The 115,343-nt window shown below is 70.7% G+C and carries 89 protein-coding genes and 5 pseudogenes (2 of these 94 running past the window's edge); 58 read left to right on the forward strand and 36 right to left on the reverse strand.

The window, feature by feature from the left end:
* The 3 genes in view from AS97_RS43260 to AS97_RS43270 are tightly spaced (at most 41 nt apart) and all read right to left on the reverse strand, a layout consistent with a single transcriptional unit that may run on beyond the window.
* Positions 1-877, reverse strand: the 5' portion of a protein-coding gene (locus AS97_RS43260) for a LysR family transcriptional regulator (protein ID WP_161500477.1). It extends 2 nt beyond the left edge of the window; only the first 877 of its 879 coding nucleotides appear in the window; its start codon is at positions 875-877; only part of the stop codon is in view: it crosses the left edge, with 1 base visible at position 1.
* On the reverse strand, positions 861-2,417 hold the full coding sequence (locus AS97_RS43265; RefSeq protein WP_059144360.1) for an MFS transporter: 1,557 nt from the start codon (positions 2,415-2,417) through the stop codon (positions 861-863). The genes AS97_RS43260 and AS97_RS43265 overlap by 17 nt, the downstream gene beginning before the upstream one ends.
* Positions 2,418-2,458: 41 nt before the next feature.
* The gene (locus AS97_RS43270) at positions 2,459-3,055 is read right to left on the reverse strand and encodes a flavodoxin family protein (protein WP_059144437.1); all 597 of its coding nucleotides are present in this window, start codon (positions 3,053-3,055) and stop codon (positions 2,459-2,461) included.
* Positions 3,056-3,266: 211 nt separating this feature from the next.
* Between AS97_RS43270 and AS97_RS43275 the strand changes: the two genes are divergently transcribed.
* The 10 genes from AS97_RS43275 to AS97_RS43320 all read left to right on the forward strand — a co-directional run bounded on the left by AS97_RS43275 (position 3,267) and on the right by AS97_RS43320 (position 12,011).
* Positions 3,267-4,073 (forward strand): 2-amino-3,7-dideoxy-D-threo-hept-6-ulosonate synthase, encoded by an 807-nt coding sequence (locus tag AS97_RS43275; protein WP_079059390.1) that lies wholly within the window; start codon positions 3,267-3,269, stop codon positions 4,071-4,073.
* Positions 4,070-5,110: a 3-dehydroquinate synthase II gene (locus AS97_RS43280; protein ID WP_059144362.1), complete on the forward strand. Its 1,041-nt coding sequence runs from the start codon at positions 4,070-4,072 to the stop codon at positions 5,108-5,110. The genes AS97_RS43275 and AS97_RS43280 overlap by 4 nt, the downstream gene beginning before the upstream one ends.
* Positions 5,110-6,495, forward strand: coding sequence for a class I adenylate-forming enzyme family protein (locus AS97_RS43285; RefSeq protein WP_210566825.1), 1,386 nt, complete (start codon positions 5,110-5,112; stop codon positions 6,493-6,495). Before AS97_RS43280 ends, AS97_RS43285 begins: the two co-directional genes overlap by 1 nt.
* A 63-nt stretch (positions 6,496-6,558) precedes the next feature.
* Positions 6,559-6,834 carry a phosphopantetheine-binding protein gene (locus AS97_RS43290; RefSeq protein WP_059144364.1) on the forward strand — a complete coding sequence of 92 codons (276 nt, stop codon included), beginning with the start codon at positions 6,559-6,561 and terminating at the stop codon, positions 6,832-6,834.
* Positions 6,831-7,094: a phosphopantetheine-binding protein gene (locus tag AS97_RS43295; RefSeq protein WP_059144365.1), complete on the forward strand. Its 264-nt coding sequence runs from the start codon at positions 6,831-6,833 to the stop codon at positions 7,092-7,094. The genes AS97_RS43290 and AS97_RS43295 overlap by 4 nt, the downstream gene beginning before the upstream one ends.
* Positions 7,084-8,241 (forward strand): beta-ketoacyl synthase N-terminal-like domain-containing protein, encoded by a 1,158-nt coding sequence (locus AS97_RS43300; RefSeq protein WP_210566826.1) that lies wholly within the window; start codon positions 7,084-7,086, stop codon positions 8,239-8,241. The genes AS97_RS43295 and AS97_RS43300 overlap by 11 nt, the downstream gene beginning before the upstream one ends.
* The gene (locus AS97_RS43305) at positions 8,238-8,840 is read left to right on the forward strand and encodes a hypothetical protein (protein WP_210566827.1); all 603 of its coding nucleotides are present in this window, start codon (positions 8,238-8,240) and stop codon (positions 8,838-8,840) included. Before AS97_RS43300 ends, AS97_RS43305 begins: the two co-directional genes overlap by 4 nt.
* The gene (locus AS97_RS43310; protein WP_247204682.1) at positions 8,837-10,561 is read left to right on the forward strand and encodes a class I adenylate-forming enzyme family protein; all 1,725 of its coding nucleotides are present in this window, start codon (positions 8,837-8,839) and stop codon (positions 10,559-10,561) included. The genes AS97_RS43305 and AS97_RS43310 overlap by 4 nt, the downstream gene beginning before the upstream one ends.
* A complete protein-coding gene (locus tag AS97_RS43315) occupies positions 10,558-11,094 on the forward strand; it encodes a hypothetical protein (protein WP_236670014.1) in 537 nt (178 codons plus the stop codon). Before AS97_RS43310 ends, AS97_RS43315 begins: the two co-directional genes overlap by 4 nt.
* Positions 11,091-12,011 carry an NAD(P)-dependent oxidoreductase gene (locus AS97_RS43320; RefSeq protein ID WP_210566828.1) on the forward strand — a complete coding sequence of 307 codons (921 nt, stop codon included), beginning with the start codon at positions 11,091-11,093 and terminating at the stop codon, positions 12,009-12,011. The genes AS97_RS43315 and AS97_RS43320 overlap by 4 nt, the downstream gene beginning before the upstream one ends.
* 33 nt (positions 12,012-12,044) lie before the next feature.
* Here AS97_RS43320 and AS97_RS43325 read toward each other — a convergent pair whose 3' ends face one another.
* The 4 genes from AS97_RS43325 to AS97_RS43340 form a co-directional block, all read right to left on the reverse strand.
* Positions 12,045-13,295, reverse strand: coding sequence for an MFS transporter (locus AS97_RS43325; protein ID WP_210566829.1), 1,251 nt, complete (start codon positions 13,293-13,295; stop codon positions 12,045-12,047).
* A 186-nt stretch (positions 13,296-13,481) separates the two neighbouring features.
* Positions 13,482-15,080: an FAD-dependent oxidoreductase gene (locus AS97_RS43330; protein ID WP_059144372.1), complete on the reverse strand. Its 1,599-nt coding sequence runs from the start codon at positions 15,078-15,080 to the stop codon at positions 13,482-13,484.
* 254 nt (positions 15,081-15,334) lie between these two features.
* Positions 15,335-15,613: a hypothetical protein gene (locus AS97_RS43335; RefSeq protein ID WP_210566830.1), complete on the reverse strand. Its 279-nt coding sequence runs from the start codon at positions 15,611-15,613 to the stop codon at positions 15,335-15,337.
* Between the two features lie 339 nt (positions 15,614-15,952).
* Positions 15,953-16,633 (reverse strand): hypothetical protein, encoded by a 681-nt coding sequence (locus AS97_RS43340; RefSeq protein ID WP_086709691.1) that lies wholly within the window; start codon positions 16,631-16,633, stop codon positions 15,953-15,955.
* Positions 16,634-17,411: 778 nt separating this feature from the next.
* On the opposite strand from AS97_RS43340, the gene AS97_RS43345 reads away from it, so the two are divergent.
* A complete protein-coding gene (locus tag AS97_RS43345; protein WP_125756264.1) occupies positions 17,412-18,998 on the forward strand; it encodes a Na+/H+ antiporter in 1,587 nt (528 codons plus the stop codon).
* A 215-nt stretch (positions 18,999-19,213) separates the two neighbouring features.
* Here the strand turns inward: AS97_RS43345 and AS97_RS48130 are convergent.
* Positions 19,214-19,318, reverse strand: a pseudogene (locus AS97_RS48130) (sugar ABC transporter substrate-binding protein); the annotation flags it as partial.
* 151 nt (positions 19,319-19,469) lie between these two features.
* Between AS97_RS48130 and AS97_RS43355 the strand changes: the two are divergent.
* Positions 19,470-20,501, forward strand: a complete 1,032-nt coding sequence (locus AS97_RS43355; protein WP_210566831.1) for a LacI family DNA-binding transcriptional regulator — start codon at positions 19,470-19,472, stop codon at positions 20,499-20,501.
* 118 nt (positions 20,502-20,619) lie between these two features.
* Positions 20,620-21,297 (forward strand): TOPRIM nucleotidyl transferase/hydrolase domain-containing protein, encoded by a 678-nt coding sequence (locus tag AS97_RS43360; protein ID WP_210566832.1) that lies wholly within the window; start codon positions 20,620-20,622, stop codon positions 21,295-21,297.
* A 97-nt stretch (positions 21,298-21,394) separates the two neighbouring features.
* Here the strand turns inward: AS97_RS43360 and AS97_RS43365 are convergent, their stop codons facing one another.
* Positions 21,395-22,342: a methionyl-tRNA formyltransferase gene (locus AS97_RS43365; RefSeq protein WP_059144377.1), complete on the reverse strand. Its 948-nt coding sequence runs from the start codon at positions 22,340-22,342 to the stop codon at positions 21,395-21,397.
* Between the two features lie 236 nt (positions 22,343-22,578).
* Between AS97_RS43365 and AS97_RS43370 the strand changes: the two genes are divergently transcribed.
* The 8 genes from AS97_RS43370 (at position 22,579) to AS97_RS43405 (ending at position 42,561) form a co-directional block, all read left to right on the forward strand.
* On the forward strand, positions 22,579-23,934 hold the full coding sequence (locus AS97_RS43370; RefSeq protein WP_059144378.1) for a lysine N(6)-hydroxylase/L-ornithine N(5)-oxygenase family protein: 1,356 nt from the start codon (positions 22,579-22,581) through the stop codon (positions 23,932-23,934).
* Positions 23,935-23,953: 19 nt separating this feature from the next.
* Positions 23,954-25,012 carry an iron ABC transporter permease gene (locus AS97_RS43375; RefSeq protein ID WP_059144379.1) on the forward strand — a complete coding sequence of 353 codons (1,059 nt, stop codon included), beginning with the start codon at positions 23,954-23,956 and terminating at the stop codon, positions 25,010-25,012.
* Positions 25,009-26,079 (forward strand): iron chelate uptake ABC transporter family permease subunit, encoded by a 1,071-nt coding sequence (locus tag AS97_RS43380; protein ID WP_059144380.1) that lies wholly within the window; start codon positions 25,009-25,011, stop codon positions 26,077-26,079. The genes AS97_RS43375 and AS97_RS43380 overlap by 4 nt, the downstream gene beginning before the upstream one ends.
* A 41-nt stretch (positions 26,080-26,120) precedes the next feature.
* Positions 26,121-26,996, forward strand: a complete 876-nt coding sequence (locus AS97_RS43385) for an ABC transporter ATP-binding protein (RefSeq protein WP_059144381.1) — start codon at positions 26,121-26,123, stop codon at positions 26,994-26,996.
* A gap of 76 nt (positions 26,997-27,072) precedes the next feature.
* Positions 27,073-28,128, forward strand: a complete 1,056-nt coding sequence (locus AS97_RS43390) for an iron-siderophore ABC transporter substrate-binding protein (protein WP_210566833.1) — start codon at positions 27,073-27,075, stop codon at positions 28,126-28,128.
* Positions 28,125-29,912 (forward strand): ABC transporter ATP-binding protein, encoded by a 1,788-nt coding sequence (locus AS97_RS43395; protein WP_059144383.1) that lies wholly within the window; start codon positions 28,125-28,127, stop codon positions 29,910-29,912. Before AS97_RS43390 ends, AS97_RS43395 begins: the two co-directional genes overlap by 4 nt.
* A 63-nt stretch (positions 29,913-29,975) precedes the next feature.
* Positions 29,976-40,874, forward strand: a complete 10,899-nt coding sequence (locus AS97_RS43400; RefSeq protein ID WP_210566834.1) for a non-ribosomal peptide synthetase — start codon at positions 29,976-29,978, stop codon at positions 40,872-40,874.
* On the forward strand, positions 40,861-42,561 hold the full coding sequence (locus AS97_RS43405; RefSeq protein ID WP_059144385.1) for an ABC transporter ATP-binding protein: 1,701 nt from the start codon (positions 40,861-40,863) through the stop codon (positions 42,559-42,561). The genes AS97_RS43400 and AS97_RS43405 overlap by 14 nt, the downstream gene beginning before the upstream one ends.
* A gap of 9 nt (positions 42,562-42,570) precedes the next feature.
* On the opposite strand, the gene AS97_RS43410 is transcribed toward AS97_RS43405, so the two are convergent.
* Positions 42,571-43,671: an alpha/beta hydrolase-fold protein gene (locus AS97_RS43410; protein WP_059144386.1), complete on the reverse strand. Its 1,101-nt coding sequence runs from the start codon at positions 43,669-43,671 to the stop codon at positions 42,571-42,573.
* A gap of 122 nt (positions 43,672-43,793) precedes the next feature.
* On the opposite strand from AS97_RS43410, the pseudogene AS97_RS48135 reads away from it, so the two are divergent.
* The 3 genes and pseudogenes from AS97_RS48135 to AS97_RS43425 form a co-directional block, all read left to right on the forward strand.
* A pseudogene (locus tag AS97_RS48135) lies at positions 43,794-43,922 on the forward strand (FAD-dependent monooxygenase); the annotation flags it as partial.
* 420 nt (positions 43,923-44,342) lie between these two features.
* Positions 44,343-45,359: pseudogene (locus AS97_RS43420) on the forward strand (PHB depolymerase family esterase); the annotation flags it as partial.
* 195 nt (positions 45,360-45,554) lie between these two features.
* Positions 45,555-47,000, forward strand: a complete 1,446-nt coding sequence (locus tag AS97_RS43425) for a 3-hydroxybutyrate oligomer hydrolase family protein (protein WP_210566835.1) — start codon at positions 45,555-45,557, stop codon at positions 46,998-47,000.
* A gap of 160 nt (positions 47,001-47,160) precedes the next feature.
* Here AS97_RS43425 and AS97_RS43430 read toward each other — a convergent pair whose 3' ends face one another.
* Entirely contained in the window at positions 47,161-47,313 is a 153-nt protein-coding gene (locus tag AS97_RS43430; RefSeq protein WP_156107481.1) for a hypothetical protein, read from the reverse strand.
* 343 nt (positions 47,314-47,656) lie between these two features.
* On the opposite strand from AS97_RS43430, the gene AS97_RS43435 reads away from it, so the two are divergent.
* From AS97_RS43435 to AS97_RS43475, 9 genes are all read left to right on the forward strand, one after another.
* Positions 47,657-47,860, forward strand: coding sequence for a hypothetical protein (locus AS97_RS43435; RefSeq protein WP_086705875.1), 204 nt, complete (start codon positions 47,657-47,659; stop codon positions 47,858-47,860).
* Between the two features lie 148 nt (positions 47,861-48,008).
* Entirely contained in the window at positions 48,009-49,100 is a 1,092-nt protein-coding gene (locus AS97_RS43440) for a LacI family DNA-binding transcriptional regulator (protein ID WP_197049098.1), read from the forward strand.
* A 62-nt stretch (positions 49,101-49,162) separates the two neighbouring features.
* Entirely contained in the window at positions 49,163-50,761 is a 1,599-nt protein-coding gene (locus tag AS97_RS43445; protein WP_059144390.1) for an FAD-dependent oxidoreductase, read from the forward strand.
* A gap of 74 nt (positions 50,762-50,835) precedes the next feature.
* Positions 50,836-52,968 carry a hydantoinase/oxoprolinase family protein gene (locus tag AS97_RS43450; protein WP_210566836.1) on the forward strand — a complete coding sequence of 711 codons (2,133 nt, stop codon included), beginning with the start codon at positions 50,836-50,838 and terminating at the stop codon, positions 52,966-52,968.
* Positions 52,965-53,516, forward strand: a complete 552-nt coding sequence (locus tag AS97_RS43455; protein WP_059144392.1) for a hypothetical protein — start codon at positions 52,965-52,967, stop codon at positions 53,514-53,516. The genes AS97_RS43450 and AS97_RS43455 overlap by 4 nt, the downstream gene beginning before the upstream one ends.
* A gap of 3 nt (positions 53,517-53,519) precedes the next feature.
* The gene (locus AS97_RS43460; RefSeq protein WP_059144393.1) at positions 53,520-54,806 is read left to right on the forward strand and encodes a TRAP transporter large permease subunit; all 1,287 of its coding nucleotides are present in this window, start codon (positions 53,520-53,522) and stop codon (positions 54,804-54,806) included.
* 169 nt (positions 54,807-54,975) lie between these two features.
* Positions 54,976-55,998 carry a hypothetical protein gene (locus AS97_RS43465; RefSeq protein WP_059144394.1) on the forward strand — a complete coding sequence of 341 codons (1,023 nt, stop codon included), beginning with the start codon at positions 54,976-54,978 and terminating at the stop codon, positions 55,996-55,998.
* Between the two features lie 68 nt (positions 55,999-56,066).
* Positions 56,067-57,035, forward strand: coding sequence for an acetylxylan esterase (locus AS97_RS43470; protein ID WP_059144395.1), 969 nt, complete (start codon positions 56,067-56,069; stop codon positions 57,033-57,035).
* Positions 57,036-57,260: 225 nt separating this feature from the next.
* Positions 57,261-60,395: a discoidin domain-containing protein gene (locus tag AS97_RS43475; protein WP_210566837.1), complete on the forward strand. Its 3,135-nt coding sequence runs from the start codon at positions 57,261-57,263 to the stop codon at positions 60,393-60,395.
* Positions 60,396-60,571: 176 nt separating this feature from the next.
* Here the strand turns inward: AS97_RS43475 and AS97_RS43480 are convergent, their stop codons facing one another.
* Entirely contained in the window at positions 60,572-62,209 is a 1,638-nt protein-coding gene (locus AS97_RS43480; protein WP_210566838.1) for a glycosyltransferase family 39 protein, read from the reverse strand.
* Between the two features lie 127 nt (positions 62,210-62,336).
* Here AS97_RS43480 and AS97_RS43485 point away from each other — a divergent pair, with 127 nt between their 5' ends.
* The 3 genes and pseudogenes from AS97_RS43485 to AS97_RS48140 form a co-directional block, all read left to right on the forward strand.
* Positions 62,337-63,017, forward strand: a complete 681-nt coding sequence (locus AS97_RS43485) for a response regulator transcription factor (protein ID WP_210566839.1) — start codon at positions 62,337-62,339, stop codon at positions 63,015-63,017.
* Entirely contained in the window at positions 63,004-64,515 is a 1,512-nt protein-coding gene (locus AS97_RS43490) for a HAMP domain-containing sensor histidine kinase (RefSeq protein WP_210566840.1), read from the forward strand. Before AS97_RS43485 ends, AS97_RS43490 begins: the two co-directional genes overlap by 14 nt.
* A 148-nt stretch (positions 64,516-64,663) precedes the next feature.
* Positions 64,664-64,861: pseudogene (locus AS97_RS48140) on the forward strand (transcriptional regulator); the annotation flags it as partial.
* A 7-nt stretch (positions 64,862-64,868) separates the two neighbouring features.
* Here AS97_RS48140 and AS97_RS43495 read toward each other — a convergent pair.
* Both AS97_RS43495 and AS97_RS43500 read right to left on the reverse strand, forming a co-directional pair.
* The gene (locus AS97_RS43495) at positions 64,869-65,534 is read right to left on the reverse strand and encodes a TetR/AcrR family transcriptional regulator (protein WP_210566841.1); all 666 of its coding nucleotides are present in this window, start codon (positions 65,532-65,534) and stop codon (positions 64,869-64,871) included.
* Positions 65,535-65,550: 16 nt separating this feature from the next.
* Entirely contained in the window at positions 65,551-66,309 is a 759-nt protein-coding gene (locus AS97_RS43500) for an SDR family oxidoreductase (RefSeq protein ID WP_059144400.1), read from the reverse strand.
* 366 nt (positions 66,310-66,675) lie between these two features.
* On the opposite strand from AS97_RS43500, the gene AS97_RS43505 reads away from it, so the two are divergent.
* From AS97_RS43505 to AS97_RS43525, 5 genes are all read left to right on the forward strand, one after another.
* Entirely contained in the window at positions 66,676-67,812 is a 1,137-nt protein-coding gene (locus AS97_RS43505) for a hypothetical protein (RefSeq protein ID WP_210566842.1), read from the forward strand.
* Positions 67,813-68,329: 517 nt separating this feature from the next.
* Complete coding sequence (locus tag AS97_RS43510) at positions 68,330-69,565, forward strand: acyl-CoA dehydrogenase family protein (protein ID WP_210566843.1); 1,236 nt, start codon at positions 68,330-68,332, stop codon at positions 69,563-69,565.
* Positions 69,566-69,639: 74 nt separating this feature from the next.
* Complete coding sequence (locus tag AS97_RS43515; protein ID WP_236670347.1) at positions 69,640-70,425, forward strand: lysophospholipase; 786 nt, start codon at positions 69,640-69,642, stop codon at positions 70,423-70,425.
* A gap of 34 nt (positions 70,426-70,459) precedes the next feature.
* Positions 70,460-70,999 (forward strand): flavin reductase family protein, encoded by a 540-nt coding sequence (locus AS97_RS43520; protein WP_059144404.1) that lies wholly within the window; start codon positions 70,460-70,462, stop codon positions 70,997-70,999.
* Between the two features lie 14 nt (positions 71,000-71,013).
* On the forward strand, positions 71,014-72,033 hold the full coding sequence (locus AS97_RS43525) for an LLM class flavin-dependent oxidoreductase (protein WP_059144405.1): 1,020 nt from the start codon (positions 71,014-71,016) through the stop codon (positions 72,031-72,033).
* A gap of 35 nt (positions 72,034-72,068) precedes the next feature.
* On the opposite strand, the gene AS97_RS43530 is transcribed toward AS97_RS43525, so the two are convergent.
* From AS97_RS43530 to AS97_RS43550, 5 genes are read right to left on the reverse strand one after another with little or no spacing between them, the layout of a single operon-like run.
* Positions 72,069-75,026, reverse strand: a complete 2,958-nt coding sequence (locus AS97_RS43530; RefSeq protein ID WP_210566844.1) for a glycoside hydrolase family 2 TIM barrel-domain containing protein — start codon at positions 75,024-75,026, stop codon at positions 72,069-72,071.
* Positions 75,027-75,070: 44 nt separating this feature from the next.
* Positions 75,071-75,907: a carbohydrate ABC transporter permease gene (locus AS97_RS43535; protein WP_093467904.1), complete on the reverse strand. Its 837-nt coding sequence runs from the start codon at positions 75,905-75,907 to the stop codon at positions 75,071-75,073.
* 12 nt (positions 75,908-75,919) lie between these two features.
* Complete coding sequence (locus AS97_RS43540; protein WP_210566845.1) at positions 75,920-76,891, reverse strand: sugar ABC transporter permease; 972 nt, start codon at positions 76,889-76,891, stop codon at positions 75,920-75,922.
* Entirely contained in the window at positions 76,888-78,171 is a 1,284-nt protein-coding gene (locus AS97_RS43545; protein ID WP_059144441.1) for an extracellular solute-binding protein, read from the reverse strand. The genes AS97_RS43540 and AS97_RS43545 overlap by 4 nt, the downstream gene beginning before the upstream one ends.
* Positions 78,172-78,206: 35 nt before the next feature.
* Positions 78,207-79,259 (reverse strand): carbohydrate kinase family protein, encoded by a 1,053-nt coding sequence (locus AS97_RS43550; RefSeq protein WP_210566846.1) that lies wholly within the window; start codon positions 79,257-79,259, stop codon positions 78,207-78,209.
* Positions 79,260-79,395: 136 nt separating this feature from the next.
* Between AS97_RS43550 and AS97_RS43555 the strand changes: the two genes are divergently transcribed.
* The 6 genes from AS97_RS43555 to AS97_RS43580 all read left to right on the forward strand — a co-directional run bounded on the left by AS97_RS43555 (position 79,396) and on the right by AS97_RS43580 (position 88,991).
* Positions 79,396-80,145 (forward strand): DeoR/GlpR family DNA-binding transcription regulator, encoded by a 750-nt coding sequence (locus AS97_RS43555; protein ID WP_014057528.1) that lies wholly within the window; start codon positions 79,396-79,398, stop codon positions 80,143-80,145.
* Positions 80,142-81,515: a 6-phospho-beta-glucosidase gene (locus tag AS97_RS43560; protein WP_125758565.1), complete on the forward strand. Its 1,374-nt coding sequence runs from the start codon at positions 80,142-80,144 to the stop codon at positions 81,513-81,515. The genes AS97_RS43555 and AS97_RS43560 overlap by 4 nt, the downstream gene beginning before the upstream one ends.
* 11 nt (positions 81,516-81,526) lie before the next feature.
* Positions 81,527-84,655 (forward strand): glycoside hydrolase family 38 C-terminal domain-containing protein, encoded by a 3,129-nt coding sequence (locus AS97_RS43565; RefSeq protein WP_210566847.1) that lies wholly within the window; start codon positions 81,527-81,529, stop codon positions 84,653-84,655.
* Between the two features lie 4 nt (positions 84,656-84,659).
* Positions 84,660-85,928: an alpha-L-fucosidase gene (locus tag AS97_RS43570; RefSeq protein WP_210566848.1), complete on the forward strand. Its 1,269-nt coding sequence runs from the start codon at positions 84,660-84,662 to the stop codon at positions 85,926-85,928.
* Positions 85,929-86,163: 235 nt separating this feature from the next.
* On the forward strand, positions 86,164-88,626 hold the full coding sequence (locus tag AS97_RS43575; RefSeq protein ID WP_210566849.1) for a DUF4158 domain-containing protein: 2,463 nt from the start codon (positions 86,164-86,166) through the stop codon (positions 88,624-88,626).
* A complete protein-coding gene (locus AS97_RS43580) occupies positions 88,509-88,991 on the forward strand; it encodes a transposase (protein ID WP_247204873.1) in 483 nt (160 codons plus the stop codon). The genes AS97_RS43575 and AS97_RS43580 overlap by 118 nt, the downstream gene beginning before the upstream one ends.
* A 321-nt stretch (positions 88,992-89,312) precedes the next feature.
* Here the strand turns inward: AS97_RS43580 and AS97_RS43585 are convergent, their stop codons facing one another.
* The 9 genes from AS97_RS43585 to AS97_RS43625 all read right to left on the reverse strand — a co-directional run bounded on the left by AS97_RS43585 (position 89,313) and on the right by AS97_RS43625 (position 97,440).
* Positions 89,313-90,254, reverse strand: a complete 942-nt coding sequence (locus AS97_RS43585; protein WP_086707146.1) for a 2OG-Fe(II) oxygenase family protein — start codon at positions 90,252-90,254, stop codon at positions 89,313-89,315.
* Positions 90,251-90,460, reverse strand: a complete 210-nt coding sequence (locus AS97_RS43590; protein WP_210566850.1) for a hypothetical protein — start codon at positions 90,458-90,460, stop codon at positions 90,251-90,253. Before AS97_RS43590 ends, AS97_RS43585 begins: the two co-directional genes overlap by 4 nt.
* A 63-nt stretch (positions 90,461-90,523) precedes the next feature.
* Complete coding sequence (locus AS97_RS43595) at positions 90,524-91,438, reverse strand: IS982 family transposase (protein ID WP_210564085.1); 915 nt, start codon at positions 91,436-91,438, stop codon at positions 90,524-90,526.
* Positions 91,435-92,163, reverse strand: a complete 729-nt coding sequence (locus AS97_RS43600; RefSeq protein ID WP_210566851.1) for a 2OG-Fe(II) oxygenase family protein — start codon at positions 92,161-92,163, stop codon at positions 91,435-91,437. The genes AS97_RS43595 and AS97_RS43600 overlap by 4 nt, the downstream gene beginning before the upstream one ends.
* A 52-nt stretch (positions 92,164-92,215) precedes the next feature.
* Entirely contained in the window at positions 92,216-93,184 is a 969-nt protein-coding gene (locus AS97_RS43605) for a 2OG-Fe(II) oxygenase family protein (protein WP_201724463.1), read from the reverse strand.
* On the reverse strand, positions 93,181-94,749 hold the full coding sequence (locus tag AS97_RS43610; RefSeq protein ID WP_063804878.1) for a cytochrome P450: 1,569 nt from the start codon (positions 94,747-94,749) through the stop codon (positions 93,181-93,183). Before AS97_RS43610 ends, AS97_RS43605 begins: the two co-directional genes overlap by 4 nt.
* Entirely contained in the window at positions 94,746-95,654 is a 909-nt protein-coding gene (locus AS97_RS43615) for a 2OG-Fe(II) oxygenase family protein (RefSeq protein WP_210566852.1), read from the reverse strand. The genes AS97_RS43610 and AS97_RS43615 overlap by 4 nt, the downstream gene beginning before the upstream one ends.
* The gene (locus AS97_RS43620) at positions 95,651-96,406 is read right to left on the reverse strand and encodes a 2OG-Fe(II) oxygenase family protein (RefSeq protein WP_210566853.1); all 756 of its coding nucleotides are present in this window, start codon (positions 96,404-96,406) and stop codon (positions 95,651-95,653) included. Before AS97_RS43620 ends, AS97_RS43615 begins: the two co-directional genes overlap by 4 nt.
* Positions 96,407-96,675: 269 nt before the next feature.
* A complete protein-coding gene (locus AS97_RS43625) occupies positions 96,676-97,440 on the reverse strand; it encodes a tRNA-dependent cyclodipeptide synthase (RefSeq protein WP_210566854.1) in 765 nt (254 codons plus the stop codon).
* A 796-nt stretch (positions 97,441-98,236) separates the two neighbouring features.
* Here AS97_RS43625 and AS97_RS43630 point away from each other — a divergent pair.
* Both AS97_RS43630 and AS97_RS43635 read left to right on the forward strand, forming a co-directional pair.
* A complete protein-coding gene (locus AS97_RS43630) occupies positions 98,237-99,655 on the forward strand; it encodes an MFS transporter (protein ID WP_236669700.1) in 1,419 nt (472 codons plus the stop codon).
* Positions 99,656-99,914: 259 nt separating this feature from the next.
* Complete coding sequence (locus AS97_RS43635; protein ID WP_210566855.1) at positions 99,915-101,321, forward strand: IS1380 family transposase; 1,407 nt, start codon at positions 99,915-99,917, stop codon at positions 101,319-101,321.
* A 145-nt stretch (positions 101,322-101,466) separates the two neighbouring features.
* On the opposite strand, the gene AS97_RS48145 is transcribed toward AS97_RS43635, so the two are convergent.
* Positions 101,467-101,802 (reverse strand): hypothetical protein, encoded by a 336-nt coding sequence (locus AS97_RS48145; protein WP_185929912.1) that lies wholly within the window; start codon positions 101,800-101,802, stop codon positions 101,467-101,469.
* Between the two features lie 28 nt (positions 101,803-101,830).
* Between AS97_RS48145 and AS97_RS48150 the strand changes: the two genes are divergently transcribed.
* Positions 101,831-102,013, forward strand: coding sequence for a hypothetical protein (locus AS97_RS48150; protein WP_247204683.1), 183 nt, complete (start codon positions 101,831-101,833; stop codon positions 102,011-102,013).
* Between the two features lie 258 nt (positions 102,014-102,271).
* Here AS97_RS48150 and AS97_RS43645 read toward each other — a convergent pair whose 3' ends face one another.
* Positions 102,272-102,742: a helix-turn-helix domain-containing protein gene (locus AS97_RS43645; RefSeq protein WP_125759927.1), complete on the reverse strand. Its 471-nt coding sequence runs from the start codon at positions 102,740-102,742 to the stop codon at positions 102,272-102,274.
* A gap of 93 nt (positions 102,743-102,835) precedes the next feature.
* Here AS97_RS43645 and AS97_RS43650 point away from each other — a divergent pair, with 93 nt between their 5' ends.
* Positions 102,836-103,330: a PaaI family thioesterase gene (locus AS97_RS43650; RefSeq protein WP_210566857.1), complete on the forward strand. Its 495-nt coding sequence runs from the start codon at positions 102,836-102,838 to the stop codon at positions 103,328-103,330.
* Between the two features lie 286 nt (positions 103,331-103,616).
* Here the strand turns inward: AS97_RS43650 and AS97_RS43655 are convergent, their stop codons facing one another.
* On the reverse strand, positions 103,617-103,904 hold the full coding sequence (locus tag AS97_RS43655; protein ID WP_247204684.1) for a zinc-binding dehydrogenase: 288 nt from the start codon (positions 103,902-103,904) through the stop codon (positions 103,617-103,619).
* Between the two features lie 414 nt (positions 103,905-104,318).
* Between AS97_RS43655 and AS97_RS43660 the strand changes: the two genes are divergently transcribed.
* On the forward strand, positions 104,319-104,801 hold the full coding sequence (locus AS97_RS43660) for a hypothetical protein (RefSeq protein ID WP_210566858.1): 483 nt from the start codon (positions 104,319-104,321) through the stop codon (positions 104,799-104,801).
* Between the two features lie 72 nt (positions 104,802-104,873).
* Here the strand turns inward: AS97_RS43660 and AS97_RS43665 are convergent, their stop codons facing one another.
* On the reverse strand, positions 104,874-106,040 hold the full coding sequence (locus AS97_RS43665; protein WP_210567413.1) for an abortive phage infection protein: 1,167 nt from the start codon (positions 106,038-106,040) through the stop codon (positions 104,874-104,876).
* Positions 106,041-106,302: 262 nt separating this feature from the next.
* Between AS97_RS43665 and AS97_RS43670 the strand changes: the two genes are divergently transcribed.
* Together AS97_RS43670 and AS97_RS43675 are read left to right on the forward strand one after the other, a co-directional pair.
* On the forward strand, positions 106,303-107,511 hold the full coding sequence (locus tag AS97_RS43670; RefSeq protein ID WP_210566859.1) for a histidine kinase: 1,209 nt from the start codon (positions 106,303-106,305) through the stop codon (positions 107,509-107,511).
* A 4-nt stretch (positions 107,512-107,515) separates the two neighbouring features.
* A complete protein-coding gene (locus tag AS97_RS43675; RefSeq protein WP_059144426.1) occupies positions 107,516-108,169 on the forward strand; it encodes a response regulator transcription factor in 654 nt (217 codons plus the stop codon).
* Between the two features lie 56 nt (positions 108,170-108,225).
* On the opposite strand, the gene AS97_RS43680 is transcribed toward AS97_RS43675, so the two are convergent.
* The 4 genes from AS97_RS43680 to AS97_RS43695 are packed head-to-tail and all read right to left on the reverse strand — an operon-like array spanning position 108,226 to position 112,007.
* Positions 108,226-108,681, reverse strand: a complete 456-nt coding sequence (locus AS97_RS43680) for a MaoC family dehydratase (RefSeq protein WP_059144427.1) — start codon at positions 108,679-108,681, stop codon at positions 108,226-108,228.
* On the reverse strand, positions 108,678-110,204 hold the full coding sequence (gene menE / locus AS97_RS43685) for an o-succinylbenzoate--CoA ligase (RefSeq protein ID WP_086707166.1): 1,527 nt from the start codon (positions 110,202-110,204) through the stop codon (positions 108,678-108,680). The genes AS97_RS43680 and menE overlap by 4 nt, the downstream gene beginning before the upstream one ends.
* 10 nt (positions 110,205-110,214) lie before the next feature.
* The gene (locus AS97_RS43690; RefSeq protein WP_059144429.1) at positions 110,215-111,090 is read right to left on the reverse strand and encodes an amidohydrolase family protein; all 876 of its coding nucleotides are present in this window, start codon (positions 111,088-111,090) and stop codon (positions 110,215-110,217) included.
* Positions 111,090-112,007 (reverse strand): SDR family oxidoreductase, encoded by a 918-nt coding sequence (locus AS97_RS43695; RefSeq protein ID WP_210566860.1) that lies wholly within the window; start codon positions 112,005-112,007, stop codon positions 111,090-111,092. The genes AS97_RS43690 and AS97_RS43695 overlap by 1 nt, the downstream gene beginning before the upstream one ends.
* Positions 112,008-112,253: 246 nt before the next feature.
* Here AS97_RS43695 and AS97_RS43700 point away from each other — a divergent pair, with 246 nt between their 5' ends.
* The 4 genes and pseudogenes from AS97_RS43700 to AS97_RS43715 form a co-directional block, all read left to right on the forward strand.
* Positions 112,254-112,679 carry a MarR family transcriptional regulator gene (locus tag AS97_RS43700; protein WP_059144431.1) on the forward strand — a complete coding sequence of 142 codons (426 nt, stop codon included), beginning with the start codon at positions 112,254-112,256 and terminating at the stop codon, positions 112,677-112,679.
* Between the two features lie 102 nt (positions 112,680-112,781).
* Complete coding sequence (locus tag AS97_RS43705; protein WP_059144432.1) at positions 112,782-113,606, forward strand: PaaX family transcriptional regulator C-terminal domain-containing protein; 825 nt, start codon at positions 112,782-112,784, stop codon at positions 113,604-113,606.
* Positions 113,607-113,770: 164 nt separating this feature from the next.
* Positions 113,771-114,605, forward strand: a pseudogene (locus AS97_RS43710) (hypothetical protein).
* Between the two features lie 155 nt (positions 114,606-114,760).
* Positions 114,761-115,343 carry the start of a hypothetical protein gene (locus tag AS97_RS43715; protein ID WP_210566861.1) on the forward strand. Its footprint extends 827 nt past the window's final position, so only the first 583 of its 1,410 coding nucleotides appear in the window; the start codon lies at positions 114,761-114,763; its stop codon lies off the right edge, out of view.

The following is a 115,343-nucleotide window of genomic DNA, read 5'->3' on the forward strand; positions in this document are numbered from 1 at the left end:
ATGAGGTGTGCGGCCGGCGCCAGTCGAGGGCACCGCTGTCGAGATCTTCGGCGAGCCCGGCCAGCGGCGACTCGGCGTCCCACACCAGCCGGGTCCGGCGCCACAGCCGGCCGTTCGCCAGCCGTTTCAGCGCGACCCCCGGGCAGTGGTCGCCCGGCGCGAAGAAGGCCCCGATCGCGTTCCCGGCGCTCACGATGGCCGCCGCGGTCGTCTGGTCGGCGCCGAAATACCGGAACCGAGGGGTGAACCCCGCACGCTCGCAGGCGATCCTCAGGCTCAGACCGAGACCGTCGGAGCGGTCGCCGGGGGCGACCCAGGTGTCCTCGGCCAGTTCTTCCAGGGTGATCAGTTGCCGATGGGCCAGCCGGTGGCCGGGGGAGAGGCCGATCAGCACCGGTTCGGTATCGAGGTCGCGGACGGTGAACTCGCGGACCGGGGGCGGCACGACATCCGGGAACTCGCTGATGACCGCGAGCGCGATCTTCTCGGTGCGCAGCAGCTCCAGCACGGCCTGGGAGGAGGGTTCCAGATAGGTCAGCTGTTCGTGATGCGGCAGCCGCTCCCGGATGAGCACGGCGATCAGGGGCACCCAGGGGTTGTCCACCCCGCCCAGCCCGACGGCCTGTGGCGGTTCGGCCGGCTGGGCCAGGGTCCGTGCCGTGGAGAGCAGATCACCGAACTCGTCGAGCAACTGCCGTGCTCTGCCCAGGACATGGACGCCGAGTTCGGTCGGCTCGACACCGTGCGGGCGGCGGCGGAACAGCGGCCCGCCGAATTCCTGCTCAATGCGTCTGAGCTGGGTGGACAGGCCGGATTGGGCGATCTTCAAAGTGGCGGCCGCATGGCTGATGCTGCCCGACTCAGCCACGGTGAGCACGATCCGAAGATGGCGCAGCCCCATGTCCACTTCCTGCCTCCGTCGTTGATGGTCGCGGCCGGAAATATCCGATGACGAGAACGGCACCGGCCACGGACAGCAACGCCGTCCACGCCGCGGTGACGTACATGGCGTGCAGATAGGCCCGGTCCGCGGCGGCGAGGAGATCGGGGCGGCTCAGCGACCGCGCCACCGCCCGGGTGGCCTCCGCGGAGTCCAGGGCCGTCTCCCGTGACCCGGGAGGCAGATCGGTGAGCGAGGGCCGGATGGCCCCGCGGTAGGCGGTGGCGAGCACCGAGCCGAGCACCGCGACCCCGAGGGTGCTGCCCACCGGCCGGGCCGCGGCGTTGATCGCCGCGCCGGCGCCGGTGTAGCGCGGGGGCAGGGAGGCCATCATCTCCGCCGTCATCGGCGCCACCACCAGGCCGATACCGGCGCCCTGCGCGAACAGCATCCCGGCGATCCAGGCCACCGGGGTGCCCTCGTCGAAGAACACATAGCCGCCGAAGGTGATGCTGGACAGGAGTATCCCGGCGACCGCGCACCAGCGGACGGCCAGCAGCCGGGACACCGCCGGGGAGATCTGGTTGCCGAGGACGATGCCGCCCGCGGCGGCCGACATCACGGCCCCGGCGGCCAGCGTCGACAGCCCGTGCACCCCCTGCAGATAGAAGGCGCAGTAGAAGAGCTGCCCCGCCAGGCCGAAGAAGAGCAGCAGCAGGGTCACCGTGCCGCCCGCGAAGCGCGGCTCGGCGAACAGGCGCACATCGAAACCCGGCGCGGCTCGGCGGCTCTGCGACATCACGAACGTCGCCAGCAGGGCCAGACCGACCGCCAGGGGCAGCAGCGTGGCAGGGCTCGACCAGCCGGCCGGGCGGCCGCCCCGGATGACGCCGTACACCACAAGACCCAGCCCCAGTACGGAGAGCGCAAGGCCCAGTGGGTCGAGCACCCTGCGCTCGGCATAGCGCAGCCCGGGCACCAGGAGCCATGTGCCGAGCAGGCACACCGCCACCACCGGCAGGTTGACCAGGAACACCGAGCCCCACCAGAACCGGGTCAGCAGCGCACCGCCCACCACCGGTCCGAGCGCGACGGCGGCGCCGCCCGCGGAGGCCCAGACCGCTATCGCCCGGGTCCGGTCGGCCGGGGCGCTGGCGCGGGTGACGATCGCCAGCGTCGCCGGGGTGATCAGCGCCCCGCCCGCGCCCATGAAACCGCGGGTGACGGTCAGCTCGGTGGCCCCGTCCGAGAACGCGGCCAGTGTGGAGGCGCCGGCCAGCAGCACCAGCCCGGTGACCAGGATGCGGCGCGGCCCGTAGCGGTCGGCGAGAGCGCCTCCGGCGAAGCTGCCCGCGGCGAAGACCAGCGAGTACGAGGCGTTGGCCCACGCCAGGTCGGCGGAGCTCGCCCCGAGCCCGTGCACCGGATCGGCGAGGGTTTCCATCGCCACGTTGAGGACCGTGTTGTCCAGCAGGACCAGCGTCTGCGCCAGGACCGCCACGGCCACGGTCCACCACTGCCGGGCGGAGGTGGCCATGGCGCGGCCCTCGCCCCCGGCCGGCGTCGCGGGCCGGTGTCTCACGGCTCCAGCGCTCGTCTGCCCGCGACCAGGGTCCGGGTGAGTTCCGCGACCCGGTGCCCGAGATGTTCCGCGGTGGCGAGGTCGGACTTGTGCACCGCACCGGATCGGTCGTCCACCGCGGACTGCGCGGCGGCGCCCTGGAAGAAGCCGAGCCGGTTCAGGTCGAATTCGCTTCCGGAGGAGGAATTCCACCCGGGGGGCAGGCCGAGGCTGGCCCAGAGCATGCCGTGCTGTGCGGCGAGCGTGGCGAAAAAGCCCAGGGTGCCGGCCTTGTCTCCGGCCATCGAGCCGGAGTTGGTGAAACCCGCCGCCAGCTTGTCCTGCCAGCGGCGGGTGAGCCAGCGTCGGGCGCTCGCCTCCGCGAAGGCGTGGAAGGCCGACGAGGCCGTGCCCATATAGGTCGGCGCACCGAAGACGATCGCGTCGGCGTCGTCGAGCCGATGCCATTCCTGACCGGTGATCCGGTCGACTTGGATGGAGGCGACCTCGGTGTGCGGGACCCGGCTCGCCCCGGCTCGTACGGCCTCCGCCAGCCTGGCGGTGTGACCACGTCCGCCGTGACAGGCGATCGAGATGCGTACCGGGTCGGTCAAGGTGGTCACAACAGCCTCCTCGAAAACGCGGTTTTCGGCTCCGGCGGAATAGCTGTCGGACAGCCTGTCAGAGCAATCTCAGAAATTCCTCAGAGCCGCATAACCGCAGAGTGATGGAGATTCGATATCCGCTCGGCTCTGCGTGGACGTGCCATTCTGACCGAGCAATCCCCCTGCGTGGTTCGCCCCTTGGGAGAGGTGTGCCTGGCACATGACCGATATTGGTAAATCATTCCGGATGCGGCGGCTCTCGGGCGTCGGGGACGGAAGATATCTTTTCGTCCCGCTCGACCACAGTGTGTCCGATGGGCCGGTGGTGTCCCAGGCCCGCTGGAACGGGCTGTTGAGGGCGCTGGTGGACGGTGGCGCGGACGCGGTCGTCGTCCACAAGGGCCGGGCGCGGGCGATCGCACCGGATATCCTGCGCCGCTGCGCCCTGGTGGTTCACCTGAGTGCGGGTACGGTGCACGCGGCCGACACCGATGCCAAGGTGCTCGTCGGCGACGTCGAAGAGGCCGTACGGCTGGGCGCGGACGCGGTGAGCGTGCATGTGAATCTCGGATCGGACACCGAGCACCGGCAACTCACGGATCTCGGGGCCGTCGCGGCCTCGTGCGACATCTGGAACATGCCGCTGCTCGCGATGATCTATCCGAGGGGGCCGCGGATCGCCGATCCGCACGATCCCGCGCTGCTCGCCCACGCGGTCAACATCGCCGCGGATCTCGGCGCCGACCTGGTGAAGACCTCGATCGCGCTGCCGATGGACCGCATGGCCGAGGTGGTGAACAGCTGTCCGCTGCCGGTACTCGCCGCGGGTGGCCCGCCCGACGGCTCGGACCTGATCAGTCACGCGACCTCGTTGATGCTCGCCGGCTGCCGCGGCCTCGCGGTCGGCCGTCGGATCTTCTCCTCGCCCTCACCCTCCTCGCTGGTGGCGCGGCTGGCCGCAGTCGTGCACGCCGTCGATGCCGGAACGACCCCCCACCCTCCGACGATCGCGACAGGAGCCGCATGAAGTTCGCATGGATCGATCTCCGAGCCGTTCCGCAGCCCCAGCTCGAATCCATCGTCGACGCCGCCATCCATACGCGGATGCAGGGCGTGCTCTGCGATGACGCGTCCGTCCTCGCCGCACTGCCTCCCACCGTCACCGGCGTCACCACCACGGTGGTGACCGAGGAGAAGGAACTGTACGACCTCGGCGCCGACACCGCCGCGTGGGTCGAGGTACACGACGAACCGTCGCTGAGGCTGGCGTGCGAGGCCGCCGTCGCACTGCCCCTCACCGTGGTCCGCTTCGCCGACCCGACCAAGATCCCACTGGAGATCGTGCTCGCCGCCGCGGACCGCTCCGCCGGAAAGCTGATCACCGTCTGCGCCGATCTGGAAGAAGCCGCCACCGTCCTGGAGGTGCTGGAACGCGGTTCGGACGGAGTCCTGCTGGCTCCCTCCGACGCCGGCGAGGTGTTCGCGCTGGCCCGGCTGCTCGAGGCCGGCACCTCTCCGCTGGAGCTGACCACGCTGACCGTCGACCGCATCGAGCACCACGGGCTCGGCGACCGGGTGTGTGTGGACACCTGCACGCATTTCGCCGAGGACGAGGGCATCCTGGTCGGCTCGTACTCGACCGGCTTCATCCTGTGCTGCAGCGAGACCCATCCGCTGCCGTACATGCCGACCCGCCCGTTCCGGGTCAACGCCGGCGCCCTGCACTCCTATGTGCTCGGCCCGGAGAACCGGACCAACTACCTGAGCGAGCTGCGCTCGGGCAGCACGACGCTTGCGGTCAACGCCCAGGGCAGGACCCGGCCGGTCACGGTCGGCCGGGCCAAGCTGGAGTCCCGGCCGCTGCTGACCATCACCGCGAGATCGGCCGACGACATCGTGGTGAGCCTCACCGTCCAGGACGACTGGCATGTGCGGGTGCTCGGGCCCGGCGGCAAGGTCCACAACGTCACCGAGCTGCGGCGCGGCGACGAACTCCTCGGCTACCTGGCCACGGACCAGCGCCATGTGGGCTTTCCCATCGGCGAATTCTGCAAGGAAAACTGATGAGCGCCCCGATGCGGGAACTCCTCGACACGTTGTTCGACGCCCATCCCGACGAGCTGCCCTACCTCGTCCACGGTGATCACCCGGTGAGCCGCGGAGAGGTCCGGGCCGCCGTGGCCGCGGAAGCGGCGGTCTTCGCCGGGCACGGCGTCGGCGAGGGGCATACGGTGATGCTCCAGATACCACCGAGCTGCACCCAGATAGAGGTACTGCTCGCGCTGTGGCGGCTGGGCGCCCAGGTGATGCTGGTCGACCACCGGCTCAAACCGTCGGAAGTGGACGCCCTGCGCTCGTTGTGCCACCCGCAGTTCATGGTCGGCGCGGGTACGGCGGGCCGCTCGTCGCTCAGGTTCGAGCCCCGGTACGAGGTGGTCACCTCCCGGTACCCGGACGGCCGCCCGGCGGCGACCGAGCACCCGCTGGTGCAGTTCAGCTCGGGTTCCACCGGCCTGCCCAAGGTGATCGGGCGGACCGCGGCCTCCCTGGCGGCCGAGATCGAGCGCTTCACCCGGATCGAGGGGATGCCGACCCCGGGCGAGCGGGTGCTGCTGCTCAGCTCGACCGCGCACAGTTTCGGCCTGATCGCCGGGGTGCTGCACTCCCTCGCCGCGGGCGTCTCGGCGGTCTTCGCACGGCGGGTGTCGGCCAAGGACATCCTGGCCGCCGCCTCGCGTCACGACGTCCACGTCATCTTCGGCACGCCGTTCCACTACGAGCTGCTGAGCACCGCCCGGGACCTGCCCGCCCTGCCCGCCCTGCGCGCGGCGGTCTCGGGCGGGGAGATCATGCCGTCGCAGACCGCCGCGCAATTCGCCGACCGGTTCGGCACCGGGGTCGGCGAGTCGTACGGGACCACCGAGACCGGCGTCATCGCGATGGAGGTGAGTGGCGCCTCGAGGCCCTCGGTCGGCCGGCCGGCACCCGGTGTGCGGCTGCGCGTCCGCGAGGGCGAGCTGGACGTCTGGCTGCCGGACGGCTCACCCTATCTGCACGCTTCCGGTGGCGACCGGTACGCCGACGGCTGGCTGCGCACCCATGACCGGGCCGAACTGGATTCCTCCGGCGCCGTGCGACTGCTGGGCCGTGGCGACTCCCTGGTGGTCATCGGCGGCCTCAAGGTCGATCTGACCGAGGTCGAAGGCGTGTTGTGCCGGCACCCCGGGGTCGACGGGGCCGTGGTCGTGCACGCCGGCGCCACCGAAGCCTATGTGTCCGTCGCGCCGGATGGCCCCTCGTCGGGGGAACTGCTGCGCTGGTGCCGGGACCGGCTGGCCGACTACAAGGTGCCCCGCGTCGTCCACGTCCTGGCGAACCTGCCCCGCACCTCCAACGGCAAGCTCGTCAGGCGCCGCGACGCCCTGCTCGCCCGCACTCCCGACCGTTGACCCGCCGATCGCCCCTTGCCGCCCATCCCCATCGATTCCCGTGGCACAGAAAGGTTGCGCACCATGCAGACGGCGTTGCAGAAGGAGATCCGCGACTTCGTGCTCAGCACGATCAGCGAGGAGATGAACCATCCGCTCGACGCGGACGAGATCAGCGATGACAGCCCCATGGGCACCGGCGGAATCGACATCGACTCACTGGGCCTGATCGAGCTGCTCCTCCGCCTGGAGCGCCGGTTCGACGTGAAGTTCCCCGACGGTGACATCGAACAGGCCGGTGCGATGAACCTGGGCGACCTGATCAACGAGGTCGTCGGGCGGCGGGGCGCCACGGCATGACCGCGGAATCCGAGGCCCGGCCGGGGATCACCGTCGACGCCGTACGGGAGCTGCTGTCCGACCCCAAGATCTTCGCCGAACTGCCGCCCGGCCTGGACGACGACGCCGAACTCGCCCTGGACTCACTCGGGCTGGTGTGGTTCCTGCACCAACTGGAGCTGCGGTACGGCCTGGAGATCGAGCCGGCGGAAGCCTTCCTCGCCGAGTTCACCTCGATCCGCCGGATCACCGACTACCTGGTGGACGCCCATGAGTCGTGAGGTGCTGCTGACCGGATTCGGGGTGCGTACCGCCTTCGGCACCGGGGCGGACGCACTGCGGGAGGGCGTCTTCGACGGGAGACCCGCGTTCGCGCCGATCACCCGCTTCGACATCGGCCCGTACCGAACGGGCCTGGCCGCCACCTACGGCCCGGCCGCCCCGCTGCGCGACGTGCTGGCCGAGGTCGCCGCGGCGGCGGTCGGCATGGCCGGGCTGCCGACGGGTGCGCGGGCCGCCGTCCTGGTGGGGACCGCGGGCGATTTCACCGGGCTGACCCGCTTCTGGCGCGCCCGGGACTCTCCCGACTCTCCCGGTGCGGCGGTCTCCGGCGGCGCGGCTGAGACCGTGCCCGCCTGGCAGGCAGAGGCCCTCGCGGACACGCTCGGCGTGCGCGGCCCCCGGCTGGCGTTCACCGGCGCGTGCGTCGCCTCGGCCGCGGCCATCGCGCATGGCTGCCAGCTCATCGCCTCCGGCCGGGCGGAGACCGCGATCTGCGCGGGGGCGTACCTGGTGGAGGAGGAGAACCTGGCCAAGTTCGACTCGGGATTCGCCCTCTCCCGGGACGGGATGGTGCGGCCGTTCTGCGCCGACCGCAGCGGTCTGCTCCTCGGGGACGGAGCCGCCGCCATCGTGCTCGAATCCGTCGACGGCGCCCGGCGCAGGGGAGCACGTGCGCTCGCTGCGCTGACCGGCTGGGGCGCCGCCGGCGACGCCCACCACATCGCGCGGCCCCATCCGGAAGGCGCCGGGCTGGTCGCGGCCGCCGGCCGGGCCCTGCGGCGTGCGGGCGGCCCGCGGATCGACTACGTGAACGCGCATGGCACCGCGACCCGGCACAACGACCCCGCCGAGACGCGCGGACTGCGCACGCTCTTCGGCGCGGACGCGGCCCGCACGCCGGTGAGCTCGACGAAGAGCACCACGGGACATCTGCTGGAGGCGGCCGGTGCGGTGGAACTCGTGATCACTCTGCTCGCGCTGCGGGACGGGGTCCTGCCGCCCACCGCCGGATTCACCGAACCGGATCCACACTGCGATCTCGACTATGTGCCGAACCGCCCCCACAAGGCCGACCTCCGGCGTGCGCTCACGGTCAACGCCGCGTTCGGTGGCGCCAACACCGCGCTGGTACTGGAGCGAGCATGATCGCCGCGATAGCCGGTCCGTCCGCGCCGCCCGTCGCCGGCTTTGTGGAGTCCGCCTTCAACCCGATGGTGTACCAGGCCGTCGAGCGATGTCTGACCGCCGGGCCGGGCGACGGCTCCAGGACCGCCATGGTCCTGGCCAGCACGATGGGGGATGCCGCCACCCTCGATCTCGGCAGCCGTCTGCTGGTGGCCGGGCAGGTGCACAATCCGCTGTTGTTCATGCAGTCCACCGCGAACGCGGTCCTCGGCCGACTCAGCCTCGAGTTCGCCATCACCGGACCGCTGCTCTGCCTGTCCACCGTGGCGGACCCGGCCGGTGAGCTGCTGGCCACCGCGGAACTGCTGCTGGAGGACGAGGAGCTGGACCGGATCGTGCTCATCGGGGTCGAGCTGACCGGCACCGAGCGCACCACGGCGGCGTACCGCGCGTTTCGTACCGGCCCACCCGCCGCGGATCTGGCCGTGGCGATCGTGCTGGACCGGGACGATCCGGTCCCGAGCCTCCCGCCCGACATCCCGCCCACCCCCTCGGGGGAGTACGGCACCCTTCGCGGCCTGGTCGAGCTGGCCGCCCGAATCCAAGGAACCACATCATGATCACCAAACAGGAACGCGCGCGGATCAGCGAGGACGCCGCCCTGGGGGCCGGGAATGTGATCCACCGGCTGAAGGCGTACGGCAGAGAGCCCGACGAGCAGGTCCTGTGGACCGACGCCACCTGGCAGGCGCCGGACGGCGGCCACCCCGAGGTGCTGACCCTGGGCGAGCTGCACGAGGCCGTGGAGATCTACGCGAGCTGGTACCACGCACAGGGCGTCGGGCCCCGCGACCCGGTGGCGATCCAGACCTATTCCAGCACCGAGTTCGCCATCAACTTCCTCGCCCTCACCTCCCTGGGCGCGATCCCCTCCTTCGTCAACAGCAACCTCCGTCCGGAGATCGCCCGCGAGTATGTGCGGCGGCAGGGCGCGGTAGGGGCCGTCACCGACCGGGCCCATCACGGGGTCCTGGCCCCGGACCGTGGCGAACTGGGCCTCGGCTTCTGTGTCACGGCGGCCGACATCCGCGCGGAGAACCGCGAGCCCCTCCCCGCGGCCTATCCGTACTCCCACCACGCCACCGATCCGATCATCATCTCGCACTCCTCGGGCACCACCGGGATGCCCAAGGCCGTTCCGCACACGCATCAGACCCTGCTGTATGCCCAACTGCACCGGCTGAAGCTGTCGGTCGGCTCCGCGATGGGCAGGCTGCTGGTCGCGCTGCCCGGCTCGCACAACGCCGCCATCTCGGTCATGCTGTTCGGCTTCCTGCTGCGCTCGCCCGTATCGATGCTCTCCAGCCAGCGGGGGATCGACGTCCTGGACGCCATGGAGTCGTTCCGCCCCACCACGGTGTTCGCGTTCGCCGGAACCTACGGGGAGATGGCGGCCCAGGATCTCTCCGCGCGCGATCTGTCCAGCGTGGAGGCGTGGTACAACACCGGGGACGCGGCGCACGAGACACATATCAAGGCGCTGATCGAGCAGGGCAGCCATGAGACGGTCGGACAGGATCTGAAACGGCGCCGGGTCCCCGGTTCCGTATTCACCGATGGACTCGGCTCCTCCGAGACCGGCTACTCGCTCTTCCACAACGGGCACAAGCCCGGCAGGTCGTCCTTCTCGCGCTGCGTCGGCAAACCGATGAGCTTCGCCGAGGCGGCGGTGCTCTCCGAGGACGGCACACCGCTGCCCCCCGGCGAGATCGGCCGCCTCGGCGTGCGCTCGCCCACGCTCACCCCCGGATACTGGAACGACTCGCTGACCTTCCACCGGCTGCGGCTCGGCGGCTACTGGCTCACCGGCGATCTCTCCTACCGGGACGAGGAAGGAAACTTCTACCACCTGGACCGCGTGCCGGACGCGATCCGCACCCCCACGGGCATCGTGTTCAGCACCCGCACCGAGGAGTTGCTGCTGCGCGAGATGCCCGAGCTGGACGACTGCACGGTGGTGGCGGTCGCGCCCCAGGGCGTACGAGCGGACTGGGACGGCGACGGCACCGCAGACGCCTACGCCCTGTTGCAGGTATCCGCGGACGCGGCGGACACCGCGGACGCGGCGGACACCGCGGACACGAAGACCGACGACGCCCGATGGACGGCCGAGGTCAACCGGGTGCTGATCGCCGCGGGCTTCCCGCAGCTGACCGGAGCGCTCCGGATGGACGCGAGCGAGGTGGTGAAGGGAGCCACCGGCAAGGTGCTCAAGCGGGAGATGCGCGAACGCTTCCGGGCCCGGGTGGCCGCCGGCGAGCTGGACGGGAAGGTGCGATGACCGAGGTCGACCGTACGAGTCCCGGTACGAGCCACGGTACGAGCCCCCGGCCCAGGACCATGGACGTGTACCGGCAGTGGTGGCTGCACGACGCGCGCTGGTACCAAGGGGTGGCGAAGCGGTTCGGACACGCGGTGGCCAATGAGATCAACGCCGAGGCGCTGCGGTATGTGGCCGTCCAGGTGGGCAAACGGATAGCCCGTCAGTTCGGCGGTAAGCCGGCGGTGGACCTCGAGGAGCTCCGCCGCCGGTACGACGCCTGTTCCGAGTGGATGTTCCCGAGCGAGCTGCGGGACGGGGCGACCGCGGTGCTCCCGGACGGGGAGATCGAGCTGACCATGCGGCAGAACTTCGCCGTGGTGATGGTCCGGATGGCCGGTTCGCTCGATGGCTACAAGTGCCCGTGCACCGACATCCACGCCGGCTGGTCGGAGGGGCTCGGGGTCGAACTCACCCGCAACCGCGCCACCGCGTGTCTGCGGGACGGCGACCCCGCCTGCCGGCTCCTGATGCGGGTCGGGAGCCCGGTATGACCGCGCGTGTCCTTGTCGCCGGGGCCACCGGGGTGATCGGCCGCGCACTGGTTCCGCTGCTCCGTGCCCGCGGCCATCATGTGACCGCGCTGGTACGGGAGCCGTCCCGGGCGGCCGGGCTGGACCTGGACGGCGTCGTGGTGGCCGACGCGCTGGAAGCCGAGGCGGTGCGCGCGGCGGTGCTCTCGGCCCGGCCCGACGTGGTGGTGCATCAGCTGACCGCCCTGCGCGGCCCCACCGCGGAGGGCCTCGAGCCGACCGCCCGGCTGCGCACCGAAGGCACCGCGCATCTGATCGCGGCCGCCGAGGCCGCCGGGGCGGAACGGATGGTGGCGCAGAGTATCGCGTTCGCCACCGCTCCCCGCGGCGGGCCGGTGCTCACCGAGGACGCACCGCTGTATGTCGACGCACCGGATCCGGGCTGGGCGCTCACCACGCGCGCCATCGCCGAACTGGAGCGCCGGATACTGGCCGCCGCACACCTCTCCGGGACCGTACTGCGCTACGGAACCCTGTACGGGCCGGGCACCCTCTATCACCGCGCCGGTGCGATCGGCGGCGCGGTGGCGCGCGGCAGGCTGCCACTGCCGGAGCCCGCCGCCGGGATCACCTCGTTCCTTCACGTCGAGGACGCCGCACGGGCCGCGGTGTGCGCCGTGGAAGCGGATACCGACGGGGTGTTCAACGTGGCCGATGACGACCCGGCCGAGGCCGCGGTCTGGCTGCCCGAGTACGCCCGCCTGCTCGGAGCGCCCCCGCCCCGTACGGTGCCGGCGCAACTGGCCGAGCGGTTGCTGGGCTGGCTCACCAGCTACCAGCTCACCGCCATGCGCGGCGCGGCCAACGACCGCGTACGGCAGGCGCTCAACTGGAAGCCAGCGGTGTCGAGTTGGCGGACACGACTGGCCGACGACTGACCGGGCGGTGGGCCCGCGAACCGCAATGGCCGCCTACGGGCCGTCGGGTTCGGTGAGGCTGGGGTGATTGATACGTCGCCGCATCGCGGGGAGGTGGCCGGCGAGCAGGGCGATACCGAGCATGTCGACGAGGGCGAGGGCCGCCATCGGTATCCAGGTGGCGGCCGGCCCGCGGGCGAGAAGCATGGTCATGAGCGCGGGTGTGACCACGTCACCGATGCTGAAGGCCATCTGGGAGAGGGAGTTGTAGCGGCCCCGACTCGTCGCGGTGGCACAGTCGTTGACGATGGGCGACACGATCAGGCTCTGGATCAGTTCGCCGACGGTCACCAGGACGACCGCGGCGAGAGCGCAGCAGATGCTGAGTGCCGATGGCACGTACGCACAGCACAGCACCGCGATGAAGGCACCGCCGACGATGGCCTGCGATGCCATCAGGCTGCTCCATCGCCGATGCCCGGTGAGCGCGGCGCTCACGGGGGTGGCGCCCACCGCGCCGAGTACGGCGTTGACCGCGAGGACGGTGCCGGGTATCCACGGCGGTAAGTGCACCGTGTCGACGAGGAAGACGGGAACGGCGAGGCCGAAGGCGAGTGAGAGCAGGGCGAGTCCGAAGTTGAGGCCCACGAACCCGAGGAAGGGCCGGTCCCGGAGCGTGCTCGCCCAGCCACCCTTGGCGGTCGTGCCGCTGACGCTTATGGCATGAGCGCCGACTGAGGAGGAGTCGAGCCGTGTCAGGATCGCCGCGACGGTGAACGACAGGGCGTTGACGGCGACGATCGTGGTGTATCCGTTCACCCCGCCGATCGCGACAGCGAGGCTCGCGCCGAGAGCGCCGACGCCGAGTCCCGCATGGCGCAGCGTGGTGATCAGGGCGAACCAGGATTCCTGCTGCTTTCCCTCGGCGACGTCATGCACCAGGGCCGGGTAGGCCACCCAGAACGCCGAGTTGCCGAGCTGTACGACGACCGCGGCGATGAGCAGGTGACCGAAGGACCCCACGAACAGGTAGTTGAAGAACCCGACCGCCTGGGTGAGATTGGAGACGATCACCGTGCTACGGGCGCCGAACCGATCACAGAACATCCCGGCGCCCGCGGTCGCCGGAATGCGCACCAACGCGGCGATGGACAAGGCCAGTCCGACCCTGCCGAGGGTCAGATCGGTCGTCGCGGTGAAGTAGAGGATCGAGAACGGCAGAAAGAGGCCGGTGCCCAGGGCATCGATGGACAGCGCGGAAAACAGGCGCCGGTGGCCACGAGCGTCGGGAAGCCATGCGCGCACAGCAGAGCCCTTTCGGGGACGTTCCAGCCGCACCACGTCTCGTGCGACCCCACCCCGAAAAGGGCAAGACGAGCAACATATGAAGTGCCTGAACAGTGTGTCAAGCCTATGGACGCAGGCGGTGCGACCCGGAAGCGGACCGCACCACTCCGGCGGCCGACGCACCGCCGCGTCGGTTCGCGAAGGTCAGGTGCCGATCGCTTGGGGATAGCTGAAGAAGTTGGTCGGGTCGTACGTCCGGTTCACTTCGACCAGCCGGTCGTAATTCGCGCCGTAATAGGCCCGCCGCCAGTCCTTCAGGGTCGGATCCGGGAAATTCTGATAGGACTGCGACGGGGGAGTGTCACCGAAAATGCTCTGGTAGAACTCGCTGAGCCAGTGAAGATTCGCCGTGGCGACGCGTGGCGGGTCGTAATCCGCCCAGGAGGTCTCGGCGGCGAGGATGAAGACCCCGTTTCGGTGGACGAACGCCGTCGCGTCCGGCGGCACTTGGTTGATCTCGCCGCCGAGGGCGAACATGGCGAACCCCGCCCCTTCCTTGTTGTCGCTGCCGGGCCACTCCAGCAGCCGCTCGGCAGCGGCACCGATCTGCTCATCGCTCAGGAGTGTCCGGGAGGTCAGAACCGCCGACTTGGTGGCGAACTGTTGCACCGGCGTGGTCGCGCTCAGCAGCTCGCTCGCCTGCCCCGGGGTGACCTCCCGGACGGACGCCTTGTTGCGGGCGCGCTCCTCCGCCGTGCCGATGCCGAGCATCGGGGCCAGGATGGCGCGCAACTCATCGAGGTCACCGTAGTACTGGCCGATGGCATTGAGGCCCGCGTTGGCGTGGATCTCGTCCCTGGTGAGCCCGTGGGTCCCCATGCCGACGCGAAGATGGAATCGCTTGTCGTCCAGGGTGTCCACGGCGATCTGTTGCGCGGCGGCGAGCACCGGCAGCGCCGAGTCCAGGCTCCAGCGCAACTCGTAGAAGCCCACGTCGCCCTGGAACCGCTCGTACTGGAACGTAAAGGAGGTGTTGACACCGAAGTTGTTCCCCGCCCCGCCGCGACAGCCCCAGAACAGATCGGAGTGGGAGTCCTCGCCGGCCTCCACCACGCGGCCGTCGGCCAGTACCACGGTCGTCGAGACCAGCCGGTCACAGGTCAGGCCGAACATCTTGTCGCTGAAGCCGATACCGCCGCCGAGCACCAGCCCGGCCACCCCGACCGTGGGGCAGCGGCCGGTCGGCACGAACATGCCGCGGTCCTCCAACATCGGGTGCAGGTCGCCGTTGGTGACGCCGGCTCCCACGGTGAGGGTGCCCGCGCCATGAACGACCCTCATCCGCCCGTAGGACCGGGTCCGGGAGCGGGCACCCGGCAGCGGGGTGGAAACGATGCTTTTCATGCGGGCCATGTTGAGGAGCAGACCCGTGGTGGCGGAGTACCCGGCGTAATTGTGGCCCAGCCCGGAACGAGGGACGGCGGGCAGTCCCACCGCGCGGGCCCAGCGGACCGCCGCACGGACATCCCTGGTGGTGGCGCACGCCACAATCCCCGCGGGGCAGATCCCGGCGTACCGGTGGTTGAACGGGAGCGCCAGCGGCGGGTAGCCGGAGTCGCCCGGCCGGTAGAGGGTGGAGCGCGACGACAGCGCCTGAGCCAGTAGCTCCCAGTCGCGTTCGCCGACCCGCTCCGCCACCTCGGTGGGTGGCGCGGCAGCGGCGGGCGAGGACGGCAAGCCCGCCACCTCCGTGCTCAGGACACCCACCGTGCCCGCCCGCAGTACGTTCCGCCTGTTGATCAACGTGGCTGCCCTCGCAAGAAGTGCTCCGGAGACGCGATCGTCTCCCTCCCTCACAAAGTCAACCGGCGATGGATCGGCGCAGCCGCGAAACGGGTTCCCGTCCACAGGCCCGCAACCCGAAAGGGGGCCGGCCTGCCGCCGAATGCCCCAGCCCGGTATGACGAACAGGCGCGCTTCAGCTGTCCGCCGTCGACGACGAAGTCGGCGGAACACAGGACCGGGCTGGACGGTCGGTGCCTCATCGCCTCATCGCCTCATCGCCTCATGCGCCCGCGGATCGCTAGGGCGGTGAGGCGCCGATCTCGAAGGTGACCTTGCCGCCGACGGGCGGCACCAATGGCTGTCGCCTCGTGCTTCGGGGAACCCTGGGGCAGGGCGAAGCGTGGCAGCAGCAGGATGGTCAGGAGCATCGAGGCTGCGAGCCGACCGAGCGCGCGTGAGGCGCGCAGGCCGTAGCCGGACAGCAGACAGTACGCCTGGAGCAGCCACCGATCCGCCTCGCTCCAGGTGCGGCTGTGGCGGCGCATCTCCATCTCGCCGTCATAGAGGTCGGCGGTTCCCGGTTCGTCGCGGGCGTCCTCGCGGGCCTTGCGCAGTTGCCGGTAGGCATCGGCGAGGGCGGCCGGGTACGGAGCCGGTCCCGGGGTCTGCCAGCCCCTCCACCACGCCTCTTCGACGATGACGTGCCGTCGGGTCCTGTTCCATCGACGTCAGGGTGCATCGCTCGGCCAGACGGGTGTGCGAGAGGTCGATCGATGCGCCGCTCGCCTTCAGAAGACGAGGTGCCCGGCCAGGGTCGTGCCGCCGTCCGTGCGCCGCATCTCGTCGGGTGTCCGTACAGCCGGCGGGCATCCGACGCGTCCCCACCGCGTTCACATTTCGGGGTCGATTTTCGAAGAGAGGAAGAACAGGCCGAGAGCGAGCACCAGGAACAATGCCGCCAACTCACTGTCCCGGAAGTACAGAACGACGGTCACGACGCAGGAGGCGAGTCCGAGCAGGCCGGTGATACGGCCGAGGATCCGCCGAGGACGGGCAGAAGGCCCGGACAGGCGCTCGGGGACCGGGTCCTTGGCGTTCCGCCAGTACGGAAAGGGCCCCGGCCGGTAATGCCAGCCGTCCTCCCTCAGCTGCTGAACCGCCGGGTGGCGGCGCGCGTGGCGCAGACGGCGGGGCGCGAGGCGGTTCCAGGGCAGCCACGCCTGGCGGGTCGCGAGCCACATCAGTGTGGGAAGGCAGGCCACCACCGCCCATATCGACGCGTTGACTCTGCCGCCCGATGCGCTCGGCAGGATCCCGAGCAGCGTGTCCAACTGACCGCCGGCGGCATACGCGATCGGCGCGGCGACGGAGAGCGCCATCATGGACTGCTCGATGATGTGGCCGTGATGGCACCGCTCACAGCGTGGCACACGGACGCTGTCGCTCTGCCACTTGGTGCGGATGCCCAAATACCAGGTCGGGTTGGACTGCACATCCCTGTGCAACCCGACGACACGATCGTGCCGCATGGCCGTGGCTTCGCTCCCGCAGAACCAGCACTGTCGCGTCATGAGCATCTCCTGGAACCGTCCCGTCGGGCGGCCGACATGCGAACCATGCCCGTCACCGTAAGGCCCCGCGCCGGGACCCGTCCCACATCTCGCGCGGTCGGTTGGGCCGCCTGCTGCCGGGCGGTGATGTCTGGGACGGCCTGTTCGGCGCCGGCTCCTGCCCGGCGACTCAGTGGGCGGCGGCCGGGCCACGCCGCCCGCGGCACCGTGACCGTCTGCACCACGACGTGGGCTGCTGAGGGCGAAAGCCTGCGCCATCTCCAGGGGGCGGTGAACTCGGCGCTGTGCGGCAAGAGCCGCTGGCCGCCATGCGCGCCGACGTGCCGCATCGGTCGACGGCCTGCAAGTCGCCGATCACGTCACCGAGTTCGGGCTCGGTACGGCCAAGGGTCTGGAAGCCCCGCCTGAACAGCTCTGCCGTGCGTTGCCGCGTGGCCGCGCTCCGGACGAGCTGCTGGAACAGGGCGGCATCCGCGCGTACGTGGGCCGGAGTCGGCCGGCTGATGGCGTTGATGACGGCTTTGGCCGCTCGGCGCGGTTCGCGGCCCGGTGGCCATCCCGGCCGTCAAAGCGGGTGCTCGTCGAGTCGCAGCACGGCCGAGGCGGCGATCTCCCCGCACTCGGTCACACATCCGGGTGACCGAGTGCCCCGGTTGGCGGACGTCCCAGGTCGGAGCACTCATTCGGCGGTGGTCGGGCGCGACCGTGATCGGATTCGAGGTGGCAGGCTTCCCGGGGCGTGGCCCGTACCACGCTCCCATCGGGAAGGCGGTACCGGATGCGTGGCCTCGAAGTGATCGTGGTGGTGCTCGCCGCGGTGCTGACCATGAGCTGGCTGGCTCACCGCCTACGCTGGAACGAGCCGGTCATGCTGGTGGCGGGCGGCTGCCTGATCGGCCTGATCCCCGACTTCCGCGGGCTGGCCCTGTCGCCCGAGGTGGTCCTGCTGCTGTTCCTGCCCCCGCTGCTCTACTGGGAGTCGCTGACCACCTCGCTCCGGGAGATCCGGACGAACGTGCGCGGCATCGTGCTGCTCGCGACCGGTCTGGTACTGGCCACCGCCGCCGCCGTGGCCTCGGTGGGGCACGCGCTGGGCCTTTCCTGGCCACTCGCCTTCGTCCTCGGTGCCGTCGTCGCCCCCACGGACGCCATCGCCGTGGCGGCGGTCGCCCGCGGGCTGCCCCGCCGGATCCAGACCATCCTCCGGGCGGAGAGCCTGATCAACGACGGCACCGCGCTCACCCTCTACGCCGTGGTGATCGGCGTCGCCGTCGAGGGGCTGGCCGTCACCTGGACGGACACCACCGTGCGATTCCTGCTCGCCTACGCGGGCGGTGCCGCGATCGGCTGCGGATGCGCCGCCGTCGTCGTGGCTCTGCGCAGGCGGTTGCGTGACCGCAGGGTGGAAAACGCCTTGGGCGTGCTCACCCCGTTCGCCACCTATCTGCCCGCACAAGTGCTCGGCGTCTCCGGCGTTCTGGCGGTGGTCACCTGCGGTCTCATCCTCAGCCAGGCGGGCCCCAAGGTGATCAGTGCGAGCTCCAGAGTGCAGATCATCTCGTTCTGGGAGGTGAGCACCTCCCTTCTCAACAGTGCCCTCTTCGTCCTGGTCGGCGTCCAGACGCCCGCCATCGTCAGTGCGATCGGCTCCGTCTCCCCGGGACACGCGGTCATCACCGCCGCGCTGGTCAGCGGCGTAGTGATCGCCACCCGACTGCTGTGGCTGTACTCGGTGCCCTACATCATCCGCGCCGTCGACCGCCGCCCGGTCCAGCGCACGCTGCGCTACGGCGCCCGGCAGAGGTTCCCGGTCGCCTGGAGCGGGGTGCGCGGTGCCGTCTCGCTCGCGGCCGCGCTCGCCGTCCCGACCGCCACCGCCGCGGGCCGGCCGCTCGCGGGACACGGCCTGCTGGTCTTCACCGCCGTAACCGTCATCCTGGTCACGCTGGTCCTCCAGGGGACGACGATGCCCGCGGTGATCCGCTGGTCCGGACTGCGCGGCGATCCCGACGAGACCACCGAGGAACGCCATGCCCATCGCCAGATCATCGCCGCCGCGCTGGAGGCCCTTCCCGACCACGCCGAGCGTCTGAGAACACCGCCGGAGACGGTCGACGCCATCCTGAGCGAACTGCGCCAGTACGCCGCCGAAAAGGCGGGACCGCCGGATACCGACAACGCCGGTGTGCGGGCCGGGCTCGAACTGCGCCGCGCCCTGATCGGCGTCAAACGCAGCGCCCTGATCCGCCTGCGGGATCAGCGCAGCATCGACGACATCGTCCTGCGTCGGCTGCAGTCGCTGCTGGACAGCGAGGAGATCAGGATTGAGCTGGCACTGCGTGCCTTCCCCGGCCGGCCGCCGTAGCCCCGGCAGCCGGACGCATCGCTCACCGCGAAGTCCTTCGTCCCCGGTCTGCGCACGGCGCTGCGCGACTCGTGCCTGTCCGGCAGGGCGCGGACAGCGGATGGACTGCACCCGCGCGTCCAGGCGAGTGGAGCGGTACGCGGTGCGGAAGAGCTGGTCGTGACCGGCGGCGCTACCAGCTCGGCCGGGTGGCTTCTCGCCGCGCACCGTGGTGACGTCGCGGCCTTCGCCTCGCCGTCCGACTCGGAGAGCGCCTGTACGGCGGTCGGCCCGATGGGTGCGCCGAGGGTGACCACCTCGTCGATGGAGCTGTCCTGCCGGCCGTGAGGGAGTACGCGCTGCGGAGTGGCCTTCGTGGAACGCGGTAGGCTTGAGGCGCGACGTTAAAGCGCTTTAAGTTTTTGGTACTATCGGCGCGTTTCCTGGAGGCGTCAAGGGTGTTGCCCGAGGAGATGGCCGCGGGAGGTATCAGTGGACGACGTCGGTTCCGAGCGCCACCGCGGTGGCGCGGACAAGCGCCCCCGGCTGGAGGACGTGGCCGCCCGGGTGGGGCTGTCCACGGCGTCGGTGTCCCTGGTCCTGCGTGGTGTGCCCGGCCCCAGCGAACGCACACGGCAGCGCGTCCTGAAGGCCGCCGCCGACCTCGGCTACCAGGCGGACCGCACCGCCAGCCTGCTGGCCAGCAGGCGCACCCGGCTGCTCGGCGTGATGGTCGACATCCACAGCCCCTTCCACGCCGAGCTGGTCGAGCACCTGCACACGGCCGCCGAGGAGGTCGGTTACGACCTCGTCCTCAGCACGCAGACCCGCACCCGCGACGAGCACACCGCCGTCGAGACCCTGCTGGCCTTCCGCAGCGAGGCCCTGATCCTGCTCGGTCCGACCGCCCCCGCCGACACACTCGCCGCTCTCGACCGCAAGGCCCCCGTGATCGCCGTCGGCCGCCGGATCGCCCACGCCGAGCTGGACGTCGTCCGCACCGCCGACGACGACGGTGTGCGCCAGACCGTCCAGCATCTGGTCGGCCTCGGCCACCGCGCGATCGTCTACGTGGACGGGGGCAAGGGCGTCATCGCCACCGACCGGCGCCGCGGCTACCGTACGGCCATGCGCCGCCTTGGCTTCGGCGCGCACATCCGGATCCTGCGCGGCGACAACACCGAAGCAGCCGGTGAGCGCGCCGCTCGCCACCTCCTCGACAGCGGCGAGCTGCCCACCGCGGTCGTGGCTTTCAACGACCAGTGCGCCATCGGTGTGCTGGCCGCCTTCTCCCGCGCCGACATCGCCGTCCCGGGCGAGGTGTCGGTGGCCGGATACGACGACGACACTCTCTCCCGGCTCAGTTGCTTCGACCTGACCACCGTCAGCCGGAACGCGCGGGAGCAGGCGCGACAGTCGGTGGCCGCGGCCGTCGAACGCCTCGACCAGGGCCGCACCGAGCCCCGCGAGGTCGTTCTCCCGCCCCGCCTCGTCGTACGCGGCAGCACAGCCGGTACGGCCTGAGCGGGGGGGGGGGGGGGGCTCCATCCGTTGGCACCGTCGGGACCGACCGCTCACCGGCGAGCGACGCGCCGGCGGAAATTCCCTACCGTGGTGGCCGGAATGGGTGGAGACTCCTCTCATGGCGGACATGGGGGCGTTCCGGGAAGCGGTCATCGCGTGGGTGGCCGGTGGGCCCGGGGACCGCGCCCGCGAACTGGCCACGCGGCTGCCCGTCCGGGCGGCCGTCCTGCTCGAAGGGCCGAGCGATGTCGCAGCGGTCGGCGCACTGGCCGCGAGTCGTGGACGGAACCTGGCGGCCGAGGGAGTCTGTGTCCTGTCGATGGGCGGTGCGATGAGTGTCGGGCGCTTCGCCCGCCTCCTCGGGCCATCCGGCCTGGGTCTTCGCCTCACGGGACTGTGCGATGAGGCGGAGCGCGGCTACTACGCGCGCGGCCTGGAGCGGGCCAATGCGGCACAGCCCAGTGCGGCACAGTCCAACGCACCGCAGCCCCATGCGGCACAGCCAGATCCAGCACAGCAACGGATCTTCGTCTGCGCGGTGGATCTGGAGGACGAGCTCATCCGCGCGCTGGGCGTGACCCGGGTGGAGGAGCTTGTCCGTGCGGAGGGCGACCTGCGCGCCCTGCAGACCTTCCTGCGCCAGCCCGCACAGCGGGGCCGCAGCTCACAGCAGCAGTTGCGGCGCTTCCTCGGCACGAAGAAGGGGCGCAAGATCCACTACGGCCGCGTCCTCGCCGAGGCCCTCGACCCTGCCCGCATGCCCGCTCCGCTCGACGGCCTGCTCACCAGCCTCTGACCGCCGGGCCGACGACGATTGCCGCCGCACGGACCTCCGGTCCGCTCGGTGGCGATGTCCTCTCGGACCACGGGAGTCGCGGCGGTGGGCTGCCGCGTCAGGGACGGCTGGTCAGGTAGCCGCCCATGGAGGTGAAGTACTCCGTGGCGGCCATCTCATGGCCGTCCTCGGTCCGTACGCGTGTGATGGCCAGGCCGTGGTTGCGGCCGGTGCGGGCGTCGGCTCCGGCGACGATCACCACGCCGTCGCCCTCGCGGTAGAAGATGCGGCCCGGAGTGCCGCCGTACCGGCCCTGGGACACCACCGCGGCCAGGATTTCGAGGCGCTTGCCCTTATGGAAGGCGTAGGTGCTGGGGTACGGCTCGGACTGGGCGCGGACCAGGCGTTCGAGGTCCTCCGCCGGCCAGGTCCAGTCGATGCGGATGTCCTCGATGGACCGCTTGTGGAAGAAGCTGGCCTGGGACCGGTCCTGCTTGGTGAACTCCGTCTGCCCGGAGGCGATGAGGCCGAGCGCTCCGATGGTGACCGGGGCGATGAGGCCGACGGTCTTGTGAAAGAGGTCGGTGGCGGTGTCGGTCGGCCCGACCGGAACCGCCTCCTGCCGGACGATGTCGCCCGCGTCCAGTTCGTCGTTCATCATGTGCGCGGTGACACCCACTTCGGGCTCGCCGTTGATCAGGGCCCAGATCAGCGGGGAGAAGCCGGCGTACTTCGGCAGCAGCGAGTCATGGACGTTCAGTGTGCCGCGGCGGGGCAGGCCGAAGATGCGCGGGGGGATCCACGTCCGCCAGTTGTTCGCCACGATGATGTCCGGATCGGCCTCCTTGAGGCGCTCGAACAACTCGTCGTCGTCGGGGCGGTCGCGGATCAGCACCGGGACGCCGTGCTCTTCGGCGAGGTCGGCGACGGAGTCGCTCCAGATCTTCTCGTACGCGTGCTCGCTCTTGGGGTGCGTAACGACGAGTACCACGTCGTGCTCGGAGTCCAGGAGGGCTTGCAGGGTGCGGTGCCCCCAGGTCTGGTAACCGAACATGACGACCCGCATGGGGTTCCTCCTCGAAGCAGGGGATGGCCGGAGCAAGTAAAGCAAGGCTTACCTTAGCTCGCAACGGTCGTATGTGGTGGCGTAGTTGGCGACGCGATGGCCTGATCCGTCCTATCGACAGGCCCGCGGGTTTAGCTTAGGCTCACCTAAGTTTCGGTGGGCATGCCGCTTCATCGGCCTGCCCACCGCGGCTTCCCCACGCCTGACAGGCGATTGCCCCGCACGATGGGAGTGACATGTCACAGGTTCTTCCTGGTGGCGCATCAGTGGTCCACGACCTCATTGGCATCGGCTTCGGGCCGTCCAATGTGGCCATGGCGATCGCACTCAGCGAGCACAACGCACGCGCCGCTGGCGGAGAGGAGATCAGCGCTCACTTCTTCGAGCAGCAGCCGCGCTTCGGCTGGCACCGAGGCATGCTGATCGACGACGCGACCATGCAGGTGTCCTTCCTCAAAGACCTGGTGACGCTGCGGAACCCGGCCAGTGAGTTCAGCTTCCTCTGCTATCTGAAGAGCAAGGGGCGGCTGATCGACTTCATCAACCACAAGAACCTCTTCCCGCTGCGGGTGGAGTTCCACGACTACTTCGAATGGGCCGCGGCCAAGGTCGGGGACATGGTCTCCTACGGCCATGAGGTCGTCGGCGTGGCGCCTGTCGTCCGCGACGGAGCCGTGGAGTACCTGGATGTGACGGTCCGGTCGGGGGAGGGGCTCGCGGTCCACCGCGCCCGCAACCTCGTCATCGGTACGGGTCTGCGTCCCCTCATGCCCGAGGGTGTGGAACGCGGTGAGCGCGTCTGGCACACCTCTGAACTGCTGGCGAAGGCCGACGGCCTGGAAGGCACCTCGCCCTCCCGGTTCATCGTCGTGGGCGCCGGGCAGAGTGCCGCCGAGAACGTCGCCTACCTGCACCGCCGCTTCCCGGAGGCCGAGGTCTGCGCGGTCTTCTCCCGCTACGGCTACAGCCCCGCGGACGACAGCGGCTTCGCCAACCGGATCTTCGACCCCGAGGCGGTCGACGAGTACTTCGCCGCGCCCGAGGACGTCAAGCGCCGGCTGATGGACTACCACGGGAACACCAACTACTCCGTGGTGGACATCGACCTGATCGACGACCTGTACCGGCAGATGTACCAGGAGAAGGTCCTCGGCGTGGAGCGGCTGCGCTTCCTCAATGTGTCCCGGCTCGCCGACGTCAAGGAGACGGCGACGCAGGTCCGTGCCACCGTGACGTCCCTCGTCACCGGCGAGGAGACGCTCCTGGACGCGGACGTGGTGGTCTTCGCCACCGGCTACAGCCCCGCCGACCCCCTCGGCCTCCTCGGCGAGATCGCCGAGAGCTGCCTCCGTGACGACGAGGGCCGCATCCGTGTCGAGCGTGACTACCGCGTCGCGACGGATCCCCGGCTGCGCTGCGGTATCTATCTGCAGGGCGGTACGGAGCATACCCACGGCATCACCTCCTCCCTGCTGTCCAACACCGCGACCCGGGTCGGCGAGATCCTGGACTCGCTCATCGACCGGGGCGTCCCGTTCGCCTCCGACCGGGCCCGGCCGGTCGCCGACGGAGTCGGCAGCACCGCTCGCTAGGGGGATGACGTACTGAGACATGGGCATGACTGCGATGGAACGCCCCTTGACCTGGGGCACGACAAAGGCCCGTCGGCGGCGGGTCGTGGGCCTGGGCACGCTGGTGGCGGTCCTCGTGATCGCGGCGGCGGTGTCGCTGGCCGTCGGTGCGCGCGCGCTGAGCCCCGCCGAGGTGTGGCACGGGTTGTTCGCGGCGCCGGACTCCGACCAGCGGCTCACCGAGATCAGGCTCATCGTGCGGACCGTGCGGATGCCCCGGACGGTGCTCGCGATCGTGGCGGGCATCGCGCTGGGGGTCGGCGGGGCGCTGATCCAGGGGTACACGCGGAATCCGATCGCCGACACGGGCTTGCTGGGGGTGAACTCCGGCGCCTCGTTCGCAGTGGTGTCGGTGATCGCCGTGTTCGGGTTCGCCGACCCGTTCCAGTACGTCTGGTTCGCCTTCCTGGGGGCGGCGGGCTCCGGTGTCGTGGTGTTCGGGCTGGCGAGCATCGGCCGAGGGGCCGGCAACCCGCTGACGCTCGCACTGGCCGGGCAGGGGATCACCGTATTCCTGGCGGCGATGACCACGGCGGTCGCGCTCTCGGACCAGGCGTCGCTGAACGCGCTGCGGTTCTGGAACGCGGGCTCCGTGGCCGGTGTCGGATTCGACGTCATCTGGCCGGTGGCCCTGTTCGTCGCGGTCGGGCTGGTGTTGGCGGTGACCACGCTGCCCGCCCTCAACCTGCTCAACCTGGGTGACGATGTGGCGCGGGGGCTGGGCGTGAACATCGCGCTGAGCCGGACCATCGGCATCGCCGCCATCACCCTGCTGGCGGGCGCGGCGACGGCGGCGTGCGGCCCCATCGCGTTTCTCGGGCTCATGGTGGCCCATATGGCCCGGTATCTGACCGGGCCGGACTACCGCTGGCTGGTGCCGTACGCGGCTCTGCTCGGCGCCGTCGTCCTCCTGCTCTGCGACATCGTGGGGCGCTTGGTGGTGCGGCCGGGCGAGTTGGACGCGGGTGTGGTCGTGGCTCTGCTGGGTGCCCCGTTCTTCGCGGCTCTGGTATGGCTCGGAAAGTTCAAGAGCGCATGAACGGGACAGATGTGAAGCGATCGGTGGCGCCGGTGGCGCCGGGCGTGCGGCTCGGCCAGGTGTCGTTCGTATGGCGGCCCTGGCTCGTCTGCGTCACGCTGCTGCTGGCGGCGGCCACCTTCCTGGTGTTCTGCCTGTCCATCGGCGTCGGTGACTTCCCCATCGGGCTGTCCCGGGTGATCGCCACGATCTTCGGCGAGGGTGAGCGGGTCGACGAGTTCGTGATTATGGACTTGCGGATGCCGCGCGCCCTGGCCGGGCTCGTCGTGGGGATCGCGCTGGGGGTGTCCGGTGCGCTGACGCAGTCCATCGCCCGCAATCCGCTGGCGAGCCCGGACATTCTGGGGATCACCGGGGGCGCCGGCGCGGTCTCGGTGTTCCTGGTGACGGTGTCGGGCGGGACCGCCGCGGCGGTCGTGAGCGCGGTGGGTCTGTCCTCGGCGGCGCTCGCGGGCGGTCTCGGCACGGGACTGCTGGTGTACTTCCTGGCGTGGCGGCGCGGGATCGACGGCTTCCGGCTCATCCTCATCGGCATCTCGGTGAGCGCCATGATGGAGGCGATCACGACATGGCTGCTGGTCACGGCCGATATCAAGGATGTGGCCCGGGCCCAGGCATGGCTGGTCGGCTCGCTGGACAACCGCTCGTGGAGCGAGGTCCGGGTGGCGCTGTGGTGCACGCTCGTCCTCTTGGCCGTCGTGTTCTGTGTCGCGTTCCAGTTCAAGCCGATGCACTTGGGCGACGAGGTCGCCGCGGGCCTGGGCGTCCGGTACGCGAGGGTGCGGGCGGTCCTGCTGCTGTGCGCGGTCCTGCTGGCCGCTGTGGGGGTGAGCGCGGCGGGCCCGGTTCCGTTCGTCGCGCTGGTGGCGCCGCAGGTGGCGATGCGTCTGGCGAGGTGCCCTACGCCGCCGATGGTGGCCTCCGGCATGGTGGGAGCGTTGCTGCTGATCGGTGCGGACCTGGTCGCGCGCACGGCGCTGCCGATCACCCTCCCGGTCGGTGTGGTCACCGCCGCGATCGGCGGCCCCTTCCTCGTCTGTCTGCTGGTGCGGGCGAATCTCAGATAGATGGCAATACAGTTCAGGCAGACCTCAATACAGGGGGACTTGTGAGCGCCGAGCGCACCACCGAGATCGAGTCCGGGGCCCAGGGCATCCCACGGCTGGCGGCCGAAGGCGTCTCGGTCGGGTACGGGGGCCGGGCCGTCATCGAGGACCTGGATGTGACGATCCCGCCGGGTGTGATCACCACGATCATCGGCCCCAACGGCTGTGGCAAGTCGACCTTGTTGCGCACCCTGACGCGGCTGCTCAAGCCGGCCAAGGGGGCCGTGGTGCTGGACGGCGAGGACATCGTCAAGCTCAGGACCAGGGACGTGGCCAAGAAGCTGGGCCTGCTGCCGCAGGCGCCGGTGGCGCCGGAGGGGCTGACGGTGGCCGACCTGGTGGCCAAGGGGCGGCATCCGCACCAGAGTTGGCTGCGGCAGTGGTCCTCGGACGACGCCGGTGTCGTGGAGCGCGCGCTGGCCATGACCGGGGTGTCGGAGCTGGCCGACCGCCCGGTCGACTCGTTGTCCGGCGGGCAGCGTCAGCGCGTCTGGATCTCGATGACCCTGGCCCAGGGCACCGATCTGCTGCTCCTCGACGAGCCGACCACCTATCTGGACCTGGCGCACGCGATCGATGTGCTCGACCTCGTGGACGACCTGCACGAGTCGGGCCGCACGGTGGTGATGGTGCTGCACGACCTCAATCTGGCCACGCGCTACAGCGACAACCTCATCGTGATGCGGGCCGGTTCGATCCTGGCGCAGGGGCATCCGCGTGATGTGATCACCGCCGATTTGCTGGACGAGGCATTCGGGCTGCGCGCCATGGTGATTGACGACCCGGTGGGCGACCGGCCGCTGATCGTGCCGATCGGCCGCACCCACGTCCCGCTCGAGCAGGTTCCGCAAAGGAATGCAGAAGTAAGGCTAGGCTAGCCTCACTTCATCGGGATAAGGTTTGGCTGCCCTTAGTCAGGGGCGCAACGGACAGCGCGACAGCAAGGGATCCCGGATGCTCCTCCATCGAACGACGCGTAGGACGCCATGGTGGCGGTTAGTGGCGGCGCTGTCCGCCGCGGCCCTCGGCGTCGGCCTCCTCGCGGGATGTGGTTCCGACTCGACGGACGAGGCGAGCGACGACGCCCCGGCCGCCGTCTCGGGTGCGTTCCCGGTCACCGTGGACCACGCGTTCGGATCCACGAAGATCACCAAGGCTCCCCGGCGGGTGGTCTCCGTCGGCTACACGGACGACCAGGCCATGCTGGCGCTCGGGGTGAGACCGGTCGGCATGGTCGACCAGTATCCGAACCCGGCGGGCGAGAAGCCCGACATCAACACCCAGTGGCCCTGGGTGAAGGACAAGTGGGGCGACACCCGGCCCGAGGTCGTCATGAAGAACGGCGACACCGGCCCCGACTACGAGAAGATCGCCGCCCTGCGGCCGGACCTGATCGTGGCGGTCTACTCCGAGATCGACAAGGCCGCCTACGACAAGCTCTCCCAGATCGCCCCGACCGTCGGCCGCACCAAGGGCGAGAAGGAGCCGTTCAGCGCCCCGTGGCAGGACAACGCCGTGCAGATCGCCAAGGCGCTGGGCCAGGAGAACGAGGGCACCAAGCTGGTGCAGGGCATTGAGGACAAGCTCGGCGCGGCCAAGAAGGCGCATCCCGAGTTCGCGAACCAGACCGCGGTCATGTTGTCCTGGTACAAGAACTCGGTGGCGCCGTTCACCTCCACCGATGTGCGCGGGAGGCTGGTCACGGGCATCGGCTTCACCTACCAGACCAAGATCGACAAGATCGCGGACGGGAAGTTCTTCACCGTCCTGTCCCCCGAGCGCATCGACCTGGTCGACGCCGACCGCGTCTTCGTCATCAACGACGGGGCCGACCAGCAGGCGCTGAAGAAGTTCCAGCTCTTCACCAACCTGGACGCGGTGAAGAAGGACAAGGTGTCCTACCTGCTGGACAGTGAGGGCCCGGCCGTCGGCGCGGCCATCTCCCAGGGCACCCTGCTGTCCCTGCCCTACGCGATCGACCAGCTCGTCAAGTCGGTCGGCCGGGGGTGAGCACCACCGAGGCGCGCCTCACCCCGGCAACCCTGCGCACGGCGACCGGACGCGTGGCCACCCGATGGGTCGCGGCGCACTGCCGCGAGGTGCCCTGGCTGACGGCCGCAACCGCGCTCACCACGGTGGCCGGGGCGGCGCTCCAGGTGCTCCCGGTGATCCTGCTCGGCCGGGTGGTCGACGGGGTCGTCGCGGGCGAGCCGCGCTCGACCCTGGTCACGATCGGGGTGGTGATGGGCGCCGCCGCGCTGCTCGGCGCGGCGGCCACCGCGGTGTCGACCTATCTCATCGGGCGGCTGGGCGCGGATCTGCTCGCGCGGCTGCGCGAAGGCGCCGTCCGCGCGGTGCTGGGGATGCCGAGCGCACGGATCGAGCAGGTCGGCCGGGGAGATGTGCTGTCCAGGGTCGGTGACGATGTGGCCGTGCTGTCCAAGGGCATCCGCACGGCCGTCCCCACCGTGTTCTCGGCGGGCGTGCTGGTCGTCATCGCCACGGCCGGCATGTTCGGACTGGACTGGCGGCTCGGCCTGGCGGGCGCCGGTGCGCTGCCCGCGTACGCGCTGGCCCTGCGCTGGTATCTCCCCCGGTCCGCCCCGCTCTACCAGCAGCAGCGGGCGGCCCAGGCCGACCGTGCGCAGGCGTTGATCAGTGGTCTGAAGGGGATCGACACCGTCCGGGCGTACCGCCTCGAAGGCGCCTTCCGCGAGAAGGTCAGCGCCGAGTCATGGCGGGTGCGCGATCTCGGTATCGAGGTGTTCCGGTTCTTCGGCCGCTTCGTCGGCAGGGAGAACCGCGCCGAGTTCATCGGACTGGTCCTGATCATCGTGGTGGGGTACTCCCTGCTGGAGGCCGATGCCGCCGGCCTGGGCGACGTCTCCTCGGCCCCCCTGATCTTCCATCGGCTCTTCACCCCGCTGGGCTCCATCATGTTCACCTTCGACGAGGCACAGAAGTCGGGCGCGAGCCTGACCCGCCTGGTCGGCGTGGTGGGGGAGGCCGCGGAAGACCGGCTGGTGGGCGACGCGGCCGTCTCGCCGGCGGACACCGGGCCGTACTCGGTGACGGTGGAGGGGCTCACGTATCGCTACCCCGATACCGAGGAGCCGGTCCTCCGGGATGTCAGTCTGACGATCCCGGCAGGTGGTTCGCTCGCGCTGGTGGGGGCGACGGGCGCGGGCAAGTCCACGCTGGCCGCGCTGATCGCGGGCATCGGGACCCCGCAGGCCGGGTCGGTGCGCGTCGGGACGACCGACCTCGCCGGTCTGGACGAGGCCGGGGCGCGGGCCCTGGTGAGCATCCTGACGCAGGACACCCATGTGTTCTCCGGGCCGCTCGCCGACGACCTGCGGTTGGCCGCGCCGCAGGCGAGTGATGCCGAGCTGATGGACGCGCTGCACACGGTCGGCGCCGAGGGATGGGTCGACGCGCTGCCCGATGGGCTGAACACCATGGTCGGCGAGGGCGGAGAGCGCCTGGACGTCACCAAGGTGGCCCAGATCGCCCTGGCCCGGCTGGTGCTGGGCCGGGCCCCGGTGGTGGTGCTCGACGAGTCGACCGCGGAGGCGGGCAGCGAGGGCGCCGCCGAGCTGGAGCGGGCCGTGCTGGCCGCGTGCTCGGGCCGGACCACGCTGTTCGTGGCGCACCGGCTGACCCAGGCGATGGCGGCGGACCGGATCGCCGTGCTGGACGCGGGCCGCGTGGTGGAGCAGGGAACGCACGAGGAGCTGGTGGCCCTGGGCGGCCGGTACGCACGACTGTGGCGGGCCTGGCGCGAGGGTAGTTAGACACCCCTGATTCAGGTGAGCTTTTCATGACGTGGAAGGGATGCTGAGTCTTCGATGTCTTCGATGGTGGAACCGGGCGCGCGTCGCGTACTGCTTTCTCCCGGACAGGTTGCCGACGTACGCCGGCGGATCGGTGACTTCTCCGACCGGACCATCGCCGAAGCGTGTGCCATCGGGCTGTCGTACTGGGCGACGGGTCTGAGCCCCGATGGCATCGACCTCACCCCCGGCACCCTGTTCGCCGATGTCCTCGGCTGGGTCGACAACGGCGGGGCGGGGCCCGCCGGTTGGGAGGTCGGCGCGGACGACCGGAGCATCACCGTCCCGGAAGGCGTCGGGCCGGACGATGCGCGGCTCGCGCTGGAGGACCTGACCGATTTCCCGGACCGGCCGATCGGCACCATCTCCCCGTCCGGCGTGGCGGCCAGGCTCGATGCCCTGGCCGGGTGGAACGACACCGAGGCCGACCGGGTCCGCCCGACCATCGTGGAGATGTTCCGTGAGCAGGCGCGGTCCAGGCCGGACGCCGTCGCCATCGTCGACGAGCACCGGTCGCTGACCTACCGTGAGGCCGCCGAGCGCTCAAGTCAGTTGGCCCATCACCTGATCGAGCGCGGACTGGGCCCCGAACAGGTCGTCGGCATCTCACTGGGCCGCTCCGCCGAGATGGTGATCGGGCTGCTCGCCGTACTCCAGGCGGGGTGCGCGTTCGTGCCGCTCGATCCGCAGTGGCCCGCCGCGCGCCGCGCCGTCGTCATCGACGACGCCCGGGTCGTGGCGCAGCTGGGCGCCTCGGCCGAAGGCGACCCGGCCGAACCGGAAGCCGTGGCCGTCGACCTCGAGGACTGGGGCTTCGGTGCCCACCCCACCGAGGGCACCGGGGCCACCGTCCCCGGCAATGCGCTGGCATACGTGATCTTCACGTCCGGTTCGACCGGGCGGCCCAAGGGCGCGATGATCCGGCATGAGGCGATCAGCGAGCGCCTGCTGTGGCAGGGCAACGAGATCCTGGGCTTCGGCCACGACGACGCGTCGCTGTTCAAGGCGCCGTTGTCCTTCGACATCTCCATCAACGAGATCTTTCTGCCGCTGGTGCACGGCGGCAGGCTGGTCATCCTGAGGCCCGGCGGCGAACGCGACCCGCACCACTTGCTGAGCGTGATCGCCGAGCAGCGGGTCACCTTCACCTACCTGGTCTCGTCCATGCTGGACGTGCTGCTGGAGATGGTGGGCGACTCCGGGCGGCTGGACAGCCTGCGCCATGTGTGGTGCGGCGGCGAGGTGCTGACCCCGGAGCTGTACGAGCGGTTCCGTGCCCGGCTCGACATCCCGCTGTACCACGGCTACGGCCCGGCCGAGACCACGATCGGCGTCTCGCATGTCATCTACCGGGGCGCCGCCGAGCGCGTGTCGACATCGATCGGCAAGGCCAACCCGAACACCCAGCTGTATGTGCTGGACAACGAGCTGCGCCCGGTCCCGGTCGGCGTCGGTGGCGAACTGTACGTGGGAGGGTTCCTCCTGGGCCGTGGGTACATCAACGCGCCCGGCCTGACGGCGTCCCGCTTCGTGGCGAACCCCTTCGCCGGGGACGGGTCCCGGCTGTACCGGACCGGAGACCTCGCGCGGTTCGCCCCGGACGGCTCGCTGGACTTCCTGGGCCGGGCCGACAACCAGATCAAGATCCGCGGTATGCGGCTGGAGATCGAGGATGTCGAGGTCGGTCTCGCGGAGCACCCCGGGGTGCGGTACACCTGCGTCGTCGCGAAGAAGAACGCGGCAGGCGGCACCTACCTGGTGGGCTATGTGATCCCGGCCGCCGGGAGCGAGGACCTGCGCGCGGACGAGGTCAAGGAGTGGGCCGCCGGGCACATGGTGGAGTACATGGTGCCCGCCCATGTCGTCGTGATGAAGGAGTTCCCGCTCACCGCGAACGGCAAGCTCGACCGCCGTGCGCTGCCGGAACCCGCGATCGGGACGGGCTCGATCGTCCAGCCCACCACCGAGAACGAGCGTGTGCTGTGCGCGGCGGTCGCGAAGGTGCTGCGGCTGGACGAGGTCGGCGTCGACCAGGACTTCTTCCAGCTCGGCGGAGACAGCCTGCTGGCGATCTCGCTGCTGAGCGCGGTGCGCGACGCGGGTCTCCACCTCACGGCACGGCAGATCTTCACCGACAGCACGGTGGGGGCGCTGGCGGCGGTGGCGAGCCGGGAGGGCGCCTCCACCGCGGACGACGGCGATGTGGCGACCGGTGCCGTCGTGGGATCGCCCATCGTTCAGTGGCTCGGCGAGACCACCGACGCGATCGACGGCTTCGTACAGTCGGTCGTGCTGAACACTCCGGCGGAGCTGACCGCCGACGCCCTCGACGCGATCCTCGTCGCCGTGGTCGGGCGGCACGACATGCTGCGCGCCAGGCTGGTGCGCGGCGAGCGCTGGAGCTTCGACATCCCGGTGGCGGACCGGGCCACGCCGTCGTGGCAGGAGAGCGACCGGCCGGTCGAGGAGTGCGTCGCGCTCGCCACCGGCGGGCTGGACCCGGACCGGGGCGTGATGCTGCGTGCCGTCTGGCGGCGCGCGGCACGGCAACTGGTGGTGGTCGTCCACCATGTGGTGATCGACGGCGTGTCCTGGCATGTCCTGATGGACGACCTGGCCACGGCATGGCGGCAGTTGTCCTCGGGCGCGCCGATCGAACTGCCCCCGGTGGGCACGTCGTTCCGGCGCTGGACGCAGATGCTGGGGAATGCCGCCTTCGACGCGGACCGTGGCTACTACGAGCGTCCCCTGCCGGGAGCGGACGGCCCCGTGGGCAGGCGCGCGCTGTCCGAAGCCGACACCGTGGCGCGGGAGCGGGTGCGGACCGTCTCGGCCGGCCCCGAGGTCACCGCCGCGCTGCTGGGCGAGATCCCCGCGACGTTCCACGCGGGCGTGGGCGATGTGCTGCTGACCGCGCTCGCCGTCACCCTCGCCCGATGGCGCCGCGACCTCGGACAGGATCAGACGTTCGCGCATATCGAACTCGAAGGCCACGGCCGCGAGGGACGTTTCGTGGCGGACGCCGCCGGCTTCGAGCCGGAGCTGTCGCGGACCGTGGGCTGGTTCACCACCCTGTTCCCGGTGACCGTGGACCCCGGAGCGGCGGCCGATTTCACCGCCCCCGACTACCTGGCCGCCGCGCTCAAGGCGGTCAAGGAAGACCTCGCCCGGGTGCCGTCCAACGGCGTTTCCTACGGCGCCCTGCGGTATCTGACCCACACCGAGTTCGACGCCCCGGCACCGCAGGTGCTCTTCAACTACCTGGGCCGCTTCGACGCGGGCGCGGCCGGAGACTGGCGACTCAGCGGCAGCACAGGTCAGTTGGGGGAGAAGCGCGACCCCAGGATGCGTCTGCCGCGCCCCCTGGAGTTCAACGCGATCGCCGAACCCGCGTCGAGCGGCGCGTACGAGCTGATCACCACCATCTCCTGGCCCGACGGGATGTTCACCGACGAGGACATCGCGACCATCGGCGCATACTTCCAGGAGACCCTGACCGCGCTGGCCGCGCTCGACCGGGGCGGCCACTCGCCCAGCGACTTCGGCCTGGTGCGGCTCACCCAGGCCGACGTCGACGTCCTGGACGGCCCGGCGCTGCGGGACATCCTGCCACTGACCCCGCTGCAGGAGGGCCTGTACTTCCATTCGGTCTTCGACGACGACTCGGCGGGCGCCTACGTCGAACAGCAGTCGCTCAGGCTGGACGGCGAGGTGGACGCCGGTCGGCTCGCGGCGGCGGCCACCCGGTTGCTCACGCTGTACCCGAACCTGGCGGCGCGGTTCACGGCCCTCGCCGACGGCCGTGTGGTCTCCGTGCTGGAGGGCGGAGTGCGGGCGCCGTTCACCACGCTCGACCGCCCCGGGATCACCGACTCCGAGATCCGCGAGTACGCCGAGCGGGACCGCCGCGCCGGGTTCGACCTGGCCACCGGCCCGCTGATGCGGTACACACTCATCCGCGCGGGCTCCGGCCGGAACATCCTGGTGCAGACCGTGCACCACATCATCGCCGACGGCTGGTCGGTGCCACCGATGCTCCGCGCGCTGCTGGCCGAATACCACGCGCCGGGGACCGTGTACCCGCTCGGTGGCTTCCCCGACTACGTACGGTGGCTCGCGGAGCGCGACGACGAGGAGAGCGACCGGATATGGCGCGATCAGCTCGCCGAGCTGCCCGGGCCCTCGCTGGTCGCCGAGGGACACACCCCGTCCGGCCGGTTCGCCGACATCGCCGTGGCACCGGGGGAGGACATCGACTCGGCCGCCCGGTCGGCCGGTGTGCCGCTGAGCGTGGCCGTGCACAGCGCCTGGGCGGTCACGCTCGGCGGCATCCTGCACGGCAGTGATGTGGTGTTCGGATCCACGGTGTCCGGGCGCGACGCGCAGGTGCCCGGCATCGAGGACATGGTGGGTCTGTTCATCAACACGATCCCCGTGCGCGCCCGGTGGGCCGGTACGACCACGGCCCGCGACCTGCTCGCCTCGGTGCGGGAACACCAGAGCGCGGTGCTGCCGCACCAGCATGTCTCGCTGGCGAGGATCGGCCGCCTGGCCGGCGCCGGCTCCCTGTTCGACACCCTGGTGGTGTTCGATGTCGCGACCGATGTGGCCGCCCTGCGGAGGCCGGGCGACGATCTGGTCATCACCGACATCGTGAACGAGGGCGCCCCGCACTACCCGTTGACGCTGGTGGTGGAGCGCGCTCCCGACGGCCGTCCCCGCTTCAAGCTGATCTACGACGGCGAGCTGCTGCGAGAGGCGGGCGCCCAGGCGATCCTGCGCACGTTCACCCAGACCCTCACCGGCCTGCTCATCCGCCCGGACGCCCTGGTCGACGACGTGGCGCTCGAAGACACCCGGCATCCCGCGCCGATCACTCCGACGACCCTGGGCGGACTGTTCGACGCCGCCGCGCGCCGTGACCCGGCGGCCACCGCCGTCACCCAGTGCGCTCTCGACGGTGCGACCCGGTCACTGACCTACGGCGAACTGTCGGCCGCGAAGAACGAGCTGGCCTCCGCCCTGCGCGCGGCCGGGGCCGGGCCGGGCAGGCGCGTCGCCGTCGCCGTCCCGCGCTCCGTGGAGCAGGTCGTCGCCCTGGTCGCGATCGTCACCGCGGGCGGCGCGTATGTACCGCTGGACCTGGCGTACCCGGACGAACGGCTGGAGTACATCCTCGCCGACGCCGCTCCGCAGGTCGTTCTCGTGGACCGTGACCAGCGCGAGCGCCTCACCCGGCTGCTGGCCCGGGCGGGCGTGGCGGCCCGTGTGCTCGTATCCGGAGACGAGCTGCTGCGGGCCGGTACGGAGGCGGGGCCGGAGGCGAGCTGGCACGACCCCGCCTACGTCATCTACACCTCTGGATCGACCGGCACGCCCAAGGGCGTTGTCGTTCCGCACTCCAGCGTGGTGACACTGCTCGCGAACACCCGGCCCGCCATGGACTTCGGTCCGCACGACGTATGGGTCCAATTCCACTCCTTCTCCTTCGACTTCGCGGTCTGGGAGCTGTGGGGCGCGCTGGCGCACGGCGCCGAGCTGCTGGTGCCGGAGTATGGGCTGACCCGCTCGCCGGTCGACTTCCACCGGCTGGTGCGCGAGCGCGGAGTGACCGTGCTCAACCAGACCCCGTCGGCGTTCTACCAGTTCATCGAGGCCGATCGGCATGCGGGCGAGCCGGTCACCGCGCTGCGCCGGATCATCTTCGGCGGCGAGCCGCTGGATCTCGGGCGGCTGCGCGGCTGGGTCGAGCGGCATGGCACCGGGGCGCCCGAGCTGGTCAACATGTACGGCATTACCGAGACCACCGTCCATGTCACCCACCGGGCGCTGACCGACGAGGACTTCGGCCCCGGTGGCGACGTCAGCCCGATCGGCGGTCCGATCCCGGGCCTGGCCGTCTATCTGCTCGACGACCGGCTCCGGCCGGTGCCGCCGGGCCGGGTGGGCGCCATCTACGTCGCCGGCGACCAGGTGTCCCTCGGCTATCTGGGCAGGCCGGGGCTGACCGCGGGCCGTTTCGTGGCGAACCCGTTCGCGGGCGACGGCTCCCGCATGTACCACACGGGCGACCTCGCCCGCCGCACGCTCGACGGTGAGCTGGAGTTCACCGGCCGCGCCGACGACCAGGTACAGCTCAAGGGCTTCCGTATCGAACTCGGCGAGGTGGAGTCCGCCGTCAGGGCACTCGATGGTGTGGTCGACGCGGCCGTCACCGTGGCGGACAGCGGCGATCACCTGGTCGCCCATGTCGTGGGCCGGGTGCCCGCCGATGTCACCGCCCTGCTGTCGGCGAAACTGCCCGTACATATGGTGCCGGGCCGGGTGCTGCCCGTCGACGCCCTGCCGCTGACGGTCAACGGCAAACTGGACCGGAAGGCCCTGACCACACGCGCCGCACCGGACGACACTCCGGCGGCCGGCCCCTCGGGCTACGGGGACGCCGTGCTCACCGCACTGGTCGGCATCTTCGCCGACACACTGCCCGAATCCGCCGTGGACGGCGACACCGACTTCTTCCGGGCCGGGGGCGACAGCATCGTCGCCATCACCGTCATCAACCGGGCCAGGTCGCTCGGTCTCCCGATCGCGCCGCGGGACGTGTTCCTGTTCAGGACACCGCGCGCACTCGCCGAGCACCTGGGAACGAGCACACCGCAGGCCGGGCCGCCGGCGCCCGAACGCCACGCGGACGGCCCGCTGCCGGCGACGCCGATCATGCTGCGCCAGCGCGAACTGGGCGGCTCGCTCACCCGGTTCGCCCAGGCCAGAACGGTGGTGGCCCCCGACGGCGCCGGGCTCGCCGACGCCGAGCGCGCCGCGAACGCCGTCGTGGCCGCGCACCCGGCCCTCCGGCTGCGGCTGGACGTCGCACACGGGGTGTGGGCCCTGCGCACCGAACCCGCCCGCGAGGTCACTGTCGTACGGGCGGAGACGTGCGACGCGACGACCGCGGCGAACGAGGCCGCCGGACGGCTCGACCCCGAGTCCGGGGAGGTCATCGCGTTCGCGTGGCTGGAGGCGAGCCGGACCCTGGTGGTCACCGTGCACCACCTCGCCGTCGACTCGGTGTCCTGGCTGATCCTGCTGGACGACCTGGCCGCCGCCCTGCGCGGGGCGCCCCTGGCGCCGCCGACCACGTCCTACGCCGAGTACGCGGAGGCGCTGGCGGCCCGGTCCGCCCATGCGATCGAGGACCTCGGGCACTGGCTCACCACGCTCCAGGCGCCCGCGCTCCTGCCCGCGGTCGAGCGAACGCGCGAGACCACGGTCGTGCTCGCGTCCGAAGTGAGCGACCTCGTGACGCGTACCGCGCCCACCGCACTCGGCGTCGGTCTCACCGAGCTGCTGTGCGGCGCGCTGCGCACCGCGCTGACCCACATCCAGCCATCGCCCACCGACCTCGCGGTCGAACTGGAGCGCCACGGCCGGGTTCCGGCGCTGGAGCACCACGACTACACCCGCACGGTCGGCTGGTTCACCTCCATCGCGCCCGTGCGGCTCACGGCGCACAGCGACCCCGTCTCCGCGGCGTACGAGGTCGCCGAACGCCAGCCGGACGAGCGCGCACACGTCGCCTACGGCCGGCTCAGGTACCTCAACCCGCAGACGGCCCCGCTGCTCACCGCCCGCCCGCAGGTGCTCTTCAACTACCTCGGCCGGGGAGGCGAGTCCCAGGCCCCGCACCTCACCGGCGGCGATCCGGGCAGCCCGTACGCCGTCGAGGTGAACGCCTGGACCGACGCGGCCACCGGCAGCCTGCACGCCGTCTTCACCCTCGCCGAAGGCATCCCGGACGAGATCACCGACCACTGGCGGAGCGCACTGGAACGCATCGCGGACGCCTCCGCGACGGCCGAGCGCACGGCACCGGTCACCCCACTCCAGCGGGGCCTGTACTTCCAGGCCCAGATGGCGGGTCCGGCGGGACACTACGTGGCGCAGAGCTGGTTCACCTTCGACCGGCGTCTGGACCCCGACGCACTGTCCGAGGCGATGGCGTATGTGATGGCGCGGCACCCGGTCGTGGCCGCGGGCTTCGCCACCGACGACGACGGAAACCCGGTCCAGGTCCTGGGGGCGGGCCGGCGCGTCCACGTCCGTACGGTCGAGCTCACGAGCGACGCGGACGTCGAGGCGCTGCGCACCCGGGACCGCGACACGGGATTCGACCCGGGCGAGCCCCCGCTGATCCGGATGACCGTGGTGCGGCTGCCCGGCGGCCGCGACGGGCTGCTGCTCAGCTACCACCTGCTGCTGTGGGACGGCTGGTCCCGCGAGATCGTGCTGCGGGACCTGTTCGACGCCTACCAGGCCGTTCTCGCGGGCGAGTTGCCCGACCCGGCCCCGGCCACGCCGAGCTTCGAGGACCACGCCCGGGCGCTCGACGCCAAGGACTCCGCCGCGTCGGAACGCTTCTGGGCCGAGCACCTGGCCGGTCTCCCCGGCCCGACGCTGCTCGCCGGACCGGCGCCGTCCCTTGCCGACGACCTGCCGCGCGCGCTCGTGCGCACGCTGTCCGCCGAGCGGTCGGAGCTGCTGCGGGCGGCGGCCAGGGTGCACGGCGTCACCCTGAACTCGGTGCTGACCGGCGCGTTCGGCCTGCTGCTCGGCGCCCACACGGGGCGCGACGACGCCGTGTTCGGTGTGACCGTCTCCGGCCGGGACGGTGAGGGGCTGGACGGCATCGTCGGCGTGCTGCTCAACACCGTCCCCCTGTGGACCCGGCCCCGGCCGGACGACACCGTTCGCGGGTATCTGTCGGACGTACAGGCGGCCAGGGTCGAGGCGATGGTCCACGAGCATCTGGGGCTCGGCGAGATCCAGCGGGCCACCGGGCACGACACCCTGTTCGACAACCTCTTCGTGCTCCAGAACTTCCTGGACATGGACGCGTTCGCCGAGATGAACGCCAGGCATGGCATCACCTCGGTGACGGCCGACGATTCCACCCACTACCCCTTCACCTGGGTCGTCACCCCCGGCGACCGGCTCACGGTCAAGCTGGAGTACCGCGACGAGGACACCGCGAAAGCCCGGCGGCTCCTCGACGACTACCTGCGGGTGCTCGACGACCTGGTCCGGGCCACCGGGCCGGTCGGCGCGCTGCGGGGACTGGGGCCGGAGCCCGTGCCCGTCGAACGCACCGACATCGGCATGGACACCGTGGTCGACCGGTTCGACCGGGCGGCGGACCGCGACCCGCGGCGGACCGCGCTCGTCGCCCACGGCTCGACCATGACCTTCGCCCGGCTGCGGGACCGCAGCCGCGCGGTGGCCGGTGTGCTCGCCGGGCGCGGCATCGGCCCCGAGACGACCGTGGGCCTCGCCATCCCGCGCTCCCTGGATTCGATCGTGGCGCTGTTCGCCGTGCTGCGCGTCGGCGCCGCGTATGTGCCACTGGAGCTGGACCACCCGGACGAGCGGATCGCCGCGATCGTCGCGGACGCCCGCCCCGATGTGATCCTCACCGTGAGCGGCGTGTCCCCCCGGCTCACCGGCGACCTGATCGAGCTGGACCGCCCGCTGCCCGAGGCCGAGCCGTACCGGACGTATCGGCCGCAGGACCCGCATCGCCTGCGGCACCCCGCGTACACGATCTACACGTCGGGATCGACCGGGAAGCCCAAGGGTGTGGTGACCGAGTACGCCGGGCTGACCAACATGCTGATCAACCATCAGCGCCGGATCTTCGAACCGGTGCTGGCGGACCACGGGCACCGGGTCTTCCGGATCGCGCACACCGTGTCGTTCGCGTTCGACATGTCGTGGGAGGAGCTGCTGTGGCTCGCCGACGGCCACGAGGTGCACATCTGCGACGAGGAACTGCGTCGTGACGCGCCCCGGCTGGTCGAGTACTGCCTCGAGCACCACATCGACGTCATCAATGTGACCCCGACCTACGCACAGCAGCTGGTGGCCGAGGGCCTGCTCGACCACCCGGAACGGCGGCCGGCGCTGGTGCTGCTGGGCGGCGAGGCCGTCACCCCGGCGCTGTGGCAGCGACTCGCGGAGACCGAGGGGACGGTCGGCTACAACCTGTACGGGCCCACCGAGTACACCATCAACACGCTCGGCGTCGGCACCTTCGAATGCCAGGACCCGGTGGTGGGCGTGGCGATCGACAACACCGATGTGTATGTGCTGGACCCGTGGCTGCGGCCGCTGCCCGACGGCGTCCCCGGCGAGCTGTATGTGGCGGGCATCGGCATCGCCCGCGGCTATCTCGGGCAGCCCGACCAGACCGCGCACCGCTTCGTGGCGTGCCCGTTCGGCGCACCCGGCGAGCGCATGTACCGCACCGGCGACCTGGTGGCCCGCCGGCCGGACGGCAATCTGACGTACCTGGGCCGCATCGACCAGCAGGTCAAGATCCGGGGGCACCGGGTCGAACTGGGCGAGGTCGAGGCGGCGTTCGCGGCGCACCCGGCGGTGCGGTTCGTCGCCGCGGTCGCCCAGCCCGATCCACAGGTCGACGGCGCCTACCGGCTGGCCGCCTACCTCGTCCTGGACGGGTCCGAGCCGGCGGAGGTCGCCGCCGAAGTGGGCGCAGGGCTGCCGGACTTCCTGCGCCCGACGCACTACGCCCAGGTGGACAGCATCCCGCTGACCGTCAACGGGAAGGCTGACACCAAGGCGCTGCCGGAGGCCAAACCGCTGGGCACGCTGACCACGGCCGGGGAGCGGGGACCGCGGACCGAGAACGAGACCGTGGTGTGCGAGTTCTTCGCCGAGGCTCTGGACCTGGAGGACGACGAGGTGAGTGCGGTGAGCGATTTCGTGTCCCTGGGAGGGCACTCCATGCTGGCGGTGCGGCTGATCGGGCTGCTCCGCCGCGAGTACGGCCCTGTGATCACCATCCGTGATCTGTTCACCCTGCGAACCCCGGAAGCGATTGCCCGCCACCTTGATGACCACTCCTGACACCCAGCGGCCCCGCCCGGGGGCAGACATCCTCCGGACCGCACTGCGCCGCAACATCGGTGCCATGACCTGGGGCACCGTCCTCATGGGCCTGTACCAGGCCGGAGAGACCGCCTTTCCCATCGCGCTCGGCCTGATCGTCGAGCACACGATGCGGGACCGCACCCTCGGCTCGCTCGGCCTTGCGGTCGCCGCGCTGGCGGTCATCATCACGACGGTGTCGCTGTCGTGGCGGTTCGGGATGCGCGTCCTGCAGAAGGCCAACACCACCGAGGCGCACCGCTGGCGGGTGAAGGTGGCGGCCTACGGCCTCCAGCCGGTGGCCAGGGACGTCGACCTGAAGTCCGGTGAGGTGCTGACCATCGCCACCGAGGACGCCGACCAGACCGCCGACATCATCGAGGTGGTGCCGCTGCTGGTCAGCTCGCTGGTGGCGGTGCTGGTCGCGGCGGTCGCGCTCGGCCTGGCCGACGTCCGGCTCGGCCTGCTGGTGATCGTGGGCACCGTCGCGATGCTGTCGATCCTGAGCGTGCTCTCCCAGCGGACCGGCTCCAGCACCCGCGAACAGCAGGCCCGGGTGGCGCGGGCGGGGGCGAAGGTCGCGGACCTGATCACCGGCCTGCGCCCGCTGCACGGCTTCGGCGGCAACCACGCGGCGTTCGGTTCCTATCGGAGGGTCAGCACTGAGGCGAAACACCAGGCGATCACCGTCGCCAAGGTCAACGGCGTGTACGCGGGCACCGCGTTGGCCCTCAACGCGGTCCTCGCCGCGGCCGTCACCCTGCTGGCGGGCTCACTGGCCTTCAGCGGCCGGATCACCATCGGGGAACTGGTCATGGCCGTGGGGCTGGCGCAGTTCATCATGGAACCGCTCAAGCTGTTCTCGGAGATGCCGAAGTACGTGATGATGGCGCGCGCGTCCGCCGAGCGGATGGCGCTGGTGCTGGCCGCCCCGCCGGTGGCGGCCGGTGGGCGGGAGCGCCCGGCCCCGGGCGGCGACCTCGACGTCGACCGCGTCCGGTACGGCTCGCTGCGCGAGCTGAAGTTCACGGTGGCCGCCGGCGAGTTCGTGGCGATCGCGCCCTACCAGCCCCGCGCGGCGGCCGACCTCGCGTCGATCCTGGCCGTGAAGGTCCCGCCCGGCGCGTACGAGGGAGCGGTGCGGGTCAGCGGACGGGAGCTCGCGGACCTGTCGATCGAGGCGGTCCGCGAGCACATGCTGGTGAACCCGTACGACGGGGAGATCTTCGCGGGCACCCTCGGCACGAACATCGATCCCTCGGGCACCAGCCGGATGGTCGCCGAGGCCGTCGAGGCATCCATGCTCACCGATGTCGTCGCCCTCCACCGCGAAGGACTCGACTACGGCGTCCGCGACCGCGGCGCGAATCTCTCCGGGGGGCAGCGCCAGCGGCTGTCCCTGGCCCGCGCCCTCGCCGCCGACACCGACGTGCTCGTCCTGCACGACCCGACAACCGCGGTCGACGCGGTCACCGAGCAGCTCATCGCGCGGAACATCGCGAAGCTGCGCCGGGACCGCACCACCATCGTGATCACCAGCAGCCCGGCGCTCCTGAACGCCGCCGACCGGGTCCTCGTCCTGGACGACGGCGTCATCACGGCCGAGGACACCCATCGCAACCTCCTCGCCACCGACCAGGACTACTGCCTGGCGGTGGCCCGGTGACCCGGCCCGCTAACCGAGCGCCCAGGCGACATCCCTGAGCAGAGCGTGCCGCCAGCCCGCCCGGTCGTGGCCCGCCGCCGACCGCGAGACCCGTATGGTCGCGCCGGATCGCCGGACCAGGGTCTCGGCCAGCTCGCAGTGCGGGAGCATCCGCGTCTCGTGCTCCCCCACGTCGAACGCGACCCGCAGACCGGACAGGTCGGGGCGCTCTCGCAGCCGCGCGGCCATGGTGCCGCCGACCGGGCCGCCCATGGGGTCCGGCAGGTCCATGGCGCCTGGTGTCCACCAGAACGACCCCGACTGACAGGCCACGCGGGACACCAGGCCCGGGAACTCCAGCGCCGCGTACAGCGCGCTCAGCCCGCCCAGGCTCTGCCCCGCGACCACCAGCCGGTCCGGGTCGGCGGGTGCGCCGGATTCCGCCACCAGCGGCAGCAGTTCGTCCCCGATCGCCTCCCACAGCGCGGGGCCGCACCCGAACTCGGCCTCCCTGTCCTTGCTCGGCAGGAAGACGAGCGTGACGGCGGGCATCTCGCCACTGGCGACGGCCGAGTCGAACGCGGTCATGGCCGGGTGCAGATACAGCCAGTCGTCCCCGTCGAGCAGCAGGACCACGGGTCCGCCGCCGCCCACCGGGTGGACGCGGACGGTGCGCCGCCCGCCGAGCCGTGCGCTGTTCCAGCGGATCCGGTTGTGCGGGAGGGGCAGTACGGCATCGGCGCCGATGACGGGCCAGTGCGGCTGGTCCGGGGCGTCCGGGGTGGCGGCGATGGATCGGTCACCGCCCGCGCCGACCGGGTTGAACGGGTCGGCGTGCGCCGCGTCGCCCGTGAGGAACTGGTAGGTCACCCGCAGCCGCGCGGGCATGCGCACCTCGGCGTACCAGCAGTCCGTGTCACCCCACCGGCGCAGGGGGACCGGCTCCGACCAGCTCTCGAAGCCGATGCTCGCCGGAGAGCCGCGCCACAGGAACAAGGTCGTCCATCCGCCGCCGCCGGCGGGCACCGACGCGGGTGTCCCCGCCGCCGCCCAGAACTCGTCGGTGCCGGGTGTGCCGGGCAGGCCGAACGCGAGGAAGGCGTTCTCCCCATCGGTCGCACTCAGGCGCATGAACGTCTCCTTGTGAGAGGGAAGGGGCAAAGCCAAGCTGCTGTCGATTAGGCGAGGCTAACCTAAGTATTACCTGTGAACCGCCCCGGCACCCAGGAGAGTTCCGGCACACCCTGGAGAGCGGCGGCCATGAACTCCACTTCGACGGTGGCGCGGTGGAGACCTGCGACCTGCTCATCGGCGCGGACGGCACCTGGTCCCGCGTCCGTCCGATGCTCACCGAAGTCGAGCCCGCGTACTCCGGTATCAGCCTCAGCAGGGCCGGGCCGGTGAAGAAGGTGCCGATCAGGGAGGCCCGTCACGATATCCGGTCGATGAGGAGCAGGCCGAGGACGGCGCCGACGAGCAGGAAGAGGTCGTAGGTGGCGCCGGCCGCCAGGTCGCCCCGGACGGTGTGAGACTCCGGGAAACCCGGAGGAAGGCCGTGGCCGGTCGCCGCGTGGGGGAGGGCAGGTGGCCGGCTTGTGACAGCCGAGCCAATTAGCAGATCGGTCCTCGACCGCGCAATCCGTGTGACGCCGACGGCGGCGAATTCGCTTGTGGTGCCCAGGGCCATGGCGACGGGCCACGGCCGACTCTACGGTTTCGGACACGTCTGGTGCTTCCGGCGCACAGCGACGCGTCGGCGGTCTCAGGAACACCGGGAGCGCGTCAACCGAAGGAGCACTTCCATGCCGGTCCCCCCACGCCACGTACCGCCACGGAGCCGATGGAGCCGCGTCGCGGCCCGGCTCCTCCCCGTCGCCGCCCTCGTGCTCGGTGCCGTTCTCGCCGGGCCCGCGCCCGCCGCGAACGCCGCGGTCACCCTCACGAAGGTGAGCGACTTCGGCTCCAATCCTGGCGCGTTAAACATGTACGTGTACAAGCCGGCGTCGCTGCCCGCGAACGCGCCCGTGGTCGTCGCGCTCCACGGGTGCACACAGAGCGCCCAGGTCTACGCCGACAACTCAGGGCTGCCCGAGCTCGCGGACCGCGACAAGTTCGTCCTGGTGCTCGCCGAGACCACCTCGTCGAACAACCTCACCAAGTGCTTCAACTGGTTCCAGGCCGGTGACATTCGGCGTGACCAGGGCGAGGCCCTGTCGATCCGGCAGATGGCCGGCCACGCCGTGTCGGCGTACGGCGGGGACTCCCGGCGGGTCTACATCACCGGACTGTCCGCGGGCGGTGCCATGACCTCGGTCATGCTCGCCACCTACCCCGATGTCTTCTCCGCCGGCGCGGTCGTCGCGGGCCTGCCCTACAACTGCACGAAGAACAGCAGCCCTTACCTGTGCATGAACCCCGGGCTCGACCTCGGTCCGGACGAGTGGGCCCAGCGGGTGCGCGAGGCGTACCCGTCGTACCAGGGACCGTGGCCGCGGGCCGCCATCTGGTACGGCGACCGCGACACGACGGTCGTGCCGCGCAACGCCACCGAACTGCGCGATCAGTGGACGGCGTTGCACGGGCTGTCCCAGACGCCCACCCGCACCTCCAGCATCGGTCCCAACGCCACCCAGCACGACGAGTACGTGGCATCCGACGGCACGGTGGCCGTCGAGGTCAACAAGGTCCCCGGCATCAACCACGGCACGCCGGTCGACCCCGGCACCGGCGCCGAACAATGCGGCAGCACCGGCGCCCCGTACTTCCTGGACTCGATCTGCTCCAGCTACTGGATCACCAAGTTCTTCGGTCTCGACGGCTAGGGGCACCGTCGCCGACCGCGGCTGCTCCCGCTCGCGCATAGGCGGCTGTCGTACTCGGCGAGGCGAAACGGCCCGTCATGGTGTCCGGCACCCCTGTCGGGCCCGCCGCGATGGCGGGCCCGCATATGTCCTGTGTGGTGACCGTGCCCCTAGCCTCCGGCTCGTCCACCACCCGACTCGCAGGAGAATCGGATGTCTCCAGCCCGCACGGCCTCCGCCCCACCCCGCGCACGGCCCGGACGGCGCGCCGCTCTCGGAGTACGGTCGCTCGTGGGCGCCTGTGCGCTCGTCGTCGCATCGGTCGCGGCGGTGCCCGCGGCCGGTGCGGAGGGGACACCGGGCGGCCGCTGCCCCGGATCCGTCCTGCCGCACGTACCGGGTGCGGCCCACCAACAGGCCGACTGCCTGGACGAGTTGACCACAGCCGGAACGGTGGCCTCGGGCCACACCGATCCGGCCGACTTCGCGGGACTCACCCCCAAGGATCTGCCCACACCGAGCGGCGTTCCCGGGATCCAGATCGACGGTTACTTCCCCGACACCTCGGCCACCAACACCAACCACGGCTGGAACCACGACGCGCAGTTCGTCATCCGGCTGCCCGACCACTGGAACGGCGGTCTGGTGGTATCCGGCACACCGGCCAACCGCGAGCAGTACGCCAACGACCGCGCGATCTCCGACTGGGTGCTCTCCCGCGGCTACGCCTTCGCCGCCACCGACAAGGGCAACACCGGCCCCGCCTTCTACCGCGACGGTCGCAGGCCCGGTGACGCCGTCACCGAGTGGAACAAGCGCGTCACCCAGCTCACGCGCGCCGCCCGAGCCGTCGTCGCCCAGCGGTATCACCGGCCGCCCGTCCGCACCCTCGCCACCGGCCTGTCCAACGGCGGCTACCTGGTGCGCTGGCAGCTGGAGAACCACCCCGAGCTGTACGACGGGGGAGTGGACTGGGAGGGCACTCTGTGGCGCTCCGACGGCCCCAACCCGCTCACCTTCCTGCCGCCCGCGCTGCGCGCATACCCGGTGTACGCCGCCGGCGGAGCCGGGGCCGAGGACGCCTGGAAGACCATGCGCAAGGCCGGCTACCCGGCGGGCTCGGAGTTTCTGTGGCCCTACCACCACCGGGTCTACTGGGACCTGACCCAGCGGATCTACCGCGAGGAAGCCGACCCGGACTTCGACGGGGCGACCGAGGCGGGCACCCCCTACTGCGCCCCGGGCACCCCCGGCTGTGACGCCGACTACGACTACGCCACCCGGCCGCCCGCGGTCCACCGTGCCGTCGACCGCATCGCACTGACCGGACGCATCGGCAAACCGCTGATCATCCTGCACGGCACGCTCGACGCGCTGCTGCCCATCAGCAAGGACTCGGACGTCTACGCAAGCATGGTGCACCAGGCCGGTCGTGGCGCGCTGCTGCGCTACTACCGTATCGAGGACGGCACCCACGTCGACTCCCTCGTCGACGCCCACCCCGACAAGCTCCGCCCGATCATCCCCTGCCACCGCTCCGCCTTCGCGGCACTGGAACAGTGGCTGACCGGAAAGGGCCGCCCCCCGGCGGACCACACCGTTCAGCGCCCGGCCGACGCGGATCCCGCGACACTGCTCACGAGCTGCCCGCTGGACTAGCGGAGGCGGCGGTGCCTGTCAGCCGAACCAGGTGGCCTGGAGCACCACGATGCGCTCGCCGCGTACGTCGGTGAGCATGCGATGGCCCCTGGCGGGCTCCCCCCCCAGCGGCCCGGGGCGGCGCCTCATGCCCCGGGTCCGCTGACCGCCGTGCCGCGTGTCAGCTGAGAAGCCACATGTACGACGAGGTGAGGCCCGAGGCCAGCCAGAACGATCCCGAGGCGATCCCGATGATGATCAGTACCGCCAGCGTGCTGTCTATCTTCTCCACCCGCGGGGACGGACGCCGGGGCTCCAGGTCATGTGAACTCACCCGTCCACCATATATGGCAAGAAGTGGGTGTGTGTGGCGGCTTTGTTGAGGACTCCGACGAGGCGAAGTGATCGGAGCCCGAACCGACCGGCGGCGTCCGGGCATCGTCCCGGGCCCTTCGTCGCGAAACCCGCCGACGCCGGTACGGCTACCGGCGTCGGCCCGCCGGATTCGACGGGGTCGCTGGAGCCGGTGTTCTTCGCGGGCCCGCGCTTGCCGATGCCGATGCTCGAACCGCCGCATGCCACAAGGGTGGATCGGTCCGGCGACGAGTGGAACCCTCGTACACCACGGCGTATGCGGAGTGCCGGTCGTGTAACCGAACGGCGTCAAAGGAGCCGGGGTGCACGCGCGGCCGTCAGCCGGACCGCGAACGGCCTCCATCGGGCCCGGCACCGCCGCCCTCGCCGCCCGTACCGGCTCACCCCTGTTCACCTGGCCCGCCCTCGTCCCCTACGCGCTGCTCGTCGTCGCCTGGGCCGCGGTCGCCCGCCCCTCACTGGGCCACGCCGCCGCGCACGTGGGAAGCCCGAAGGGCCGGGCGTAATCCCCTGCCGGGCGCGGTGCCGGTCGCGGTGCCGCTCAACCGAAATTCGCCGCACAGGTCTTGACCTCCGCCACACGCCGCCCGCAGAGTGCTCGGTAATGCGCAGAGGTAATGCGCATTACCAATCGACGGAGAGAGGGAATCACGCGTGGAGCAGTCGAGGAAGCGGGCGAAGCCGGGGCGCAATCCCGGCTCGGTCGGCCGTACGTCACGTCCGCGGCAGGCGGAGGTGGCCCAGCTCGCCGGAGTCTCGCAGGCCACGGTCTCGCTGGTGCTGTCGGCCCGCACGGACGGCAAGGCGGCGACGATCTCCGAGGAGACCCGGCAGCGGGTCCTCGACGCCGCCCGCAGCCTCGGGTACGTGCACGACCCGGCCGCGCGGCGGCTGGCCGCCGCCCGCAACAACCTCCTCGGCGTCTTCAGCTTCACCGCGACGTTCCCGACGGACGTGCAGCACTCGTACTACCCGTTCCTCGTCGGCGTCGAGCAGGAGGCGGCCGCCCGCGGCTATGACCTGGTGCTCTTCACCGGGTCGAGCGCGGGCGGGCCGGACGCGCTCAGCCGGGTGCGCCTGGCCGACGGCTGCCTCTTCCTCGGCCGCCACGCGCCGGGCGCCGAGCTCAAGCGGCTGGTGGCCGACGGGTTCCCGGTGGTCCACCTGGGCCGCCGCGAGGAACTGGAGGGGCTGGCCTGGGTCGGCGCCGACTACGTCAGCGCCAGCCGCGCCGTCGTGGAGCATCTGGCGGCACTGGGCCACCGGCGCATCGTCCTGGTGCGCGAGGACGACGACGCCCCGGCGTCCACGGACCGTCAGCGCGGCTTTGTGGAGGGGCTGGCGGCCGTCGGCGGCGACGCGGGCCCGGAGGCGGTGCTGCGCTGTGCCGACCCGGCGGGCGAGGTGACGGCGGAGCGGGTGCGCGCGCTGGTCGAGGACGGGGTGACGGCGTTCGTCGCGGAGGAGACGGACACCGGTGCGGCCTGGCGGGCGCTGGACGCCGCCGTCCGGGAGGCGGGGCTCGGCTGCCCCGGGGACGTCTCGCTCGGGCTGCTCGGCGGCCCGCCGCCGGACCTGGCCACGGCACCCGTGCCCATGGGATTCGACGTGCCCCGGCACCAGCTCGGCGCCGCCGCTGTCCGGCTCTTAGCCGCCATGGTGGCCGGCGAGGAGACCCACGAACCACTGGTGGCCTGCGCATTCCGTACCGGCGAGACGGCGGGCCCGCCCGGCCGGCGCCCATGACGCCCCCTGACGCAACACCGCGGTTCGCACATCGCGGTTCGGACACGACCCCAAGGAGCAGCGTGATAGCGGAACCGGACATCCTGATCGTCGGTGGCGGCCTCGGCGGGGTCGCCGCCGCGCTCGGCGCCTGCCGGGCGGGCCGACGTGTGGTGATGACCGAGGAGACGGACTGGATCGGCGGTCAGCTCACCGCGCAGGCGGTGCCGCCGGACGAGCACCCCTGGGTGGAGCAGTTCGGTACGACGGCGACCTACCGGGCGCTGCGCGAGGGAATCCGCGCCTACTACCGGCAGTGGTACCCGCTGCGGGCCGAGGCGCTGGGGCTCGCGGAGCTGAACCCGGGCGCCGGCCGGGTCAGCAAGCTGTGCCATGAGCCGCGGGTGGCGCTCGCCGTCCTCGAGGGCATGCTCGCGCCGTACCGGGCCGCGGGCCTGCTGACCGTCCTGACCGAGCACCGCGCCGTCTCCGCCGAGACGGACGGCGACATGATCCGCGCGGTGACCGTGCGCGACCTGCGCTCCGGCGGACGGACCACGTTCACCGCCCGGTACGTCGTCGATGCCACCGAGACCGGTGAACTGCTCGACCTCGCCGGTGTGGAGCACGCCAACGGGGCCGAGGCGCAGGACGAGTTCGGTGAGCCGCACGCCCCCGCCGAAGCACGGCCCGAGAACCAGCAGGGCATCACCGTGTGCTTCGCTCTCTCGCACCACGAGGGCGAGGACCACACCGTGGAGCGGCCCGAGGACTACGGCTTCTGGCGTGCCTACCGGCCCGACTTCTGGCCGGGTCCGCTGCTCGGCTTCGAGGCGCCCGACCCGCGCACCCTGGAGTCCGTGCCCCGCACCTTCGTGCCCAACCCGGACCTCGACCCGCTGGCGGTCAGCGCCGATCAGAGCGCCGACGCCGGGGACAAGGAGCTGTGGGGATTCCGCCGGATCCTCGCCCGCGGGCTGCACCGGCCGGGCGCTTTCGGCTCGGACATCACCCTCGTCAACTGGCCGCTGAACGACTACTGGCTCAAGCCGTACATCGGCCAGGAGGCCGAAGCCCTGCACGAGGCGCGCCAGTTGTCGCTGTCGGTGCTGTACTGGCTGCAGACGGAGGCACCACGGGCGGACGGCGGCACCGGCTTCCCCGGGCTCCGCATCCGCCCGGACGTCACCGGCACCGCGGACGGTCTGGCCAAGGCGGCCTATGTGCGCGAATCGCGGCGCATCAAGGCGGTGACCACGGTCGTCGAGCAGGACGTGGCGATCGACGTGGTCGGCCCCTACGGCAGGACCCGCTACCGCGACTCGGTCGGGGTGGGCGGTTACCGCATCGACCTGCACCCCTCCACGGGCGGCGACAGCTACATCGACGTCGGCTCCGTACCGTTCGAGATCCCGCTCGGCGCGCTGGTGCCACGCCGGGTGCGCAACCTGCTGCCCGCCGGCAAGAACATCGGCACCACCCACATCACCAACGGCTGTTACCGGCTGCACCCGGTCGAGTGGAACGTCGGCGAGGTCGCGGGCGCGCTCGCCGCGCACTGCCTGGACGAGGGCGTGGAGCCCCACCAGGTGCAGGCCGAGGACAAGCGGTTCGAGGAGTTCGGCCGCCTCCTGGACCGGGCGGGTGTGCAGCGCCGCTGGCCCGACGTCCGCGGCTACTGACCCCGTCCGACAGCACTTCCAGCCCCCGTCTCCGGACTACCTGAAGCACGTCAACACACAAGGAGGTGCCCGCCATGACTCCAGACCGCCGCATCCGCGTCGGCATCGACGTGGGTGGCACGTTCACCGATGCCGTGGCGGTCGACGCCGTCGCGCTCACACTGGTGGGCCAGGTGAAGGTGCCCACCAGCCACCACCACGAGGACGGTGTCGCCCACGGCATCGTCGAGGCGCTCGAACAGCTGCTGGCGAAGGTCGACCGGACGGCCGGCGACGTCGTGTTCCTGGCACACGGCACGACGCAGGCCACCAACGCCCTGCTGGAGGGCGATGTGGCCACGGTCGGGCTGATCGGGATCGGCGACGGGCCCGGCGCGGTGATCACGCGCCGGCTCGCCGCCTTCGGCAAGCTCGAACTCACCCCCGGCAAACGGCTTCCGCTGGTGTACGCGCACGTGGCCGACCCGTCCGCGGAGACCGAGGTGCGCGCGGCCGTGGAGCGGGTGCGCGCCGAGGGGGCCGAGGTGCTCGTCGCCACGGAGCCGTTCGGAGTGGACCGGCCCGAGGGCGAACAGGCCGTACTCGACGTGGCGCGGCCCACGGGGCTGCCGCTGGCCGCGGCCCACGAGATCACCTCGATGTACGGGCTGCACAAGCGGACCCGGACGGCGGTGGTGAACGCCGCGATCCTGCCGCGGATGCTGGCGACGGCCGATCTGGTGGACGCGTCCATCACGAAGGCCGGGGTGACCGCGCCGCTGATGGTGATGCGCTGCGACGGCGGTGTGATGTCGCTGGACGAGATGCGCCGGCGTCCGCTGCTGACGATCCTGTCGGGCCCGGCGGCGGGCGTCGCCGGGGCGCTGATGCAGGAGCGGGTCAGCGAGGGCGTGTTCCTGGAGACGGGCGGCACCTCGACCGACATCAGCGTGGTGCGGCGCGGAAAGGTGGCGGTGCGCCACGCCACGATCCTCGGCAAGACCTCCTACCTGAGCGCCCTCGACGTGCGCACGGTCGGGGTCGGCGGCGGCTCCATGGTGCGGGTCTCCCGCGGGCAGGTGGCCGGCGTCGGTCCGCGCAGCGCGCATATCGCGGGCCTGCCCTACGCCTGCTTCGCCTCGCTCGAGGAACTGCGGGACGCCCGGGTGGCGATGGTGCGGCCGATGGCCGGCGACCCGGAGGACTACGTGGTCCTCGACGCGGCGGGCGGCCGGTTCGCGGTGACGATGACCTGCGCGGCGAACGCGCTCGGACGGGTCGGGGAGGAGGACTTCGCACGCAGCGACCAGGAGGTCGCGCGGGCCGCCCTCGCCCCGCTGGCCGCCACGCTCGGCACGGACGTGGCCGGTGCGGCGCGGTCGGTGCTCGACGCGGGGACGGAGCAGGTCAAGTCGGTGGTGGACGCGATGATCCGCGACTACCGCCTGGACCGGGACACCGCCCTCCTCGTGGGCGGCGGCGGGGGAGCGGCGGCGGTGACCCCGCACCTGGCCGCCTCCGCCGGGCTCGAAGGACGCATCGCCCGCCACAGCGAGGTTATCAGCCCCATCGGGGTGGCGCTGGCGCTGGTGCGCGAGCAGGTCGAGCGCATCGTGCCCGGCGCCACCCAGGAACAGATCCTCGCGGTACGCGCCGAGGCCGAGCGGGCCGTCGTCGCCCAGGGCGCCGCCGCCGACGGCGTCGAGGTGGAGGTGACCGTCGACCCGCAGACCAACACGGTGCGGGCGGTCGCGACCGGCGCCACCGAGCTGCGCACCCAGGACCGGGCGCACCGCGCCGATGCCGACGAGCGGCTGCGCGCCGCCGCCACCAGCCTCAAGACACCCGAGACCCGCGTGCGGACGCTGGCCGGCACGGACGCGTACACGGTCTACGGCACCGAGGTGCGGCGCCGGTTGCGGGCGGACCGCCATCCGGTGCGGGTGGTGGACGCGGACGGTGTGGTGCGGCTCGGCGCGGCGGACGCGCGGGTGGAGACGATGACGGTGGAGGGCTCCGGCGAGGCGCTCGCCGCGCTGGTCCGCGACGCGACCTCCTACGGCGACGGAGGCGTACGGGCCCCTGCCGTGCGGCTCCTGGTGGGCGGCCGGATCGCGGACCTCTCCGGTGTCCTGGAGCCCGAGGCGCTGCTCGCCCTGGCCCGCGCCGAGCTGCGTCCGCGCGGCGCCGGGGAGCCGGTCGTCGCCGTCGTGGAGTCGCGGACATGAGCGGCGACCTTGACGTGGACCTCGCGGTACGCCTGCTCGGAGGGACACCCACCCACGAGGGCCGCGACCCCGTGCTGCTGCGCCACTGGGCGGTGGCGGCGACGGAGTTCGGCCACCGGATGACCCCGCGGGCCGCGACCGTGCGGGTCGTGGAGCGGGACGGCGGGCTGGACGCCGGGCTGCTGGCCCGCTACCGCTCCCGGCCGCCGGTGGTCGAGGTGTACACCGACACCGTCGAGCGGGCCGAGCGGCTGGTCGTCGAGCGCGGCTGGCGGCACTGGTTCCCGGAAGGGTCGGTGCGCGCCGCCGCCCTCGCCCACGAGCAGGCGCACGCCTGGCTTCACCACACCGCGGTGCGCGCCGAGTTCAAGCGGACGCTGGGCCACACGGCACTGCGGTTCGGGCGGCGCCGCCTGTACGCGTACGTCGCGGGCGCGGACGAGGTCGCCGCGCACGCCTACGCCCACGCCGCCTGCGGCCTGGGCCGCAGCCCTCTGCTGCTCACGGAGGCGCTGGCCGCCGCCGTGTCCTGTGAAAGCGAGAACTGATCGATGGGTGTCGTCATTCTGCTCGTCATGGCGGCGGGAGTCGCCGCCATGCTCACCCGCAAGCTGCCCACGGCGTTCGCCCTGGTGCTGCTCGCCGTGGTGATCGCGTTCCTGGCGGACGCGCCGCTCACCGGCAAGGGCAGCGTGCTCGACACGGTGCTCCAGGAGGGGGCGCCCGCGCTCGCCGCCACGATGATCGCGATCCTGCTCGGCTCGTGGCTCGGCAAGCTCCTGGAGGAGACCGGTATCGCGGGCACCCTGGTCCGTAAGATCGTCGAATTCGGCGGCGACCGGCCGGTGTTCGTGGCCCTCGGCGTGCTCGCCGTGTCCGCGGTGGTCGGCACCGTGACCGGATCGGCGCCCGCCGCGATGCTCGCCGGTCTGATCGGCATCCCCGCGATGATCGCGGTCGGCATCCCCAAGGTGACCGCGGCGGGCACGGTCCTCATGGGGATCGCCGTGGGCGTGCCGTTCGAGCTGCCGGTGTGGCAGTTCTTCTCCACCGCCCTGGACCTGCCCGTCGACACGGTGCGCGGCTTCATGGTGAAGCTGTTCCCGTTCGCCCTGGTGGCCGCCGTCGCCTACGTCCTCGTGGAGTCCCGGCGCCGCGGCGTCGAGCACACCTGGTCCCTGAAGTCGGTGCAGGCCCGGCCCTCGCGCGGCGACCGCCGCCGACGGCTCGGCGACGCCCCCTGGTACGCCCTGCTCACCCCGGCGGTCCCGCTCACCCTCGCCCTCGGCCTGGACGTGGCCATCATCCCCTCGCTCCTCGGCGGCGTGCTGTACGCGCTGGTGACGACGACCCGGCCGCGGGAGATGAACCGCCGCCTGCTGCGCACCCTCTACGGCGGATTCGAGGTGGCCGCCCCGCCCATCACCCTCTTCGTGGCGATCGGCATCCTGCTCGCCGCGGTCAAGCTGCCCGGCGCCGTCGACGCCCTGCAGCCTCTCGTCAAGGCCGTCAGCCCGCAGAACACCGTCCTGTTCATCCTCGTCTTCACCCTGCTGGTGCCGCTGTGCCTGTTCCGCGGCCCCCTGAACGTCTTCGGTCTCGGCGCCGGCATCGCGGGCGTCCTCGTCGCCACCGGCATCTACCCGGCCGTCGCCGTCCTCGGCATGACGGCCTCGTACAACCAGGTCTTCGGCGTGTCCGACCCGACCAGCACCCAGACCGTGTGGAGCGCCCAGTACGCGGGCGTCTCCCCGCACCAGGTGATGCTGCGCACCCTGCCGTACGTGTGGGCCGTGGCCCTCGGCGGTCTGTGCGTCACCGCTTTCACCGAGCTGTGACCGAAGCCGTCCCGCCCCACGCCTCGACCGCCCCGCGCAGCCACCCGAACGCGTAGCCACCGAATCCCCGGCCACCGAATCCCCGGCCACCGAATCCCCGGCCACCGAATCCCCGGCCACCGAACCCCCGGCCACCCGAACCCGCAGTATCCGACCCAAGGAGCCGATCATGCCCGAGCCGCAGTCCGGCCTCGACCGCCGTATGTTCCTGCGCGCCACCGCCCTCTCCGGCGCGGCGCTCACCGTCGGCGGACTGGCCACGCCGTCCGCCTCGGCCACGCCGTCCGCCTCGGCCGCGCCCGGCGGATTCCCGAGCTACACCTACGTCCGTACGCTGCTCACCCCGTCGAAGCTGAAGTACAACCCGACGGGCGAGATCATCTTCCCGACGATCCGCGGGGTCTACGACAAGCTGGCCAACCCCCTGGGCCGGTACTACCTCTACTACGCGCCGCACGACGCGCCGGGCGGCATCTGCCTGGCCTACGGGGACTCCCTGGAAGGCCCGTTCACCGAGTACCCGTCGAACCCGATCGTGTCCAACAGATGGGACCCGCACTACTCCGTCAGCCACGTCTCCTCGCCGCATGTGCTGTGGAAGGAGGACGTCAAGGAGTTCTGGCTGTACTTCCACGGCGAGAACACCACCACCCGCCTCGCCCGCTCGAAGGACGGGATCCACTTCACCTACGACAAGGTGGTCCTGAGCACGTCCATGATGCCCGCCGGCACCACCGAGACCTCCTACGCCCGGGTGTTCCGATACGACCTGCCCTCCCGCGGCGCCCACTACGTCATGCTGTTCATGATCAACAACACCACCGACCACCGGGACATCGGCTGGGGCTGGTCCGCGGACGGCCGCAACTGGACCTTCGCCCAGACGCCGCTGGTGCGCCACTCGGACGTCGGCGCGGTCAACGTCGGCGGCCCGCACCTGCTGACCCGCGGCGGCTCCGCGTTCGTCGTCTACAACAAGGACAAGGCGAGCGGCGGCGACCTCATGATCACCGAGGTGGGCAAGGACTTCTCGCTCCGCAAGCACCTCGGCGTCTTCTACGACTCCCATTCATCGGCACCCGAGAACGGCCGGGCCGCGGCCCCTTCCTTCGGCACGGACCACGGCGTCCCGTACATGATCTACGAAGCGGGCGAACGCCTCGCCGGATCCATCGCGATGGCCCGGGGGTAGACACCGTCCCCGCCGGCCCCGGGTACCCACCGCCTGACCACCGGCCCTTCTGAGGAAGACAGTCCTGCATGGCACTTTTCGACCTTCCACGCGAACAGTTGCACCGCTACCGCAGCGCTTCCGCCGAACCGGAAGACTTCGACGCGTTCTGGTCCGCCACACTGACGGAGGCGCGGCAGCACGACCTCGACGCCCGCTTCGAGCCCGTCGACACGGGCCTTGTCACGGTGCGGGTGTACGACGCCACGTTCGCCGGCTTCGGCGGTCACCCGGTGAAGGGCTGGCTGACGCTGCCCGCGGCGGCCGCCGAACCGGTGCCCCTGGTCGTGGAGTTCGTGGGGTACGGAGGCGGGCGGGGACTGCCTCACGAGCATCTGCTCTGGGCGTCCACCGGCCGGGCGCACTTCGTGATGGACACCCGCGGACAGGGCAGCGGCTGGGGCGGCGGGGGAGGCACTCCGGATCCGGTGGGCGCCGCCCCCGCCTACCCGGGATTCATGACCCGCGGAATCGACGCGCCCGAGAACTACTACTACCGGCGGGTGTTCACGGATGCCGTGCGGGCGGTGGAAGCCGCCCGCACGCATCCGCTCATCGACGCCTCCCGTACGGCGGTCATCGGGGAGAGCCAGGGCGGCGGGATCTCCCTCGCGGTGGGAGGGCTGGTCCCCGACGTGCTGGCGGTCGCCCCGGACGTGCCGTTCCTGTGCGACTTCCCGCGCGCCGTCACCCTGACGGACTCGGCCCCGTACCGGGAAATCGGCCTGTTCCTGCGCACGCATCGCGGTCGCACCGAGGAAGCGCTGCGCACGCTCTCCTACTTCGACGGCGTCCACTTCGCCGCTCGCGGCCGGGCACCCGCGCTCTTCTCCACCGCCCTCGAGGACCAGACGTGCCCGCCCTCCACCGTGTTCGCGGCCTTCAACGCCTGGGCCCACGAGGAGAAGTCCATCGAGGTGTACGACTTCAACGGCCACGAGGGCGGCGGGCCGTACCAGGCGGCGGCGAAGCTGAGGTGGCTCCGGCTTCTGATGTGACACGGGTGGCGGACCGGACCGCCGCACGACCCCCGAAACGGCCGGTGGGCGGCCCTGCCCCCACCGGCCGGCCAAACCTGCCCGGAAACACCCCGGCCGCACGGACGGCCCCGTGAAAACGGGTGAACGGCTGACGTCGCACCCGTTGACGCATGGACCGGACCGTCGAAGAATGTGCGCCGCCCCTCTTTTGACAACGTTGTCCATCCTGCGAGGTATCGCCCCGTGTCGCATCAGCCCCTGCCCCTGGACCGCCGCCGCTTCCTGCACCTCGCCGGTCTCACGGGTGCGCTGGCCGCCCTGCCCCCGCTCACCGCAGCCGCGAGCGCCCAGGCGGCGCACGGCAGCACGGACACGCCGCCCGACGCCGTCGCGGCCACCTATCTGCGGGTGCTCCTGGACCACACCCGGTGGTCCGAGACGCAGTGGGACGAGGCCCAGGGCCACTACCGCGCCAAGGACTTCGGGTTCGCCGTGGTGCTCGGCAACGCGGTCCTGCTCACCCACGGCACCTATGACGCGGCGCGCGCGGGCACCGACCGGGAGACCCTCGAGCGGCGCACGCTCGCCACGATCCGTCACTTCGCCGCGTCGAACCGGCTCACCGGCGGCGACGAGTGGGGCCGCAAGCTCTTCTTCGACACCACCTTCCAGTCGTACTTCGTCCTCGCCGCCCGGCTGCTGTGGAAGGACCTCGACACCGCGACGCGGCAGAACGTCGAGACCATCGTCCGCGAACAGGCCGCCTACACCGTGTCGCTGGGCAGCGGCGACGACCCCGCCTCGGGCGACTGGACGCCGAACGGCCTGAGCGGCGGATACGTCGGCGACACCAAGCTGGAAGAGATGGGCCTGTACGCGCAGACCCTCGCACCGGCGCTCGCGTGGGCCCCCGAGGACCGCCGCGCCGCCGACTGGGCCACGTGGTACGGCATCTGGTCGCGCAACGAGGCGGGGCTGCCGCCCGCCGACCTCGCCAACCCCGCCCGCGTGGACGGCGTCGCCGTCTCCGAGAACACCGCCCGCAACCTGTACGACACCTTCATCGTCGAGAACCACGGCTCCTTCGGCCCGCACTACCAGGAGGAGCTGTGGCGCACCTCCGGCCGCAACGCCGCGCACTTCCTGGCCGCCGGACGCCCCCTCCCGCAGGTCCTCGCGCGGCAGCCGAACGCCCAGCCGCTGTGGCGCACCCTGCTGGGCGTCATGAGCGACGCGGGCGAACCGCTGATGCCGATGGTCGCCGACCGCGAGCACCTCTACGGCAGGGACGTCATCCCGCTCGCCTTCCTTTCCCAGGTGATGCGGGACCGGGCCGCGGCGCGCGCGGAGCAGGAGCTGGCGTCGCGGCTGGAGGCGTACCAGCAGTACCCGCCCGAGCACCGGATGGCGAAGTTCTCGGGGGAGCCGAAGTACGAGCCGGAGGCGCGCGCCGAGATCGCGATCAGCTATCTGCTGCATGTGTGGGCGGCGGCGTCCGGGCGGCCCGTCGAGGCGCTCTCGCGTGAGGAGATGTTCGCGCGGGCGTCCGGCGTCACGGACTTCGGGACCGGCCCCGGACTGGTGTCGCACCAGTCGCGCACCGCGTGGGCCGGTGCCGTGACGAAGCCCGGGTTCGTGAAGTTCGCCTGGCAGCCGGGGCACGACGACTGGCTGTTCCGGCTCAGCGGCGCCACCCCGATGTTCCTGCCCGCCTCCGACGCGAAGATCCAGGGCCGTACCGTGCGCGTATACGAGTCCCTGCGCGACGGCTTCGACGGCAGCGCGACGCTGCTGCGCCTCGACGGCGGCTGGGCCGGGTTCGCGACGCTCCCGACAGGCGCCGTCGTCTACGCGAGCAGCGGCATCGCCGACGCGGAGGGCCACCTCGAGGTACACAACCTGACGATGCCCGGCATGCCGGGGCTCGACGGCGCGCGCACCTACCGCTTCGAGGAGGGCGAGGCGACCGTCCGCGCCCGCGACACCTCCACCGACACACCCGCCGGACGGGTCGACGACCTCGGCTTCACCTCCACGACGGTGCGCCACGTCCGCATGCTCGGCGTGCGACCCGACCCGGCCTACGGGTACTCCCTGTACGCCTTCGAGGTGCGCGACGGCGCCCAGGGCGCCGACCTCGCGCGCGGCGGGTCCGCCACCGCCTCGTCGGCCGACGCCGGGAGGGGCGCGCCGCTCGCGGTCGACGGCGACGCGGCCACCCGCTGGGCGGTGTCGAAGGCCGACCGCCCGCGCGCCGACAGCTGGCTGGCCGTCGACCTCGGCGCCGAGCGCCGGATCGACCGGGTCACCTTGCGCTGGGAATCGGCGGCCGGCCGCGCCTACCGCATCCAGGGTTCCACGGACGGCCAGCACTGGAGCGACCTGGCAGCCGGGCCGAGCCCGGCGGTGAGCAGCCGCGGCGGCTGGCTCGACGTCGACGGGCGCGCCGGGCTCGTGGTGCGTGACGGCCGGAGCCCGATCGGCGTCTACGACGACAAGATCGTCCTCGGCGACGGCCCGGCGGCACCCCTCCTCGTCGAGGGCTTCCCCGGCACGTCGGCCGGGAAGCTGCGCGCGACCGCCCGGGGTACCGCACCCACGGCGGAGGACACCGCGGTGCGCACGACGCTGACGGACGGACACCTGACCCTGTTCAACCTCTCCGGCGAGCCCGTCAGGACGCGGATCACGATCCCGCGCACCGGCACGGAGGACACGGTGGTCTTCGAGGGCACGCAGCGGCTGACCGCCGACGGCACGTCCTTCGAGGCCGCGCTGCCCGCCGCCACGGCGGCCGTACTGCCCCCGCGCTTCACGCTCACCCCCCTCACGCGCCGATCCCTGCCGTCGGGACTGCGGGTCCAGGTCGTCGACGGCGCGACCGTGCGCCTGTCCGGGGCCTCCTGCACCCTGCGCGTCCGGGCCCAGGGGCGCAGCCAGGTCGCCGTCGTCCGAGCGGGCCGGACGATCACCGTCGTCCTGGCCGGCGCGGCCGCCTACCCGCACGACGACCTGGCTCTCGGCAGGCCCGTCTTCCCCACGAGCCCGCTGCCGGAGGGCATGTCCGACCCCGCGGCGGCGGTGGACGGCGACGCCAACACCGCGTGGACACCGGGCACGCGCGGCCGCATGGTCGTGGACCTCGGTGCGGCCCGCCCGGTCCGCCTGGTGGAGGCGGAGTGGACGTCGGGCGCGGTGCCGGGAGCGAAGGTCGGCTTCAGCACGGACGGCATCACCTACCGGGACGCCGGGAGCCTCACCGGCCGGGGCCGCGCGCGCCGGCTGACCGCCGCCGGGACGGCCCGCTACGTCAGCCTCGAGCTCGACGGATCGGAACATGCGGCGGTGTCACGCCTGCGGCGGCTGACGGTGCGCTGACCGCCCCGCGCCCGCCGGGCCGTGCGGCCGTCGACCGCGCCGACGCTCGCCCGGCGGGCACCAACGCCACGCTGGACCAGGTGCTGGCCTGGAGCGGGGCCCTCGCCCCGCTGCGCGCCGCGTAACGGACACGACTGGCCGCCTGAGCGCCGTCCCGCGGAGGGCAGGCGGGGCGGTCAGGCCGACATGGGCTCGGCCGGTGGGACCCACCGCGGTGACGACGACGTCACCGCGGGGACCCCGCCGGTCCGGCCTGCCCGTGCGGAGGTCGACAACCGGGCGCGCGATACCATCACCCCACCGCTCGCTCCCGGGCTGTCGGATCCAGCACCGGCCTTCGGAGATGGGGCGTGGCCTCGGACATAGACGGTGACTCGCGCCCCGTTGACATGGGTTGTTCCGTACTCGCGGAAGTAGCGCCGCAGAGTGCTTGCCTTCGCTTCCTCCTGCGGGTTGGTCGGCGACTGCGCACCCGCCGGGCCGCGGACCGCGACGATCCGGTCGAATTCCAGCATGCGTGCCGCTATGTCCTGGGCGGGAAGCTCGACACCGGCAAGTGTGTTCGACGAAACGGCGTCCTGTGCCAGGGCCAGATCCGTCAGGAAACGGGTGTCCCCGGGGCTGGCCGCGGTGAAGGCCCGGTACTGGCCGGAGAGATAGAGCAGCCCGTCGCCGGGACGGCCTTCCTCGCGTACGGCGGCGCCGACGGCGGTGACGTCATTGCTCCGGCTCTGGGGCGTCCTCAGCGAAAGGCTCGGCGGGACGAGCGCGGCCAGTACGGCAACCGCCGCGATCCACACGGTGCGGGAAGACCGCCGTCGGTGGAAGTAATCCATCCAGGCGCCCAGCAGCAACGCGATTCCGATATTGCTGTAGAGCACGTACCGGTCGACGAAAAGGGGCTTGACCAGTGAGGCGATCAGCAGCAGAAGGCCCGGAAGCACAAGAATCGGCACAGCCAGCACGGAAAGCCGCACGGGCCCCCTCACCCCCAGGCGCGCTCGGGCACACGCCACGCCCACGACCGCCACAACCAGGAAATAGCGAAGCCGCACCGGTCCGCCGATCCAGGACACCTGCCCCGACTGCCCCGCACTGCGGATCGCCAGGGGCAACAGCCCGGCCACAACGCCCGCGGCAGTCACACTCCACGCCCTCAGCACCGGTCGTGGGACACGGGAGACGACCAGTGTGACGCCGTGTGCGACCAGGGCGAGGACCGCGAACTCATGGAGCAGACAGGCCAGCAGCATGGTGGAGCCATAGACCGCCCACCGCCACCGGGCGCGATGCGGGACGCTGACCACGAGCGCATAGGTGGCCCACGTGACCAGGGCACAGACCATGGCATACGAGCGGCCTTCCTGCGCGTACTTCTGTACCTGCGGAAGGAGCGGAAACACCAGCCCGGCCAGCAGCCCGGCACGGGGTCCCGCCAGGCGTAGCCCCAGAAGCCCGATTCCGCTCGCCGCCACGGACATTGCCAGCACAGACGGCAGCCGCAAGGTCAGCAGGCCTCCGCCGAAGAGACCGAAGATCTCATGCATCACGGTGTAGTAGAGGGCATGGACCAGATCAATCTGCTGGGCGGTGAACCATATCCGCGAAAGATCGCGGTGCGCGAGCTGATAGGTGACGGACTCGTCCCCCCACATGGTGTTCTTCCTGCGGATACCCCAGAGCCCAAGAGCGATGGTCAGCGACAAGGGCGCGATGACGACAACGGCTTTGGCCGGGCCCGCTGATCGCCGACGGGCGGGCACGGGAGGGAAAACCGTCCTGGCCACGGCGGGGCCACGTTCAGCAACGGACATCAGCGGCAGGGCCTTTCAGCAGCGGTGGAGAACTCCGCCAGCGTGCCGGGACCTCGTTGACCGGCCGCTGACCCAACCTGACCGGACGATCAGGAAGGCGGGCCGGCGCTGTGCGAGGCTGCACCGCATGCGCATCCTGGTGGTCGAAGACGAGGTGGACCTTGCCCACACCCTGCACACCGGTCTCACCGCCGAGGGCTACAGCGTCGACCTCGCCCATGACGGCAGGCAGGGCCTGTGGATGGCCCGGACCGGCGAATACGCTCTCGTCGTACTGGACTTGATGCTGCCCGGACTCAACGGCTACAAGGTCTGCGACCAGCTGCGCCGGGAGGGCAACGCGACCCCCATCCTGGTGCTCACCGCCAAGGACGGGGAGTGGGACCAGGCGGAGGCCCTGGACACGGGGGCCGACGACTACCTGGCCAAACCCTTCTCCTACCTGGTGCTCGTCGCACGGCTGCGGGCCCTGGTACGACGAGCCGCCGCGGTCGCCCCGCCCGTCCTCGCCGTGGGCGACCTCTCGTTGGACGTCGCCGGCCGAATCTGCCGCCGGGCCGGGACCCGGGTGGACCTGACACCCCGGGAGTTCGCGGTGCTGGAGCTGCTGGCCCGCCGGGCGGGCCAGGCGGTCCCCAAAACCGATCTGCTCTATCACGCGTGGCCCGACGAAGCCCTGGATCCCAACCTGGTGGAGGCGCGCGTCAGCACCCTCCGCAAGAAGGTGGACACCGCGTTCGACCGGCAGTCGCTACAGACCGTGCGGGGTACCGGCTACCGACTGGTGGACGACCGTGAACGCGACTGAGCCGCGACGCCGCTGGTGGCCGCGTTCGGTACGGTCCCGCACGGCTCTGGCCGTCGCCGCGACCGCCGCCGTCATCCTGGCCGGCCTCGGCTGGTGGGTACACCACGACGTCTACCGCCAGAGCACGCAGATCGCCGAAGGGCAGGCGGAGAAACAGCTCCTGGCTTTCCTCGATCAGTTGAAGGAGGGTGCGGCTCCCGTTCGCCGAAGCACCGTGCCGTACGAGGTCGTCGCGACCGGCCGACGCGCCGCTGTCGCCTACGGCGGAGGCATGGAGGAGTTCGATCCCGGCACCCGCCATGTGCTGCCCGCCCCACCGAAGGCCGAGTCGCCCGCCCCACCGGATGGCGGGACAGCCTGGGGCTATACGACCCGTCCCATCCGCATACCGGCGCCCCACGACTACAAACCCGGGGGCGCATTCGACAAGGACGGTGGGACCTACCTGGTCATGTACGCCGAGATCAGGGCCGATGAGCTGAGCGGCGACGAAGTCGCCGCTCTGGGTGTCGCCGCCGACGCCCAACTGCGGGTCTATGTGGTGGTGCTCCCGCGCGCAGCCGAGGATATCGCCGAGGCAATCACCAGGGCCACCGACGGCCGGCTGCTGCGGGCCGGGCTCGTCGGCCTCGTACTGATCGCCGCCGCCGCCTACTTCGCCGTCCGTATCGCGCTGCGGCCGGTCGAAGCCATCCGCGTCCTCACCGCCTCGGTCACCGCGAGCGACCCCCGCGAACGCGTCACCGTCCCCGCCACGGGACACGAGATCACCGCCCTGGCCACCACCATCAACACCACCCTCCAGCGCCTCGACAACGCCGCCGCCCAGCAACGCCGCTTCGTCGCGGACGCCGCCCACGAACTACGCAGCCCCCTCACCACACTGCTGGCCAGCCTGGAAGTCGCGCTCGCCTACCCGGAACGCACCGACTGGCCCGCCGCGGCCACCACCGCCGCACGACAGACCCGCCGCCTCCACACCCTCGCCGAAGACCTGCTGCTCCTCGCCCGCCTCGACACCCGCACCCCCACAGCCGACCCCGAAACCGTCGACCTGACGGCCCTCGTCACTCGGCTGACCGAGCAATACCCCCTCACCGAAAGGCCGTTGGCCCTCACCTGCGACAGCACCGCCCCCGCACACGCACACGGAAACCTCGACGAATACGAACGGCTGCTGCGCAACCTCATCGACAACGCCACCCGCCACGCCGCACACCGCATCCAGATCACCATCCGAAACCAGGACGCCTGGGTCGTCCTCACGGTGCACGACGACGGACCGGGCGTGCCCACCGAGGACGCCGAGCGCATCTTCGAACGCTTCGTCAGGCTCGACGACGCCCGCTCCCGCGACCACGGCGGCACCGGCCTGGGCCTCGCCATCGCCCGCGACCTGGCCCACCGCCACCGAGGCACCCTCACCCTCACCCCCCGGACCCTCGGAGCATGCTTCCAGCTACGCCTTCCCCGAGCCCCCGCCCCAGCCGAGAAATGACGGCGTGCCAGGCGCTCGCGCCGCCTACTTGGCGCCGGAGGTGGCGGTGTCGGGAGGCGGGTTTCCGCGCCGGCCCTGCCCCCGAATGGACACGCGGCCTGGTCTCAAACCTGCTGCCGGACTGACAACACCCACACGCCGGTGCCTGGTGCCCGGTGGGGCAGAGATCCGCGCTTTGAAGTCCCGCCGTGACAAGGTCACGCCTGAGCGGGCGGGTCTGCCCGTGTACGGCAGTCGGCGGGTTCCAGGGCTGCGGCGGAGCGAGGCCGCGATGCTCGCCGGAGTGAGCGTTGAGTACTCCACCCGTCTGGAGCGCGGCAGCCTGGGCGGGTTGTCCGAGGGTGTTGGGACTGTCACACCCCAGGCGCGTTCCATAGCTCGCTGAGCTCCGCCCAGTCCGGGGCCGGTCCCGGCAGGATGGTGGTCTGATCGGCGGCCGGGGGGCGCAGTCCGGCGAGAACCAGGTCCAGGTAGCGCAGATGGAGCGCAGTGGCACGCTCACCGGTGACGGGAATCCGCGCAGCGAGATGTTCGAGCAGCAACGGGATGTCGGCGGAGGTGAAATCCGCACGTAGCACGCCTGCCCGGTGCGCGCCTCCCACCAGGTCGTCCAGGGCGGCCCGCAGCCGGTCGGCGGCGGCCACGACTTCGTCCGTGGCCGGCAGCCGCCCGCCGACCTGTGGGAGAAGCGGACCGCTTGACCCCTGGGCCGACAACGCGTCGTGCAGGAATCGGGCGAAGGCGGCCCACGCGTCCGGTTCTTCGGCGAGTGCCGTGTGTGCCTGGGCGACGAGCTGCTCCATGCCCGCGAGCCGCATGCGCTGGGCCAGTAGTTCCTTGCTGGGGTAACGGCGGTAGAGACTGCCCATGCCGATGCCCGCTCGACGGGCGATCTCCGAGACGGGGGCGTCCCAGCCGCGCTCGGCGAAGACTTCGCGCGCGGCCTGGATGAGACGGGCGTCGTTGCGGTCCGCCTCACGTTGGCGGCCTCGCGGTTTGCCTGTGTGCGTATCACCCATGACGCAGCATTCTCCCTTAAGAACGCGCCACCCCGTGCCCACCGTCGACGGTGAGCACCGAGCCGGTGACGAAGCCGGCATCGTCGCCGACGAGCATCGCGATCGCGCGGGCCACGTCCTCCGGCTCCGCGACCCGTCCGAGCGGGGTGCGCTCCACCAAGCGCTGCTGGAATTCCTGCGGCATCCCAGCGCTGGCCTCGGTACGCACGAAGCCGGGCGCCACAACATTGACCTTGATGCCGAGTGGACCTGCCTCGTAGGCGACGAAGCGGGCGAAGGTGTTCAGTGCGGCCTTGGCGGTGCCATGGGCGGCCATACCCGTGGTGGGTGGACCGTCGGCCACGGCACTGGAGACGTACAAGATCCGTCCCTGCCCTCGCGCGCCCATGATCGCCAGGGCCTGCTGGGTGAGGGTGTAGACGGATGACAGTTCGTCCGTCACCTTCCTCTTGAAGTCATCCCAGGGCAGGGTCTGCACGGGGGTCGGGGTGAAACGGGCGCCGGCGTTACAGACAAGGACATCCAGGCGTCCGTCGACGGCGGCGCGCTTCAGCAGTTCGGCTGCCTGGTCGGGGTCGAACACATCGGCCTGCACGGCGAAGGCGTCGCCGCCGTCGGCCTCGATGAGCTTGACCACCTGGTCGGCCGCCTCACGGTTCGAGAAGTAGTTGACCGCCACGCGGTATCCGCGAGCCGCGAGTTCACGCGAAGTCGCCGCGCCGATTCCCCGGCTGCCGCCGGTCACCAGAGCCGTCGGCCTGCCTGTCGCCTTCATCTGTCCTCCGTGTCGGCGGAACGAAGTGTGTCGCGTTCAACCTATCGGAGCGGAGCGCTCCGTTCAAAACGCTCCTCCGGCCGACGGAACAGAGAGAGCACGGCCCGCCCCGGGGCGGGCAGGTCCTGCTCGGTGTCCGCACACTGGGGCCGATGGCGCGCTCCGTCAGGACGGAGGCACCTCCCGGCTCTTTCACATGGATGCCACAGACGGCGCTCTGCGAAGCCATCTCGGGTCCAGCGAGAGGGAAGCGGGGGCGTCCGACGTGGGCGATCACTTCGTCGGCCGCGCGCAACGCAGCCTGAATCACTTGTATGTCCGCTTGCTCCCGCCAAGGCGGCCGCCGCCTCATGTGAGGATGTGGCAATGGCATCGCTGACGAAGCACGGCAGGCGGAGGGCCGGGCTCGTGGCCGCGGCGAGCGTGGCGCTGGCGCTGACCGCCTGCGGCCGGGGCGGCTCCGACGACGGGGACTACGGCGGCCGCGAGGCGAGGTACAAGCGCGTCATCGAAGACGCTCACCCGCGCCCCGCCAGTGTCATCGAGGCGGCCGGCGCACCCACCGACGTCGTCCGCGCCGAGGACGGCTCGCTGCTCCTGACGTACAACGCCGGCAACGTCGAGGACGACGAGGGGCCGGCCGCCACCGCCTGGCGCATCGTCGGCCCCGACGGTCATACGGTCGCCGAGCACGCGGAACACGCGGACGCGGAGGCGGCGCCGGCCGCGTTCAAGGGGGTGCGCGGCGGCTTCGTGCGGGTACCGCCGGGCGAGGGAGCCGAGGGAGCGTACGCCCTCGATGTACGCGGCAAGCCGCACAAGGTCATCAGCACCGAGACCCCGCTGCGCACCCGCCCCGGCGACGTCCTGCTCGCCGAACTGGAGCCGTCCCTCATCTACCGCCCCGCCACGCGCACTGTGGCGCCCCCGGCCGGAGTGCTGGACGACGCCATCCGCCTCGCCATCGACGAGCGAGGCACGGCCTGGAGCCTGGACCAGCCCCTGACCGAAGACCCCAACCGCGTCGTATGGCAGCACGACGGTCGCATCCTTGGCTCCACGGCCGTCCCGAAGCCGTACACGGGGGGCATCCTCGCCGCGCGGGGTGGCACCGTGGCGCTGTCCCTCACCCGGGGCGAGGGCGTACGCGGCCTGTTGGTGACGACGGACGGCGGCGAGCACTGGCGGACGGTCCTCACCGGCGGCATTCCCTGGCGAGACCTGAAGCGTGGCCCGGAGTCGCTGGTCCTGGAGGTGCTTGCGGACGGGCGGCTGCTCGTCGGCGAGGAAGGCGGCCGCTACTGGCTCGCCGATGACCACGCCAACAGCGCCTTCCACGAAGTGAGGACGCCGGCGAAATTCACGTCGATGACCGTCGACGGCACGACCCTCTACGGCATCGCGGACGCGACGACGGCGACGTACGACCTGGTGAAGGGCGAAGGGCTATGGATCTCTCGCGACGGCGGACGCGAGTGGCGGCGCTACGAGCAGCACGGGTAGCGGCGTAACGAGTGCGCGCAGCCCGGGGGCCGGGTGGTAGCCGCCTCGTCAGCGCTGATGCGCTGACGAAAGCGCAGGTCGCCAGGGTTCCGCACAATGAGACACCTAAAGGTGTCCATTGACAGCGGCTTCTGCGATCACGACCATAAGGGATATGCACTCGACGCATCCGGGCGTGCTCTGCCGCTACGTGGACTACCTCCGCACCTCCAGCGCTCTCTGTCGCTGAGCGGCGATTCTCACCGTCCCTGGGAGCGCTCGGCACCTTGCAGGTGACCGCTTTCCGCCACCGGCCCGGCCCGGAATTTCTCTTCGACTCCCGTGATGTGGGGGCGATCAGACGCGCCCACATCACGGGAGTCGCTCCGGACCTCCCCCTCGGGTCCGCGTCCGCCGCGCCGATCGCCACGCTCCCGGGGGACCGGACCGCCGCGGGCGCCGCACTCCGTACGACCACCGTGGCCGCCGCACCCGTACGACCATGACCCCCGACGCGACAGCCACTCCGGAGACCCTCATGACCCCCACCACCGACCGGACCCACCGCCCCACCGCCCTGCCGCCCCTGGACCTCGACCGGCTTCCCGCGCTCACCGCGGCACTGGCCGCCCGCGCCCCCGCACACGACCGCGACGCCTCCTTCCCCGCCGAAGGGGTCGCCCTGGTCCACGAAGCCGGGCTGCTCACCGCCACCGTTGCCACGCGGCACGGCGGGCCCGGGGCCGGGCTCGCCGACACCGCCCGCATCCTGCGCGCCCTCGGCGCCGGGGACCCGGCCGTGGCCCTGGTGGCGGCCATGACGCTGTTCGTCCACGCCGCCGAGGCCCGCACGCCCGCCTGGCCGGCCACCGTCTACGGCGACTTGCTCGCCGAGTCGGCCGCGGGCCCGGCCCTGGTCAACGTCCTGCGCGTCGAGCCGGAACTGGGCAGCCCGATCCGCGGCGGGCTGCCCGCCACCACCGCGCGGCGCGACGGCGGCCACTGGCTGCTGACGGGCCGGAAGATGTACTCCACGGGGGCGATCGGGCTCAGCCGCATGCTGGTCTTCGCGCGCACCGAACCCGGCGACGGGGAGCCCGTACGCGTCGGCACCTTCATCGTCCGCGCGGACAGCCCCGGGCTGACCGTGGAGCCGACCTGGGACCACGTCGGTCTGCGGGCCAGCCGCAGCGACGACGTCGTCCTGGATTCGGTACCGGTCCCCGCCGACGACGTCATCGGCCTCACCGAGCCCGGCGACACGCCGGGCGCCCGCCCCGACCCGGTGACCGGGGCCTGGAACGCCCTCGCCCTGACCGCGCTCTACCTCGGCGTCGCGGGCGCCGCCCGTGACTGGCTGACCGGCTTCCTCCACGAGCGCGTGCCCACCGCCCTCGGCGCGCCGCTCGCGACCCTGCCCCGCTTCCAGAGCGCCGTCGGCGAGATCGAGACGGCCCTCATCGGCGCCGACACACTCGTGGACGCGCTCGCCGCCCGCGTCGACGCGGGCGACCCGCAGGCCGTCGAACAGGCGGGCGCCGCCAAGGTCCTCGGCACCCGCGCCGCCATCACCGCCGTCGACCAGGCCCTCACGCTCACCGGAAATCACGGCCTCACGCATGCCAACCCCCTCCAGCGGCATTACCGGGACGTGCTCTGCAGCCGCGTGCACACCCCGCAGGACGACTCCGTCCTCACCGCTGCCGGCCGCGCGGCACTGGCCCGCCGGTGCACATCCGCCGCATCCAACCCGCCACCCTCGAAGGGCAATTGACCCATGGCCCCACACTCTCCGGCGCCCGCATCGTCGGTCGACTTCAGCGGCATGATCGAGACCCAGGAGACCCGATGACCACCGCACCCACCGTGCCCGCCACCACGGTGCGCAGCTGGCAGCCACCCACCGGAATCCTGCCGCGGGGCACCCTCCTCGTCCTGCCCGGCCGCGGCGAACACGGCGGCACATACGAGCGCTTCGGCCGCAGACTCGCGGCGGACGGCTATGTCGTGCACGCCCTCGATACAGCCCCGGAGCACACGGCACGAGAGGTGCTGACCAAGGTGGCGGCGGCCGCGGGTGAACGCCCGACCGCGCCGCTCGTCCTCATCGGCAGCGACACCGGCGCCCTCCAGGCCCTGCACATGGCCGCCGACACCGATGCGCCGCTCACGACGACGGGCCTGATCCTCGCCGGAACCGCGCCGACGACGGATGGGCCCGCGCCAGCCGCGGCCGACGACCACGACTCCGGCTGGGAAGCCGAGTTGGCGGCGCGTACCGCTTGCCCGACCCACCGCAAGAAGATCACCGACGACCGGGAGTTCGTCCGAGGTCGCCTCTTCGGCCCCGTACCGGCGCATCTGCTCCCCGACACCCGGCCCGACCTCCCCGCCCTGGTCCTGCACGGCGAGGCGGACCCGATCTCTCCGCTGGAGCAGGCCCGCGGCCTGGCCCGACGGCTGCCACACGCGACCCTCGGCGTACTGCACGAGGGCGTGCACGACGTGCTGAACGACGCCACCCACCGCACCACGGCAGCCACCATCGTCCTGTGGCTGGAACGCCTGCGCGCCGACCGGGGGATGAGCCCGATCCTCACCCTCGAAACCGGCGCACAGCCCGCACATTCCTGACCATCCGGCACCGCCCCCTGGGAAGGGAATCAGCATGACCGTGTCCACCGACCGCCCCGCCACCGAGCCGGCGACCGTCCCCACCGGAGCCGATGGGGGCGACATACTCCGACGGACCCTGCGCCGGCACGCGGCCGGCGTCACGGTCATCACCGTGCCGGGTCCCGCCGGGTTCACCGCGACCTCGTTCACCTCCGTCTCCCTCGATCCGCCCCTGGTCTCGTTCTACCTCGGCACCACCGCCTCGACCGCCGGTGCCGTCCAGCGCGCGGACCGCTTCGCCGTCCATGTGCTGGGCGCCCACAACGCCGCGCTCGCGGAGGGGTTCGCCCGCAGTGGCACCGACCGCTTCTCGGGTGTCTCCTGGCAGGATGCGGGCGACGGTCTCCCGGTGCTCGACGGAGTACCGGCCTGGCTCACCGCCCGCGTGACCCGGTGTGAACAGGTCGGTGACCACTTCCTCGTCATCGGTGAGGTTCGGTCCGGAGGCGGTCCCGCGGAGGGCCCCGCCCTCGTCCACCACGACGGCGCGTTCGCCACCGCCGTCGGCCTCACCTCGTTGACCGTCATGTGACCAGGAGCCGCACCATGCCGCTGACCTCGAAACCCTTGCGGAAGCTGGGTTTCTTGACCATAGGGCTGTTCGACGAGGCCGACCCTCGCCGGGGCCATGAGTCGACCTTGCAGATCATCGAGATGGGCGAACGGCTGGGCTTCGACAGCGCCTGGGTGCGCCACCGCCATCTGCAATACGGCATCTCCTCGCCGATGACCGTGCTGGCGGCGGCTTCGCAGCGCACCAGCCGCATCGAGCTGGGCACCGCGGTCATCCCCGTGGGATGGGAGAACCCGCTGCGGCTGGCCGAGGACCTCGCGACCGTCGACATCCTGTCCCGGGGCCGCCTCAACCCGGGGGTCAGCGTCGGTCCGCCGAACCACTACGACCAGGTCAAGGGCGCGCTCTACCCCGACACCGCCGACGTCGAGGACTTCAGCCACGAGCGGGTGCGACGACTGCTGGACTTCGTACGCGGCGAACCGGTCACCGACTTCAGAGGTGTCGAGGGCTTCGAGGTGTTCTCCGACCGTGTGCAGCCGCACTCCCCGGGGCTCGGCCGCCGCATGTGGTACGGCGGTGGCAGCCTGCGGTCGGCCCGGTGGGCCGGTGAACACGGAATGAACCTGCTCACCAGCAGTGTCGTGAAGGCGGAGGAGTCCGAGGACTTCGCCGAGATCCAGCTCTCGCACCTACGGACCTTCCGCGCCCACCACCCCGACGGCGACCGTGCCCGTGTCTCCCAAGGGCTCGTCGTCATCCCCACCGACACCGCCTCGCCGGAGCAGCGCGTGAAGTATGAGCAGTACGCCCTGCAGCGCACGCCGCGCACCGCCACGCCTCAGGGACCGGCGCGCATGATGTTCGCGCCCGATCTCGTCGGCACTTCCGAGGAGATCGCCGAACGGCTCGCCTCCCATGCCGCTTTCCGGGAGGTCGACGAGGTGGCGTTCGCCCTGCCCTTCACCTTCGACCACGAGGACTACGTCCAGATCCTCACGGACATCGCCACCCGGCTCGGCCCGGCACTGGGCTGGCAGGCGGCCCCGTAGCGCGCATCACCTCCTCGTCACCCGACGCGGGCGTCTCACAGCGGGCGCAGCACCCATGACCAGCGGTAGGTGCCGGGGCCCAGCCGGTAGCGCGGGAGGGTGTCCGGACCGCAGGACGCGGTGCCCAGGCCACGGTGGGCGGCGTCGAGATGGACCACGCACCTCGGCCTGGGGGCCAGTTCGTCGTGGTGGGAGGCGGCCGCGAGGTCGGCCGCGCGGTACCGGGTGACCGAGACCTGGCGGGGCGCGTCCAGCCGTACGCCGAGACCGGTGCCGGTGTCCGACAGCAGCGCGAAGCGGCGTACGCCGGACCGGCCACCGCTCTCCTGCGGGCGCAGATAAGGGGTGAACAGGCCGTCCACGCGGGCCCGGTGGTGGCCCACCGGGCCGCCCGTCCGCCGGTCCGGGTAGGTCTCCCAGGGTCCCTGGCCGTACCACTGAAGGTGGTTCAGCCCGGCCACCGTCTCGAAGACCGTGCCCACGCGTGCGACATCGATCAGCCCCTCGGGGAGGACGGCGGTCTCCTCGATGAGCAGGCCGTCGTCATTGAGGAGGCCGAAGACCTGCTGGTGCTCGACGGGCCCGGCGCCGGTCGGGTAGGCGGAGCGCACGCGGATACGGCCGTCCGTCCGGTCGACGGAGACGGGTTCGCGCACGAGCCGGTCGAGGCCCAGCGTGCGCCAGTGGTCCGCGGCGCCGCCCAGCAGGTCGTTGTCGGTGGGCGCCCGCCACAGGCTCAAGGTGGGCGGACAGGTCAGCAGCGGATGGCGCAACAGCCCTTCCGCGTCGATGTCGGGGGAGTGGGCGGACACCGCCACGGACACCGCCGCCGGCGGCGCAGGGGCGGGCCGTTCGCGCACCTGGATCTGGGGCGCGCACACCTCGGTGCCGCGCGGCGCCCAGGGCTCGTCGTGGCGTGTGGTCACATGCAGCGTCAGCCATGCCTCGCCGCCGCCTGCGGCGCCCGCGGCGGGCAGTTCGGCCAGCAGCCCGTGGGGCAGGGGCAGCTCCGCCGAGGTCCCGGGCGGGAGGTGGGGCAGTACGGCCGGGGCGGTGCGGGTGCCGCCGTCCTCGACGGACAGCCGCCACTCGGCCGTCAGCCAGGACACATCGCGGAAGTGCTGGGCGTTGGTGACGCGCGGCGGGCGGCCAGGTTCGCTCCGGGCCAGCCGCACCGGGGCGGCGATCTCGCGGTGCTCGTACAGGGCGGGCTTCGGGGTGCGGTCGGGGAAGACCAGACCGTCCGCGCAGAACGCGCCGTCGTTCGGCACATCGCCGAAGTCCCCGCCGTACGCCCAGCGGTAGCCGTCGGCCGCCACCCCGTGGGCGTAGGCGCCGGACGCGGAAGGGCCCGCGGGGCGGCCCGTGGCCAGGCGCTGGAGGATGCCGTGGTCCCAGAACTCCCAGATGAAGCCGCCCTGGAGACCCGGGGTGGTCTCGATGGCCGCCCAGTGGTCGGCGAGGGTACCGTTGCTGTTGCCCATGGCGTGCGAGTACTCGCACAGGATGAGTGGCCTGGTCTGCTCGCCGGAGGCGGCGTGCGCGGTGATCTCGTCCAGTGACGCGTACATCGGGCAGAGGATGTCGGAGGCGATGTCCGCCCCGGACCAGTCGGTCTTGGCCGCCCCCTCGTACTGCAGCGGGCGGGTCGGGTCGTAGCGGCGCAGCCAGCCCGCGGCCGCGTCGTGGTTCGCGCCGTAGTCGCTCTCGTTGCCCAGCGACCACACGATGACGCACGCGTGGTTCTTGTCCCTCAGGACCATGCGTGAGACCCGGTCCACGAACGCGCCCAGATAGCGGGGGTCGTCGGCGATCTCGTGTGCGTGGTCGTGGCTTTCGATGTCGGCCTCGTCGACGAGGTAGAGGCCCAGCTCGTCGGCGAGGTCCAGCAGTGCGGGGTCGTTCGGGTAGTGCGAGGTGCGGACGGCGTTGAAGCCGAAGCGCTTGATGGTCTCCAGGTCGGCGCGCATCTCGTCCGGGGTGACGGTGCGGCCGGTGAGCGGGTGGAAGTCGTGCCGGTTGACGCCACGTATGAAGACGCGTTCGCCGTTGATCAGCAGGTCGTTGCCCACGATCTCGACGGTGCGGAAGCCCACGCGGTGGCGGGAGGTGTCGGCGATGGATCCGTCGGGGCGGTGCAGCCGGATGTCGAGCCCGTACAGCTCGGGGGTCTCGGCGGACCAGCGGCGTACGTCGGGCACGGTCGCGAGGAGGCGCGCCTCGCCGAGGAAGTCCGAGACCCGGTCCTCCCGGACGCACCAGGCGGCGTACTCCTCATCCGGTGCGAGCCCGCCGACCCCGTCGAGGTGTCCGGACACGCGCCAGCCCGCGGGCAGTGGCCCGTCCGCGTGGCGCACCTGGACCTCCACGCGCAGCCGTCCGTCGGCGGGGGCGCTGATCTTCACGTCGGCCAGATGCAGCGGGTCGGTGGCGTAGAGGAGGACGGGGCGGGTGATGCCGCCGTGCCACCAGTGATCCTGGTCCTCGATATGCGAGGCGTCGGACCACTTGACCACGGTCAGCCGTACGGTGTTGGCCTCCCCGGTCCGTACCGCGTCGGTGATGTCGAACTCGGACGCCAGGTGCGAGTCCTTGCCGATACCCACGGCCCGGCCGTTCACCTCGGCGATCAGCACGCTGGTCGCGGCGCCCACATGCAGGATGACGCGGCGCCCGGCCCACTCGGCCGGGATGTCGACGTCGCGCTCGTGTACGCCGGTGGGGTTGGCGGCGGGGGAGTGCGGCGGGAAGTCGGGCCAGGGCATCCGCCAGTTGGTGTACTGCGGCACGTCGTCGGTGTCCTGTGTGGTCCAGGCGCCGGGCACCTTCAGATGCCGCCAGTCCTCGGACGGGGGCACCTCCGGCGCGGGCAGCAGCTGGAAGCGCCAGTGGTCGTCGTCCAGCGAGAGGGCGCCCGCCCCGCGGTCCACGGCGTGCATCGGCAGCCGCCGCCAGGAGGTGAGTTCGGGTGACTCCCAGGGACGCAGGTCCATCGGGCGCGGATACGAAGAAGGCGTGTTCAGCGGACGCGGATCCATCAGCGGATGGCCCCCTTGGCGAGGTCCGCCATGATCTGGCGGGCGCCGATGAAGAACACGACGAGCAGCGGGATCAGGGCGAGCAGCGCACCGGCCATCACCATGCCGTAGTCGGTGGTGCCGTTGACGCTGTTGAGCTGCGAGAGGGCGACCTGGAGCGTCACATGGTCCGGGTTGATCAGGGCGATCAGCGGCCAGGCGTAGTCGTTCCACTGGGCCATGAAGGTGAAGATGCCGAGGAAGGCGAGGCCGGGCCGGACCACGGGCAGCGCCACATGCCAGTACTGGCGGAGGAAGCCGCAGCCGTCCAGCCGGGAGGAGTCCATCAGTTCGTCGTGGATGGAGCCCTTCATGTACTGGCGCATCCAGAAGATCCCGAAGGCGTTGGCGGCCGCCGGGATGACGAGCGAGGTGAGGGAGCCGATCCAGCCGAGCTTCGCCATGATCACGAACTGCGGGATGGCCTGGAGCTGGGCGGGCACCATGAAGATGCCCATCATGATGACGAACAGCGCCCGGCGGCCCGGGAAGTGGAACTTCGCGAAGACGAAGGCCGCCAGCGAGTCGAAGAACAGCACGAGGAAGGTCACCGAGACGGCGACGATCAGGGTGTTGAACATCGACCCGAAGAAGTCGATCTTCTGGAAGAGATGGTGGACGTTCTCGTCGAAGTGCGAGCCCGGCAGCAGCTTCGGCGGGTACTGGAAGATCTCGGTCGACGAATGGGTCGACATCACGATGGTCCAGTAGAACGGGAAGAGCGAGACGAGCACACCGGCGATCAGCGAGATGTGCAGGGTCAGCCCTCTGGCGCGGGTACCCTTCATTCCTTTCACTGCGGTCTCCCTCTACTTTTCCCCGCGCTGTACCAGGCGCCAGTTGACGATCGAGAAGATGGCGACGACCAGGAAGATGCCCCAGGCGATGGCGGCGCCGTAGCCGAAGTCGTTGTTGTCGAAGCTCTGCTGGAAGAAATAGAGGACCATCGTCTGGCCGGAGTTGCCGGGGCCGCCCGCGAAGGTGGAGGTGTTGTTGGTGTTGGCCAGCAGCACCTGCGGCTCGGTGAAGCTCTGCAGACCGGTGACGGTCGAGACGACCAGGGCGAAGAGGATGATCGGCCGCATCATCGGCACGGTGATCCGGAAGAAGGTCTGCACGGGCCCGGCGCCGTCGACGCGGGCGGCCTCGTAGAGCTCGCTCGGAATGGTCTGGAGCCCGGCGAGGAAGATCAGCGCGTTGTAGCCGGTCCACTGCCAGGTCATCAGCACGGCAATGGAGACCTTGATGCCCCAGTCCGTGTTCAGCCAGGCCACCTGGTCGAGTCCGAGCCCTTGCAACACGGCGTTCGCGAGGCCGAAGTTGGTGGAGAAGATCGAGGTGAAGATGATCGCCACGGCGACGACCGAGGTGACGTTCGGAAGGAAGTACGCGAAGCGGTAGAAGTTCTTGAACCGCACCGCGGAGTTGAGCATCACCGCGGTCACCAGCGCGATGAACAGCATGGGCAGGGTGGCGATCGCCCAGATGATCAGGGTGTTGGTGAGGGAGTTCCAGAACTGTCCGTCGCTGAGGAGATAGCGGTACTGCGACAGGCCCGCGTACTCCATCGAACCGAGGCCGTCCCACCGGTGGAAGGAGAGATAGAGCGAGAAGCCCACCGGGATCAGGCCGAAGCACAGGAAGAGCAGATAGAAGGGCGAGATCGCCAGATACAGCCGCCAGTACCCGAGCACCGAGCGGGGCTTGGCGCGCGCGGGGACGGATCTCACACCGTCGTCGGCCGGCGCGCCGAGCGTGGGGGCGGCACCTACTCCGGTCATGTCAGCACTCCCAGGTGGTCCGCTATGCGCCGGCACTTGGCCATGGCGTCCTTCCACGCCCGGCGGGGATCCTTGCCCAGGGCGTTCACATTGCGCAGTTCGTCGGAGACCGCTTGGTCCAGGGGGTAGTCGTACGGGCTGTGGTAGGCGATCGGGATCTTCTCGGCCGTGGGGCCGAAGACATCGATGGTGGCCTGGCCGCCGAAGAACGGGTCCGGCGCGCGCATCGCCTCCTGCTGGTACGAGGCGGGGGTGGACGGGAAGAGCGTGGCATCGGTGAAACCGCGGGTCTGGTTGTCCGCGTTCAGCAGCCAGGTGACGATCTCGAAGGCCAGCTCGGGCTTCCGGCAGGACTTGGTGATCGCCAGGAAGGAGCCGCCGTTGTTGGCCGGGCCGCCGGGCAGTGCGGCCACCCGCCACTTCCCCTTGGTCTTGGGCACAGTCAGCTTGAGGTCGCCGGCCACCCAGGAGGCGCCGATCTGGCTGGGCAGCAGGCCGTTCTCGATGGCCGCGTTGCCGTCCGGGGTGCCGGACTGGTACCGGGAGCACAGGCCGCGCTCATACGCGTCGATCGCCATGTTCCAGGCGCGGCGCACATGCTCGTGGTCGCCGATGAAGCGCCGTTCCTCATCGACGTACCGCTGGGTGCCCTGCGCGATCATGTACTGGTAGATCGTGAGCGCGTCGATGACCATATGCGCGCCGCGGACCTTCTTCTTCAGCCGCTCACCGGCCGCCAGGTACTTCTCCCAGGTGTCCATCTCCTTGCCGACGTCCGCCGGATCGGTCGGCAGCCCCGCCCGGTCGAACACCTCGGGCATGAAGTAGTGGGCGACCGGGCCGGTGTCGATGGGAAAGCCGATCATGCTGCCGTCGGGAGCGATGCCCTCGGCCCACTTCCACGGCAGGTACTGGTCCTTGAGTTTCTCCGCGCCGAGTGTGCGCAGATCGATGAACTGCTCCGCGTTCGGCAGGTACGAGGCCATGTCCTCGCCCTTGAGACCGGTGATGTCGGGTACGTAGGCGCGCCCGGTCATCGTGGTCAGCAGCTTGGATTTGAAGTAGCCGCCGATCTGGGCGGGTTTGAGCGAGACATCGGTGAAGCGCTTCTTGGCGTCCGCCACGACCTTGTCGCTCAGCCCGCCGGTCCAGTACCAGAGGGTCATGTTCCGGCCGGTCGAGCCGTTCGGAACCGAGCAGCCTGCCGTGGTGCCGCCGAGCGCCGCGGTCGCCGTGGTGGCGAGGCCCGCGTACAGCAGTGCTCGTCGCGAGAGGTGCACCGCTCCCACCGCCTTTCGGGTAGTACGCACTGCGATTACAGGGTGTGGGGGGTGACGGGTGTGGTGTGCGGGGCGGGACCGGGGTCCTCGGGGATGCGGTCCGCCAGGAATCCGTAGTCGCTCCGCAGCGCGGGGTCGCGGCTGCCGGTGGTCCGCCACCACTGGTCGACGCCGTGCCAGCCCGGTGCGGCGAGCGCGCCGCCGTGCCGGGTGACGGACAGGCCCGCGGCCAGTCCCGCGAAGCGCAGCCGGTCGGCGAGCGGCCAGCCGGCGAGGGTGGCGGCGGTGAAGCTCGCGCCGAAGACGTCCCCGGCTCCCGTCGCGTCCACGACGTCGATGTCGAGCGCGGCGACGTCGGCGGTCTCGCCCGTCGTCTGGTCGACGGCGAGGGCGCCGTGCGGGCCGCGTGTGACGACGGCGACCGGCACGATATCGGCGAGCTCGCCGAGCGCGGCCCGCGCGCTGTCGGTGCGTGTGTAGCCCATCGCCTCGCCCTCGTTGGGCAGGAAGGCGTGGCAGCGGGAGAGCTGGTCGAGCAGCTCGCCGGACCAGGCCCCCGTGGGGTCCCAGCCGACATCCGCGAAGATCTTGGTGCCCGCGGCGGCGGCCTTCGCGATCCACTCCTGGGGCTCGGCGCCGAGGTGTGCGATGGCCGCCCGTGCCTCCGGGGCGCTCGCCAGCAAATCGTCCTGCGGGTACGGGGGTTCCTGGCCGTGTGTGATCAGTGCGCGGTCGTGTCCCTGGGCGATCGAGACGGTCACGGGCGTGTTCCAGCCGGGTGCCGTGCGCGAGAGCGCGAGGTCGATGCCCTCCTGCCGGGCGAGGATGTCGCGGCAGTACGCCCCGTAGAAGTCGTCGCCGAAGACGGTGGCCAGCGAGGTGGCGAGGCCGAAGCGGGCGGCGGCCACCGCGAGGTTGGCGATGCCGCCGGGGCCGCTGCCCATGCCCTGGGTCCAGATCTCCTCACCCGGTGCCGGCGGTCGGCCGAGCCCGGTCATCACGAGGTCGTAGAAGAGCAGACCGGTCACCAGGACATCGGGTCCCGTGGCGTCGGGAGCCCGTTCCCCGGGCGGGGGAGGTTCGGCCACGAGCTCCTCCTCTCGTCAAAAGTGTGCAGAGACTGCAGGGCATTGCAGAGGATCGTGCGGGCTCTGCGCAAAAATGGCAAGAGGGGTGCACGCGGATGCATAGAAATGATTGAGATTGACGAGTAGGCTGCTCGCCGTGCTGGCTGAACGACGACATCAGATGATCCTCCGCGCCCTGCGGTCCGGGGGCCCGGCGGCCGTGACCGACCTCTCCGAACAGCTCGGGGTCTCCGCCGCGACCGTCCGGCGCGACCTGCTGAAGCTGGAAGAGGAGGGACTGCTCACCCGGGTGCACGGCGGCGCGGTCGTCGAGGAGGGCGACCAGCCCTTCGCGGAGGTCGCCGGAGTGCGCGTGGCCGAGAAGGACGCCCTGGCGGTGGCGGCCGCGGACATGATCGAGGACGGGCAGTCCGTGCTGCTGGACATAGGCACCACCGCCTACCGGCTCGCCCGGCAACTGCACGGCCGACGGCTGACCGTGATCACCAGCAACCTGGTGGTGTTCGAGGAGCTGGCCGACGACACCGCCGTGGAGCTGGTGCTGCTCGGCGGGGTGCTCCGGCGCGAATACCGCTCCCTGGTCGGATTCCTCACCGAGGACAACCTCCGCCAGCTCCACGCCGACTGGCTCTTCCTGGGGACCAGCGGCGTCCGTCCCAGCGGGCAGATCATGGACACCACGGTCATCGAGGTCCCGGTGAAACGGGCGATGATCGCGGCCAGTGACCAGGTGGTGCTGCTCGCCGACGCGGGCAAGTTCCCCGGCACCGGCATGACCAAGGTCTGCGGCCCCGAGGATCTCGACGCAGTAGTGACCAACGCCCCCTCGGACTCGGCCACGTGCTCGGTGTTCGAGCAGGCAGGAGTAAAGGTGGTGCGGGTGTGAAGCTGACCATTCTCGGCGGCGGCGGGTTCCGGGTGCCGCTCGTGTACGGGGCGCTGCTCGCCGACCGCGCCCCGGGCCGCGTCACCCACGTCACCCTCCACGACCTGGACGCCGGCCGGCTGGGCGCCGTCGCCCGGGTCCTGGCCGAACAGGCCGCGGCCGGCCCGGGAGGCACCGAACGGCCGGAGGCCGGGGGAGCGCCCACGGTGTCCCACACCACCGACCTCGACGAGGCGCTGCGCGGCGCCGACTTCGTCTTCTCCGCGATCCGCGTCGGCGGCCTCGAAGGCCGAGCCGCCGATGAGCGCGTCGCCCTGGACCACGGAGTCCTGGGCCAGGAGACGGTGGGCGCGGGCGGCATCGCCTACGGGCTGCGCACCGTCCCCGTCGCCGTCGACATCGCCCGGCGCGTCGCCCGCCTGGCCCCCGACGCCTGGGTCATCAACTTCACCAACCCCGCGGGCCTGGTCACCGAGGCCATGTCCCGCCACCTCGGCGACCGGGTCATCGGCATCTGCGACTCGCCGGTGGGCCTCGGCCGCCGGGTCGCCCGCGCGCTCGGCGCCGATCCGGACCGCGCGTGGATCGACTACGTCGGCCTGAACCACCTCGGCTGGCTGCGCGGCCTGCGCGTCGCCGGGCGCGACGAACTGCCGCGTCTGCTGGCCGACCCCGAGGCCCTCGGCTCGTTCGAGGAGGGCAAGCTCTTCGGCCCCGAGTGGCTCGCCTCCCTGGGCGCGATCCCCAACGAGTATCTGCACTACTACTACTTCAACCGGGAAGCGGTACGGGCCTACCGCGAGGCCGAGCAGACCCGCGGCGCCTTCCTCCGCGACCAGCAGGCGCGGTTCTACGAGATGACGGAGCAGGGCCACGCCCCGGCGCTGGCGACCTGGGACCGCACCCGCGCCGAGCGCGAGGCCACCTACATGGCGGCCAACCGCGAGGCGGCGGGCGCCGGCGAGCGCGACGCGTCGGACCTGGAGTCCGGCGGCTACGAACAGGTCGCCCTCGCCCTCATGCGCGCCATCGCCCGCGACGAGCGCACCACCCTCATCCTCAACGTCCGCAACCGCACCACGCTGGGCGCTCTCGACGAGGACGCCGTCATCGAGGTCCCCTGCCTGGTGGACGCGAGCGGCGCGCACCCCGTCTCCGTCGACCCGCTGCCCGGCCACGCCACCGGCCTGGTGTGCGCCGTCAAGGCCGTTGAGCGCGAGGTCATGAACGCCGCCGACAGCGGCTCGCGCGCCACCGCCGTCAAGGCGTTCGCCCTCCACCCGCTCGTCGACTCGGTCGCCGTCGCCCACCGCCTCGTCGACGGCTACACCACAGCACACCCCGGCCTCGCCTACCTGAACCGCCCGTAGGAGCCCTCGCCATGCATGACGAACGCCGCCGCATCGAGGACCGCGTCCAGCGTGTCCTCACCCAGCGCGTCCAGCCCGCCGCCCACTCGGCCTCCGTGCCCTTCACGATCGAGGCGTGGCAGGCGCCCGGCGAACCGGTGCCCTTCGCCGAGGCGGCGCGGGCGCCGTACGAGCCCTTCACCACCGGGACCCCCTGGGGCCCGCCCTGGGGCACCACCTGGTTCAAGGTGCATGGCGAGGTCCCCGCCGCGTGGGCGGGCAAGCGCGTCGAGGCCGTCTTCGACCTCGGCTTCGTCGGCGACTGGCCGGGCAACCAGGCCGAGGCACTGGTCCACACCCCCGACGGCGCCCCGCTCAAGGCGGTCAACCCGCAGAACCAGTACGTGCCGGTGGCGCACCCCGCCGAGGGCGGCGAACACGTCGCGTACCTCATCGAGGCCGCCTCCAATCCCGACATCCTCGCCAACGACTTCAGCCGCCCCACCCCGCTCGGCGACAAGCTCACCGCGGGCCGCGCCCCCCTCTACACCTTCGCCCGCGCCGACCTGGCCGTGCTGGACGAACAGGTGTGGCACCTGGGCCTGGACCTCACCGTGCTGCGCGAGCTGATGCTGGAGCTGAGCGAGCACGACCCCCGCCGCCACGAGATCGCCCACGCCCTCGACCGCGCCCTGGACCGGCTGGACCTGGAGGACATCTCGGGCACCGCCACCGACGTACGCGAGGCCCTGCGCGGTGTGCTGGAGCGCCCCGCCAACGCCAGCGCCCACACCCTCTCGGCCGTCGGCCACGCGCATATCGACTCCGCCTGGCTGTGGCCCATACGCGAGACCAAGCGCAAGACCTCGCGCACCTTCTCCAACGTCACGGCGCTCGCCAAGGAGTACCCGGAGTTCATCTTCGCCTGTTCGCAGGCGCAGCAGTACGCCTGGGTCAAGGAGCACTACCCCCAGGTCTGGGACCGCATCCACGAGGCCGTGGCCAACGGGCAGTGGGCGCCGGTCGGCGGCATGTGGGTGGAGGCCGACGGCAACCTGCCCGGCGGCGAGGCCCTGGCCCGCCAGCTCGTCCACGGCAAGCGTTTCTTCCTGGACGAGTTCGGCATCGAGACCAAGGGCGTGTGGCTGCCCGACTCCTTCGGCTACAACGCGTGCTTCCCGCAACTGGCCAGGCTGGCGGGGAACGAGTGGTTCCTGACCCAGAAGCTCTCCTGGAACCAGACCAACAAGCTGCCCCACCACACCTTCTGGTGGGAGGGGATCGACGGTTCCCGGGTCTTCACCCACTTCCCGCCGGTGGACACCTACAACGCCGAGTTCTCCGGCCAGGAGATGGCCCACGCCGTACGCAACTACCAGGACAAGGGGCGCGGCACCCGCTCCCTGGCACCCTTCGGACACGGTGACGGGGGCGGCGGGCCCACCCGCGAGATGATGGAGCGGGCACGCCGGCTGGCGAATCTGGAGGGCTCCGCGAAGGTCGTCATCGAGCACCCCGACGACTTCTTCGCCGCCGCCCGGGCCGAATACCCCGACGCCCCGGTGTGGACCGGCGAGCTGTATCTGGAACTGCACCGCGCCACCTACACCTCGCAGGCCCGCACCAAGCAGGGCAACCGGCGCAGCGAGCACCTGCTGCGCGAGGCGGAGCTGTGGTCGACGGCCGCCGCACTGCACGCGGACCGCCCCTACCCGTACGAGCGTCTCGACCGGCTGTGGAAGACGGTGCTGCTCCACCAGTTCCACGACATCCTGCCGGGCTCGTCGATCGCCTGGGTGCACCGCGAGGCGGAGGCGGAGTACGCGCGGGTGGCGGCGGAGCTGACGGAACTCACGGCGGAGGCGATGGCGGCGCTGAGCGGCGCCGCCGTGCCCGGTTCCGGCGCGCGGGTGTTCAACACGAGCCCGCGCCCGCGCGCCGAGGTCGTCGCCGTCCCCGAGGGCACGGCCGAGGGCCAGCCGCTGGCGGACGGCACCGTCGCCGTCTACGCGCGGGTGCCGGCGTCCGGCACCGCCCCGCTGACCGCGGCCCCGGCCCCGGAGGCCGTCACCGTCACCGATGGCCGCGTCCTGGACAACGGCCTGGTCAGGGTCGAGCTCGCCGAGGACGGCACGCTCGCCTCGGTTCGGGACCTGGTGGCCGATCGTGAGGTCCTGGCCCCGGGCGCCGCGGGCAACCTCCTCCGACTCCACAGCGATCTGCCCAACTACTGGGACGCCTGGGACATCGACAAGCACTACCGGCAGCGCTGGACCGATCTGCTCGACATCGACGCGGTCACCGTCGCGGAAGAGGGCCCGCTGCTCGGCGCCCTGCGCGTGGAGCGCGCCTTCGGCAAGGACGGCCGCTCGCGCATCGTCCAGACCATCACCGTCCGCGCGGGCAGCCGCCGTATCGACTTCGCGACCGAGATCGACTGGCACGAGGCCGAGAAGATCCTCAAGGCCGCCTTCCCCATCGACATCCACGCGGACCGGTCGACCGCCGAGATCCAGTTCGGCCATGTCCACCGCCCGACCCACACCAACACCAGCTGGGAGGCGGCCCGTTTCGAGGTCTACGGCCACCGCTGGGTGCATGTCGCCGAGCCGGGCTACGGCGTGGCGGTCCTGGGCGACTCGACCTACGGTCACGACGTGGCCCGCACCACCCACGAGAGGGGCGAGGGCGCCGGCGGTACGACGACCACCGTCCGGCTCAGCCTGGTGCGCGCCCCGCGAGTGCCCGACCCCGATGCCGACCAGGGCATCCACCGCTTCACCTACGCCCTCCTGCCCGGCGCGAGCATCGAGGACGCGATCGCCGAGGGCTACGCGCTCAACCTTCCGCTGCGCGTCGCCGACTCCGGCGCGGCCGTGGCGCCGATCGTCACCACGGACGGCCCGGCCGCCGTCGTCGAGGCGGTCAAGCTCGCCGACGACCGTTCGGGCGATGTCGTGGTGCGGCTCTACGAATCGCTCGGCGGCCGTACCCGCACCACCCTCCGCCCCGGCTTCTCCCACACCGGCGCCACCGTCACCGACCTGCTGGAACGCCCGCTCACCGAGGTCCAGGACGTGCCGAGGACCGATGCGGACGGCAACGTCACGGTGAATCTGCGCCCGTTCCAGATCCTGACCCTGCGGCTGAAGAGGAGCTGACGCCATGGCCATGCGACCGTGGTTCCCCGACGCGAAGTTCGGGATCTTCATCCACTGGGGCATCTACGCCGTGGACGGCGTGCAGGAATCCTGGTCCTTCTTCGAGGGCGACGTCCCGCACGAGACGTACATGGCGCAGCTCGACGGATTCACCGCGGCGAACTACGACCCGCGCGCATGGGCCGCCCTCTTCGCCCGCGCCGGAGCCCGCTACGCCGTGCTGACCAGCCGCCATCACGACGGCGTCGCCCTGTGGGACACCGCCCTCGGCGACCTGAACGTGGTCCGGCACACCCCGGCCGGCCGCGACCTCATCGGCCCGTACGCCGAAGCCCTGCGCGAACAGGGCCTGAAGGTCGGCCTCTACTACTCGCACAGCGACTGGAACCACCCCGACTACGCCTCCACCCGCTACGAGGGACGGCCACCCGAGCAGGAGAACAACCCGTACGCCGAGGTCCCCGAGGAAGAGGAGGACCTCGACGCCTGGGCCCGCTACCTCGCCTACCGCGACGGCCAGGTGAACGAGCTCACCACCCGATTCCGCCCCGACCTCCTCTGGTTCGACGGCGAGTGGGAGCGCACCGAGGAGCAGTGGGGGATCCGCGAGCTGGCCCGGCTCATCCGCGCCGAGGTCCCGGAGTGTGTGCTGAACGCGCGCATGCTCAGCGAGGGCGACTACGCCACCCCCGAGCAGGGCGTGCCGATCGAGCCGCCCGCGGGGCCCTGGGAGCTGTGCCTGACCTTCAACGACTCATGGGGCTTCCAGCACCACGACCACAACTACAAGACGACGACCCAGCTGATCCGCTACTTCACCGAGACCATCGGCGCGGGCGGCAATCTGCTGCTCTCCGTGGGCCCGAAGGAGGACGGCACGATCCCGGACGAGCAGGTCGAGCGCCTCGAAGGCATGGGCGCCTGGATCGCCCGGCACGCGGACGCGGTGTACGGCACCGTCGCGGGGCTGCCCGCCGGGCACCACTACGGCCCCAGCACCCTCGCGGCCGACCGCCGCACCCTCTATCTGACGGTCTTCGACATCCCGCGCGCCCCCATCGGCGTACGGGGCCTGGTCACCCCCGTACGCCGCGTGACCGTCCTCGGCACCGGTACCGAGCTGGGCCACCAGGTGATCGGCGGCCTGCACGAGGTCCCCGGCGTGCTGTGGATCGACCCGCCCGCGGCCGCCGACCTCGACGACCACGCCACGGTCCTCGCCGTCGAACTCGACTCCGAGCTGGAGCTGTACCGGGGGCACGGCCGGTCCTGAAGGGGGGGTCAGCCGAGATACGGCCGAAAGGGATAGCAGCGCGTTCCTGGGAGGGTGACTGGGCTTACGGCGGTGGTTATGGGTGGGGTCTGCCGGTGCCACGGGAGTCGAGCGTACGGGGCGGACGGTCGGTGCGGGCGGGGTTGTTCGGGGCGGTTGTATCGGCTGGTGATCGCCCTGGTACGGTCCCGCGCGGAAGTGATCGTTTTCGGACCATGGGGCGGGAACCGGCAGCGTGACCTCAATAGAACGGACCGCGTACCCGCGGTTCAAGCGGCTGATGTCGGCGCGGGAGATGCACGTCTTCTTCACCCCCAAGCGCGAGGAGATCGAGTGGGTCCAGGAGCGGACCCGTTCCGGGGAACACCTGCTCGCCCTAGCCCTGGCTCTGAAGTGCTACCAGAAGCTGGGGTATTTCCCAAAGGCCGCCGAGGTGCCCGGGACGGTGGTGGAGCACGTGCGCGGCGCCCTGGAGCTGCCGGAGGGCACCGGGCCGCACTACGAGTCGGCGAATACCGCCAAGCTGCACCGCAAGCTGGTGCGCGAGCGGCAAGGCATCTCCTACGACCAGGAGCGGGCCCGGCAGATCGCCGAGGAGGCGATCCGGCGGGCGGCGCTGGTGAAGAACAACCCGCCGGACCTGATCAACGTCGCGCTGGAGGAGCTGGTCCGGGCGACCTGTGAGCTGCCGGCGTTCCGCACCCTGGACGAGATGGCCGCGCGGGTCCGCCGGGAGGTGAACGAGGACATCTTCGCCACCGTCAGGTCCCGCATGACTATGGAGGACCGGGCCCGTGTGCAGGGGCTGCTGGAGGTGGGCGGGCTGGACCGCAAGAGCGGGCCCAACCGGCTTAAGGAGCCCGCGAAGCGGCCGAGCTGGAGCCATCTGAAGGAGCAGCACAAGCAGCTTCAGTGGGTGGACGGGCTCGGAGACACCGACGCGTGGCTGGAGGGGATCGCGCCGGGGAAGATCGCTGACTTCGCGGCCGAGGCGGGTGCGCTGGACGCGGCGGAGCTGCGGGACTACGAGACGGGCAAGCTCATCGCGCTGCTGGCCTGCCTGGTGCACGCGGCCCGGCGGCGGGCCCGGGATGACCTGGCGGAGATGTTCTGCAAGCGGGTAGCCACCAGGCTGAAGAACGCGAAGGACGAGCTGGAGGAGATCCGCAAGCAGCAGCAGGCGTTGGTGGAGCGGATGATCGGCACCTACCGGACGGTGCTGGAGCGGATCGACCCCGCCGATCTTCTGCCACGCGGCCCGGACGGGGCCCCGGCTGCCTTCCCTGCGGGGAAGAAGGCTCGCCGCAGGGCGGCGCGGGCGCTGGCCGGGAAGCGGGCCGCCGCGCTGGCGATGGCGCAGAAGGCGGTCCCGTCCTCTGGGTCGTTCGCGGCGGAGTTCGCCGACATCGAGGCGGTCTCCGCCCACCACGGCAACAACCATGAGGTGCTGGTAGCCCGGTTCTACAAGCGGGATCGGGCGCCGATGTTCGACCTGGTGGGCACGCTGGAGTTCGAGGCGGTCAGTGAGGACCGGCGGGTGCTGGACGCGCTGGCGCACGCGCGGGCCCACCAGAGCGCGACCCGCGAGTACATCTCGGAGCTGTACGAGGGCCAGCCGCTGGATTTGGGCTTCGCGTCGCAGAACTGGCAGCGGGCCGTACGTGACCGCAAGAGGCCCGGGATGCTGGACCGGCGGCGCTTCGAGACGCTGGTGTTCACCTACTTGGCCGAGCACCTGCGGACTGGCGATGTGGCCATCACCGGCTCGGACACCTTCGCCAACTGGCTGGACCAGCTGCCCGACTGGGAGGAGTGCGGGCCGAAGCTGGCGCAGCTGTGCGAGGAGACCGGGCTGCCGGACACAGCCGCCGCCTTCACTGCGGCCTTGCGCGAGCGGCTGGAGGCCACCGCGGCGGAGGTGGATTCCGGGTACCCGGACAACGCGGACCTGGTCATCGACGAGAACGGGGTGCCGGTGCTGCGCAAGCAGCGCGCCAAGGGCGTCAGCGCCCTGGCCGAGGCCCTGGAGACGGAAGTGAAGGCGCGGATGCCGGAGCGGACCCTGCTGGGCATCCTGTCGCGCACGGCGTACTGGGTGGAGTGGTGGCGCCGGTTCGGCCCGGCCTCCGGCAGTGACCCGAAGCTGAAGGACCCGTTCGGCCGGTATGTGCTGACGACCTTCGTGGGCGGCATCAACATGACGTTCGCCGAGGCCGCGCGGCACATCTCCGGGGTGTCCGCGCACGAGTTGAGCGCGATCACGAACCGGCACCTGAGCGTGGAGAAGATAAACGAGGCGATCGCCGACGTCGTCAACGCGTTCATGCGCCTGGACCTGGTCAAGGCGTGGGGTGACGGGACGTCCGTGGCGGCCGACCGCACGCAGATGGACACCTTCATCGACAACCTGCTCGCCGCCCTCGGCCAGCGTCCGCTACCGGCACATCGACGCGCTGTTCGACCAGGGCGGGCGCAACGTCATCGACTGGCGGCTCGTCGAGGCCCATTGGCGGGACCTCATGCGTGTCAGCATTGCTATCCGGGAAGGGCACCCTGGCCTCGCCGCTGCTGCTGCGGCGCCTGGGCAGCAACTCCAAGCGCAACCAGATCTACCGGGCTTTCCGCGAGGTCGGCCGCGCTGTCGCCTCCGTGCAGCTGTTGCGGTTTATCTCGGACCCGTCGCTGCGGCGCCGGGTGACGGCGGCCACCAACAAGGTCGAGTCGTTCAACAACTTCACCGACTGGCTGGCGTTCTGCAACGGCGGGGTGATCGCCGAGAACGACCCGGCCGAGCAGGAGAAGGCGGTGAAACTAACGTCTCTGCTCGCCAACTGCGTCATCTTCCACACGGGCCCTGGACCTCATGAACATCGTGCGGAGCTCCAGGCAGAGGGGTGGCAGTTCACCGGGGAGGACCTGACCGCGATCAGCCCATACCTGACCGATCACATCATGAGGTTCGGCACCTACGCCACCACGGAGCTGACCGTGCGCCCGGACGCCTTCGACCCGCACCTGGACGTCGAGTTCGAGGCGGAGAAGGAAGTGCCGACCATGGCCTGAGAGCCACCCCACCAACATCAGCCCGCCTGTATGACGAGGGCCGTCTCTCCTCGCTTCCGACTGGGTGAGACGGCCCTCCGCGCGAGCAGGCCCGGCCGGTGGCGGCGTCCGAGGAGCCCTTCGTCAGGCACGTCGCCCACCCCGGCGTGCGCATGGGACCTCGCCGGCAGTGGCCTACGGCAACTCTGCTACCTGAGGCTTCTCGGGCCCGTCGGTGAACAAGTGATGCGCTGGTACAGCTCTGATCTGCGACGATACGACTGGAAAGCTGCTACTTGTTCACCGACGGGCCCATGGCCTGCCGCCCGTCGGGCGGCACTCTCAGTACAGACCGCTCGTGTCCTCCCGGTAGGTATTGTCGAGGATGTTGTTGAGGAAGGTCCCGAACCCCGACTGGAGGTGAAGGCCGCTGCCCGGCTCGTAGGCGAACAGGCCGGGACAGACGCTCTCGTCGAGACTGCTGTCGACGAAGAGCGCGTACGAGAAGCGGTCAGGCTTGGCCCCGCCGCTCGGCGGCTGGCGCACCACACGGTGGGCCACCGCGGCCACCGGTGTGGCGGTCCGCCGGGTCAGGATCTCCATCGCGCAGCCAAAGTTTACGATGAAGGTGCCGGGGACCGGGTCGATGGGGTGCCACTCGCCGTCCCGGTCCACCTCGAGTCCGCGCTCGGTGGAGCGCAGAACCGTCACCCAGCCGGAGTCCTTGTGGATGTTCAGGCCGCGCGCGGCCACTTCCGGGCGGAAGTGGTTGAAGGTCAGGGTGTGTGTGCCGTGTGGGGTCAGGCTGTGTCCGGTGGCCTTGTCCCAGAGTGCGCGCGGCAGGTCGAGGCGGGCGAGCACCGCGCGCTGGACGTCGAGCGCGAAGTCACGCATGCGCTCGGCCTGCCGGGCGAGTGCGGCCGGATAGATCTGGTCCCACCAGGCGCTCTCCAGGAAGAACTGTTCGGTCTGGTCGGCATCGCGGCGGAAGTAGCCCTGGTGGCGGCTGAGGTGCTCGGCCGTCCAGCGGTGAAAGCCCCGGTACGGGTCCGGGTGCTCCGCGGTGGGGCTTGCCGGGTCCTCGGCTGGGAGGTAGAAGGAACGGGCGAAGCGGTCCCCCGCCGACAGGTCCGTGCCGGCGGGCTGCTGCACGTAGAAGAAGCCGTCGTTCAGGGCGCGCAGGAGTCCGTCCTCGGCGGTGAAGTAAAGCTCGCCGTCGCACAGTTCGGCCAGCTGCCAGCCCTGCAGCGCGGTGGTACGTGGATGTCCCGCCGCCGTGCTCATACGCGGGAGTGGAAGTCGTAGCCGAGCTTGCCCGCCTTCTCCACCGAGAAGTCGCGGAAGCTCTGGTATTCACGCAGTCTCCCCTCGGTGTCGTACTGGTAGAGCGGCATGTCGTAGCGGGGCCCCATGTAGACAGTGAACGAGGAGCGGTCCGGGACGCCCGCGTCCGGGCGCAGCTCCGGCACCCGGTGGTAGACGGCGGTCACCGGCCTGGTCAGCTTCCTGGTCAGGACCCGGAAGGCGTCGCCTAGATGATCTATTCCAAGGGGTTAGTGATCGTAGGCGGTCAGGGAACGTAGGACGGTGTGTCCGGTGGCGTCGTTGTGCCAGACCGCTGCGGTCAGGGCGAGGATTCGCTGCATGACGCGGGCGACCACGCCGCCGGGTGTGCGGCCCCGGTGCTGTTCGAGGTCAAGCTGTCCCTTGAACGTCTCGTTGATCGACTCGATGACCTGCCGCAAGGGCTTGAACAGATGCGCGCCCGGCCGCTGCCGTTCGCCCTTGCGGGCGGGCCGCAGTAGTTGGATTCCGTGCTCTGCGAGTTCATGTTCGAAGGCGCGACCGTAGTAGTTCTTGTCGCCGATCAGCGTCTGCCCGGTTCGACCTTGGAGAAGGCCGGGTTCGGCGGCGAGGAGGTCGAGGAGGGTCTCGCGCTCGTCGGCTTTTGCTCCGGTAAGGGCGAAGGCGACTGGCAGGCCCTGGAGGGTGCATATCAGGTGCAGGCGCAGGCCCCAGAAGAATCGGCTGTGGCTGGCGCAGTAGCCGTACTGGGCCCATCCGGCCAGGTCCGAGCGTTTGACGGTTTCGCGGGATCGGCCACATTCCACCGGGGTGGAGTCCACGACCCACACGTCGTCGCTCCACACCGAGGATGTGGTGGCCAGGATCCGGGTGACCCGTCGCAGCAGGCCGGCGGCCTTGCGCAGCCGCTTGTTGTAGCCGGGCTGCTGCGGCAGGTACGGGAAGAGGTGCCGCAGATGGGTACGGGCGTGACGGATCCACCTGGCCTCGGAAGTGAAGCCGAGCAGGGCCTGCATCACGGCGAGGGTGACCAGTTCGGCATCACTCAGGCGGGGTGCGATGCCGACCGGCGGGCGCCATGATGCCAGGTCCGGACGCTCCTTCAGCAGGTCGTCGGTGGTCGCGTAAAGTGCGGTCGCGAGGGTGTCCTGGTTGTTCGTCACACAACGATCTTGGACACCCTCGTTCTCATGCCCGCACACACCCCTTGGAATTGATCATCTAGGTTGACGGTGAAGTGGCCGGGGCGCTCACGCACCGGCAGCCAGTGGCCTTCGTGGAGGATCTCGTAGCCGGGCTGGTCGGTGCAGATCGTGGTGATGAACCCGCTGTCGGAGTGCTCGACGATCCCGGCGCGGTCGCTCAGGCCTGCGCGGTAGTGGTTGACTGTTGTGTAACACAAGCCCGTGTCCTGCGGGGCGCCGCCGGTGATGAGGTCACGGTCGGCCTCGGGCACCCACGCCGCGTCGAACACGCCGTAGAGGACGTCCAGGGTCAGCTGCCGCATGCGCCGCAGCACTGCGGTGACCTCGTCCGGCAGGTACTCCTGCCACAGGAAGCTCTCCAGCTGGAGCTGCTCGACTTGGTCGGGCCGGTCCTCGTAGCCCAGCTTGGAGGCTGGATGGCCGTGTTCGCGGTGGCCTCGGTGGCGGTCGGCCGGATCACCGGTCCCCGGCTTGTAGAAGGTGCGGCAGAAGTCGAGTCCAGCGCGCACGTCGAGGTCCTCGGGGACGGCCACGTTGAACGCGCCGATGCAAAGCGCCCGTTCGGTGTCGTCCGCGGTGGCGAACCGAAGGGTGCCCGCGTCGACCTCGGCTGCAGGGAGGATGAGGTGGGCCTCCTCCTGCTTTCCCCGCTGTGCCTGCTGTGACTGCGCAGTGTCCGTCATGGTGCGACTCCCGTCTCGGTCGGTTTCCACCGGTGCCGTGTTCGTGCTCCGGCTACAGCGCGCCGTCGTTGTCATAGGTCCGGCTCACCTCCTGAGCGGCGAAGTCTGCGACCGACTGCACGGGGTGCGCCGTGCCGTGGTCGAGCCGGTAGACGGTGCCGTCGAGGGCGGAGTCCAGGAACGTCACGTACGAGATGCGGTCGGCCCGGCCGGCCGAGCGCTCGGTGGAGACCACGCCGTGCACGTTCGCGCGCACGGGCCGCGGCAGGGCGGAGGTGAGCACCTCGAGCGAGCTGCCGAAGTTCACGATGAAGTGGCCCGGCTCAGGGTTGACGGCGCCCAGCTCTCCGTCGATGAGTGCGAGGAGGCCCGGCTCGAAGGAGCGGAGCACGGTCACCCACCCGGAGTCACGGTGGAACTTGCAGCCGCGGGTCTCCTTCTGGGAACGGAAGTGGTTGAAGGCGAGCATCTGGTGGCCACCGTTGTCGGAAAGGCCACCGGACACCTCGCTCCACAGGTCCTGCGGTACCTGCACATGCCGCAGCACAGCGCACAGGACAGCGACGCCGAGGCCGGTCATCCGGTGGCCGAGTTCGGTGACCTCGGGCGGCAGCAGCGACCAGTTCACCCTCTCGATGTAGAAGTTCTCCCACTGATCGTGCTCGCGGTCGAAGTAGCCCTGGTAGGTGCCAGGGACATCGGCGTGGCGGTATCCCCGATAGGGGTCCAGGTCGTCACTTGCCGGGTCCTCGTGGAAGTGGGCGGCGAACCGGTCCCCGGGGCCGGTATCGAGGCCGTCGGGTATGCGCAGCAGGAAGAAGCCCTTGGCCAGGGCACGGTCGAAGCCTCCCTCGCGCTCGAAGAGCAGTTCGTCCCCGTCGAACCAGGAGCGTTCGAGGTCCACCGGCGGGTAGGCGGCCTGAGCCTGCTGCTCGCCGGGCATGGGCGGCAGGCTGACCGGGGCCCGGGCGGTGGTGGGGTGGAAGTGGGCCCGGGCGGTTCGGGAGTTGGCGGTGGTCATGGGGTCGGCTCCCTCGGGGTTGGGGTGTCGCGCGGCGAGCCGGAGCCGGGTTCGGGCCGGATCGTGATGCTTCCCGGCCGTGCCGGGCGCGGCATGGACGCATGGTGCTTCAGCTGGAGGTCGGTACCCTGCGTGGCGACCGCGTAGCGGCCGTACAGCTCTGCGAGGACCACGGACTGCATCCGCACCGAGAAGAGCCGGCCGGGGCACTTGCGGGGGTTCCGGTCGGCGTTGACCATGCTGAACGAGTTGATCTCGTAGCGGCCGCGGGAGAGTAGCGAGGAGACCGTCTCCCGGTCGGAGCGGACGATGGCCTTGATGTTGGCCGGGGCGAAGCTTCGCGGCTCGGGGAAGATGGCGGGGTCGCGGTTGGCCTGCCGCCGGTCCAGCCACATCATGGTGCCCGGTGGAAGGGTTACCGAGGCGCCCCGGTGGCGCAGGGTGAACGGCTCGGTCGTACGGCGCCACAGGGCACTGGGATTGCTGCCGCCGAGGCGTACAGCCTCCAGGACCGCGAGGTCGATCACGGATGGGGTGGCGCTCGCGTGCGGAGGCGGGTCCGTGTACGGGCACCCCGTCCCGGCCGCCGTCCCTGTGTCGCGCCTGGCCTCCGCCACGACGGCGTCCTTGACCTGGGGCGTGACCTCCACATAGCCGATTGCCCACATCAGGCTGAGCGCCGTCGTGTCGTAGGTGGCGACGATGACCGTGCCCAGTTCCTTGATCCGCGCGGCGTCGAGCGCGGCCACGGAGCGCTGAGTGAAGGGCAATTCCCACAGGGCGAAGTGACGCCGAATCATGTTGGACCGGGGCGCGTCGGCCAGGGCGTCGAAGTTGTCCGTCAGGAGGTCGCGCACGAACGGCACGATGACGTCGAACTCGCGCATCGCCGCCGGGTTGTCGTTGCTGATGACGTCGGAGGCGAGGTCGAAGAAGCCGCGCACCACACGGCCATACTCGGCGGAGTCCAGGTACTCGGGCAGCGGCCGCTGGGTGAGATCGAGGACGCCGGGGATCATGCTGTCTACGTATGCCGTCAGAGACAGCGTGAAGTCGTCGAGCGGGACGGGCTGGCCGGCCGCGCGGCCGAGGTAGTCGACCGTGTACCTCCGGACGGCGGGCTCCAAGCGTTCGACGAACTTGGCGTTGCCGAGGGAGCGTTCGACCACGGCCCGCTTCCGCGGGCGGTCCGGGTGGTCGTGGGGCAAGGAGCCCATAAAGTCGCCGAACAGCTCGCGGTTGGCGTCGGTGGAGGGCGCGAGGACGTCATCGCCGACGAGCGGCTCGTTGGTGATCTGATAGACGGCGAGCTTTCGGCCCATCCAGAACGTGCACAGACCGCCGTTCTCCTCGGCACAAGCGCTGATGCCGGAGGCGCGGAAGTAGTGCGAGGCGGGCTCCCCGCGCACCACGGTCGCCTCGTGGAACGCCGGGGCGTGGCCGTGCAGCCGGCTGGGTCCGTCGTGGTGGGCGACGATTCCGAGGAAGGGCGCGCCGGGGGCCTGCGGCAGGTCAACGTTCCTGCCCTGGCGCGGGGCGCTGAGGCGGTCCGCCGAGACGCTCATGACGTACCGCCTCCGCTCGCGCCGACGGCTTTGGCGATGCCGAAGTCGGCGTGCCGGTCGGACCAGGTCTGCTCGTTGAACTCGCGCAGGAAGTCCTCGGAGCTGCGCACGGGCGCAGCCGAGCCGTCCTCACGTACCTGGTAGAGGTCGCCTGTGGCTGGTGGGTTGGCAAAGGCCGCGAAGGAGAAGCGGTCCGCGGCGCCCGGGACCGGAGCGCACTGCCGAACCTGGTGCAAAATGGCCTGCACCGGGCGGTCGAGGGCCGCAGTGAGCAGTTCGAAGGCGCCGCCGAAGTTCACCACGAAGTGGCCGGGCACGGGGTCGACGGGCACCCAGTCGCCGTCGACGGACGCTTCCAGACCGGGCTCCTCGTTGTAGAGCACGGTCACGAATCCGGTGTCCTTGTGCGGGGCGCAGCCCAGCTTGGCGCGCTCCGGCCGGTAGTGGTTCGCCGCGAACCAGTGGGTGCCGAGACCGTCGACGGCGCCACCGGTGATCTCGCTCCACAGCGCGGGCGCGATGCCCAGCTCGGTCATCGCGTCACGCAGCACAAGGAGCGTCAGAGCACTCATCTGCTCGGCCATGGCGAGGAGTCCACGCGGGAAGTGCCGGATCCGCCCGGGGCCGTCGATGAGCAGGTGCTCGGTCTGGAAGTGCTCCCGGTCGAAGTAGACGCCCGGCACGTCCTTGAAACCCCGGTACGCCCGAGTGGCCGTCGGCCCTTCGCCGGGTGCCCGGTGGAACTCGCGGCACAGAGTGATGCCCGGGCCCGGGTCGAACCCGGCGGGCATGGCGAGCAGGAAGCAGCCGTCCCGCAGGGACCGGGATAGGCCGTCGGCGGCGTCGAAGCGCAGGCCGGTGTCCGTCACGGTGGCATGCTGGAGGGTCATGGCATCGACTGTCATCGGCGTACCTCCTTCGTGGTGGGGTGCTCATCGGGGCGACCCGGGGCGATGGTGGTGTCCGACCCGTCCGGCGCGTCCGTACCGGCGTAGATCTCGTAGTCGTTCTCGTCGATGAGTTCGCGCGAGCCACAGACGCGCTCGAGTCCGCTGCCGTGTACGTAGCGGTAGATGCCCTCGTCCTCTCCGGGCAGGCAGCCGCTGGAGCTAAAGTGCCCGAAGCTGGACCGGTCGTCCTGTTGGCGGGCGACCCTGTGCATGATGGCGGCCACGGGCATGCGGCTGCCCGCGGTAAGGATTTCCATGGACAGGCCGAAGTTGACGATGAAGCAGTCCGGGTCGGCCGGGACGGCCTCCCAGTTGTCCTCGCGGCTGACTTCGAGGCCCGGGGCGGTCGTCCGCAGGATGGTGAGGAACCCGTCGTCCTTGTGGGAGCTGAGCCCGATGTCCTCGTACGCGGGCCGGTAGTGGTTGAACGTCAGGTGATACGAGCCCGCGCGCTGCGAGCAGCCGCCGGTCGCCCGCCGCCAGTCCCGTTCCGGTATGCCCACCGTGGAGAGGACGGAACACAGAACTTGCCGCGAGAGCCGGGTGAGCGACTCGCCCAGGGCGGTGATCTCCGGCGGATAGGCGACGGCCCAGAACCGGCGTTCGAGGAGGAACTGCTCGATCTGGTTGATCCGCTGGTGGAAGCCGAGCAGCGGATCCCCGAAGTGGTCGCTGCCGATGTCGCGGAACCGGCCGTACGGCGCCACGGCCGGACCCTCATAGAACTGACGCGCGAACGCGTCACCCGCCGACACGCCGAGCCCGCTCGGAATCTCCAGGAGGAAAACGCCGTCCCGGAATGCCCGGTTACGCGCTCCGGAACCACCGAAGTCCAGCACCCCGCCTTCTGCGCGGGCCCTTTCGAGGCGTGCTTCGCCGAGTGCGGGACGGTCGGGTGAACGCTTCTCGTAAACGTCCTGGTATATCTTTCCCCGCCGTATTTCGGGGACCAGGTCACGAGCTTCGCCTGTCATGCTCACCGGCCTTTCAGATGGAGGGAGACCACGACGAGGTCACGCAGCTGTTTCGGGGCTCCCGGATGCTCGCCCTTGGCTATCTCGGACAGGGTGCTGAACGATCCGGGATACACCATGACCGGCAGCCCCTGTTCTTTGAGACAGGCGAAGATGGCGAACTCTTCGAGAAAGTAGTCGTTGGACATCCGGATGCGTTTTTCCCATTCGGCCTCGCCGATGCCGTCAGCCCGCTTCCGGTGATAGGCGTGACCGAACGATTCGACCGAGGAACGGAACGCCTCGTCCTCATCGAAGAACGCCCGCAACTTGCTGTGGAACTCGGCGTACCTCTCGCCGGCCTGCACTTCACCGCAGGTCAGAACGGTGAAGTCGGTGCTCTCGCTGTACTCATCGAACACCTTCTCCTCGACCTCCGCAAAGCGTCGGCCAAGCTCCAGCGCCCGTTCCCTGGCACGGTCGGGGGGCAGCCCCTGAGCCGACTCCAGAGTGAGCCGGTGAATGCTGTCGCCGATGAGCACGGTGCATCGTCCGAACCTTCGGGAGATCCACTTGACCATGCTCGTGAGTTTGGGAGTGGTGAAGTTGCTGTTTTCTAGGCTGACACCGAGAAAACATGTTTCGTATTGCTCGAAGGTGTTCCTGCTCGAATCCGGAGAAACCGAGGCAATCTCCGCCTTGTAGCGCGTCCTGCGGGTGGGTGCTATCCGGCGTATCGGAGTAGCAGCACCCTGCGCATTTAACGACATCACATCCGCCTGATCCATGGGGGAGAGGTGCAGGAATGGCATTCGTCTGCCGCATGAAATTACTAACAGGAGGCTGATCCGGAAGCCAAGACCCCTGGGTGGGGATCAGGCCGCTCCGCCGAGCAATCACGTTTATCGGGCGCTTCACGGCGCCTGACCAGGCACTTGGTCGGTATAGGCAGTACGAACCCGGCGGGTGGTACGGGTGGTGACGGCGTGGTCGCGCAGTGTGCGGTCGGCGGGGTCGTGCCGCGAGACCTCTCAATCCGCGGGATGGCCAACGCGCGGCGCTCAACTGGGAGTTCGAGGCGCGGAGGTCCGGAGCGCGACTCTGCGCCAACGGGGGCGGGGGGCGCCTCAATGCGACCGGAGGGTCACAGCCCGCGGCATTCCCTGTGATGGCTGAATGCTTTCCTCGCGCCTGATAGGACACCATATACCGGCAGTTCAACGCGGATTCCATGAATCGACTGACTTCTTCCGCTCCCCGGGTCCGCACAGGGACGGGTTGGCAAGTGCCCGGGGGTCAGTTACGGTGATCTCGTCCCGACCGCCCGTCGAGGCGTGGGCCTGCGTACGTCATCCACGCAGCAGTCCTGTCGACGTGGCACATCGGACTTCCCGTGGACAGCGCCTCCATCCCGGCCCCCACTTCTTCATCTCTTCTCCTCTCCCGCAGCGGCGCTCCGTGTCCAGGAGCGCTCTTCGGCTGCGACCTCCCCCTCACTATCAGCGTCTCGTGCCGCCGCACGGCCGTGCGGCGGCAGCAAGGACCACCCCCAAAGGGGCCGACCATGAAGAGAAGCGAGCAATCATGAGCAATGGCGCGACCTTGAGGAACGGTGCCAGCGGTGCGACGCCGCCGCCCTTCGCCACCCGGCGATGGGCACTCCTCGCCATGTCCGTGGGTGTGTTCTGCATCCAGCTCGACTCGTTCGGCCTGAACCTCGCCCTGCCGCAGATCGGCCGCGACCTGCACGCGGGCGGAGACGGTCTCCAGTGGGTGATCAGCGCGTACCTGCTGTCCACCGGCACGCTGATGCTGGGGGCGGGACGGCTCGGCGACCTGTTCGGCCGACGGCGGCTCCTGGTCGCGGGGCTTGCCGTGTTCGGCGCGTCCTCGCTGGTCTGCGCGCTCGCCCCGACCTTGCCCGCCCTCGTGGGCGCCCGGGTGGCCCAGGGTGCCGGGGCCGCGATGATCATGCCGGTGGGGCTGTCCCTGCTGACCAACGTCTACCCCGCCGAACTGCGCGGCCGTGCCACCGGCTGGGCCCTCGGCATCGGCGGGATCGCCACCGCCTGCGGTCCATTCATCGGCGGTGCCCTGACCGAGTCGGTGTCCTGGCGTGCCGTGTTCTGGCTTAACGTCCCGCTCGCCGTACTCGGTGCGGTCTGTGCTTCACGTACCGCCGAGAGCTACGACACCAGTGCGCCCCGCAGCGTCGACTGGGGCGGCCTGGCTGGTGCCACGGCCGCGCTCGCCGCGCTCTGCGTCGTCATCGACCGCGGACCGCGCTGGCCGTGGCCCGTCGCGCTGGCGGGCGTGGCTGTTGCGGTAGCCCTGCTGATCCTGTTCGTACGGCGTGAGCGGGCCGCAGCCCATCCGCTGGTGGAGCTCAGCCTGTTCCACAACGGACCGTACATGGCGCTCACCCTGGCCGGTGCCGCGGCGAACACCGCCACCGTGATGTTCCTGTTCGTCGTGCCCCTGACGCTCCAAGGCCAGTGGAACCTCTCGGTCGTCCTTGCGGGCACCGCGTTCCTCGCCCCCGCGCTGGCCATGGCGCTCGCCGGGCCGCTCGCCGGGCGGGTGCCGCCACGGGCCGCGGCACGGCTGATGGCGGGCTGCCTGTGCGGGGGGGCGCTGGTTCTGGTGTGCCTCGCCCGGACCTCCTCCCTCACCTTGTATTTAGCTGTGGCCACTGTGGGCGGCGCGGTCCTGGGAGTGGCCAACTCACTGACGCTCATCGCCACCCAGGCGGTGATCCGGCCGGAACGGGCCGGGGAGGCTTCGGGAGTCACCAAGACGGTCATTACCGTGGCCGCCGGCCTCGGCGTCGGACTGGCCGGGGCCGTCACCGACCAAGACAGCGACGTGGGTTCGGAAACGGCCGCCGACATGGCACTGCTGATCACCGCATCGGGCTCTCTCGCTGCGTGTGTGGTACTCGCCATGTGGATCAGGCTGCGGGAGGGCATGGTGCGGGCCGGGTCGGCGGAATCGGGGGGATGACTCAGTTCCTCGGACGGTACGTCGCGGAGCCATCGCCGAATCGGGGCCGCAGCCCGGTCCTCACGGGGTGTGAGTAGGAACCGCGCAGAGAGTGCAGTTCGGTGTCACATGAGTTGACATTCCCGGTCGGGTGACTAGCCTGCGTGTTTCATTTTGGGCCGTGTCCGGATCATGAGCGGAAAAGCAAAGGTGCCTTCTGACCTGGGACGATGAGGCTTGTCTAGAGTCTCTGTCAGCCCAGCAGGAAGGCACCTTCAGAGTGCACACTACCGGGTCACGTCCCCGACTTGTGGTCTCGGCCGACGGGCGTGGAGTGGTCAGCCATGCCGGGTCCCGCCTGCTGGCGGATTTCGCCGACGCAACTGGCCTGGCCGGCACCTTCACCGACGCGCTGCGTCGGCTGCGTCCACGTGGAACCGGGTACGACCCCGGGCGGATCGCTGTCGACCTGGCGGTGATGCTCGCCGACGGCGGCGAGGCCATCGCAGATCTCGCCCTCCTGCGCGACCAGCACGAGGTGTTCGGCCCGGTCGCCTCCACCCCCACCGCCTGGCGCCTGCTGGCCGACATCGACACCTCCACGCTGGCCGCCCTGCGCGCGGCCCGGGCCGCCGCCCGGGAGACCGCCTGGCTGCAGGTCGCCGAGAGCCGTGACGGGATACCGGCCTCCCGCGCGGGCGGGCGTGATGTGCCCGGCCTGGTCCTGGATATCGACGCCACCCTGGTCACCTGCCACTCGGACAAGGAACACGCCGCCCCGACCTACAAGCGCGGTTTCGGCTTCCACCCGCTGCTGTGCTTCCTGGACAACACCGGCGAAGGCCTGGCCGGCCTGCTGCGGGCGGGCAACGCCGGCGCCAACACCGCAGACGACCACATCACCGTCCTGGAAGCGGCCCTGGCCCAGATCCCCGACGCCCACCGCCACGGCACCGACCTCCTCATCCGCGCCGACAGTGCCGGAAGCGCGAAGGCATTCCTGCACCACATACGCACCCTGCGCTCGCGCGGGATCCGCGCCCGCTTCTCCGTCGGGCACGCCATCACCGAGCCGGTCCGCCGCGCGATCCAGGCCCTGCCCGACCAGGTCTGGCACCCCGCCCTGGAACAGTACGGCTCCCTGCGTGACGGAGCACAGACTGCCAAACTGACCGGCATGGTCGACCTGACCGGCTACCCGGACGGCACCCGGATCATCGTGCGGCGTGAGCGGCCCCATCCTGGCGCCCAGCTATCCCTGTTCGACCTGGACGAGGGCATGCGCCACCAGGTATTCCTCACTGACACCCCTATCGCGGGCGGCGGACCTCTGCAGCACCTGGAGGTGCGCCACCGAGCACATGCCCGCGTCGAGGACCGCATCCGCTGCGGTAAGACCACCGGCTTCGGGCGCTTCCCCTCCCGCCGTTTCGCCGTCAACGCCGCCTGGCTGGAACTGTCCCTGACCGCGATCGACCTGCTCGCCTGGACCCGGGCCCTGCTGCTGGACGGCGAACTCGCCGACGCCGAACCCAAGAAACTCCGCTACCGGCTCCTGCAGACCACCGCCCGCATCACCCGCAGTGGGCGCCGCCTCTACCTGCGGATCGCCGAAACCTGGCCCTGGCGCCACGTTCTGACCACGGCATTCGCTCGCCTCGCGGCCCTGCCCCAACCGGCCACCTGACCAGCGAACCCGCCACTGTCCGACCACAACCCGAGGAACCTGGAGCACCCGGCCCACGCGCCGGGCCCTGCCCATGTCCTCCTGGCACCAAGCATCCGCCGACCACATCAACCCAGCTCAGCCGACCCCAACCGAAACGCGGAGGCTAGTGGACAAAGCCACTGGCAAGCACGCCAACCGCCCCGAACTGCGCACCGCGCTCAAGGTGCCCCGCGCTGGGGACGAGTTCACCATCACCAAGCTCGACCGGCTCGGCCGTTCCATCCGCGACCTGCACGAGATCGCCGATTCCCTTGCCGAACGCGAAATCCGCTTCATCATCATCGACACCGGGATGATGGTCAACTTCAATGACCCCTTCGGCAAGATGTTCTTCGGGCAGCTGGCCCTGTTCGCCGAGTTCGAACGCGACCTGGTCGCCATGCCCACCAACGAGGGCCTGGCCGCCGCCCGCGCCCCGCGGCCGCAAACCCAAGCTCACCCCCGCCGCCATCGGCCAGGCCCGTCTGATGTACGAGGCCAGGGGCGCCGACGGCAAGCGGCTGCATACTGTCGCCGAGATCGCCGACGCGTTCAACGTCACCCGCGGCGCCATCTACCGCGCCTTGGAGAAGACCGAGCAGTCACCCGTCCCCCACCTCCAGAGCCTGGCTGGCCCCCTAGCCGCGGGCGCCGAGGCCGACGAGCGGTGATCCCACCCCGTACCGTAAAGGGGGGAGCCGCCCAGCTTGGCGCCGCTACGTACGACGAACCCGTTCTGAACTGCGCGGACCAGTCCGCAAGGACTGTAGGCCAGAGCGTCCGGCACCACCCTCAACGGGCCCTGCTATCCCTTTCGGCCGTATCTCGGCTGACCCTCCTGAAGGCACGGCACGTCAGCCGACGGTGAATGACGATCTTGCCCGGGGTTCGTGGGTTGCCGAGGCCGTGCTTGACGCGGGGCGGGGGCGTCAGGACCGGAGCCGGGCTGCCGGGCCGGGCCTGGCGCTGACGTCGGAGGGGGACAGGGAGGTATGCCCCCGCTCGCACTGGACCATCACCCGCACCGGCGCTTCGCACGTGTCGTGCCGGAGATCGAGGACCGGCCCCTCCTCGTCATCTCCCGTGTACGCTTCGCCCCACTGCTTCAGCGCCACCAGTACGGGCCAGAGGTCCCAGCCCTTGCGGGTCAGGCGGTATTCGTTGCGCGAGCGGCTGCCGGGTTCCTGATACTGGATGGTCTTCAGGATGCCGGCCGCGGTCAGCTTTCGGAGGCGATTGCTGAGGACCGCCTCCGACAGGCCGATGTGGCGGCGGAACTCGTCGAAGCGGCGGATGCCGTTACTTGCGTCGCGCAGGATGAGCAACGTCCATTTCTCCCCGACCAGATCAAGCGTGAGCTGGACCGGGCAGTTCTCCGTGCTCGCCTCAAGCCACTCCATCCGTTCATGCTAAGCCCCTGACTTCGTCATTGACAGTCAGACGCCCACGGGGCTAGCTTCGCCATTCGAAGTCAGATCGGGAGGAGCGGGGTCGTGGGACGAACGCGCACGTACGAGTGGGAGGACCCGGCGCTCACGGCAGCGGCCGTGGGGCAGTCTTCCGGTCTGGATTTCCTGCGTGAGTTGCAGGCAGGCCGGCTTCCCGGGGCGCCTGTGGGCGCGACCGTGGGCTTCTTGCTCGACGAGGTGGAGAAGGGGCGTGTGGTGTTCTCGCTGGTGCCGGGGGAGGAGCACTACAACCCCATCGGCAGTGTGCACGGCGGCATCTATGCCACGCTGCTCGACTCGGCCGCCGGCTGCGCCGTCCAGTCGATGCTTCCACCGGGCATGGCCTACACCTCACTCGACCTGACCGTGAAGTTCCTGCGCCGGATCACTGTGGAGACAGGCACGGTCCGCGCGATCGGCACGGTGGTCAGCAGCGGCCGCCAAACCGCTCTTGCCCAGGCCCAGTTGGTCGACGCGACGGACCGTGTACTCGCCCACGCCACCAGCACCTGCATGTTGTTCCCGCTCTCGGCGGTGTGAGCCGCCCCGCACCAGAGCGTTGGCGGCGGCCGGCCGTGGCAACCGCGGACGACGGGGCCACGGCCGCGGCGGCCGGACCCGCGGCGGCATGGCTCACGGCCGGACCATACAAGCGGTGATGTCTCCGGCCATGGGGGTCCGGATGGTGACGACCTCGTTCGCGATCGTCACAGAGCTGTGCACCCTGCCCGGCCAAGGGATCGGCCGGGGGCCGCGGGGCTCCTTTACCACGCTCGCTGTCCGCTCGGAGGGACGGGCGCCGGACACCGCATGGTGCCAGATCGGGTCAGTCCCCCGGGCGGGTGACCAGGCGGCCCCGGACCTTGCCGTGGCGGAGCCGGTCCAGGCCCTTGTTGAGGTCGGCGAAGGGGATCTCTTCCACGATCGGGGTGATCCGGCCCTCCGCGATGAAGCCGAGCACCTGGCGGTATTCGTCCTTGCTGGCGCCGTAGGAGCCGCGGAGTTCCACGCTTTTGCGGATGAGGCTGCCGTTGGAGAAGGTCGTGGTCTTCGTGCCGAGGCCGACGACGACCACGCGGCCGAGGCGGCGTACGGCATCGAGGAGAGGCCGCACTACCGTCCATGAACGTCCATCACCGCAGGTTCCGTCGCGAGCGAGACGATTCATGCGCAAGTTGATCACTGCGAGCATCTCGGCTCCGGCGGTCGGTACCGCCCTGCTGGCGGGAGCCGGCGCGGCTCGCGAGGAGACTGCACAGGTCACCGAACAGTCGAACCTTGTCGGCAGTGCCGAGACTGCTCACCCTGTGCAAGCTGCCGGGTGGGAGCGCGTCAACTGGTACTTCAGCTTCAACAACTGCACTGGCCACCGCCCCGCTCCCGAGTTCTACCTGTTTCCCTCTCCTCGCGGTGCCTGCGGAGCTTGGGCGGATCCGTGTCTGGCACCATCCTTGTGGGCAACGCTGACCGATGAGAACAAGGTGGGATCATTCCAACACCGGACGAGCTCGAGGGCCGAAGCTGCTATGTGCTCGAGACCGCAAATGACGCCCAGGTGGTTTGGAGCGTCTTTTTCGTCTACGGAGACCGCGAACACATCCGCTTCCTGCTACGGAACATCTTCGTCGAGAACGACAATCCGGACATGGTCGACGCACACTTCGACCAGACGGCTGACCTCTGGTTGATCGAAAATGGGCGCCGGATCGGACACGTCGATCTGCATTCCCTCATCTCGGTTCCTGACGATGCAGGGACGGGACGGGTGTTGATCGACTGGGTCCGCTTCGATGAGCTCGTCCCGGCTTTCCTGACCGGTTTGGTACTACGCCATGGCGAGGAGCTGCGGCTGCCGGCTGCGCAAGACGACTTCGCCGACACGCAGAGCAACTTGCCACTCCTGTACCCCGACACGCCGATTGGCTACGGGATGCAGGTGTGGGTGGAGGGGGAGCTGACCGATCAGCCGTACGAGATCTATCCGGACCCTGATCCCGCGATGAGGGACTGATGCGTTCTCGCCCCCCGCGCCGAGGCGGATCCCGCATGCTCACCGTGTCACGGCCCGCTGTCGGCCGGAGTCTCAGGGATGCCGTTGGCGGCGGGCGTAGGCGTCGGCCAGGGCTGCGAATGATTCCTTGGGCTCCCAGTGCCAGGGAGAGTTCGGATCCGCCGGGCGGTCCCGGATCACTTTCACCAGGCTGTAGCTCGCCATGTCCAGGTCGAGTTGCTGCTCGCGGCGGTGTGGGGCGTCGGGCGTGAGGAAGGTATAGGCCATGGCCGCGTACAGGTTCATCGACTCGAGAACGCCGAGCACGTCGGTCAGGTACGCGGCCTGGGTGTGCTCGCTGCGCACCAGTCCCTTCTTCACCTGCGGTGGCGTCGTGGCGTAATCGACGACGTCCCAGGCCATGCCGCCCAGACGCGGTGCACCCTTGAAGGTGCAGGAGCCGAACTCGGTGATCGCGAGCGGCTTGCCGTGACGCTGATACGTGTGCAGCTCCCGGACATGCCCGGAGCCGTCCGGATACCAGCCGTAGTAGTCGATGCACACCAGGTCGAACACGTCCCAGTCCACGTCTTCGTCCTGCGCGGCGCCATACGACAGGGGGCCACGGAAGACCGAGCGGCCGACGGCGGCTGCCCGCGTGGTGAAGCGGCGTAGTCGCTGGGCCGTTTTCACCGGGTCGTAGTTGCCCTTGACCAGGTTGTCGATCCGTTCGGCCGCGGTGGCGCCGGGCACGATTCCGGGAACGAACAGCATGAACTCACAGCCGACGTTCAGGTGCACCCGCACGCCCTGCCTGCGCAGTCGTTCCGCGAACCGTCCGGTCTCCGCGAGGTGGTCGAGGATGTCGTCGGCAGGCACGTCGCCCAGGGTCGGCTCCAGCCAGAGGTGCAGACCGTTCTCGGCTGCCTCGGTCGCGGTGCGCGTGAGGCGTTCGACGCCATCGCCGGTGATTTTCACCGTGTCGGCGTGCAGCTCGCGGCGGATCGACCGCAGATCGGCCCGGGTACGAGCCGCGCTCCATCCCGTCGCTGGGGTCTCGCCCTGCCCGACTTCGTAGACGACCCCGCGATAGCGCACGCCGCCCGGCCTCGCGTCCCCTGTCCGCTTTCGATCGGGCGAGGAGTGTGTTCCGTGCTGCCACTCCACCGCCGCGGCGTACCCTGCGGGAAGCGCCGCACCGACTGCGACGGCTCCCGCGAGCCGCAGCAACCGCGCCCTGCTGACCTGGGTTGCACCCATCTCGTTCTCTCCCGTCTTCCGGATGGCAGCAGCCTGCAGGGGCCACCGGGGCCGGCACCATTCGCCGATGGTCTGCAAAGAGGGAGAAGGCGTGAGGACGAAGGACCTGCCGCCGTTGCCGAAGGAACGACCCGAGATGCCGTATCGGACCACGGCCCCGGCACCGAAGCGACGGTCGGCGTCACCTGCCTGTGCCAAGTGGCCAAGGCGGTCTGGCCGGTAGGCCGATGTGCCGCCCTCGCGGCCCGCATACCCTCACCTCATGACCAACGGCCTCGACCCCGTCCTCCCGGCAGGCCGCACCTGGCGCGACTGGGCGGTGGACGCGGTGCTCTTCTGCGCGGCCGTCTTCCTCGGCATGGTCGTCCTCGGCGTGGTGGAGGAACAGGGCGAGCTGTCGGGCCGGGTGGCGGAACTGGACCCGCTGCTGGGGCTCGTGACCTGCCTCGCGCTGTGGTGGCGGCGACGTTTCCCGCTCGCGGTGGCCCTGATCGGGCTGCCCGCGGTGGCGCTGTCGACCAGCGCGCTGCCCGCGGGCGCGGTGATCGTCACCAACTTCGCGCTTCGCCTCCGCTGGCGGCAGGCACTGCTGACGCTCGGTGCGTACGTGGTGTGCATGGTGCCTTCCGGCCTGCTGCTGTACGGGCGGGGTGCGGACCTGTTCGTCGATGCCGTGTTCTGCCTGGCCTACCTCCTGACCACCTTCGCCTGGGGCCATGCCCTGCGTTCCCGGCGGCTGCTCCTCCAGCGGCTGCGGGTGGACGCCGAGCGGGCCCGGGCCGAACACGAGCGCCGGCTCGCCGACGCCCGCCGCGGCGAACGCCAGGCCATCGCACGTGAGATGCACGATGTGCTGGCGCACCGCGTCTCCCTGCTCTCCGTGCACGCGGGCGCGCTGGCCTACCGCACCCGGCAGGCGCAAGCCGGTGCCGGACCCGCACTCGACAGCGCCGAGGTCGCCGAGAGCGCCGAGGTGATCCGGGGGAGCGCGCACGAGGCCGTGGAGGAACTGCAGGAGGTGCTGCACCTGCTGCGGGCGGAGGGCGACGGCGAGCCGGTGTCGCTGCTGCCACGGATCGAGGACATCGACTCTCTCGTCGCGGATGCCCGCGCCACGGGCCAGCCGGTGGACTTCCACCCCGAACTGACCGCCGACGCCGTCCACGAGCTGCGCAGCCAACTGCACCGCACCGTCTACCGCGTGGCCCAGGAAGGCCTGACCAACGCCCGCAAGCACGCGCCCGGCGCACCGGTCAGCGTATGTCTGGCAGGTGGTCCGGGCCGCGGCCTCACCGTGGAGGTACGCAATGAGCTGCCCGCCTCTTCCGGTACCGACGAGGCGATCCCGGGCACCGGCGCCGGTCTGACCGGGCTCGCCGAACGTGTCCGCCTCGACGGCGGCACCCTCGACCACAAGGTTGCCGACGGCATCTTCACGCTGTGCGCCCGGCTACCGTGGTCCGCGAGGTGACGCCATGATCCGAGTGCTGCTGGCCGACGACGACCCCCTGGTACGGACCGGGCTGAAGATGATGCTGCGCGGGGCGGGCGGCATCGAGGTCGTGGCGGAAGCGGCCGACGGTGCCCAGGCGGCCGCCGCCGTCGGTGAACACGAGCCCGATGTGATCCTCATGGACATCCGGATGCCCGTCATGGACGGCCTCGCGGCCACGCGCGCACTCACCCGCCACGGTACGAAGGTCCCGCAGGTGATCGTGCTGACCACCTTCGACGAACACCGCCTGGTCCTGGAGGCGATGCGCGCGGGCGCCGCCGGGTTCCTCGCCAAACACACCGCGCCCGAGGACATCGTCGCCGCGGTACGCCGGGCCGCTCGCGGCGAGCCCGCACTGTCGCCGTCCGCCGCGCGCGCTCTGATCGAGCACGCGGCGGCCGGACCGGACGACCGGGCCGAACACGCCCGTCAGCGGCTGGCGTCGCTCACCGAGCGGGAGCGTGAGGTGGCCGAGGCGGTCGCCGAGGGATTGTCCAACACCGACATCGGCACCCGCCTGCACCTGTCCCTCGGCACGGTCAAGGCCCACCTCTCGAGCGCCCTGGCCAAACTGGACCTGGACAACCGCGTCCAGCTCGCGCTCCTCACCCACGACGCTCACCCGCGGTCCTGACCGGAGCGAACGGATGGTGGCCGCAGGTGACCGCGTCTTCCACCGATCGCGGCAGCTCAGACGTAGAAGCGGGACAGACTCTGCACCACGGCCGCGGGCTTCGTGCCGCCGTCCGCCTCGATCGTGCCGTCGACGGCGATCTGGACGCCGCCGGGCACGTCCTCGACCGAGCTGAGCCGGGCGGCGAGCCGCAGGCGGGATCCGACCCGCACCGGTGCGGGGAAACGCACCTTGTTCAGGCCGTAGTTGACCTTGGTGGTCACGCCCCGCACCTCCAGCAGTTGGGTGAAGAGGGGGATGAACAGCGACAGGGTGAGGTAGCCGTGCGCGATCGGCGCGCCGAAGGGGCCCTGAGCCGCTCGCTCCGGGTCGGTGTGGATCCACTGGTGATCGCCGGTGGCATCGGCGAAGGTGTCGATGCGGTCCTGTGTGACCTCGATCCACTCGCTGGTGCCGAGGTCGCTGCCGGCGAGCTTCTTCAGTTCGTCCAGGCCGTTGACGGTGATGCTCATGAGTCCGCTTTCTGCTCAGGGATTGGGGCGCCGTAGCGGTGGCGCACCCGGGACTTGAGGAGCTTTCCGGAGGCGGTGCGCGGAAGTTCGTCCGCGATGACCACGGACTTGGGGATCTTGTACTTGGCGAGGTGCCCGGACAGTGATGCCAGCACCTGCTCCGGATCGAGTTCGGTGCCCGCTGCCGGGACGACGACCGCGCGGGGCACCTCGCCCCACTTCTCGTCCGGTACCCCGATCACCGCGCACTCGGCGATGCCCGGGTGGGTGAGGAGGAGGTCCTCGATCTCGGCGGGATAGATGTTCTCGCCACCAGAGATGATCATGTCCTTGATGCGGTCGACGATGTACACGTATCCGTCTTCGTCGACCCGGGCCGCGTCCCCGCTGCGGAACCAGCCGTCCGCGAAGGCGGCCTCCGTCTCCTCGGGCAGTCCCCAGTAGCCGGACATCACATGGGGTCCGCGGACCACCACTTCGCCGGTCTCGGCGATGTCGACCGGGGTGAGGTCGGGCCGTACGACCCGTACGTCGCTGAAGAAGTGCGGTACGCCTGCCGAGCCCGCCTTGTCGGTGGCGTGTTCGGCGTCCAGGAAGAGTGCGCCGGGCGCGGCCTCGGTCATGCCGTAGCCCTGGAGGAAGGTGAGCCCGCGCTTCTGGTAGGCGGCGATGAGCGGGGTCGGCACCGGTGATCCGCCGCAGGTGAGGATGCGGAGCGAGGACAGATCGGCATGGGCCCAGCGGGGATGCCGGGCCACCTGGTCGAACATCGTCGGCACTGCGAACACGAAGGTGATGCGGTGCCGTTCGATCAGGTCGAGGGTCGTTCCCGGGTCGAAGGCATCCACCAGGACGCAGGTGCCGCCCTTGAGCAGCACCGGCAAGGTGATCATGTTCAGGCCGGCGGTGTGGAACAACGGTGCGGATACCAGAGCGCGTTCATCGGCGAACAGGTCGTGGTCGACCAGGACATTGACGGCGTTCCAGGTGACGTTGGCGTGGGTGAGCATCGCGCCTTTGGGGCGGCCGGTCGTCCCCGAGGTGTACATGATGAGGCAGGTGTCGTCGGGGGTGACCGGTTCGTCGATCGGCTCGGCCGACGCGGCTGCCAGGGCCTGTTCGTACGCGTCGCCGATCTCGAGACAGGTCCGTACCCCGGTGTCGGCCGGCAGTCCGGCGACGAGCCGGGCGTGTGCGGGGCCGTGGATGAGGGCCTTGGCACCGGAGTCGGCGAGCTGGTAGGCGATCTCGGGTCCGGAGAGGCGGGTGTTGAGGGGGACGAAGACGGCGCCGAGGAGGCCGGTGGCGAACAGGGTCTCCAGGTAGGCGGGGTGGTTGGGGCCGAGGTGGGCGATGCGGTCGCCGCGTCGGATGCCTCGGGCGCGCAGGGCGTGGGCGAGGCGGGTGGTGCGTGTGTGCAGAGTGCGGTAGTCGGTCGACCGCTCGCCGTGGATCAGGGCGGTGCGGTGCGGGGTTTTGCGGGCCCGGCGTGCGGGCCACGATCCCAGTCCCTCGTTGCGCATCTGGCACCTCTCACGGTCGCGTCAGCCCGAGCAGGCGGGCCGCGTTCTCCTTGAGGATCTTCGGCTTGACCGCGTCCTTGAGGGAGAGCTTCTCGAAGTCGGCCAGCCATCGGTCCGGGGTGAGCACCGGGAAGTCCGAACCAAACATGACCTTGTCCTGCAGCAGCGTGTTGGCGTACTGCACGAGCTGCGGCGGGAAGTACTTCGGGGACCAGCCGGACAGGTCGATGTGCACGCCGGGCTTGTGGGTCGCCACCGCCAGGGCCTCGTCCTGCCAGGGGAACGACGGGTGCGCCAGGATGATCTTCAGTTGCGGGAAGTCGGCGGCCACATCGTCCACATGGAGCGGGTTGGAGTATTTCAGGCGGATGCCGCCCCCGCCGGGAACACCGGCGCCGATGCCGGTCTGGCCGGTGTGGAACAGCGCGACGGTGCCGGTCTCCTCGATCACCTCGTACAGGCCGTACGCCACCGAGCGGTCGTTGGGGAAGAAGCCCTGGATGCTGGGATGGAACTTGAAGCCCTTCACACCGTACTCCTCGACCAGCCGCCGGGCCTGCCGCACGCCGGCCTTGCCCCGGAAGGGGTCGATGGAGGCGAAGGGGATGAGGACGTCCGCGTTGGCGGCGGCGGCCTCGGCGACCTCCTCGTTCGGGACGGGCTCGGTGCCGGTCGCGGACTCGGCGTCCACCGTGAAGATGACGGCGGCCATCCGCCGCTCGCGGTAGTAGGCGGCCGTCTCCTCGAGTGTGGGCTTCCGGTTGCCCTCGACCTTGAAGTAGGCGGAGGAGGCGTCGTGCAGGTCGTCGTCCAGGGAGGAGTGGCCCGTGGAGGACACCTCCGCGTGGGTGTGGACGTCGATGGCGACCAGATCCTGGAGGTCCATCACGCCTCCGGAATCTTCGGCGCGGGGATACCCACCGTCTGCGGTTCGGCGCCGATCGATGTGGGCCAGGCATCGGCCAGGGCGCGGGAGGTCCAGCCGCCGTCGGCATAGGCGGCCCGGATCTCCTGCGGATGCGACCAGAGCGCCACCTTGTCGCCGCCGATGCCGATGCACTGGCCGGTGATGCCGCGGGCGGCGTCGGAGGCCAGGAAGGGGACGAGCGCGGCGCAGTCCTCCGGCGTGCCGAATCCCTCCCCCTTGCGCAGGAAGTCCGGCAGCGGCCGGCCGTTCCTGAGGGCGTCCACATACGGGGCGAGGGCGGGCATGGTCTCGGTCATCGCGGTGGCGGCGACCGGCACGATCGCGTTGACGGTGATGCTCGCGCGGGACAGTTCCATGGACCAGGTGCGGGCCATGGAGGCGATTCCGGCCTTGGCGGCGGCGTAGTTGGTCTGGCCGAAGTTGCCGCGCTGCCCGGCCGGGGAACCGACGAGGACGAGCGTGCCGCCTTCGCCCTGCTCCCGCATGCGCACGGCGGCGGCGCGGGCGCAGGTGAAGGTGGCCCTCAGGTGGGTGGTGATGACCGCATCGAAGTCCTCGTCGGTCATCTTCCACAGCACCTTGTCGCGCAGGATGCCCGCGTTGGTGACCAGGACGTCGAGTCGGCCGAATGCCTCGACGGCACGGCTCACCAGCCGGTCGGCCGCCTCGGCGCCACCGACGGGGACCACCTCGGCCACGGCGGTGCCCCCCGCCTCGGTGATGGACTTGACGGCCTGTTCGGCCGCGTCCTCGTCGATGTCGTTGACGACCACGGACGCGCCGTGGGCGGCGAGGGCGTGTGCATAGGCGAGGCCGAGACCCCGGCCGCTGCCGGTGACGACGGCGGCCTTGCCGGTCAGATCGATGGTGGGCACGAGCGAGTCCCTTCGCACGGGGTGCGCCGGTTAGGCGCGGGGAGTGGCATCGAGATCGAAGTTAAGCACAATAATTGTTGTCGTCAACAGTTGTTGTCTGCCTCGGGTGCGTCATACTGGACTCCGCACACGAGACCAGCCCTTCCGGGGAGCCGAGACCGGCGCCCCGGGGCCGAGACCAGGGAGCCCGTCATCACCCGCCCGCACACCGACGACCCACACCCCATCGACGCGGACGAACCGTGGATGCGGGCGCTCCACGCGGACACGGGCTATCTGCTCTACCGCCTGGGTCTGCGCTCCGGTCAGCTGTTCAACACCTTCCTCCAGGAGTCGGGGCTGCGGCTGCGGCACTACGCCGTCCTGCGCTTCCTCGCCACCTGTGAGGGCGCGTTGCAGCGAGAGCTCAGCGCTCAGCTCGGTTACGACCCGAGCGCGATCGTCGGCCTGGTGGACGACCTGGAGAAACTGGGCTTCGCCGAGCGCCGCCCCGCCCCCGACGACCGCCGCAGCCGCATCGTCGTCCTCACCGAGGACGGCCGCGCGTTCCTCCGCGACACCGATCAGGCGGGTCAGGAGGTGACCGACGAACTGCTCACCCCGCTCGCCCCCGCCGAGCGGAAGACGCTGCACACGCTCCTGCTGCGCGTCGCCGGAGACGGGCTCGCCTGATGCTTCATCCAGGGGACGCCGGGCGATAGCCGTCGACCGGGCGCCCGGTCGGCAGGTGCCCGCCGGGTGCCGGCTGCCGCGTGCGCGGGGGCCTCGTAATGTATGCCTGTGACCGGTCCAGCCCTCCGCCCCCAGTCCCTCCTGCTCAGCTTCCTCGGTGACGAAGTGCTGGGCCGCGGGGTGTGCGTGTACACAGGGAGCGTCATCGAGGTGTTCCGGCGCGCCGGAGTCGGAGAGCAGGCCACCCGGTCCACCCTCACCCGCATGGTCAGCCGTGGCCTGCTGAGCCGGCGGCGTGAGGGTCGGCGGACGTACATCGGCCTCACCGACCGCTCGGAGGCGATCCTCCGTGACGGCGAGCGGCGCATCTGGAGGACGGGCGCGGTCAACCGCGAATGGGACGGCACCTGGACCCTGCTCGGCTTCTCGCTCCCGGAGTCCTGGCAGCGCCAGCGGCACGATCTGCGCTCCCAGCTCACCTGGGCGGGCTTCGGCGCGCTGTTCAGCGGATTGTGGATCGCGCCGGGCGAGGTCGATGTCTCCGGGATCGTCGCCGAGTTGGGCCTGGCCGCGCATGTGAAGGTCTTCCGCGCCCACGCGGACGCCGGCATGGACATCGCCGAGATGGTCGACGACACCTGGGACCTGCACGCGCTGGGCGCCGGATACCGGGACTTCGACGCGTCCTGGCGGCCGTACGCCTCAGGCCGCGTGGACTTGTCCGGCGGAGACGCCCTCGCGCTGCGCCTCCGATTGACCGCCGAATGGCTCCAGGTCATCCGCAGTGATCCCCGTTTGCCCGTACGGCACCTGCCGGAGGACTGGCCCGCGGCCGGGGCGGAGGAGACGTTCCGCGCGGTCCACGGTCTGTTGGAGGCGCCCGCCCGGGACGCGGCGCAGCGGTCGATCGAGACCGTTCTGGCGTAGCCGTCCTCACGCGTGCCGCACCAGGGCGCGCCCTGAGGTGAAATTGTGCATTGCGTTGACGGCTGCAAGAAATCAGCCCTACATTCCTCCACACCTTCGTTCAGCGCGCTGAGCACGCACCCCCAGGTCCCCCGCTCCGCAGCCGCCCACAAGGAGCCACCTCCATGTCCGCTCGCACCCGTCTGCGTGTCGCCCTGGCCGCCCTGGCGTCCGCCGCCCTCGCCGCCTGTCCCTGGGCAGCCGCCCACGCGGACCCGACGGCCACTACCCACCTCACCGGCACCCTCGCCGACGGCGCCACCTGGATAGCGGACGTCCCCGACCGCTGGAACGGCACGCTGTTGCTGTTCAGCCACGGCTTCGGCCCCACCGTCGCCCAAGACGCCCCTTCCGGCGCCGTACGCATCCAGTTGCTCGCCGAGGGCTATGCGATGGCCGGGTCGTCGTACGGGCAACAACTCCTGGAACCGGGGCGTCGACTACGCCCGCCTGCTCGCCGGTTCCGCCCATGCCCGGCAGGTCCGCGCGCTGTATCGGACGGCCGGACTCGACCTGCGCGCCGACCTGGCATCCCTGACCCGGGGCGCCACCATCGCCGCCGACCCCGCCGCCGTCCGTACGGCGCGGCGCACCTCGTCAGCCGGTCAGGGGCTCGCCGTCCCGCTGCTGGACGTGCACACGATCGCCGACAACCTGGTACCCGTCGAGCAGGAACGGCAGTTCGGCGACCGGGTGCGCAGGGCCGGGGACGGCGCGATGCTGCGGCAGGCCTACGTCGAACGGCAGGGCCACTGCACGTTCACCACCGCCGAGACCGTGGCCGCCCTGCACGCGCTCGAACACCGCGTCACCACCGGCCGCTGGGACGACGCCGCGACCCCGGCCGCGCTCCAGCGGTCCGCCACGGCACTCGGTCTGGACGGGGCGGCGTACGTCCCGTACCGCCCGGCACGCCTGACGGTCGGCCGTGACCGCCCGGAGCACCCCGCCCGCCACTGACGTTTGGACCCTCTCATGTCCGACGCATCCCCTTCTTCTCCCTCCGCATCCGCCGCCCCGCGTCTCCTGCCCGGCACACTCGTCGCCGGCTGTCTCGCCGTCTGCCTCGCGCAGATCGGCCTCGCGATACCCTGAAACGGCTGTGGACCGGGTCGATGGACATCACAGCCGGGATTTACGTGCTGTTCGTGACCGCGGGCGGGATCACGGTGATGGGATATGAGACCGTCCAGACCCGGTATGCGCTCAAACAGATCGCCCCGCGCCTGCTGATCGGGATGATCGCCTCGGCGATGTCGCTGACCGTGATGGGCAAGGCCATCGCCCTGGGCAATACGCTCTCCCACGCGATCGTGGGCATCGACATGGCCGACGCCGGGCAGGGACTGGTCGATCGAGCCCTTCCCTTCTCTCTGTTCGGTGCTCCCGGGCTGAAGATCTACCTGCTGATCGTGTCGATCGTCATGATCGTGCTGATCCTGGCTGTGCTGATCGGCTTTGTCGTACGGGTCGCGGTCATGGCTCTGCTTGCCGTCTCCGGTCCCTTGGCGCTTGCCTGCCATGCCCACCCGCTCACCGACCCGGTGGCGCGGCTGTGGTGGCGCGGGCTCGCCGGGTGTCTGGTCATTCAGGTCGCGCAGTCGATGACGTTCATCGTCGCGCTCCAGCTGTTCTTCGCCCCCGGCGCCACCGCGCTGGGGATTCCGTACTCGGACCAGCTGGGCACGATGCTGGCCG

The sequence above is a fragment of the Streptomyces sp. AgN23 genome, from assembly GCF_001598115.1.
In the GTDB taxonomy this organism is placed as follows: domain Bacteria; phylum Actinomycetota; class Actinomycetes; order Streptomycetales; family Streptomycetaceae; genus Streptomyces; species Streptomyces antimycoticus.

What these genes read in the sequence shown, in the direction of transcription:
- AS97_RS43585 (WP_086707146.1), bottom strand. Translation starts at nt 90,254, where the DNA reads ATGAGCACGGCGGCGGGACATCCACGTACCACCGCGCTGCAGGGCTGG.
- AS97_RS43310 (WP_247204682.1), top strand. Translation starts at nt 8,837, where the DNA reads ATGATCACCAAACAGGAACGCGCGCGGATCAGCGAGGACGCCGCCCTG.
- AS97_RS43320 (WP_210566828.1), top strand. Translation starts at nt 11,091, where the DNA reads ATGACCGCGCGTGTCCTTGTCGCCGGGGCCACCGGGGTGATCGGCCGC.
- AS97_RS43505 (WP_210566842.1), top strand. Translation starts at nt 66,676, where the DNA reads ATGGCATCGCTGACGAAGCACGGCAGGCGGAGGGCCGGGCTCGTGGCC.
- AS97_RS43690 (WP_059144429.1), bottom strand. Translation starts at nt 111,090, where the DNA reads ATGGACCTCCAGGATCTGGTCGCCATCGACGTCCACACCCACGCGGAG.
- AS97_RS43315 (WP_236670014.1), top strand. Translation starts at nt 10,558, where the DNA reads ATGACCGAGGTCGACCGTACGAGTCCCGGTACGAGCCACGGTACGAGC.
- AS97_RS43285 (WP_210566825.1), top strand. Translation starts at nt 5,110, where the DNA reads ATGAGCGCCCCGATGCGGGAACTCCTCGACACGTTGTTCGACGCCCAT.
- AS97_RS43370 (WP_059144378.1), top strand. Translation starts at nt 22,579, where the DNA reads ATGTCACAGGTTCTTCCTGGTGGCGCATCAGTGGTCCACGACCTCATT.
- AS97_RS43520 (WP_059144404.1), top strand. Translation starts at nt 70,460, where the DNA reads ATGACCGTGTCCACCGACCGCCCCGCCACCGAGCCGGCGACCGTCCCC.
- AS97_RS43670 (WP_210566859.1), top strand. Translation starts at nt 106,303, where the DNA reads ATGACCAACGGCCTCGACCCCGTCCTCCCGGCAGGCCGCACCTGGCGC.
- AS97_RS43265 (WP_059144360.1), bottom strand. Translation starts at nt 2,417, where the DNA reads ATGGCCACCTCCGCCCGGCAGTGGTGGACCGTGGCCGTGGCGGTCCTG.
- AS97_RS43365 (WP_059144377.1), bottom strand. Translation starts at nt 22,342, where the DNA reads ATGCGGGTCGTCATGTTCGGTTACCAGACCTGGGGGCACCGCACCCTG.
- AS97_RS43605 (WP_201724463.1), bottom strand. Translation starts at nt 93,184, where the DNA reads ATGACCACCGCCAACTCCCGAACCGCCCGGGCCCACTTCCACCCCACC.
- AS97_RS43410 (WP_059144386.1), bottom strand. Translation starts at nt 43,671, where the DNA reads ATGCGCCTGAGTGCGACCGATGGGGAGAACGCCTTCCTCGCGTTCGGC.
- AS97_RS43345 (WP_125756264.1), top strand. Translation starts at nt 17,412, where the DNA reads ATGCGTGGCCTCGAAGTGATCGTGGTGGTGCTCGCCGCGGTGCTGACC.
- AS97_RS48150 (WP_247204683.1), top strand. Translation starts at nt 101,831, where the DNA reads ATGTACGAGGCCAGGGGCGCCGACGGCAAGCGGCTGCATACTGTCGCC.
- AS97_RS43450 (WP_210566836.1), top strand. Translation starts at nt 50,836, where the DNA reads ATGACTCCAGACCGCCGCATCCGCGTCGGCATCGACGTGGGTGGCACG.
- AS97_RS43455 (WP_059144392.1), top strand. Translation starts at nt 52,965, where the DNA reads ATGAGCGGCGACCTTGACGTGGACCTCGCGGTACGCCTGCTCGGAGGG.
- AS97_RS43630 (WP_236669700.1), top strand. Translation starts at nt 98,237, where the DNA reads ATGAGCAATGGCGCGACCTTGAGGAACGGTGCCAGCGGTGCGACGCCG.
- AS97_RS43425 (WP_210566835.1), top strand. Translation starts at nt 45,555, where the DNA reads ATGTCTCCAGCCCGCACGGCCTCCGCCCCACCCCGCGCACGGCCCGGA.
- AS97_RS43700 (WP_059144431.1), top strand. Translation starts at nt 112,254, where the DNA reads ATGCGGGCGCTCCACGCGGACACGGGCTATCTGCTCTACCGCCTGGGT.
- AS97_RS43460 (WP_059144393.1), top strand. Translation starts at nt 53,520, where the DNA reads ATGGGTGTCGTCATTCTGCTCGTCATGGCGGCGGGAGTCGCCGCCATG.
- AS97_RS43625 (WP_210566854.1), bottom strand. Translation starts at nt 97,440, where the DNA reads ATGGATCAGGCGGATGTGATGTCGTTAAATGCGCAGGGTGCTGCTACT.
- AS97_RS43375 (WP_059144379.1), top strand. Translation starts at nt 23,954, where the DNA reads ATGGGCATGACTGCGATGGAACGCCCCTTGACCTGGGGCACGACAAAG.
- AS97_RS43570 (WP_210566848.1), top strand. Translation starts at nt 84,660, where the DNA reads ATGGCCATGCGACCGTGGTTCCCCGACGCGAAGTTCGGGATCTTCATC.
- AS97_RS43340 (WP_086709691.1), bottom strand. Translation starts at nt 16,633, where the DNA reads ATGACGCGACAGTGCTGGTTCTGCGGGAGCGAAGCCACGGCCATGCGG.
- AS97_RS43515 (WP_236670347.1), top strand. Translation starts at nt 69,640, where the DNA reads ATGACCACCGCACCCACCGTGCCCGCCACCACGGTGCGCAGCTGGCAG.
- AS97_RS43565 (WP_210566847.1), top strand. Translation starts at nt 81,527, where the DNA reads ATGCATGACGAACGCCGCCGCATCGAGGACCGCGTCCAGCGTGTCCTC.
- AS97_RS43360 (WP_210566832.1), top strand. Translation starts at nt 20,620, where the DNA reads ATGGCGGACATGGGGGCGTTCCGGGAAGCGGTCATCGCGTGGGTGGCC.
- AS97_RS43300 (WP_210566826.1), top strand. Translation starts at nt 7,084, where the DNA reads ATGAGTCGTGAGGTGCTGCTGACCGGATTCGGGGTGCGTACCGCCTTC.
- AS97_RS43525 (WP_059144405.1), top strand. Translation starts at nt 71,014, where the DNA reads ATGCCGCTGACCTCGAAACCCTTGCGGAAGCTGGGTTTCTTGACCATA.
- AS97_RS43680 (WP_059144427.1), bottom strand. Translation starts at nt 108,681, where the DNA reads ATGAGCATCACCGTCAACGGCCTGGACGAACTGAAGAAGCTCGCCGGC.
- AS97_RS43705 (WP_059144432.1), top strand. Translation starts at nt 112,782, where the DNA reads ATGCCTGTGACCGGTCCAGCCCTCCGCCCCCAGTCCCTCCTGCTCAGC.
- AS97_RS43480 (WP_210566838.1), bottom strand. Translation starts at nt 62,209, where the DNA reads ATGTCCGTTGCTGAACGTGGCCCCGCCGTGGCCAGGACGGTTTTCCCT.
- AS97_RS43530 (WP_210566844.1), bottom strand. Translation starts at nt 75,026, where the DNA reads ATGGACCTGCGTCCCTGGGAGTCACCCGAACTCACCTCCTGGCGGCGG.
- menE (WP_086707166.1), bottom strand. Translation starts at nt 110,204, where the DNA reads ATGCGCAACGAGGGACTGGGATCGTGGCCCGCACGCCGGGCCCGCAAA.
- AS97_RS43665 (WP_210567413.1), bottom strand. Translation starts at nt 106,040, where the DNA reads ATGGGTGCAACCCAGGTCAGCAGGGCGCGGTTGCTGCGGCTCGCGGGA.
- AS97_RS43305 (WP_210566827.1), top strand. Translation starts at nt 8,238, where the DNA reads ATGATCGCCGCGATAGCCGGTCCGTCCGCGCCGCCCGTCGCCGGCTTT.
- AS97_RS43540 (WP_210566845.1), bottom strand. Translation starts at nt 76,891, where the DNA reads ATGACCGGAGTAGGTGCCGCCCCCACGCTCGGCGCGCCGGCCGACGAC.
- AS97_RS43380 (WP_059144380.1), top strand. Translation starts at nt 25,009, where the DNA reads ATGAACGGGACAGATGTGAAGCGATCGGTGGCGCCGGTGGCGCCGGGC.
- AS97_RS43615 (WP_210566852.1), bottom strand. Translation starts at nt 95,654, where the DNA reads ATGACAGTCGATGCCATGACCCTCCAGCATGCCACCGTGACGGACACC.
- AS97_RS43280 (WP_059144362.1), top strand. Translation starts at nt 4,070, where the DNA reads ATGAAGTTCGCATGGATCGATCTCCGAGCCGTTCCGCAGCCCCAGCTC.
- AS97_RS43275 (WP_079059390.1), top strand. Translation starts at nt 3,267, where the DNA reads ATGACCGATATTGGTAAATCATTCCGGATGCGGCGGCTCTCGGGCGTC.
- AS97_RS43465 (WP_059144394.1), top strand. Translation starts at nt 54,976, where the DNA reads ATGCCCGAGCCGCAGTCCGGCCTCGACCGCCGTATGTTCCTGCGCGCC.
- AS97_RS43610 (WP_063804878.1), bottom strand. Translation starts at nt 94,749, where the DNA reads ATGAGCGTCTCGGCGGACCGCCTCAGCGCCCCGCGCCAGGGCAGGAAC.
- AS97_RS43600 (WP_210566851.1), bottom strand. Translation starts at nt 92,163, where the DNA reads ATGACGGACACTGCGCAGTCACAGCAGGCACAGCGGGGAAAGCAGGAG.
- AS97_RS43485 (WP_210566839.1), top strand. Translation starts at nt 62,337, where the DNA reads ATGCGCATCCTGGTGGTCGAAGACGAGGTGGACCTTGCCCACACCCTG.
- AS97_RS43675 (WP_059144426.1), top strand. Translation starts at nt 107,516, where the DNA reads ATGATCCGAGTGCTGCTGGCCGACGACGACCCCCTGGTACGGACCGGG.
- AS97_RS43470 (WP_059144395.1), top strand. Translation starts at nt 56,067, where the DNA reads ATGGCACTTTTCGACCTTCCACGCGAACAGTTGCACCGCTACCGCAGC.
- AS97_RS43495 (WP_210566841.1), bottom strand. Translation starts at nt 65,534, where the DNA reads ATGGGTGATACGCACACAGGCAAACCGCGAGGCCGCCAACGTGAGGCG.
- AS97_RS43290 (WP_059144364.1), top strand. Translation starts at nt 6,559, where the DNA reads ATGCAGACGGCGTTGCAGAAGGAGATCCGCGACTTCGTGCTCAGCACG.
- AS97_RS43645 (WP_125759927.1), bottom strand. Translation starts at nt 102,742, where the DNA reads ATGGAGTGGCTTGAGGCGAGCACGGAGAACTGCCCGGTCCAGCTCACG.
- AS97_RS43335 (WP_210566830.1), bottom strand. Translation starts at nt 15,613, where the DNA reads ATGGAGATGCGCCGCCACAGCCGCACCTGGAGCGAGGCGGATCGGTGG.
- AS97_RS43295 (WP_059144365.1), top strand. Translation starts at nt 6,831, where the DNA reads ATGACCGCGGAATCCGAGGCCCGGCCGGGGATCACCGTCGACGCCGTA.
- AS97_RS43510 (WP_210566843.1), top strand. Translation starts at nt 68,330, where the DNA reads ATGACCCCCACCACCGACCGGACCCACCGCCCCACCGCCCTGCCGCCC.
- AS97_RS43400 (WP_210566834.1), top strand. Translation starts at nt 29,976, where the DNA reads ATGGTGGAACCGGGCGCGCGTCGCGTACTGCTTTCTCCCGGACAGGTT.
- AS97_RS43405 (WP_059144385.1), top strand. Translation starts at nt 40,861, where the DNA reads ATGACCACTCCTGACACCCAGCGGCCCCGCCCGGGGGCAGACATCCTC.
- AS97_RS43390 (WP_210566833.1), top strand. Translation starts at nt 27,073, where the DNA reads ATGCTCCTCCATCGAACGACGCGTAGGACGCCATGGTGGCGGTTAGTG.
- AS97_RS43500 (WP_059144400.1), bottom strand. Translation starts at nt 66,309, where the DNA reads ATGAAGGCGACAGGCAGGCCGACGGCTCTGGTGACCGGCGGCAGCCGG.